The sequence below is a fragment of the Pseudomonas sp. WOUb67 genome (assembly GCF_050058005.1).
In the GTDB taxonomy this organism is placed as follows: Bacteria; Pseudomonadota; Gammaproteobacteria; order Pseudomonadales; family Pseudomonadaceae; genus Aquipseudomonas; species Aquipseudomonas putida_R.
In genome coordinates this window covers 1942175-2056745 of sequence record NZ_CP170112.1, presented here as the reverse complement: position 1 = coordinate 2056745, position 114571 = coordinate 1942175, and the positions used below count along the sequence as shown (strand labels likewise).

The 114571-nt window shown below is 63.1% G+C and carries 101 protein-coding genes (2 of these 101 cut by a window edge); 62 read left to right on the top strand and 39 right to left on the bottom strand.

The window, feature by feature from the left end:
• On the bottom strand, positions 1–140 hold the 5' end (the start) of the coding sequence (locus ABOC32_RS09245; RefSeq protein ID WP_426810818.1) for a DUF2288 domain-containing protein. It extends 172 nt beyond the left edge of the window; only the first 140 of its 312 coding nucleotides appear in the window; it begins with the start codon at positions 138–140; the stop codon falls past the left edge of the window.
• Positions 141–499: 359 nt separating this feature from the next.
• On the opposite strand from ABOC32_RS09245, the gene ABOC32_RS09240 reads away from it, so the two are divergent.
• From ABOC32_RS09240 to nhaA, 8 genes are all read left to right on the top strand, one after another.
• Positions 500–1615, top strand: a complete 1116-nt coding sequence (locus ABOC32_RS09240; protein WP_104833306.1) for a branched-chain amino acid ABC transporter substrate-binding protein — start codon at positions 500–502, stop codon at positions 1613–1615.
• Positions 1616–1801: 186 nt separating this feature from the next.
• Positions 1802–2725 (top strand): high-affinity branched-chain amino acid ABC transporter permease LivH, encoded by a 924-nt coding sequence (gene livH, locus ABOC32_RS09235; RefSeq protein ID WP_086977869.1) that lies wholly within the window; start codon positions 1802–1804, stop codon positions 2723–2725.
• Positions 2722–3978: a high-affinity branched-chain amino acid ABC transporter permease LivM gene (locus ABOC32_RS09230; protein WP_086977870.1), complete on the top strand. Its 1257-nt coding sequence runs from the start codon at positions 2722–2724 to the stop codon at positions 3976–3978. The genes livH and ABOC32_RS09230 overlap by 4 nt, the downstream gene beginning before the upstream one ends.
• Positions 3975–4742, top strand: a complete 768-nt coding sequence (gene livG, locus ABOC32_RS09225) for a high-affinity branched-chain amino acid ABC transporter ATP-binding protein LivG (RefSeq protein WP_003254878.1) — start codon at positions 3975–3977, stop codon at positions 4740–4742. The genes ABOC32_RS09230 and livG overlap by 4 nt, the downstream gene beginning before the upstream one ends.
• Positions 4743–5444 carry an ABC transporter ATP-binding protein gene (locus ABOC32_RS09220; RefSeq protein WP_016498257.1) on the top strand — a complete coding sequence of 234 codons (702 nt, stop codon included), beginning with the start codon at positions 4743–4745 and terminating at the stop codon, positions 5442–5444.
• A gap of 238 nt (positions 5445–5682) precedes the next feature.
• Positions 5683–6357 (top strand): COG3650 family protein, encoded by a 675-nt coding sequence (locus ABOC32_RS09215; protein ID WP_426810817.1) that lies wholly within the window; start codon positions 5683–5685, stop codon positions 6355–6357.
• Between the two features lie 103 nt (positions 6358–6460).
• A complete protein-coding gene (locus tag ABOC32_RS09210; RefSeq protein ID WP_059395484.1) occupies positions 6461–8068 on the top strand; it encodes an NAD(P)/FAD-dependent oxidoreductase in 1608 nt (535 codons plus the stop codon).
• Positions 8069–8363: 295 nt separating this feature from the next.
• Positions 8364–9539, top strand: coding sequence for a Na+/H+ antiporter NhaA (gene nhaA, locus ABOC32_RS09205; protein ID WP_426810816.1), 1176 nt, complete (start codon positions 8364–8366; stop codon positions 9537–9539).
• Between the two features lie 70 nt (positions 9540–9609).
• On the opposite strand, the gene ABOC32_RS09200 is transcribed toward nhaA, so the two are convergent.
• Entirely contained in the window at positions 9610–10074 is a 465-nt protein-coding gene (locus ABOC32_RS09200; RefSeq protein WP_009684613.1) for a glycine zipper 2TM domain-containing protein, read from the bottom strand.
• Between the two features lie 147 nt (positions 10075–10221).
• Here ABOC32_RS09200 and ABOC32_RS09195 point away from each other — a divergent pair, with 147 nt between their 5' ends.
• On the top strand, positions 10222–10455 hold the full coding sequence (locus ABOC32_RS09195) for a hypothetical protein (RefSeq protein ID WP_426810815.1): 234 nt from the start codon (positions 10222–10224) through the stop codon (positions 10453–10455).
• A gap of 91 nt (positions 10456–10546) precedes the next feature.
• Here ABOC32_RS09195 and pdxH read toward each other — a convergent pair whose 3' ends face one another.
• The 5 genes from pdxH to dinG form a co-directional block, all read right to left on the bottom strand.
• A complete protein-coding gene (gene pdxH, locus ABOC32_RS09190) occupies positions 10547–11194 on the bottom strand; it encodes a pyridoxamine 5'-phosphate oxidase (protein WP_234229642.1) in 648 nt (215 codons plus the stop codon).
• 18 nt (positions 11195–11212) lie between these two features.
• Positions 11213–12205 carry an OmpA family protein gene (locus ABOC32_RS09185; protein ID WP_426810814.1) on the bottom strand — a complete coding sequence of 331 codons (993 nt, stop codon included), beginning with the start codon at positions 12203–12205 and terminating at the stop codon, positions 11213–11215.
• 99 nt (positions 12206–12304) lie between these two features.
• Complete coding sequence (locus ABOC32_RS09180; RefSeq protein ID WP_426810813.1) at positions 12305–13450, bottom strand: serine hydrolase domain-containing protein; 1146 nt, start codon at positions 13448–13450, stop codon at positions 12305–12307.
• A gap of 242 nt (positions 13451–13692) precedes the next feature.
• A complete protein-coding gene (locus ABOC32_RS09175) occupies positions 13693–15927 on the bottom strand; it encodes a beta-galactosidase (protein WP_426810812.1) in 2235 nt (744 codons plus the stop codon).
• Positions 15928–16007: 80 nt separating this feature from the next.
• Complete coding sequence (gene dinG, locus ABOC32_RS09170; protein ID WP_426810811.1) at positions 16008–18152, bottom strand: ATP-dependent DNA helicase DinG; 2145 nt, start codon at positions 18150–18152, stop codon at positions 16008–16010.
• A gap of 97 nt (positions 18153–18249) precedes the next feature.
• Here dinG and ABOC32_RS09165 point away from each other — a divergent pair, with 97 nt between their 5' ends.
• Positions 18250–18714 carry a CopD family protein gene (locus tag ABOC32_RS09165; protein WP_426810810.1) on the top strand — a complete coding sequence of 155 codons (465 nt, stop codon included), beginning with the start codon at positions 18250–18252 and terminating at the stop codon, positions 18712–18714.
• A gap of 148 nt (positions 18715–18862) precedes the next feature.
• Here ABOC32_RS09165 and ABOC32_RS09160 read toward each other — a convergent pair whose 3' ends face one another.
• The 4 genes from ABOC32_RS09160 to ABOC32_RS09145 all read right to left on the bottom strand — a co-directional run bounded on the left by ABOC32_RS09160 (position 18863) and on the right by ABOC32_RS09145 (position 21488).
• The gene (locus ABOC32_RS09160) at positions 18863–19621 is read right to left on the bottom strand and encodes a collagen-like protein (RefSeq protein WP_426810809.1); all 759 of its coding nucleotides are present in this window, start codon (positions 19619–19621) and stop codon (positions 18863–18865) included.
• A complete protein-coding gene (locus tag ABOC32_RS09155; RefSeq protein ID WP_043197545.1) occupies positions 19614–19889 on the bottom strand; it encodes a DUF1145 domain-containing protein in 276 nt (91 codons plus the stop codon). The genes ABOC32_RS09160 and ABOC32_RS09155 overlap by 8 nt, the downstream gene beginning before the upstream one ends.
• A 98-nt stretch (positions 19890–19987) precedes the next feature.
• Positions 19988–20707, bottom strand: a complete 720-nt coding sequence (locus ABOC32_RS09150; protein ID WP_426810808.1) for an OmpA family protein — start codon at positions 20705–20707, stop codon at positions 19988–19990.
• An 88-nt stretch (positions 20708–20795) separates the two neighbouring features.
• A complete protein-coding gene (locus tag ABOC32_RS09145; protein WP_043197549.1) occupies positions 20796–21488 on the bottom strand; it encodes an OmpA family protein in 693 nt (230 codons plus the stop codon).
• Between the two features lie 159 nt (positions 21489–21647).
• Here ABOC32_RS09145 and ABOC32_RS09140 point away from each other — a divergent pair, with 159 nt between their 5' ends.
• The 4 genes from ABOC32_RS09140 to ABOC32_RS09125 are packed head-to-tail and all read left to right on the top strand — an operon-like array spanning position 21648 to position 23310.
• Entirely contained in the window at positions 21648–22142 is a 495-nt protein-coding gene (locus ABOC32_RS09140; RefSeq protein ID WP_012273855.1) for a DUF6231 family protein, read from the top strand.
• A 2-nt stretch (positions 22143–22144) separates the two neighbouring features.
• Entirely contained in the window at positions 22145–22621 is a 477-nt protein-coding gene (locus ABOC32_RS09135) for a YchJ family protein (RefSeq protein ID WP_132846864.1), read from the top strand.
• Between the two features lies 1 nt (position 22622).
• Positions 22623–23099 carry an LEA type 2 family protein gene (locus tag ABOC32_RS09130; RefSeq protein ID WP_426810807.1) on the top strand — a complete coding sequence of 159 codons (477 nt, stop codon included), beginning with the start codon at positions 22623–22625 and terminating at the stop codon, positions 23097–23099.
• 7 nt (positions 23100–23106) lie between these two features.
• The gene (locus ABOC32_RS09125) at positions 23107–23310 is read left to right on the top strand and encodes an SEC-C metal-binding domain-containing protein (protein WP_019471879.1); all 204 of its coding nucleotides are present in this window, start codon (positions 23107–23109) and stop codon (positions 23308–23310) included.
• Between the two features lie 30 nt (positions 23311–23340).
• Here the strand turns inward: ABOC32_RS09125 and ABOC32_RS09120 are convergent, their stop codons facing one another.
• From ABOC32_RS09120 to ABOC32_RS09105, 4 genes are read right to left on the bottom strand one after another with little or no spacing between them, the layout of a single operon-like run.
• Positions 23341–24243 (bottom strand): pyridoxal-phosphate dependent enzyme, encoded by a 903-nt coding sequence (locus ABOC32_RS09120; RefSeq protein ID WP_426810806.1) that lies wholly within the window; start codon positions 24241–24243, stop codon positions 23341–23343.
• Entirely contained in the window at positions 24240–25451 is a 1212-nt protein-coding gene (locus ABOC32_RS09115) for an MFS transporter (protein ID WP_426810805.1), read from the bottom strand. The genes ABOC32_RS09120 and ABOC32_RS09115 overlap by 4 nt, the downstream gene beginning before the upstream one ends.
• Entirely contained in the window at positions 25448–26236 is a 789-nt protein-coding gene (locus ABOC32_RS09110; protein WP_426810804.1) for an alanyl-tRNA editing protein, read from the bottom strand. The genes ABOC32_RS09115 and ABOC32_RS09110 overlap by 4 nt, the downstream gene beginning before the upstream one ends.
• On the bottom strand, positions 26233–26946 hold the full coding sequence (locus ABOC32_RS09105) for a serine O-acetyltransferase (RefSeq protein ID WP_426810803.1): 714 nt from the start codon (positions 26944–26946) through the stop codon (positions 26233–26235). Before ABOC32_RS09105 ends, ABOC32_RS09110 begins: the two co-directional genes overlap by 4 nt.
• A 172-nt stretch (positions 26947–27118) precedes the next feature.
• Between ABOC32_RS09105 and ABOC32_RS09100 the strand changes: the two genes are divergently transcribed.
• The 7 genes from ABOC32_RS09100 to pdeM all read left to right on the top strand — a co-directional run bounded on the left by ABOC32_RS09100 (position 27119) and on the right by pdeM (position 38396).
• Entirely contained in the window at positions 27119–28459 is a 1341-nt protein-coding gene (locus tag ABOC32_RS09100) for a PLP-dependent aminotransferase family protein (protein WP_426810802.1), read from the top strand.
• A gap of 103 nt (positions 28460–28562) precedes the next feature.
• Positions 28563–31004: a penicillin acylase family protein gene (locus tag ABOC32_RS09095; protein WP_426810801.1), complete on the top strand. Its 2442-nt coding sequence runs from the start codon at positions 28563–28565 to the stop codon at positions 31002–31004.
• A gap of 215 nt (positions 31005–31219) precedes the next feature.
• The gene (locus tag ABOC32_RS09090) at positions 31220–32236 is read left to right on the top strand and encodes a ligase-associated DNA damage response exonuclease (protein ID WP_426810800.1); all 1017 of its coding nucleotides are present in this window, start codon (positions 31220–31222) and stop codon (positions 32234–32236) included.
• On the top strand, positions 32233–33891 hold the full coding sequence (locus ABOC32_RS09085) for an ATP-dependent DNA ligase (RefSeq protein ID WP_426810799.1): 1659 nt from the start codon (positions 32233–32235) through the stop codon (positions 33889–33891). Before ABOC32_RS09090 ends, ABOC32_RS09085 begins: the two co-directional genes overlap by 4 nt.
• 222 nt (positions 33892–34113) lie before the next feature.
• Positions 34114–35229, top strand: coding sequence for a succinylglutamate desuccinylase/aspartoacylase family protein (locus ABOC32_RS09080; protein WP_426810798.1), 1116 nt, complete (start codon positions 34114–34116; stop codon positions 35227–35229).
• Positions 35230–35295: 66 nt separating this feature from the next.
• Entirely contained in the window at positions 35296–37749 is a 2454-nt protein-coding gene (locus tag ABOC32_RS09075; protein WP_426810797.1) for a ligase-associated DNA damage response DEXH box helicase, read from the top strand.
• Positions 37746–38396, top strand: coding sequence for a ligase-associated DNA damage response endonuclease PdeM (pdeM, locus tag ABOC32_RS09070; protein WP_426810796.1), 651 nt, complete (start codon positions 37746–37748; stop codon positions 38394–38396). The genes ABOC32_RS09075 and pdeM overlap by 4 nt, the downstream gene beginning before the upstream one ends.
• Positions 38397–38402: 6 nt before the next feature.
• Here the strand turns inward: pdeM and ABOC32_RS09065 are convergent, their stop codons facing one another.
• Positions 38403–38630 carry a hypothetical protein gene (locus ABOC32_RS09065; RefSeq protein WP_016498226.1) on the bottom strand — a complete coding sequence of 76 codons (228 nt, stop codon included), beginning with the start codon at positions 38628–38630 and terminating at the stop codon, positions 38403–38405.
• Positions 38631–38724: 94 nt separating this feature from the next.
• Positions 38725–39291 carry a dCTP deaminase gene (gene dcd, locus ABOC32_RS09060; RefSeq protein WP_003258001.1) on the bottom strand — a complete coding sequence of 189 codons (567 nt, stop codon included), beginning with the start codon at positions 39289–39291 and terminating at the stop codon, positions 38725–38727.
• A gap of 328 nt (positions 39292–39619) precedes the next feature.
• Here dcd and ABOC32_RS09055 point away from each other — a divergent pair, with 328 nt between their 5' ends.
• Positions 39620–39829 (top strand): cold-shock protein, encoded by a 210-nt coding sequence (locus tag ABOC32_RS09055; protein WP_012273869.1) that lies wholly within the window; start codon positions 39620–39622, stop codon positions 39827–39829.
• 187 nt (positions 39830–40016) lie between these two features.
• Here the strand turns inward: ABOC32_RS09055 and apbC are convergent, their stop codons facing one another.
• Entirely contained in the window at positions 40017–41111 is a 1095-nt protein-coding gene (gene apbC / locus ABOC32_RS09050; RefSeq protein WP_234229619.1) for an iron-sulfur cluster carrier protein ApbC, read from the bottom strand.
• 158 nt (positions 41112–41269) lie between these two features.
• Here apbC and metG point away from each other — a divergent pair, with 158 nt between their 5' ends.
• From metG to ABOC32_RS09015, 7 genes are all read left to right on the top strand, one after another.
• Entirely contained in the window at positions 41270–43309 is a 2040-nt protein-coding gene (gene metG, locus ABOC32_RS09045) for a methionine--tRNA ligase (protein WP_426810795.1), read from the top strand.
• Between the two features lie 88 nt (positions 43310–43397).
• Positions 43398–43946: an Rnf-Nqr domain containing protein gene (locus ABOC32_RS09040; RefSeq protein ID WP_426810794.1), complete on the top strand. Its 549-nt coding sequence runs from the start codon at positions 43398–43400 to the stop codon at positions 43944–43946.
• Entirely contained in the window at positions 43943–44917 is a 975-nt protein-coding gene (locus ABOC32_RS09035; RefSeq protein WP_426810793.1) for an RnfABCDGE type electron transport complex subunit D, read from the top strand. Before ABOC32_RS09040 ends, ABOC32_RS09035 begins: the two co-directional genes overlap by 4 nt.
• The gene (locus tag ABOC32_RS09030; RefSeq protein ID WP_426810792.1) at positions 44914–45516 is read left to right on the top strand and encodes an RnfABCDGE type electron transport complex subunit G; all 603 of its coding nucleotides are present in this window, start codon (positions 44914–44916) and stop codon (positions 45514–45516) included. Before ABOC32_RS09035 ends, ABOC32_RS09030 begins: the two co-directional genes overlap by 4 nt.
• Entirely contained in the window at positions 45509–46033 is a 525-nt protein-coding gene (locus ABOC32_RS09025) for an NADH:quinone oxidoreductase (RefSeq protein WP_426810791.1), read from the top strand. Before ABOC32_RS09030 ends, ABOC32_RS09025 begins: the two co-directional genes overlap by 8 nt.
• Before the next feature lie 4 nt (positions 46034–46037).
• Complete coding sequence (gene nth / locus ABOC32_RS09020) at positions 46038–46676, top strand: endonuclease III (RefSeq protein ID WP_426810790.1); 639 nt, start codon at positions 46038–46040, stop codon at positions 46674–46676.
• A gap of 104 nt (positions 46677–46780) precedes the next feature.
• Entirely contained in the window at positions 46781–46957 is a 177-nt protein-coding gene (locus ABOC32_RS09015) for a PA3496 family putative envelope integrity protein (protein ID WP_043197588.1), read from the top strand.
• A gap of 55 nt (positions 46958–47012) precedes the next feature.
• On the opposite strand, the gene ABOC32_RS09010 is transcribed toward ABOC32_RS09015, so the two are convergent.
• Positions 47013–47636 carry a response regulator transcription factor gene (locus ABOC32_RS09010; RefSeq protein WP_016488774.1) on the bottom strand — a complete coding sequence of 208 codons (624 nt, stop codon included), beginning with the start codon at positions 47634–47636 and terminating at the stop codon, positions 47013–47015.
• A 371-nt stretch (positions 47637–48007) separates the two neighbouring features.
• Here ABOC32_RS09010 and ABOC32_RS09005 point away from each other — a divergent pair, with 371 nt between their 5' ends.
• Positions 48008–48490 carry a hypothetical protein gene (locus tag ABOC32_RS09005; protein ID WP_426810789.1) on the top strand — a complete coding sequence of 161 codons (483 nt, stop codon included), beginning with the start codon at positions 48008–48010 and terminating at the stop codon, positions 48488–48490.
• A gap of 71 nt (positions 48491–48561) precedes the next feature.
• Here ABOC32_RS09005 and ABOC32_RS09000 read toward each other — a convergent pair whose 3' ends face one another.
• Positions 48562–49779, bottom strand: coding sequence for an argininosuccinate synthase (locus ABOC32_RS09000; RefSeq protein WP_426810788.1), 1218 nt, complete (start codon positions 49777–49779; stop codon positions 48562–48564).
• Between the two features lie 418 nt (positions 49780–50197).
• Entirely contained in the window at positions 50198–51163 is a 966-nt protein-coding gene (locus tag ABOC32_RS08995) for a flagellar protein MotY (RefSeq protein WP_426810787.1), read from the bottom strand.
• A 130-nt stretch (positions 51164–51293) separates the two neighbouring features.
• Between ABOC32_RS08995 and pyrC the strand changes: the two genes are divergently transcribed.
• Positions 51294–52340, top strand: a complete 1047-nt coding sequence (gene pyrC, locus ABOC32_RS08990) for a dihydroorotase (RefSeq protein ID WP_426810786.1) — start codon at positions 51294–51296, stop codon at positions 52338–52340.
• 23 nt (positions 52341–52363) lie between these two features.
• The gene (gene rnt, locus ABOC32_RS08985) at positions 52364–53011 is read left to right on the top strand and encodes a ribonuclease T (RefSeq protein WP_426811583.1); all 648 of its coding nucleotides are present in this window, start codon (positions 52364–52366) and stop codon (positions 53009–53011) included.
• Between the two features lie 177 nt (positions 53012–53188).
• Here rnt and ABOC32_RS08980 read toward each other — a convergent pair whose 3' ends face one another.
• A complete protein-coding gene (locus ABOC32_RS08980; RefSeq protein ID WP_043197598.1) occupies positions 53189–53791 on the bottom strand; it encodes a peroxiredoxin in 603 nt (200 codons plus the stop codon).
• A 224-nt stretch (positions 53792–54015) separates the two neighbouring features.
• Between ABOC32_RS08980 and ABOC32_RS08975 the strand changes: the two genes are divergently transcribed.
• Together ABOC32_RS08975 and bfr are read left to right on the top strand one after the other, a co-directional pair.
• Positions 54016–54234, top strand: coding sequence for a bacterioferritin-associated ferredoxin (locus tag ABOC32_RS08975; protein ID WP_016488781.1), 219 nt, complete (start codon positions 54016–54018; stop codon positions 54232–54234).
• Between the two features lie 201 nt (positions 54235–54435).
• The gene (gene bfr / locus ABOC32_RS08970; RefSeq protein WP_019096555.1) at positions 54436–54909 is read left to right on the top strand and encodes a bacterioferritin; all 474 of its coding nucleotides are present in this window, start codon (positions 54436–54438) and stop codon (positions 54907–54909) included.
• A 57-nt stretch (positions 54910–54966) separates the two neighbouring features.
• Here the strand turns inward: bfr and grxD are convergent, their stop codons facing one another.
• Positions 54967–55302 (bottom strand): Grx4 family monothiol glutaredoxin, encoded by a 336-nt coding sequence (gene grxD / locus ABOC32_RS08965; protein ID WP_016488783.1) that lies wholly within the window; start codon positions 55300–55302, stop codon positions 54967–54969.
• A 91-nt stretch (positions 55303–55393) separates the two neighbouring features.
• On the bottom strand, positions 55394–57502 hold the full coding sequence (locus ABOC32_RS08960; RefSeq protein ID WP_426810785.1) for a molybdopterin-dependent oxidoreductase: 2109 nt from the start codon (positions 57500–57502) through the stop codon (positions 55394–55396).
• 376 nt (positions 57503–57878) lie between these two features.
• Between ABOC32_RS08960 and argF the strand changes: the two genes are divergently transcribed.
• Together argF and ABOC32_RS08950 are read left to right on the top strand one after the other, a co-directional pair.
• Positions 57879–58799 (top strand): ornithine carbamoyltransferase, encoded by a 921-nt coding sequence (gene argF / locus ABOC32_RS08955; protein ID WP_016498209.1) that lies wholly within the window; start codon positions 57879–57881, stop codon positions 58797–58799.
• The gene (locus tag ABOC32_RS08950; protein ID WP_043197605.1) at positions 58796–59905 is read left to right on the top strand and encodes an ABC transporter ATP-binding protein; all 1110 of its coding nucleotides are present in this window, start codon (positions 58796–58798) and stop codon (positions 59903–59905) included. The genes argF and ABOC32_RS08950 overlap by 4 nt, the downstream gene beginning before the upstream one ends.
• A gap of 37 nt (positions 59906–59942) precedes the next feature.
• On the opposite strand, the gene ybaK is transcribed toward ABOC32_RS08950, so the two are convergent.
• Positions 59943–60413, bottom strand: coding sequence for a Cys-tRNA(Pro) deacylase (gene ybaK, locus ABOC32_RS08945; RefSeq protein WP_012273891.1), 471 nt, complete (start codon positions 60411–60413; stop codon positions 59943–59945).
• Positions 60414–60716: 303 nt separating this feature from the next.
• Here ybaK and ABOC32_RS08940 point away from each other — a divergent pair, with 303 nt between their 5' ends.
• The 4 genes from ABOC32_RS08940 to glpD all read left to right on the top strand — a co-directional run bounded on the left by ABOC32_RS08940 (position 60717) and on the right by glpD (position 66426).
• Positions 60717–61568: an MIP/aquaporin family protein gene (locus ABOC32_RS08940; RefSeq protein ID WP_156859545.1), complete on the top strand. Its 852-nt coding sequence runs from the start codon at positions 60717–60719 to the stop codon at positions 61566–61568.
• Between the two features lie 51 nt (positions 61569–61619).
• Entirely contained in the window at positions 61620–63119 is a 1500-nt protein-coding gene (glpK, locus tag ABOC32_RS08935; protein ID WP_426810784.1) for a glycerol kinase GlpK, read from the top strand.
• A gap of 850 nt (positions 63120–63969) precedes the next feature.
• On the top strand, positions 63970–64725 hold the full coding sequence (glpR, locus tag ABOC32_RS08930) for a DNA-binding transcriptional repressor GlpR (protein WP_086977915.1): 756 nt from the start codon (positions 63970–63972) through the stop codon (positions 64723–64725).
• Between the two features lie 174 nt (positions 64726–64899).
• Positions 64900–66426: a glycerol-3-phosphate dehydrogenase gene (gene glpD / locus ABOC32_RS08925; RefSeq protein ID WP_426810783.1), complete on the top strand. Its 1527-nt coding sequence runs from the start codon at positions 64900–64902 to the stop codon at positions 66424–66426.
• A 48-nt stretch (positions 66427–66474) separates the two neighbouring features.
• Here glpD and ABOC32_RS08920 read toward each other — a convergent pair whose 3' ends face one another.
• A complete protein-coding gene (locus ABOC32_RS08920) occupies positions 66475–70779 on the bottom strand; it encodes an NEL-type E3 ubiquitin ligase domain-containing protein (RefSeq protein WP_426810782.1) in 4305 nt (1434 codons plus the stop codon).
• 375 nt (positions 70780–71154) lie between these two features.
• Between ABOC32_RS08920 and ABOC32_RS08915 the strand changes: the two genes are divergently transcribed.
• The 7 genes from ABOC32_RS08915 (at position 71155) to ABOC32_RS08885 (ending at position 78026) form a co-directional block, all read left to right on the top strand.
• Positions 71155–72072, top strand: a complete 918-nt coding sequence (locus tag ABOC32_RS08915) for a glutamate/aspartate ABC transporter substrate-binding protein (protein WP_426810781.1) — start codon at positions 71155–71157, stop codon at positions 72070–72072.
• 145 nt (positions 72073–72217) lie between these two features.
• The gene (locus ABOC32_RS08910; protein ID WP_426810780.1) at positions 72218–72964 is read left to right on the top strand and encodes an amino acid ABC transporter permease; all 747 of its coding nucleotides are present in this window, start codon (positions 72218–72220) and stop codon (positions 72962–72964) included.
• Complete coding sequence (locus ABOC32_RS08905; protein WP_086977921.1) at positions 72965–73636, top strand: amino acid ABC transporter permease; 672 nt, start codon at positions 72965–72967, stop codon at positions 73634–73636.
• Positions 73633–74367, top strand: coding sequence for an amino acid ABC transporter ATP-binding protein (locus ABOC32_RS08900; protein ID WP_019472052.1), 735 nt, complete (start codon positions 73633–73635; stop codon positions 74365–74367). Before ABOC32_RS08905 ends, ABOC32_RS08900 begins: the two co-directional genes overlap by 4 nt.
• 68 nt (positions 74368–74435) lie before the next feature.
• The gene (locus ABOC32_RS08895; RefSeq protein ID WP_426810779.1) at positions 74436–76340 is read left to right on the top strand and encodes a sensor histidine kinase; all 1905 of its coding nucleotides are present in this window, start codon (positions 74436–74438) and stop codon (positions 76338–76340) included.
• The gene (locus tag ABOC32_RS08890) at positions 76337–77665 is read left to right on the top strand and encodes a sigma-54-dependent transcriptional regulator (protein WP_426810778.1); all 1329 of its coding nucleotides are present in this window, start codon (positions 76337–76339) and stop codon (positions 77663–77665) included. The genes ABOC32_RS08895 and ABOC32_RS08890 overlap by 4 nt, the downstream gene beginning before the upstream one ends.
• A gap of 25 nt (positions 77666–77690) precedes the next feature.
• Entirely contained in the window at positions 77691–78026 is a 336-nt protein-coding gene (locus ABOC32_RS08885) for a GlpM family protein (protein WP_043197629.1), read from the top strand.
• A 117-nt stretch (positions 78027–78143) separates the two neighbouring features.
• On the opposite strand, the gene ABOC32_RS08880 is transcribed toward ABOC32_RS08885, so the two are convergent.
• Positions 78144–79139 (bottom strand): alpha/beta fold hydrolase, encoded by a 996-nt coding sequence (locus ABOC32_RS08880; RefSeq protein WP_426810777.1) that lies wholly within the window; start codon positions 79137–79139, stop codon positions 78144–78146.
• Positions 79140–79335: 196 nt separating this feature from the next.
• Here ABOC32_RS08880 and metR point away from each other — a divergent pair, with 196 nt between their 5' ends.
• Positions 79336–80253, top strand: coding sequence for a transcriptional regulator MetR (metR, locus tag ABOC32_RS08875; protein WP_012273904.1), 918 nt, complete (start codon positions 79336–79338; stop codon positions 80251–80253).
• On the opposite strand, the gene ABOC32_RS08870 is transcribed toward metR, so the two are convergent.
• The gene (locus ABOC32_RS08870; RefSeq protein ID WP_426810776.1) at positions 80237–80650 is read right to left on the bottom strand and encodes an NUDIX hydrolase; all 414 of its coding nucleotides are present in this window, start codon (positions 80648–80650) and stop codon (positions 80237–80239) included. The genes metR and ABOC32_RS08870 overlap by 17 nt on opposite strands.
• A gap of 231 nt (positions 80651–80881) precedes the next feature.
• Between ABOC32_RS08870 and ABOC32_RS08865 the strand changes: the two genes are divergently transcribed.
• Together ABOC32_RS08865 and ABOC32_RS08860 are read left to right on the top strand one after the other, a co-directional pair.
• A complete protein-coding gene (locus tag ABOC32_RS08865) occupies positions 80882–85162 on the top strand; it encodes a DEAD/DEAH box helicase (protein WP_426810775.1) in 4281 nt (1426 codons plus the stop codon).
• A 272-nt stretch (positions 85163–85434) separates the two neighbouring features.
• Complete coding sequence (locus tag ABOC32_RS08860; protein ID WP_426810774.1) at positions 85435–87054, top strand: FMN-binding glutamate synthase family protein; 1620 nt, start codon at positions 85435–85437, stop codon at positions 87052–87054.
• Positions 87055–87179: 125 nt separating this feature from the next.
• Here the strand turns inward: ABOC32_RS08860 and ABOC32_RS08855 are convergent, their stop codons facing one another.
• Positions 87180–88598 carry an amino acid permease gene (locus tag ABOC32_RS08855; protein ID WP_426810773.1) on the bottom strand — a complete coding sequence of 473 codons (1419 nt, stop codon included), beginning with the start codon at positions 88596–88598 and terminating at the stop codon, positions 87180–87182.
• A gap of 419 nt (positions 88599–89017) precedes the next feature.
• Between ABOC32_RS08855 and ABOC32_RS08850 the strand changes: the two genes are divergently transcribed.
• The 3 genes from ABOC32_RS08850 to ABOC32_RS08840 all read left to right on the top strand — a co-directional run bounded on the left by ABOC32_RS08850 (position 89018) and on the right by ABOC32_RS08840 (position 93556).
• Positions 89018–92167 carry a transglycosylase domain-containing protein gene (locus ABOC32_RS08850; RefSeq protein WP_426810772.1) on the top strand — a complete coding sequence of 1050 codons (3150 nt, stop codon included), beginning with the start codon at positions 89018–89020 and terminating at the stop codon, positions 92165–92167.
• 89 nt (positions 92168–92256) lie between these two features.
• Positions 92257–92802, top strand: coding sequence for a PadR family transcriptional regulator (locus ABOC32_RS08845; protein ID WP_234227582.1), 546 nt, complete (start codon positions 92257–92259; stop codon positions 92800–92802).
• A complete protein-coding gene (locus ABOC32_RS08840; protein ID WP_426810771.1) occupies positions 92795–93556 on the top strand; it encodes a siderophore-interacting protein in 762 nt (253 codons plus the stop codon). The genes ABOC32_RS08845 and ABOC32_RS08840 overlap by 8 nt, the downstream gene beginning before the upstream one ends.
• Positions 93557–93674: 118 nt before the next feature.
• Here ABOC32_RS08840 and ABOC32_RS08835 read toward each other — a convergent pair whose 3' ends face one another.
• Positions 93675–94310 (bottom strand): Pr6Pr family membrane protein, encoded by a 636-nt coding sequence (locus ABOC32_RS08835; protein ID WP_426810770.1) that lies wholly within the window; start codon positions 94308–94310, stop codon positions 93675–93677.
• A 1-nt stretch (position 94311) separates the two neighbouring features.
• Positions 94312–94533, bottom strand: coding sequence for a VF530 family DNA-binding protein (locus tag ABOC32_RS08830; RefSeq protein WP_016498188.1), 222 nt, complete (start codon positions 94531–94533; stop codon positions 94312–94314).
• A gap of 164 nt (positions 94534–94697) precedes the next feature.
• Here ABOC32_RS08830 and ABOC32_RS08825 point away from each other — a divergent pair, with 164 nt between their 5' ends.
• From ABOC32_RS08825 to ABOC32_RS08805, 5 genes are all read left to right on the top strand, one after another.
• A complete protein-coding gene (locus ABOC32_RS08825) occupies positions 94698–96746 on the top strand; it encodes a TonB-dependent receptor (RefSeq protein WP_426810769.1) in 2049 nt (682 codons plus the stop codon).
• A 320-nt stretch (positions 96747–97066) separates the two neighbouring features.
• Positions 97067–98401, top strand: coding sequence for a carbohydrate porin (locus ABOC32_RS08820; protein WP_426810768.1), 1335 nt, complete (start codon positions 97067–97069; stop codon positions 98399–98401).
• Positions 98402–98431: 30 nt separating this feature from the next.
• Positions 98432–100843 (top strand): glucose/quinate/shikimate family membrane-bound PQQ-dependent dehydrogenase, encoded by a 2412-nt coding sequence (locus tag ABOC32_RS08815; protein WP_234227587.1) that lies wholly within the window; start codon positions 98432–98434, stop codon positions 100841–100843.
• 241 nt (positions 100844–101084) lie between these two features.
• The gene (lon, locus tag ABOC32_RS08810) at positions 101085–103502 is read left to right on the top strand and encodes an endopeptidase La (RefSeq protein ID WP_426810767.1); all 2418 of its coding nucleotides are present in this window, start codon (positions 101085–101087) and stop codon (positions 103500–103502) included.
• A gap of 167 nt (positions 103503–103669) precedes the next feature.
• Positions 103670–104062, top strand: a complete 393-nt coding sequence (locus tag ABOC32_RS08805; RefSeq protein ID WP_426810766.1) for a protease inhibitor I42 family protein — start codon at positions 103670–103672, stop codon at positions 104060–104062.
• A 6-nt stretch (positions 104063–104068) separates the two neighbouring features.
• Here ABOC32_RS08805 and ABOC32_RS08800 read toward each other — a convergent pair whose 3' ends face one another.
• Positions 104069–105004 carry an alpha-xenorhabdolysin family binary toxin subunit B gene (locus ABOC32_RS08800; protein ID WP_426810765.1) on the bottom strand — a complete coding sequence of 312 codons (936 nt, stop codon included), beginning with the start codon at positions 105002–105004 and terminating at the stop codon, positions 104069–104071.
• 1 nt (position 105005) lies between these two features.
• Entirely contained in the window at positions 105006–106184 is a 1179-nt protein-coding gene (locus tag ABOC32_RS08795) for an alpha-xenorhabdolysin family binary toxin subunit A (RefSeq protein ID WP_426810764.1), read from the bottom strand.
• Between the two features lie 214 nt (positions 106185–106398).
• Between ABOC32_RS08795 and cmoA the strand changes: the two genes are divergently transcribed.
• Together cmoA and cmoB are read left to right on the top strand one after the other, a co-directional pair.
• Positions 106399–107142 (top strand): carboxy-S-adenosyl-L-methionine synthase CmoA, encoded by a 744-nt coding sequence (gene cmoA / locus ABOC32_RS08790; RefSeq protein ID WP_016498182.1) that lies wholly within the window; start codon positions 106399–106401, stop codon positions 107140–107142.
• Entirely contained in the window at positions 107139–108095 is a 957-nt protein-coding gene (cmoB, locus tag ABOC32_RS08785; protein ID WP_426810763.1) for a tRNA 5-methoxyuridine(34)/uridine 5-oxyacetic acid(34) synthase CmoB, read from the top strand. The genes cmoA and cmoB overlap by 4 nt, the downstream gene beginning before the upstream one ends.
• 69 nt (positions 108096–108164) lie before the next feature.
• Here the strand turns inward: cmoB and ABOC32_RS08780 are convergent, their stop codons facing one another.
• A complete protein-coding gene (locus tag ABOC32_RS08780; RefSeq protein ID WP_426810762.1) occupies positions 108165–108368 on the bottom strand; it encodes a hypothetical protein in 204 nt (67 codons plus the stop codon).
• A gap of 348 nt (positions 108369–108716) precedes the next feature.
• Between ABOC32_RS08780 and ABOC32_RS08775 the strand changes: the two genes are divergently transcribed.
• Both ABOC32_RS08775 and ABOC32_RS08770 read left to right on the top strand, forming a co-directional pair.
• Positions 108717–109391 carry a heavy metal response regulator transcription factor gene (locus tag ABOC32_RS08775; RefSeq protein ID WP_426810761.1) on the top strand — a complete coding sequence of 225 codons (675 nt, stop codon included), beginning with the start codon at positions 108717–108719 and terminating at the stop codon, positions 109389–109391.
• Positions 109388–110770 carry a heavy metal sensor histidine kinase gene (locus tag ABOC32_RS08770; RefSeq protein WP_426810760.1) on the top strand — a complete coding sequence of 461 codons (1383 nt, stop codon included), beginning with the start codon at positions 109388–109390 and terminating at the stop codon, positions 110768–110770. The genes ABOC32_RS08775 and ABOC32_RS08770 overlap by 4 nt, the downstream gene beginning before the upstream one ends.
• Before the next feature lie 128 nt (positions 110771–110898).
• Here the strand turns inward: ABOC32_RS08770 and pdxJ are convergent, their stop codons facing one another.
• The 5 genes from pdxJ to lepB form a co-directional block, all read right to left on the bottom strand.
• Entirely contained in the window at positions 110899–111621 is a 723-nt protein-coding gene (gene pdxJ, locus ABOC32_RS08765; protein ID WP_426811582.1) for a pyridoxine 5'-phosphate synthase, read from the bottom strand.
• Positions 111622–111682: 61 nt separating this feature from the next.
• Positions 111683–112366 carry a DNA repair protein RecO gene (gene recO / locus ABOC32_RS08760; RefSeq protein ID WP_426810759.1) on the bottom strand — a complete coding sequence of 228 codons (684 nt, stop codon included), beginning with the start codon at positions 112364–112366 and terminating at the stop codon, positions 111683–111685.
• A 171-nt stretch (positions 112367–112537) separates the two neighbouring features.
• Entirely contained in the window at positions 112538–113440 is a 903-nt protein-coding gene (era, locus tag ABOC32_RS08755; RefSeq protein WP_016498176.1) for a GTPase Era, read from the bottom strand.
• On the bottom strand, positions 113433–114122 hold the full coding sequence (rnc, locus tag ABOC32_RS08750; protein WP_426810758.1) for a ribonuclease III: 690 nt from the start codon (positions 114120–114122) through the stop codon (positions 113433–113435). The genes era and rnc overlap by 8 nt, the downstream gene beginning before the upstream one ends.
• Before the next feature lie 161 nt (positions 114123–114283).
• On the bottom strand, positions 114284–114571 hold the end of the coding sequence (lepB, locus tag ABOC32_RS08745) for a signal peptidase I (RefSeq protein ID WP_049276347.1). 567 nt of this gene lie beyond the right edge of the window; only the last 288 of its 855 coding nucleotides appear in the window; the start codon falls outside the window, past its right edge — the gene reads right to left on this strand; the stop codon is at positions 114284–114286.

The following is a 114571-nucleotide window of genomic DNA, read 5'->3' as shown; positions in this document are numbered from 1 at the left end:
TCGGCAACGGTGATCAGGTCCAGGCTGGGGTCGACCCAAATCAGGTCACCCTTGGCCCAGAAACGCTCCAGCGCTTTCCACTCGATGATTGCTGTCTCGCCAAGCAATTTGGCATAGAGGGTGCTTGTTTGATCAGTCATGGGTGGTATCCGCAAAAATCGGCCAATAAAAAAGGTCGGCATTTTTGCAGAAAAACCCGGTTTCAAATATGTAATTTGGTCGATTGACCCAGAACTTGTGGGGCGGGGTCGCAGATACAGGCAGTTTGATGGCGCCTTTTTGTATCTTTCTGTCGAGCAAGCGACAACCCAGGAAACAGGCACTTTTTGACCGCTTTTCAAGCGCTCGAACAGCGCTCTACACTGTACCGGTACAGTTCCGGGACATGTTCCGGGGGAAGGTGGGCTTGCGCGTTGGCATGGCCACGCCGCAAATCCCGCCCGGTCTGTAGCCCTGGCCGCCAGGACTATAAGAATTACAACAGAATGAGTGGAGCACTATGATCAAGATTTCCAAGCTGTTCGCCGCAATGGTACTGGCCGGGGTAGCCAGCCATTCGTTTGCCGCCGATACCATCAAGATCGGCATCGCCGGTCCGAAGACGGGTCCAGTGACCCAGTACGGCGACATGCAGTTCATCGGCGCCAAGCAAGCCATCAAGGATATCAACGCCGCGGGCGGCGTCGATGGCAAGATGCTCGAAGCCAAGGAATACGACGACGCCTGCGACCCTAAACAGGCCGTGGCAGTCGCCAACAAAGTGGTCAACGACGGCGTCAAGTTTGTCATCGGCCACCTGTGCTCCAGCTCTACCCAGCCTGCGTCCGACATCTACGAAGACGAAGGCGTGATCATGATCACCCCCGCCGCCACCTCGCCGGAAATCACCGCCCGTGGCTACAAGCTGATCTTCCGCACCATCGGCCTGGACAGCGCCCAGGGCCCGGCGGCCGGCAACTACATCGCCGACCACGTCAAACCGAAAGTGGTTGCAGTACTGCACGACAAGCAGCAGTACGGTGAAGGCATCGCCACTGCGGTCAAGCAGACCCTGGAAAGCAAAGGCACCAAGGTTGCCGTCTTCGAAGGCCTGAACGCGGGTGACAAGGACTTCTCGTCGATCATCCAGAAGCTCAAGCAGAACAACGTCGACTTCGTCTACTACGGCGGCTACCACCCAGAGCTGGGCCTGATCCTGCGCCAGGCTCAGGAAAAAGGCCTGAAAGCCAAGTTCATGGGCCCGGAGGGCGTGGGTAACGACTCGATTTCGCAGATCGCCCAGAACGCTTCCGAAGGCCTGCTGGTCACCCTGCCGAAGTCGTTCGATGCCGACCCGGAGAACAAGAAGATCGTCGACGCCATCAAGGCTGACGGCAAGGACCCAAGCGGCCCGTTCGTGTTCCCTGCCTACTCGGCTGTCGAGCTGATCGCCCAGGGCATCAAGGCCGCCAAGTCCGAAGACACCGACAAGGTGGCAGCTGCCATCCACGCCGGTTCCTTCAAGACCCCTACCGGCACCCTGTCGTATGACGAGAAAGGCGACCTGAAAGACTTCAAGTTCGTGGTCTACGAATGGCACTTCGGCAAGCCGAAGACCGAAGTCTCCCCTCAGTAACTGCGTGACTAAATAGCTGACCGTAGAAGCCCACTGTGCGAGCAGTGGGCTTTGTTTTACGAGGTTCATGGGCCCGACCCCCGCGATCCGGGGGCAGGCCCACCTGAAAATCTTAAAACCGTCACCCGCGGTTTCCTGGCATACCCCCGCCAGCGAAATGCAAATCAGGTTTTTAGGAGCGCTGTAATGCCTGAGATCTACCATTTCTTCCAACAACTGGTTAATGGATTGACCATCGGCAGCACCTATGCCTTGATCGCCATCGGCTACACGATGGTGTACGGCATCATTGGCATGATCAACTTCGCCCACGGCGAGGTGTACATGATCGGTTCCTACGTGGCCTTCATCGCCCTGGCGGGCCTGGCCATGATGGGTATCCATTCGCTGCCGATCCTGATGACCGTGGCCTTCGTCGCGACGATCTTCGTCACCAGTGCCTATGGCTACAGCATCGAACGGGTTGCCTACCGCCCCCTGCGCAACAGCAACCGTCTGATCCCGCTGATTTCCGCCATCGGCATGTCGATTTTCCTGCAGAACACTGTGTTGCTTTCCCAGGACTCCAAGGACAAATCCATCCCCAACCTGATCCCTGGGAGCATCTCCTTCGGGCCGGGCGGTGCTGAAGAAGTCCTGATCAGCTACATGCAGATCCTGGTGTTCGTCGTCACTCTGGTGGCAATGACCCTGCTGACCCTGTTCATCTCCCGCTCTCGGCTGGGCCGCGCCTGCCGCGCCTGCGCCGAAGACATCAAGATGGCCAACCTGCTGGGCATCAACACCAACAACATCATCGCCCTCACCTTTGTCATCGGTGCCGCCCTGGCAGCCGTGGCGGCCGTGCTGCTGAGCATGCAGTACGGGGTGATCAACCCTAACGCCGGTTTCCTGGTGGGCCTGAAAGCCTTTACCGCGGCGGTGCTGGGTGGCATCGGCAGCATCCCGGGCGCCATGCTCGGCGGGCTGGTGCTGGGTGTGGCCGAAGCGTTCGGCGCCGACATCTTCGGCGACCAGTACAAGGACGTGGTGGCATTCGGCTTGTTGGTTCTTGTCCTGCTGTTCCGGCCGACCGGCATCCTGGGCCGCCCGGAGGTTGAAAAAGTATGAACAGAAATCTCAAACAGGCGTTCTTCAGCGCCTTGCTGGTATGGGCCGTGGCCTTCCCGGTACTGGGCCTGAAACTGAGCATCGACGGCATCAGCCTGGTGGTGCACAGCCAGGGTTCGTTCACCATCAGCATCATCGCCGTGTGCTCGGTACTGATGTTCCTGCGCGTGCTGTTCGACAAGCAGTGGAGTTCGGTGATGGGCCGCCGTTCGGATCGCAAGCTGATCCCGCCGGCCGTCAGCAACTACCTGACCCTGCCCAAGACCCAGCGCTATGTGATCATTGGTCTGATCGTCGCGGCACTGGTGTGGCCGTTCTTCGGCTCGCGCGGTGCGGTCGACATCGCCACGCTGATCCTGATCTACGTGTTGCTGGGCCTGGGCCTGAACATCGTGGTCGGCCTGGCGGGCCTGCTCGACCTGGGTTACGTCGGCTTCTACGCCGTCGGCGCCTACAGCTACGCCATGCTCTCGCACTACCTGGGCTGGAGCTTCTGGGTGTGCCTGCCCATTGCCGGCCTGATGGCCGCCACCTTCGGCTTCCTGCTTGGCTTCCCGGTGCTGCGCCTGCGCGGTGACTACCTGGCGATCGTGACCCTTGGCTTCGGCGAGATCATCCGCCTGTTCCTGCGCAACCTCACCGACTGGACCGGCGGCCCCAACGGCATCAGCAACATCCCCAAGCCGGAGTTCTTCGGCCTGACCTTCGAACGCCGTGCCGCCGAGGGCATGCAGACCTTCCATGAGTTCTTCGGGCTGGAATACAACTCGATCAACAAGGTCATTTTCCTCTACCTGGTGGCCCTGCTGCTTGCCCTGCTGGCGCTGTTCGTGATCAACCGCCTGCTGCGCATGCCGATCGGCCGCGCCTGGGAAGCCCTGCGTGAAGACGAGATCGCCTGCCGTGCGCTGGGCCTGAACCCGACCATCATCAAGCTCTCGGCCTTCACCCTCGGTGCCTGCTTCGCCGGTTTCGCCGGCAGCTTCTTCGCTGCGCGCCAGGGCCTGGTCACACCGGAGTCGTTCACCTTCATCGAGTCGGCGATCATCCTCGCCATCGTCGTGCTCGGCGGCATGGGCTCACAACTGGGCGTGATTCTCGCGGCCATCGTGATGATCCTGCTGCCCGAGCTGATGCGTGAGTTCAGCGAATACCGGATGCTGATGTTCGGTGCGCTGATGGTGTTGATGATGATCTGGCGTCCGCAAGGCTTGCTGCCTATGCAACGTCCACACATGGAGCTGCGTCGATGAGCCGCGAAATTCTGCAAGTCAGCGGCCTGAGCATGCGCTTCGGCGGCTTGTTGGCGGTCAACGGCGTGGCCCTGACCGTCAAGGAAAAACAGGTGGTGGCGCTGATCGGCCCGAACGGCGCCGGCAAGACCACGGTGTTCAACTGCCTCACCGGTTTCTACAAGCCCAGCGGCGGCACCATCCTGCTCGATGGCCAGCCGATCCAGGGCCTGGCCGGCCATCAGATCGCCCGCAAGGGCGTGGTGCGGACCTTCCAGAACGTGCGCCTGTTCAAGGAAATGACCGCGCTGGAAAACCTGCTGATCGCCCAGCACCGTCACCTGAACACCAACTTCTTCGCAGGCCTGTTCAAGACCCCGAGCTTCCGCCGCAGCGAGAAGGAGGCCATGGAGCGCGCGCAGTATTGGCTGGAGAAGGTCAACCTGACCGAATTCGCCAACCGTACCGCCGGCACCCTGGCCTACGGCCAGCAACGCCGCCTGGAAATCGCCCGCTGCATGATGACCCAGCCGCGCATCATCATGCTCGACGAACCGGCCGCGGGCCTGAACCCGAAGGAAACCGAAGACCTCAAGGCACTGATCGCCTACCTGCGTGAGTCGCACAACGTCACCGTGCTGCTGATCGAGCACGACATGAAGCTGGTGATGAGCATCTCCGACCATATCGTGGTGATCAACCAGGGCACCCCCCTGGCCCACGGCACGCCGGAAGAAATCCGCGACAACCCTGATGTGATCAAAGCCTACCTGGGGGAAGCGTAAATGCTGAAGTTCGAAAACGTTTCCACCTTCTACGGCAAGATCCAGGCGCTGCACAGCGTCAACGTGGAGATCAACCAGGGCGAGATCGTCACCCTGATCGGTGCCAACGGCGCCGGCAAGTCGACCTTGCTGATGACCCTGTGCGGCTCGCCGCAGGCGCACAGTGGCAGCATCAAGTATCTGGGTGAAGAACTGGTCGGCCAGCCGTCCTCGCACATCATGCGCAAGAGCATTGCCGTAGTGCCTGAAGGCCGCCGCGTGTTCGCCCGCCTGACCGTCGAGGAAAACCTGGCGATGGGTGGCTTCTTCACCAACAAGGGCGACTATCAGGAGCAGCTGGACAAGGTGTTGCAGCTGTTCCCGCGCCTGAAGGAGCGTTATATCCAGCGTGGCGGCACCATGTCGGGTGGCGAGCAGCAGATGCTCGCCATTGGCCGGGCGCTGATGAGCAAGCCCAAGCTGTTGCTGCTCGACGAGCCTTCGCTGGGCCTGGCACCGATCATCATCCAGCAGATCTTCGACATCATCGAACAGCTGCGCCGCGATGGCGTGACCGTGTTCCTGGTGGAGCAGAATGCCAACCAGGCGCTGAAGGTCGCTGACCGCGCCTATGTGCTGGAGAACGGCCGGGTGGTGATGCAGGGGACGGGGGAAGCGCTGTTGACCGACCCGAAGGTGCGCGACGCGTACCTCGGCGGTTAATGGACAAGGGCCTTCGGGCCCTTTTCTCTGCCTGCCAGATTTGTACTGCCTGTACTGGCCTCTTCGCGGGTAAACCCGCTCCCACAGGGACCGCACAAGTCTTCAGTGATGCGCCGAATCTGTGGGAGCGGGTTTACCCGCGAAGAGGCCAGTACAGGCAACCATTAACTTGAGATCCGCCGTCAGCCTGCGTAACGTGGCCAGCTTTCATGGCAAAGATCCCGGAGCCCGCCTCATCATGCGCCTCACCCCCACCCTGCTGCTCACCGCCCTGCTGCCCCTGTTCGCCGGCTGCCAGCTCATGGCTGACGCGCCAAGCGACCCGAACATCGGCACCACGCGCATGCAGGGCGAACTGCGTGCCGCCGGTGGCCAGCTGCTGTTCAAGCCGTGCAGCGAAAACCGCACGTTCGTGATCAACGACGTCGGCGCCACCGGCATCCTGCAGGAGGCCGCCAACCTCGCCAAGGACGCCAACGACAAACTGTTCGCCGACGTCCGTGGCCGCCTCACTGGCAGCAAACAGGCCAACAACGACGGCCAGCTGGAAGTGCGCCGCCTGTACCGCCTGGAACCCTCCACGCGCGCCTGCGAAGACCCCAACTTCAAGCAGCTGACCCTGCGCGCCAATGGCCATGAACCCGAGTGGGACATCAAGGCCAGCGGCAAGGGCATGGTGCTCAATCGCATCGGCCAGCAGCCTCTGCCCCTGCCGTTTCTGGAAGAAGAAGTACCCGGCGGTGGCCTGACCCTCACCAGCGAAGCCAACGGCCAGCACGTGGAACTGTGGGTCGCGCCGCAGCGCTGCGTAGACAGCGCCACTGGCGCCATCCACCACCTGCGTGCCGAGCTGCGCATCGACGGCAAGACCCTGCAGGGCTGCGGTTACTACGGCGGCGCGCGCGACAACTGATCGCCGGGTGCTTTTATCCTGCCAGTCGGGGCGGCTAACAGCTTATACTTGGCGGTTTGTGTAAAGCCGCCGGCCGCCCATGGCCGGGATACTGGACCCTGCCATGCTACGAATCACCGAACTCAAGCTGCCCCTGGACCATCCCGACGAAGCGCTGCGTGAAGCCATCGTCCAGCGCCTGGGCATCCGCGACGAGCAACTGCTCAGCTTCAACCTGTTCAAGCGCAGCTACGATGCGCGCAAGAAGAACAGCGAGTTGCTGTTCATCTACACCATCGACCTCGAAGCCAGCAACGAAGCCGAGCTGCTCAGCAAGTTCGCCGACGATCACAACATCGGCCCGGCACCGGATGTGACTTACAAGTATGTCGGCCACGCCCCGGCCGACGTGCAGGAACGCCCGATCGTGGTCGGCTTCGGCCCGTGCGGCATCTTCGCCGGCCTGCTGTTGGCGCAGATGGGCTTCAAGCCGATCATCCTCGAACGTGGCAAGGAAGTGCGCCAGCGCACCAAGGACACCTGGGGCCTGTGGCGCAAGAGCGTGCTCAACCCGGAGTCCAATGTGCAGTTCGGCGAAGGCGGCGCCGGTACCTTCTCTGACGGCAAGCTGTACAGCCAGATCAAGGACCCGCAGCACCACGGCCGCAAAGTGCTGGAAGAGTTCGTCAAGGCCGGTGCGCCGGACGAGATCCTGTACATCAATAAACCGCACATCGGCACTTTCCGCCTCACCGGCATGGTCGAGCAGATGCGCCAGGACATGATCGCCCTCGGCGCAGAAGTGCGCTTCCAGGAAAAGGTCACCGACCTGCTGGTCGAAGACGGCCAGCTGACCGGCGTGGTGCTGGAGAGTGGCGAACAGCTGCACTCGCGTCATGTGGTCCTGGCCCTTGGCCACAGCGCCCGTGACACCTTCCGCATGCTGCACGCCAAGGGCGTGTACATGGAAGCCAAGCCGTTCTCGGTCGGCTTCCGTATCGAGCACCCGCAAACGCTGATCGACAAGGCTCGCCTGGGCAAGTACGCCGGCCACCCGAAACTTGGCGCTGCCGACTACAAGCTGGTGTACCACGCCAAGAACGGCCGTTCGGTGTACAGCTTCTGCATGTGCCCGGGTGGCACCGTGGTCGCGGCCACCAGCGAGCCAGGCCGGGTCGTCACCAACGGCATGAGCCAGTACTCGCGAAACGAGCGTAACGCCAACTCCGGTATCGTCGTCGGCATCGACCCCGAACGCGACTACCCGGGCGGCCCGCTGGCCGGTATCGAACTGCAGGAGCGCCTGGAAGCCCACGCTTATGTAATGGGCGGCAGCAACTACCAGGCCCCGGCGCAGCTGGTGGGTGACTTCGTTGCAGGCCGGCCGTCGACCGCGCTGGGCAGTGTCGAGCCGTCCTACAAGCCTGGCGTGACCCTGGGCGACCTGGCGCCGAGCCTGCCGGACTTTGCCATCGAAGCAATCCGTGAGGCATTGCCGGCGTTCGACCGGCAGATCAAGGGTTACAACCTGCATGACGCGGTGCTGACCGGGATCGAGACGCGGACCTCATCGCCACTGCGCATTACCCGGGGTGAGGATTACCAGAGCCTGAACCTGAAAGGCCTGTTCCCGGCAGGTGAAGGGGCCGGCTACGCGGGCGGGATTCTGTCGGCGGGCGTGGACGGGATCCGTATTGCCGAGGCGGTAGCGCGGGATATGCTCGGCCTTTGATACTTTACCCCCTGCCAGGGCCCTTTCGCGGGTAAACCCGCTCCTACACGGACAATCGACTCCCTGTAGGAGCGGGTTCACCCGCGAAGAGGCCCTGACAGGAATCAGAAATATCCAACCCAGACATCAGACTTTCCCTCTCCCTTCCTCCCCCATCTGCATCTAGGCTTTACACAGCCTAGCCGGCAACACCATATAACAAAAACGAATATAGTTTTTGTTTTAAAGCATATCGTCACAGGCTAGGGTGTACGCCCGTTCCATTCGTAAACTGCTCATGGAGAGCCTATAGCCCGTGCGTAGCCTGTTTACCCGTTTCTTCCAGCTTGAAGCCGCCAGCGGCCTGCTGCTGATCGCCGCCGCCGTTCTGGCCCTGATCATCAACAACTCGCCACTGTCCTACCTGTACAGCGGGCTGCTCGATGTGCCCGTCGTCGTCCAGGTCGGCGCGCTGAATATCGCCAAGCCTTTGTTGCTGTGGATCAATGACGGCCTCATGGCCCTGTTCTTCCTGCTCATCGGCCTTGAGGTAAAGCGCGAGGTGGTCGACGGCCATCTGTCCAAACCTTCCCAGGTGATCCTGCCCGCCACTGCTGCCGTGGGCGGCATGGTGGTGCCAGCACTGATCTACTGGTTCATCAACCGTGACAACCCGGCGGCCGTGGCCGGCTGGGCGATCCCCACTGCCACCGACATCGCCTTCGCCCTCGGCGTGCTGGCCCTGCTGGGCAAACGCGTACCGGTATCGCTCAAGCTGTTCCTGATGACCCTGGCAATCATCGACGACCTGGGTGCGATCATCGTGATTGCCCTGTTCTACTCCGGGACCCTGTCGAGCGTGTCGCTGCTGCTGGCCGCTGCGTGCCTGGTGGCGCTGATAGCGATGAACCGGCTTGGCGTGGTCAAGCTTGGGCCGTACATGATCGTAGGCCTGATCCTGTGGGTCTGCGTACTCAAGAGCGGCGTGCATGCCACGCTGGCGGGTGTCGCCCTGGCATTGTGCATCCCGCTGCGTACCCGCAACGCCGAGACTTCGCCGCTGCTGTCCCTTGAGCATGCCCTGCATCCTTGGGTCGCTTATGCCATTTTGCCGATTTTCGCCTTCGCCAATGCCGGCGTCTCGCTGGCAGGCATGACCGTAGACAGCTTCACCCACCCGGTACCGATGGGCATCGCGGTTGGCCTGCTGCTGGGCAAGACCGTGGGCGTTTTCGGCCTGACCTGGCTGGCGGTCAAGCTGCGCATGGCTGCGCTGCCTGAGGGTGCCGGCTGGGGGCAAATACTGGGGGTGGCGATACTCTGCGGCATTGGCTTCACCATGAGCCTGTTCGTTGGCTCCCTCGCCTTCGCCCCGGGTAGCAGTGATTACGCCGGCATGGACCGCATGGGCATTCTTACCGGCTCGTTCTTCGCCGCCGTGATCGGCTACGCCGTCACCGCCATGGCCAGCCGCAAAACCCGTATTGGCTGACGTGGCTGAAGCATGAAAAAAACCCCGACTGGCAGCAGCCATGTCGGGGTTTTGTTTTACTGCGCTACGGTCAGTGCGAAACGCGGCTGGTACCGTCAACCGTCATGATGCGCACGCGGTCGCCGACGCGGAAGATTTCGTTCTCCTGCACGGCCTGCACGTAGGCACGCATGCTGCCATCGTCCTCACGCACGGTGATTTCGACGCCTTGGGTGCGGGTCAGGCCTTCTTCTGCAGCGGACCCGGCCAGGCCACCGGCCACGGCACCGATCACGGCTGCAACAATGCTGCCACGGCCACCGCCCACGGCGCTGCCGGCTACGCCACCAACGATGGCGCCAGCGCCACCGCCGATCGGGGTTTTGGTACCTTCGATCTTGACCGGGCGCAGGGATTCGATGGTGCCCATGCGCACGGTTTGCACGCGGCGGGCTTCATCACGGGAGTAGCTGTCACCGGTCAGGCTCGAGGCACAGCCCCCCAGCAGCAGCGACATGGTGGTAAAGGTCGCCACCAGCAAAGCGGATTTACGCATGGGTAAAGTCTCCATAAGTCAGGTGCTCATTAGACGCTGCACGTTGACGGCTGTCACGGTACAAACGTAATAAAATTGTTTTCATTCAGCCGGGGTACAGCCTGTGCGGTTGTGCCCTAGGCCCATCAATTGAGACCAAGGATAGCCATGGATTACTTCATCGTCGTGGTCACCACCGTTGCCGGGCTGTATTTCCACGGGTGGTTGTATGTACGCATGCGCCGCTGGATGGACCGTGACCTGGCGTTGTCGCTGGCGGGGGCTGACCCTGAGAAGCGCGCGTTCATGCTGGAAAGGTTGGCCCAGGCGCGGCAGGAGAAGGTAGGGCGTAAGCAACTGGCAGGCTGGCTGGAACGGGAGGCGGCGGGTTTTACGAGGTAGGGTCAGGGTCCATTAGACCACCGTGTGGGAGCGGCCTTGTGTCGCGAAAGGGCCGCGAAGCGGCCCCGGCAACATTTGGTTGGATCACAGATCAGGGCGCCAGCCGCTCCCGCTGCCATTGCCCATCCACAAACCGGTAATTCAACCGGTCATGCAGGCGGCTGGCCCGCCCCTGCCAGAACTCGATGCGCTCAGGCAACAGACGATAACCACCCCAGTGCTCCGGGCAGTGCGGCTGGGTGTCGGAGAAGCGCGCCTCGGTGGCCTTGACCAGGCCCTCCAGCTCTTCACGACCGGCAATCACCCGGCTCTGCGGCGAAGCCCAGGCGCCCAGGCGGCTGCCCAGCGGGCGCACCTGGTAGTAGTCGTCCGACTCCTTGGCCGTGACCTTTTCCACCCGCCCTTCGATGCGCACCTGGCGCTCCAGCGCCGGCCAGAAGAAGGTCATGGCCGCAAAAGGGTTGGCCTGCAGTTGCTGGCCCTTGGCGCTTTCGTAGTTGGTGAAGAAGGTAAAGCCCTGCTCATCGAGCCCCTTCAACAACAGTACGCGGCAATGCGGGCGGCCTTCGCCGTCCACAGTCGCCAGGGTCATGGCATTGGCTTCCACCGGTACCTGCTCGGTCTTCACCGCATCGGCAAACCACTGGTGGAACAAAGCGAACGGCTCCCCCGGGGCCTGGGCTTCGGCCAGGCCATCACGGGTGTAGTCGCGGCGCATATCGGCCAGGGATTGGGTCATTGCTGCGTTCCTTGACGATCAGTTGGTCTTCGCAGGGCTGTTGGCAGCTACTTTCTTGTCAGCGGTAGCTTTCTTGGCGGCAGGCTTGGCGGCTGCCTTGGCCGGCGCGGCTGGCTTCTTGGCCGCGGTCTTGGCAGGGGCCTTGGCCTTGGCAACGGGTTTCTTCGCCGCGGGCTTCTTCGCAGCTGGCTTGCTGTCGACGGCCTTGGCGGCAGGTGCCTTGGCATCCTGCACCGCAACCATCGAGGCCGGTGCAGGTGCCGGGGCGGCCTGCTGGTACTTGGCCAACAGTGCAACCATGGTGTTCTGCGGGGTCAGCAGCATTTCAACGCGGCGGTTCAGGGCACGGCCCTCGATGCTGTCGTTGGCGGCGCGTGGCATGACCGAGCCCATGCCCTTGAGGGTCAGGCGGTCACGCTGCAGGCCGCTGAGGCGGAAGATGGCCGATACCGAAGCGGCGCGCTCCAGGCTGAGCTTCTGGTTGGCAGCGGCAACGCCGCTGCTGTCGGCATGGCCCAGGACCAGCACGGCAGTCTTGGGGTCGCCTTCGACGGTCTTGGCCACACGAGTGATCGGGCCGAGGGTCATTGGCAGCAGCATGTTCGGGCGATCAGGGTTGTACGAGCTGTCCACCGGCAGGGTGACCGCCAGCACATTGTCGCGGCGCTCCAGCTCCAGCTTGCTGTCCTTGATGGCTTCGCGCAGCTTGGGCTCGTACTCGTCCAGCCAAGCCTGGGTGGCCTTCTGGTCGATCTTCGGCACGACCGGCCCTTTGGCTTGCTTGTCATCACCGCCGAACGGCCACCACCAGCGGCTGGCGCTTTCGGACTTGGCATCGGCCTTGGCCACTTTTTCAGTGACGGCTGCCTTCACTTCCTGCTCGGCGACCTTGTCGGAACCGAAGGGCCACCAGCTGAAGCCACCTTCCTTGGAGCCGTCCGGAGAATGACTGGCGCAGCCGGTAACGGCGGTCAGGCACAGGGCGAGTGCTAAGGTTTTATGTGAAGACATCAGCGATACACCATGAAATAGAAAGAGATTTTGCCAGCGCACTTGAGGCGCTGGCATTGAGGATAGTCAAAGGGGCGGGGCAATACCCGCATTACCCGATCAAAGGCAACTGGCAAGAACACGGACCAGGTTCTGGGCGCGTGGATCCATAAGCACGTAAGGCCCGAGTGTATTGACCACGAAACCGAACGCCACATCGTGCTCCGGGTCGGCAAAACCGACCGAGCCACCGGCACCTGGGTGGCCGAAGGCGCGGGCGCCGAGGCCAAAGGTGGCATTGGCCACATCGGGCTGGTCGAGCATGCAGCCCAGGCCAAAGCGGGTCTGGGTGAGCAGGGTGCGGTCCTGGCCGAGGCTGTGCTCGCGGGTCAGTTCATCCAGCAGTTCGGATTCGAGCAGGCTGCCGTCCAGCAACCCGGCATAAAAGCCCGCCAGGCTGCGGGCATTGCCATGGCCATTGGCCGCTGGCTGTTGCATACGTCGCCATTCAGGCTTGTTGGTGCTGGTCAGGATCGCCGGCGGGTTGGTGAAGGCACGGGTCGACAGCGCCTCGGGCTCGCGCATGGTCACCTGCAACAAGCGCTGCGCGGCGGCATCCCCTGGGTTGCCTTTGCCACGGGCGATATGCGCCACGCGGTGGAACTCTTCGTCTGCCAGGCCGACATGAAAGTCCAACCCCAACGGGCGGGCGGTGCGGGCCACGATCGAGTCGCCAGGGCCACGGCCATCGGCGCGGCGAATCAGCTCGCCAATCAGCCAGCCGTAGGTGATGGCGGCATAACCGTGTTCGCTTCCGGGTGTCCACCATGGCGTTTCAGCCGCCAGCGCATTGACCATGGCCTGCCAGTCATACAGGGCTTCAGCGGGCAGCAGCTCACGGATGGCCGGCAAGCCGGCGCGGTGGCTGAGCAGCTGGCGCAGGGTGATCGACTGTTTACCGGCCTGGGCGAACTCGGGCCAGTAATTGGCCACAGGGGCATCGAGGGCCAACTTGCCCTCGCCCACCAGTTGCAGGGCGGTGACGGCGGTGAAGGTCTTGGTACAGGAGAACAGGTTGGCGATGGTGTCGCTGTGCCAGGCCTGCTGGCCATCCTTGTCGGCACTGCCGGCCCACAGGTCGACGACGGTTTCGCCCCCGACCTGGATGCACAGCGCAGCGCCACGCTCCTGGGAATCGTCGAACAGCGCGGCAAAGGCTTCGCGCACGGCTTCGAACTTCAGCTCATAGTGACCCTGGATCTGCACCCGCTGTACTCCGTAGGACCATGTCCAAAAAAGGTGTGCATTGTTTCAGTAGTTGGGTGTTTTGCAAACTGGCTTGGGCCAAATGGTCGCGACGAACGGTAGCCAAGCTGAACTCACCCAAAATCCGACACTGTCGAATCCCTGTGGGAGCGGGCGTGCCCGCGAACACCGGCATAGCCGGTGCCATCCACCGCGTCGCCTGATTCGCGGGCACGCCCGCTCCCACAAGAGGCAGGCTTTTGTCAGGGAGCGGGTTTTTCCAGCTGGGTGCGCAACTGGCCCATGGCCTGCAGGTTGCTCTTGCGCACGGCGTCGACAAACCCCGGGTACGGCACATCGGTGATCGCCACCAGCCCGAGGTGGCCGTTCTCGCCGTCAAGCAGGCGGCCGCTGGCTGGCTGGTCGAGGTACTGGAACCAATGCGCGCCAACGATCATCGGCTCCGCCAGGGCCGCCTTGAGGAAGTTGCCGTAGGCCGGGCCGCGGTCCTCTTCACGCGCCAGCTCCAGCGGCCCCGGCCAGAACGGCCCGCGATCGCGCGAACCGAACTGGAACTCGGACACCAGCACCGGTTTGTCCAGCTCGGCCAGGCGGGCAAAGTCGTAGCCGTCCTGCGGCTTGAGGGTGTAGAAGTTGAAGCTGAGCACATCGCAGAACTCGGCACAGGCCTTGACCGCCTCCGGCGTGCTCACCGCAAAGCGGCCACCCAGCAGCAGGTGATTGGGTGCATGCCACCTCAATGAATCGGCAATGGTCTTGAAGTAGGTCTCGGCGAACACCTGCTGGAAGTGCTGGTAGTCGCGCTCGATTTCCGGGTGTTCCGGGTCAGGCAACGGCGCCTCGAAGCCTGGGTCTTCCATGAGTTCCCAGGCGGTCAGTTCGATGCCCCAGGCCTTGGACAGGCCTTCCTGGTTACGGTACTTGTCGCGTAGCTGCTTGAGGAAGGCACGCTTCGCAGGAACATCGGTGGTCAGGCGCAAGGTGCCGTAGGCCAGGCCATAACGCGCCTTGGGATCGCTGCCTGGTGCAGCCCAGGCCAGCTCGTTGTCGGCAAAATAGCCGATCAGCCAAGGGTCGTCACGGTGATCACGGGCGGCAATGGCCACGGCGCGCTCGGTGGCCATGGCAAAACGCGGGTCGAACGGGTCGGGCATGCTGCCCCACCAGTCCATGCCGGTGCTGATGCTGGCGTAATCGCCCACGATCGACAGCGGCAAGGTATAGGGCATACGCTTGGCCTGGTCCAGAGCGGGCTCGCTCCAGTTGCCGACCGTGTTGAAACCCCAGGCCTGCAAACGGTCGAGCGCATGTGCCTGCCAGCGCGCAGCGTCCAGCGCCGGTGGCGGGCAATTGGCTGGCTGCCCTTCCACAGCAGGCGGGCAGGGTTTGCCGTAGGTACGCTGCAGGTTGGCGGCATAGAAGTCGAACCAGCGCCCTTGCTTGAAGTTGCGCCCTTGTGACGAGGCATTGCCATCGTCGTTATTGCCTTCGCCATAGAATGCGGCCAGTGCATCGCCCTCGCCCGGCAACGCCTTGAACATGCCTTCACGGCCGACGACGTAAGTACGCCCGCCGTCTGCAGCAACGGCGTTGACCCCCAGGGAGTAGAACGGGTGCCCCTCCGGTGTGACCAGGTACCAGCGCCCATCACGCTTTTCGGTGCGAAAGAAGCCCTTGGCCTCGAACGCAGTCCCGCCCAGCAGCCCGCCGTAGCCGTCCAGTTGCTGCTTGCCACGCTCAGCCAGCCAGCCCTTGAGCTGCTGCTGTTCACGCGTATCGGCCGCCTTGAGCTGCTCGTCATTGGCCACCTTTTCGGGCCAATTGCCGCGAGTGGACTGGCCATAGGCATCGATCAGATCCTGGTACGCGGCCTTGTAGGCCAGGTCGTCATCCTGGATGCCCACCCGCTCGATCAGCAGGTTCTGCGCCACCTTGGGGTTGGGGATGCTCAGGCTGACCGAGGCCACCTGCTTGAGGTCTACCGCACCCGCGCTGCTGGTCAGCAGCAAGCGCTGGCCGCCGTGGTTCCACGGCATGGGTGGGCCGGCGCGCATGCCCTGGCTTAGCGGCGAGCTGGCCGTCAGCGGCACCATCACGGTTTGCGCGGGGCCGGCCGGCAAGTCGATACGGCTGGTCAATGTGCGCCCATCGCTGCCTTGCACCGTGACATCCACCGTCAGCGCCCAGTCCATGGCACTTTGCAAACGCAACGTGAGGAACTGCCCGGCTGACCAGTCCCACGCCCCGCCTTGCGGGCTCAGGCGCAGGGTCGGCCGCTCGACCGGGTTGAACACCACACGCCGCAACACCTCGCCCTCGGCCGTTTGCTCCGCGTTGTACTGCGGCATGCCGGCATCCTCGGTCGCCACATTGACCACCGAGGCCGGGCGCACGAAGCTGAACAGCGTCTGCTGCCCCGCCAGCAAGGGCGAGCTGAACAACAGGGCGAAAACGGCGGGCAGGGTGAGGCGGACCATAAGGCTGGGGCTCTCCTTCAGGCCCCTTACGGGCCCAAGACTGAGTAATGGACAACACGCCGGAGCAAGTGCTCCGGCGGTCAGGAAATCTCCCGCCGGAACGGCGGCAGCGCATTGAGAATAGCCTTGCCGTAGCGCTGGGTGACCAGGCGCCGGTCAAGCAAGGTGATGACACCGCGATCCTGCTCGGTACGCAGCAGGCGACCGCAGGCCTGGATCAGCTTCAGCGAGGCGTCCGGTACGGCAATTTCCATGAACGGGTTGCCGCCGCGGGCCTCGATCCACTCCGCCAGCGCGGCTTCGACCGGGTCATCCGGCACGGCAAATGGAATCTTGGCGATCACCACATGCTCGCAATAGGCGCCTGGCAGGTCGACACCCTCGGCGAAACTTGCCAGGCCGAACAGCACGCTGTGCTGGCCATCGTCGACCCGTGCCTTGTGCTTGTTCAGGGTTTCCTGCTTGGACAGGTTGCCCTGGATCAGGACCAGCTTGCGCCAGTCCCGGTCCAGGCCATCGAACACGTCCTGCATCTGCTTGCGCGAGGAGAACAGCACCAGCGCGCCACGGGCATCTTCGACGATGTTCGGCAGCTCGCGGATGATTGCCGCGGTGTGTGCCGCCGCGTCGCGTGGGTCGGCCTTGAGGTCGGGCACCCGCAACAGGCCGGCGTCACCGTGCACGAACGGGCTGGGCACCACACAGGTGACCGCATCACGCGGTAAACCCGAGCGCATGCGGAAGCGGTCGAACTTGCCCAGTGCGGTCAACGTCGCCGACGTCACCAGCGCACCGTGGGCAACGCTCCACAGGCTGCGGCGAAGCATTTCGGCGGCAAGGATGGGGCTGGCGTTGACTTCGATGTCGAACATCGCACCGCTCTCGGCCAGCGTCAGCCAGCGTGCCATGGGCGGGCTGTCTTCCGGGTCCTCGGCGGTAAAGGCCGTCCACAGTTCCCAGTTGCCCTGGGCGCGGGTGACCAGGCTGCCGAACAGCGGGTACCACTCCTCGGCCTGATGGCTGGCGATGCCAATGTTGACCTCGCCGTCCATGCCCTCCTTGAGCAGGTCGGCCAGGCGGGTGAACAGGTCGTTGAGGCGGGCAAAGCCCTTTTTCAGCTCGATGCCCACTTCGCGCAGCTGTTCCGGCACGACGCCGCCTTCGAAGCGATAGCGCGGGCGCTCACGGCCCTCGGTGTCTTCACTGGGGCGGAAGTCGGCAACCTGTTCGCAGAGGGTGAACATGAACTGCTGCTGGGTGCGCACTTCGCGCGCCAGCTCCGGGACCTGTTCGATGTACTTGCCCAGGTCGCCGGGCAGCGGGTGCTGGGCCAGCAGCTTGGTCAGGTTCTTGGCGGTCTGTTCCAGCCAGTCTGCGGTGGAACGCAGGCGCGAATAGTGAGCGAAGTGGCCGATGGCCTTGTCTGGCAGGTGGTGGCCTTCGTCGAACACGTACATGGTGTCGCGCGGGTCGGGCAACACCGCACCGCCGCCCAGGGCCAGGTCGGCCAGCACCATGTCGTGGTTGGTAACGATCACGTCGACCTTGCCCATGCCTTCACGAGCCTTGTAGAACACACACTGCTGGAAATTCGGGCAGTGGCGGCCGGTGCACTGGCTATGGTCGGTGGTCAGGCGTGCCCAGTCCTGGTCTTCCAGGGCTTCTGACCAGCTGTCACGGTCACCGTCCCAGCGGTTGCCGGCAAGCTTCTCGATCATGCTGTTGAACAGCTTCTGGCTGCGCTCGTCGACCTCGATGCGGAAGCCTTCTTCCTCGAACAACTGGGCCGTGGCCGACTGGGCGTGACCCTCCTGCAGCAGGATGTCGAGCTTGGACAGGCACAGGTAGCGGCCACGGCCTTTGGCCAGGGCGAAGCTGAAGTTGAGCCCGCTGTTGCGCATCAGGTCGGGCAGGTCCTTGAAGACGATCTGCTCCTGCAGGGCCACGGTGGCGGTGGCGATGACCAGGCGCTTGCCCGCGGCCTTGGCGGCCGGGATGGCGGCCAGGCTGTAGGCCACCGTCTTGCCGGTACCGGTGCCCGCCTCCACGGCCACAACGGCAGGATCGCCGGCGCGGCGGCCTTCATCGTCGCAGGCAATGTTGCCAAGTACCTTGGCCACTTCGGCGATCATCAGGCGCTGGCCATAGCGAGGCTTGAGGCTCTTGGCTTCGAGAAAACGCGAGTAGGCGCCCTGGATGGTGGCTTTGAGTTCGTTGCTGATCATGGTCTGCAGGCGCCCGTAGGGCTGGATATATTTTCAGTGTTTCGCATGGGCGGCTATCATACCCCGCTATTGCCCTTTATGCCGCATGGAGATCCGGATGCTCGCCTTTGCCCTGCCCTACACACTGCATGTTCTGGCTGCCCTGGTATGGGTTGGCGGCATGTTCTTCGCCTGGCTGGTGCTGCGCCCGGCAACGGTTGCGGCCCTGGAAGGGCCTGCGCGGCTGCGGCTGTGGGTGGAAGTTTTCCGACGCTTCTTCGGCTGGGTCTGGCTGGCGGTGGCGATCTTGGCGATAAGTGGTATCGGCATGTTGCACATGCGTTTCAACGGCTTGGACACTGCGCCGAAGTATGTGCAGGTAATGATCGGTGGGGGCATCGTCATGTTTGCCTTGTTCATGCGCATCCAGGCGTTGCTGCTGCCGGAGTTGAAGACGGCGGTGCAGGCCGAGGACTGGCCGGCGGGTGCGGCGGTGCTGGGGCGGATTCGGCGGATGGTGGGGGTCAACCTGCTGCTGGGCCTGGCCGTGGTAGCAGTGGCCAGTTCGCGGCTGATGTTCTGACCTCTATATGCCTGAAGGCTTGTGCGGTCCCTGTAGGAGCAGCCTTGTGCTGCGAAGAGGCCATAACTGCCAAAAAAGGCTTTTTTCTTACCGGCCTCTTCGCAGCACAAGGCTGCTCCTACACAGGTAATCTCAGCTCCCCCACTGCTCAGAGGTGCTGCAGGATCAGCTCACCTGCGGCGCCTGCCATGCCGGGCTGCCCCGGCTGCCCTGGCCGGCCATTCGCGCCAGCATCGGTGCTGTAGACCAGGCAACCCTTGCTAGCCCCACCTTTACCGGCCTTGCCAGCCGCCCCGGGCTTGCCTGGGGCGCCGCCATCCAGGCGCACGACAACACGCTCTTGCGGGAAGCCCTGCGGCACGCTCAGGCGAATGCGCCCACCCGGCGCCCCATCGTGCCCGTTGCCGCCGTCATCGCCATTGGCACCACGGCTGGCCTGCCCCCAGGTGCAGCCACCCGCCTGGCCGTTGCCACCATCGAGCCCCACATAACCCGGTGCGCCCGCGCCACCGCGGGCATCGATCGCCACCCGTTCGGCATCCACTTCAGCCAGTTTCAGGTCCAGGCTGCGGCCCGGGCGGGCTGCCCGCTGATAACTGCCCGCCGCCCCGGGGGCACTGAATTCACTGCCCTCACCCAACTTCGCGCTACGCGCCTCGATCACCAGGGGGCTATCGGAGGGTGCGATGGCGATGCGCGCATCACGCCCCAGTTCCAGCTGATCGACCGTCAATTGCGCAAGCGAGGCAGGCAGCAGCAGGGTTGCCGCATCCGCGACACGCAGGTGCGTGAAGTGCACACTGGCCGACTTGTCGGGCAGGCGCAGCATGGAATTGGCGGCGACCTCCAGGCTTTCAGCCTGGGCCAGAGGAGCGGCCAACATGGCCAGCAACATCAGATTACGCATTTCGCGGCGCCTCCTGCGCACGGGGAATGGACATGACATGGAAGATTCCAGTCAGCAGGATCTGCAAACGGTCGAACCAGCGGTGGCTGCGCCCACGCAGGCTGCCATTGAAGAACAGCACTTCGAGCAGGTGCAAGCCGAACAGGACGATGCCAGCGGCATTGATCAGCAGATTGAAAGGCACAGGTTGTGGCATCAGCTGATTGAACAGCACCACCCCCCAGAAAGCGACCGTCAGGACCTTGCCCAGGCCCAGGATGAACTTCATACCCCGCCCCTATAGAATGTTGTTATGTCGAGACGGCCCGTTCGAGCGGGCCGTGCGACCAACATTAACTGCAATGCCAAGGCAGGCGCCAGCACCGCTCAGTTCAGGTGCAGCTCCACCCGTCGGTTGCGCGCGCGGCCCTCCTCGCTTTCGTTATCGGTGATCGGCTGGCTTTTCCCGCGGCCTTGGCTGGTGACCTTGCCCGGCTCCAGGCCCTGACTGATCAGGTACTCGGCAACGCTGCTGGCACGGCGCTCGGAAAGCGCCTGGTTGTAGCTGTCGGAACCCACGTTGTCGGTGTGCCCGATCACGCTCACCTTCGCTATCGTCGGCGAGTCGAGTTTGGCCACCAGGCCTTGCAGCCGTTGCTGCGCCGCCGGGGTCAGGTCGGCAGAATCGAAGGCAAACATCACCGCACCGTTGTCATCGAGGATGATGACCTCTGGCGAGGGCTCAGGTGCAGTGGCAGGCGCCGCTGCCGGGTACTCTTTCAGCGGGCAACCCATGTGGTCGACTGCGGTGTTGGCAGGGGTATCGGGGCAATGATCGCGGCGGTCGAAAATACCGTCGCCATCTTCGTCACCATCCTGGGCGTAACAGATCAGCCCACCGGCGATGGCGCCCAGGGCACCGCCACCTGCGGCCCAGGTGGAACTCTCAATAGCGCCCAGGCCGCCACCGACCAGGCCGCCCAGCAGGCTGCAGATGGGCCAGGTCCTTTGGTTGAGCGGCGCGCTACCATCGCTGTGGGTTGCACAACCCGCGAGCAGGCTGGCAGCCACCAACAGCGGCAATGCCGCCTTCGACGTCACACTCATGCGCAATGCTCCTGTGTCATTGGCCACGAACGGCAGACCGGCATGAAGACGCGCCCGCGCCACTGCTCAAGGCACGGGCGCACACCGTTTACCGCTGGATCTTGATTTCGGTACGGCGGTTCATGGCACGCCCTTCGGCCGTGGCATTGTCCGCCACCGGCTGGGTTTCACCGGCACCCACCACCGAAACGAAGCTGCTGCGCGGTACGCCGCTCTCGACCAGGTAATCGGTCACCGAGTGGGCGCGGCGCTCGGACAGTTTCTGGTTGTAGCTGTCGGAGCCAACGCTGTCGGTATGGCCGCTGACGCTCAGGCGAGCGGATGGCGCTTCCTGCTTCAGACGCGTGGAAATGGTATTGAGGCGCTCTTTGTCAGCGGCGGTCAGGCGCGCAGAGTCGAACTCGAAGTGCACGTCGCGGATGACGATGACTTCTTCCTTCTGCACCACCACTTCCTCAACCACTGCTACCGGCTCAGGCGGGCATCCGTTGGCATCGACCTGTACACCACGCGGGGTGCCCGGGCACTTGTCACGGCTGTCCGGCACGCCGTCACCATCCTCGTCACCATCACCATGGGCCCAGCAATAGCCCGCCGCCAGGCCACCGCCCAGCAACGCACCCCAGCCAGCCCAGCTGGAACTTTCAATAGCGCCCAAGGCGGCGCCGCCTACACCCCCGACGGCGGCACACTTCGGCCAGTCGGTTTTTTGCAAACCTGCACAACCAGTCAACACACTGGTGAGCAGTACCAGGGGTAACGCTGTGCGTACTATGCTCATTTCATTGCTTCTCCTAGGGGGAATCGGCATAAGGCCGATCTCTGGGAGTAAAGACCGCGCATTCCAACCCTGCCAGCAATAAGCCACGACGTGGTCACATGCCTCTTTGCCCGCACGCCGCAGCCCGCTAGTCTTGGACGACTTGAACGAGGATTGGCAATGACCGACGGTTTTTCCCAACGCACCCCGCAGCAAGCCCTCGCGGCCCTGCTCGAACGCTTCACCCCGCAGCGCCTGCTGCTGGTCGGCACGCGCTTTCCAGCGCTGGACGCCTTCGCCCAGGCGCACCCCCAGGTGACGATCGCCACCGCTGCCCCGGGCCCGCTGCCCGCCGAACTGGCGGCTCAACGTTTTGACCTGGCGGTGCTGGTGGACTGCCTGGAACACCTGCCCAAGCGCACCGGCCTGGAACTGCTCGGCGGCATTCGCAACCTCAATGCCAGCCGGGTAGCGGTGCTGGCCGACCTGGCCGCCTGCGGCTGGCAAGACACCGACTTCTTTGCCCTGGCGCTGTCGGCCAGCGAGAAATTCTGCCGTGACCAGCAGGTTTTGAGCCTGTTCACCTATGATCTACATGACTACAAGCAGGTCCCGGACTGGCTCAACGCCAGGTTCTGGGCCAACCCTGAAAACTTCGGCAAGTATTGGTGGTGATGATGAGTGTCTCGGTCTGCCCTTGTGGCAGTGGCAACCTGCTCGACGCCTGCTGCGGGCATTACCATGCCGGTACCCCGGCACCGGATGCCCAGGCACTGATGCGCTCACGCTACAGCGCTTACGTGCTGGGCCTGGTCGATTACCTGGTGGCCACCACCCTGCCGGCCCAGCAAGCCGACCTGGACCAGGCCGCCATGGCGGCCTGGAGCGCCCAAAGCACCTGGCTGGGCCTGGAGGTGGAAGGCGCCGAAGTGCTGGGCGGCCAGCCAGAGCACGGGTTTGTCACCTTCACCGCACGCTGGCACGACCAGGATGGCGATCACCAGCACCGCGAACGTTCGGCGTTCGTCCAGCATGCCGGGCGCTGGTACTTCATCGACCCTACGGTCGGCTTGAAGGCCGGGCGCAACGACCCCTGCCCCTGCGCCAGCGGGCAGAAATTCAAGAAATGCTGCGCCAGTTACGTAGGGAGCTGATATGACCGCCCATGCCCGTCTGCTGCTGCTCGGTACGCTGATGGCATGGCTGACGGGCTGTGCCAGTTGGGGGGGTGACGACTGGCGCGAACCCGAAGTGCACCTGGTCGAGGTCGAAACGGTCAAGGCCAGGTTGCTGGAGCAGGAGTTCGTACTGCATGTGCGGGTCGACAACCCCAACGACAGCCGCCTGTTCATCCGCAACCTGTCGTATGCAATACGCCTCAACGACCTGCTGCTGGTGCAGGATGAAACCAGCGTTTGGCGCAGCGTGGGCGGGCACGCCCGGCGCACCTTCAAGATCACCGCGCGAACCAACCTGTGGCAGCACCTCAAGCCATTGGCCAAGCTGCTCAAAAGCAAGCAACCGTTGCATTACACCCTGCAGGGCGAACTGGCGACCGGGTTGCTCATCCATCGAGACCTGCACTTATCGCGCAGTGGTGAGATAATCCCCGGTGATCACATCCCGGAGTAACCCTGCAATGTCCCAACAACCCCACGTTCATGGCCCTGACTGCAACCACGATCATGATCATGACCACCACCACGATCATGGCCATGTACACGGCCCGCACTGCAACCACGGCCACCAGGAGCCGGTACGCAACGCCCTGAAGGACGTTGGCCGTAACGACCCATGCCCTTGCGGTAGCGAGAAGAAGTTCAAGAAGTGCCACGGCGCCTGAGCTGATCAGACACCTGCTGTGGGCGCTCGCCTAGGCGGCCTTTCGCCGGGTCGCCCCCAGCAAGTCCTGGTACCAGAGGCCGGCGTCATAGGCGATGGTGACCAGGGTGGTTGCGGCATAGCGCGGGTGCTGTGCCATGCGCTGGGCAACGGCGAGGCAGGCTGCGGCGGTATTCCCCACGAAAATGCCACTCTGCATGTAGAACCAGCGCTGTGCAGCCAGCATTTCGGCGTGGTGCACCTGGGCCCGTTCGTCCACCAGCGACCAGTCCATGAAGGGTGGGCAAACACCCACTGCCATGCCTTCGAAGCGATGATCCGTGAACACGCCCGCCCTTGAATCACAACCGCTGGGGTCGACCAACACCGTCGAAACGTCGAAACCGTGGTCCTTCAGCCCCAAGGTGATACCTGTAAAACTTGCGCCAGTGCCGGCGCAGCCGACAAACAGGATTTCCCGCCCGGCCCCGACGTTGGTCAATTGCACGGCAAGTTCGCTGGCCGTCTGGTAACGATGGGCCTCAATGCCCACCGGGTTGTTGAATTGATCGGTGTAGAAATAGGACTTGCCCAGTGCGGCCTGGTTCTCCAGGTGATGCATCACGACATCCTTGGGGGTGGCACCGGCCACCAGCATTTCCTTGCCGATCAGCTTGGCCCCAAAACACTCCAGCAAATCCCGTTTGGTCTGGCTGAAGCCAAGCCCTACTGCCAGTTCCACGGCAACCTGGTACTTGTGACAGGCCGCCAGCAAACCGAAACCGAAACTGCCGCCGGTTTTTTCAATGACCGTGGTCACCCCCGGGATGATGTCGCCGTTGCGCAGGGCATGCTCGACGATGTGCCGGGCTGCCCGGTATTTGTGGCTGCCGCCTGGGTTGTTCATTTCAAGTTTGGTGTAGATGCGTTCGCTGACGCTGATGAGCTCGCTCATTTGCGGCTACCTTCCATTGAAGTGTGCAGACAGGCCTTGTTCTGCAGCAGGCCGACAGTGGCGAAGAGCAAACCGATGCACAGGGCCATGCAGATGGCATTGGTGCCATCCCAGCCAACCGTACTCAGCAACAGCGAAGGGCTGAATGCGCCGACGGTTGCCAAAATGGCAATGGCCAAATCGTTCTTGCCCTGCATCTGCATCGCTGCAGGGCTGTTCTGCAGCGACTGGGCCAGCAATGCGCCGCCGCCGACATAGGTCAGGTTCCAGCCCAGCCCGAGGGCAATCAGTGCCAGGGTCATCATGGCGTAGCTGTGCGACCAGATATTCAGCGCCGAGCAACCGATCAACAGCGCCAGCCCGGCACAGATGGTGGTCTTGATGCCCAGCTTCTGGATGATTGCGCCGGTGAAAAATGAGGGTGCAAACATGGCTACCACATGCCACTGGATGGCCAGGCGCACGTCAGAGAAGTCCTCATGCATGTGTTTCATGTGCATCGATGCCTGAATCATGAGCAGGTTCATGATCCCGTAGCTCAGCGCCGCAACCGCCATGGCAACTTTCACCGATGGGCTGAGCGGTTCGGCACGAGGAGTGGCCGCTTTTTCCGCTTGCTGACTGGTCTTGGCGATGCCGGCATCGTCAGGCAGGCAAACGGCAATCAACAGCGACATCAGCGCCAGGCCAACGAACGAGGCATAACACAGCGAAAACAACGGGTACCCGCCCACATCCCTGAGCCACTCGGTCAGTGTCGGCCCCACCACCGCTGCAATCACGCCCCCCGCCACAACCAGTGAAAGGGCTTTGGGCTTGAGGCCCTGGGCCAGGTTGTCAGTAGCCGCGAAGCGGTTGAAGTTGGCGAAGGCGATATAAACGCCCAACGCCGAATGGCTCAGTACCAGCAGTTGGAAGTGCTGGTACTCCACTGCCAGATAACCGCTGACACCCGAAGCCGCCAAGGGGATCGCCCCCAGCATGAAGGCTTTCTTGCGACCGATACGGCTCATCAACCGCGACACCGGGTACGTTGCGAGCATCAGGCAGAGAAACTGGAACCCGTAGGGCACGGTGGACCACGCAGCAGCCGGCGCCAATGCGGCCCCGACGATGGCGGCCATGGTCACGGACATGACCGCGGTGGTCAGGTTGATCGACTGTGCGGTGAAGTACAGGTAGGTACGCCGCGGGAGTGTGGTGTTCATAGCGCAGGCTCGTGATAGGTGGACACATCGATTTCGGCATCGGGGAACACGCAGATCAGCCGCTCTTTGCCCTTGCCCAGGCGTTTGCGGCGCACGGACATGCGCCCGATACGCCGGGGCGACTCAAGGTGTGTGCCGCCACACGGGATTTCGATGCCGTTGTAGGTCCACAGGCGCGCGTCTTCCAGGCCCTGCACCGCGTAGTGTTCGATGGGCGCATCGCAGGCGATCAGCTCATTTGCACGCCGTTCTATCTCCACCACGTCTTCGGCAGTGAATGCGTCTTCGACCAGAAAGTCGAAACGCGCCGAGTCTTCCTTGATATGGCAGCCGATGGTCCACTGTTTCAGTTCTTCACGCAGGCTGATGGCGGCGGCATACAGGAAATGGCTGGCACTGTGAGACAGCGTCAACCGTTCGCGCCGTTCAGTATCAATCGTGACGCGGGCCGGCATGCCAACGGTGACTTCATCCAGCAAGTGCAAGTCATCAGGGTGCAGGCTATGAATAATGATGCCGCCCAGTTTTCCGCCTTTGAAACCTTCCAGGCGAATAGGGCTACCGTAGAGTTTTTTAACCCAGACAAAGCGCACAGTGCCGATCGGTAGTTCAATCGTGCCGAAATCAGCTTCCTGGCCGCCACCTTCGGGATAGGCCACCGTACTCTGCAATTCGATACCGTCACTGTGCACCCGCGTTACTTGAGTATTTGCGCCCGCCAGGTATTGGTCTTTGTAATAAAGTTTCTCGGTATTGCGCAACACTTCATAATTCAGAGAGTTCATGGTTCCAGTACCACCTGCAATGATGTTTTTACCTGTACCCGGGCAGCGGCAGGGACGTCTTTGGTAATAATGCAGCCCGGCCCGATGAAGGCGCCGTCGCCCACATGGATAGCGCCCAGCACGCTGGCGAAAGCGCCGACCTGTACCCGGTTGCCCAGGGTCGGGTGCCTGGGGCTCGAAGGGTTGTCACTGATACCGCGGGCGCCCAGGGTGACGCCGCCAAGCACGTAGCAGTCGTCACCAATGGTCGATGTTTCACCAATGACCGTGCCCATGCCGTGATCGATGATGAAGCGCGCACCGATTCGGCTGCGGAAATGAATCTCCGCCCCCGAGAGCATTTTCCCGCGCCTGGAGATCATGGCGGCCAGGCATTGGCCGCCTGCGCCATAGGTAGAAGCCGTATTGGTGTAGACCCAGTGGGCAAGCCGATAATGCAGAACCGCAGAATACGAGGTGTACGTTCTTGCAATAAATACCAGGTCGCGGCCAGCCGCTGGATCTTTCTGGGCAAAGGCCTGCAAGTCGGCATGGGCCTGCTCGGAAACACTTTCAATAATAAGTGTTTCTTTCAGCGCCTCGAACTCGTCAATTGAACAGCATTCCAATAACGCCGAGGTCACAAGATTCTTTACTACTTTGAATGACGCCAGTTCGTCAGGCAAAGGGAGCCTGGCAATGACGGCTGATTGCATGTCCATAGTATGCATGGGCTTGATATCCAGTTGTCTGGTCTGCACAGACGCTAAAAGTGCCGCCTTTGCTGGCAGCCGAAAGTTCCGACAAGGGGATAGTGGCAGGTACTGGCCATTTGCAAACGAACAGTCGACAAGCATTTCCGTTAACTGTTAGGCTTTTTTTTCTAACGGTTTCGGACCTGCCATGAACCCTGCCAGCCTTCATCACCTGTTGAAACAGCGCCTGGATGCAGGCGAGTGGTCGCCAGGGCAACGGATGCCCTCCATTCGCAAACTCACGGCCGCCGTCGATTTCAGCTACCACGACGTGGTCTCGGCCTATGCCCAGCTGGTCAGCGAAGGTGTGTTGACGGCCTCGCCCGGCCGCGGCTATTTCGTCGCAAACCGCAGCCGGCAGACGAGCGTGATCCACGAACCCGAGTGCATGGCCGGCGATCCGCTGTTCCGGCTGCTGCAGGGCGGCCAGCACTACACCAAACTGGGCAGCGGCTGGCTGCCACCGGCGTGGCGCGACACCGAGCTGCTGGCCAAGGCGATTCGGCGCACGGCGCGGCTGGAGCAAAGCTCGCTGGCAGAGTACGGCGACATCCAGGGTTACCTGCCCATGCGCAAACAGCTGTGCGTGCACATGAAACGCCTGACCCGTGTCGAAGCCCGCCCCAACCAGTTGCTGACCACGCTGGGCGCCACGCAGGGCCTGGACCTGGTTGCCCGGTTGCTGATCAAGCCCGGTGACCACGTGTTCGTCGACGAACCGGGCAACGGCAACCTGATCAAGCTGATCCAGCTGGCTGGCGGGCACGTCGTCGGTATCCGGCGGACCCAGGACGGGCCGGACGTGGAAGAAATGAGAAGCTACCTGGCCATCCACAAAGTCAGAGCGTTCTTCTGCAACAGCACCTTCCACAACCCGACCGGCAGCAACATCAGCCCGCACAACGCCTTCAGCGTGCTGCGCCTGGCGGTGGAGCACGAGTTCTACGTGGTCGAGGATGATGTGTATGGCGACTTCAGCCCTGCCGTGCGCCAGACCTTCGCCGAGCTGGACAACCTTGACCGGGTCATCTACATCGGCAGTTTTTCCAAATGCCTGTCCGCCTCCTTGCGCGTGGGCTTCATCGCCTGCTCGCAAGACCTGATAGAACCGCTGACACGCCTGAAACTGCTGACCTGCGTGGCCGTACCTGCGTTTTGCGAGCGCTTCGTCAACACCATATTGTCGGACGGTACCTATGCCCGGCACATGAAGGATGTGCAGCAGCGCCTGATCAGGCAGCAAGTCCAGACCCAACGCCTGTTGCTCGACCGCGGCTGGCAGTTCGACATCGCGCCGCAAGGGGGCATGTTCCTCTGGGTATACCACCCGGACCTGCCCGACCTGCAACCACTGGTGCGCAAACTGGAGCAGCACAAGATCCTGCTGATGCCCGGGTCTGCGTTCGCGGTCACCCGTGACTACCGACGCTATGCGCGTATCAATTGCACGCATTTTTCCGACACGCTGGCTGACCACTTCAACGTTTGAGCCCGCGCAGGCAAATAAACCGACACAGGACCTTGCACGGCGCCTGCGCGCTTACTACCTTAGCGCCTTTCGAAACCCGCCTCGCCTTGCAGGAGCCCTTGTCATGGCCGCCCCCGCCTTTCCTCCCTTCCGCCTGCGGTTTGCAACCGCCGCCACGCTGCTCGGCATGCTCGGGCTGGCCGGCTGCCAGACGGGCGGCCACCAGGACAGCGTGCCACCGACCAGCGGCGTGCAGCCGCTCAAAGGCCTGGCGCAGAACGTCTCGGTACGCCGCAACGCCATGGGCGCGCCGCTGATCGAAAGCAGCAGCTTCCATGATGCGCTGTTCAGCCTGGGCTACGTGCACGCGGGCGACCGTATCGAACAGATGGTCGCCATGCGCCTGCTCGCCCAGGGCCGCCTGGCCGAACTGGCCGGCAGCGACGCGCTGGACATCGACCGCCTGATGCGCGCTGCCAACCTCAAGCAGAGCGCCGCCCAGCAATACGCCGACGCATCGCCACGGCTCAAGCGCTTCTTCGAAGTGTATGCACGCGGGGTCAACGCCTACCTGTTCCGCTACCGCGACAAGCTGCCGGCTGACCTGGCCAACAGCGGCTATCGCCCTGAATACTGGAAGCCCGAAGACTCGGCGCTGATCTTCTGCCTGTACGCGTTCAGCCAGTCGGTTAACCTGCAGGAAGAACTGAGCGCCCTGACCCTGGCGCAGAAAGCCGGCAGCGACAAGCTGGCCTGGTTGCTGCCCGGTGCCCCGGACGAGCCGTTGGCCGAAACCGAAGTGGACAAGCTCAAGGGCCTGAACCTGGCCAGCCAGTTGCCGGGCCTGCCAGCGCTGGCGGCCGCCAGCCAGAAACTGGCCGACCTTGACCTGCTCGGCAGCCCGGGCTCGGCCAACCTGGCCCTGGGCCCTCAGCGCAGCCGCAGTGGCAAGAGCCTGCTGGCCAGCGACAGCCGCGCCGCCTGGGCCCTGAGCCCGGTACAAATCCACACGGGCAAGTACCAGGTTGCCGGCCTGTCGTTGCCCGGCCTGCCGATCGTGCTGGCTGGCTACAACGGCAAGCTGGCCTGGAGCAGCAGCGCAGTGATGGCCGACAACCAGGACCTGTACCTGGAGCAACTGCGTCGCCAGGGCAGCCAGCTGAGCTACCTGGCCGATGGCAAATGGCTGCCGGCCCGCGCCCGTAGCGAAACCTTCTTCGTCCGGGGCCAGCGCCCGCTGCGCGAGGTGATGTACGACACCCGCCACGGCACCTTGCTGGCCCAACCCGACAACGCCAGCCTGGGCCTGGCGCTGAACCTGCCGCAGTTCAAGGCCGACCGTAGTCTGGATGCACTGTTTGACCTGACCCGGGCCAAGAACGTGGAGCGCGCCTTCGACAGCACACGTGAAGTGACCGCTGCTGCCCTCAACTTCGTCTTCGCCGAGCCCGACCATATTGGCTGGCAGGTAAGCGGCCGTTACCCCAACCGCCGCGAAGGCCAGGGCCTGCTGCCCTCGCCGGGCTGGGACGGGCGCTATGACTGGGACGGCTATGCCGACCCGATGCTGCACCCCTACGACCAGGACCCGCCCGCCGGCTGGATCGGCCACGCCAACCAGCGCAGCCTGCCGCGTGGCTATGGCATGCAGTTGTCCAGCACCTGGTACTACCCGGAACGCGCTGAACGCCTGGCCCAGCTGGCCGGCAATGGCCGCCACGACAGCCGCAGCCTGATGGCCCTGCAGAACGACCAGGTGACCCTGCTGGCCGCCAAACTCAAGCAGATGTTCGATGCCCCTGGCATGGCCCAGCCACTGAACCAGGCGATCGATGCCCTGCCCGCTGCACAGCGCGACAAAGCCAAAGACGCGTTGGCCAGGCTCAAGGCTTTCGACGGCCGCCTGAGCCCGGTGTCGGCTGATGCAGCGCTGTACGAGCTGTTCCTCCAGGAAGTTGCACGGCAAACGTTCCTCGACGACCTTGGCCCGGAGTCCGGCCCGGCGTGGCAGGCGTTCGTCAGCAATGCGCGCTTGTCATTCTCGGCGCAGGCCGATCACCTGCTGGGCCGCGACGACAGCCCGTTCTGGGATGACCGCAGCACCCCGCAGAAAGAAGACAAACCCACCATCCTCGCCCGCAGCCTGGCGGGCGCAGTGGATGCCGGCACCACGCAACTGGGTGCCGACCGCCGCGCCTGGCAGTGGGGCAAGCTGCACCAGTACCGCTGGCCGGCACCGGCCTACCATGGCCTGGGCGATGCCAGCCGCCGTTCGCCGCTGGCCGCAGGCGGCGACTTCACGACCCTGGCCCTCACGCCGTACGCCTGGGGCAGCGACTTCGACACCCGCCTGCCGGCCTCGGCGCGGATGATCGTCGACTTCGGCCAGGCCGAACCGTTGCAGGTGCTGACCAGCAGCGGGCAGTCCGGCAACCCGGCCAGCGCACACCACAGTGACGGGCTGGATGCCTGGTTCAAAGGGCGCTTCATGAGCCTGCCGCTGCAACCGCAGAACTTTGGCAAAGCGTATGGCAGCCAGCGGCTTACGTTGGTGCCCGGCAAATAAACGGCACCGCCAGTCTTAGGGCTGCTTTGCAGCCCATCGCCGGCAAGCCAGCTCCCACTCTGCCCGCGTCGGCCTCATACCTCTACAAGCTTGCACGATCCCTGTGGGTGCTGGCTTGCCGGCGATGGGGTGCGAAGCGGCCCCAGCCATTTCCAGTCGAACTTCCTTTCTCCAGCATGGCTCCTAACTGGTAACTCCAAACCGGCGCCCATGCCATGGACCTCGTCATCGCCCGCCCCGAAGGCCTCTACTGCCCGCCCGGTGATTTCTATATCGACCCTTGGCGGCCGGTAGACCGCGCCGTGATCACCCATGGCCACGGTGACCACGCACGTACAGGCAATGGCCATTACCTGACCGCCAGCCCCGGCGCCGGCATCCTGCGCAGCCGCCTGGGCCAGGCCATCAATTTGCAGACCCTGCCCTACGGCGAGCGCCTGTTACACCATGGCGTGACCCTGAGCCTGCACCCGGCCGGGCATGTGCTGGGCTCGGCGCAGGTGCGCCTGGAGTATCAAGGTGAAGTCTGGGTCGCCTCCGGTGACTACAAGGTAGAGCCCGATGGCACCTGCACACCCTTCGAACCGGTGCCGTGCCACACCTTCATCACCGAATCGACCTTCGGCCTGCCAATCTACCGCTGGCCCAGCCAGGGCGAGATCTTCGCCGGCATCAATGCCTGGTGGCGGGCCAACAGCGAACAGGGCAAGGCCAGCGTGCTGTTCTGCTATGCCTTCGGCAAGGCCCAGCGGATTCTGCATGGGCTGGACCCCAGCATCGGCCCGATTCTCGTGCATGGCGCCGTCGAGCCCCTCAACCGAGTGTACCGGGACGCCGGCATACACCTGCCGGAAACCCGCTATGCCGGCGATATCCCGCGCAACGACCCGTTGCTGCGCCAGGCGCTGGTCCTGGCCCCCCCCTCGGCCGGTGGCAGTAGCTGGATGCGCCGCTTCGGCGAGTACAGCGACGCCTTCGCCAGTGGCTGGATGCTGTTGCGCGGCACCCGCCGGCGGCGCGGCGTGGACCGGGGCTTCGTGCTCTCGGACCATGCCGACTGGCCCGGCCTGCTGTGGGCAATCGGCCAGACCGGCGCCGAACGGGTGATGGTCACCCACGGCTCGGTCAACGTGCTGGTGCGCTACCTCAACGAACAAGGCCTTGATGCCCGCGGCTTCGTCACCGAATACGGCGACGAGGACGACGTTGCCCCTACCGAACCCACACCATGAAAACCTTCGCCACGTTGTACCTGCGCCTGGATGCGACCACGTCCAGCAACGCCAAGCTTGAGGCCCTGCGCGACTATTTCGCCAGCGCCCCCGCCGAGGATGCGGCCTGGGCCGTGTACTTTCTGGCCGGCGGGCGCCCGCGCCAGCTGGTGCCCACGCGCGTGTTGCGCGAACAGGCAACGGCACAGGCCGGGTTGCCGGACTGGCTCTTCGAAGAAAGCTACCAGGCAGTCGGTGACCTGGCCGAAACCATTTCGCTGTTGGTGCCCGTACACGCCGTTGGCAGCGATGAAGGCCTTGCCACCTGGGTAGAACAGCATTTGCTGCCGCTGCGCGGACTGCCGCCTGAGCAAATTCAGCAGCGCCTGCAGCCGCTCTGGGCACAGCTGGACCGCCCCAGCCTGATGCTGTGCCTGAAGCTGATCACCGGCAGTTTTCGCGTGGGCGTGTCCAAGCTGCTGGTCACCCGCGCCCTGGCGCAACTGGCCGGCCTGGACGCCAAACGCGTCGCCCAGCGGATGGTGGGCTACACCGATATCAGCCATCGCCCCACGGCGGCCAGCTACCAGATGCTGATCGCCGCCGAGTCGGCCGATGAACACCGCCAGCGCGGCGGCCAGCCCTACCCGTTCTTTCTGGCGCACCCGCTGCAAGCGCCAACCGAACAGTTCGACACACTGCTCGGGCCGCCAAGCGCTTGGCAGATCGAGTGGAAATGGGACGGTATTCGCGCCCAGGTGGTCAAGCGCGAAGGCCAACTGTGGGTCTGGTCGCGTGGCGAAGAGCTGGTTACCGACCGCTTCCCCGAGCTGCACAGCCTGGCACAGACGTTGCCCGATGGCGTCGTGCTGGATGGTGAAATACTGGTATGGAAGCCAGGCGATACCCCAGCGGAGCTGGCCGTACAGCCTTTTGCCTTGTTACAGCAGCGCATCGGGCGCAAGACGCTGGGCAAGAAGCTGCTGAGCGATGCACCGGTGGTACTGCAAGCCTACGACCTGCTGGAGTGGCAAGGCGAGGACTGGCGCAACCGGCCGCAACACGAGCGCCGCCGCCAGCTGGAACGGTTGGTGGAAGACCACCCACTGGCCCCGGTGCTGCTGTCGCCCCTGCTTGAAGGCCCGGACTGGGCCGACCTCGCCCGCCAGCGCGAGCAATCCCGCAGCCTGGGTGTCGAGGGCCTGATGCTCAAGCAGCGTGAAGCCCTGTACGGCGTGGGGCGCACCAAGGACATGGGCACCTGGTGGAAGTGGAAAATCGACCCGTTCAGCGTCGATGCCGTGCTGATCTACGCCCAGCGCGGCCACGGCCGGCGGGCCAGCCTGTACAGCGACTACACCTTCGCCGTGTGGGACGCACCGGCCGGCACCCCGGGGCGCGCACTGGTGCCTTTTGCCAAGGCCTACTCCGGCCTGAGTGACGAAGAAATGCGCAAGGTCGACGCCATTATCCGCAAGACCACGGTGGAAACCTTCGGCCCGGTGCGCAGCGTGACGCCGACGCTGGTGTTCGAGCTGGGCTTCGAGGGCATCGCATTATCGAAGCGCCACAAGAGCGGCATCGCCGTGCGCTTTCCGCGCATGCTGCGCTGGCGGCTGGACAAACCGGTGGAAGAGGCGGATGACCTGGCTACGTTGCAGGCGTTGCTGACCTGACAAAAGCTTGAGGCCGCGCTGTCTTCTTCGCGGGTAAACCCGCTCCCACAGGGACAGCGATAAAGCCAAGGGTAGCGCTGTACTTGTGGGAGCGGGTTTACCCGCGAAGAAGCCAGCGCGGTGCTCTTGCCTAATCGGTTGAGGCGCAAGGCCAAAAACTATGCTTCTATCTTTGAGCCGACCCGTGTCGCAGACCGTATTCGCCACGCATCCAGGACCACCATGCACCATTCAACACACGACCTGCTTTCACCCGTTCCGGGCATTATCCGCCAACTGCACAGTTTTCACTTCGGCCCCCGCGGTGGTGGCAAGGTCTATATACAGGCCTCGCTGCACGCCGACGAGCTACCGGGCATGCTGGTGGCCTGGCACCTCAAGCGCCGCCTGGCGGAGCTTGAACAACAAGGCCGCCTGCAGCGCGAAATCATCCTGGTACCGGTGGCCAACCCGGTCGGCCTGGAGCAAGTGCTGCTGGATGCGCCACTGGGGCGCTTCGAACTGCAAAGCGGCGAGAACTTCAACCGCAATTTCGTCGACCTGTCGGACAGCATCGGCGACCAGATCGAAAAGCACCTGACCCAGGACCCGGCCCACAACATCGCACTTATCCGCGAATACCTGCGCCGTGGGCTGGACGCACACCCGGCCCGCACGCCCCTGCAGGCCCAGCGCCTGATCCTGCAGCGCCTGGCCTGCGACGCCGACCTGGTGCTGGACCTGCACTGCGATTTCGAGGCGGTCGAGCACCTGTACACCACACCAGACGCCTGGCCACAGATCGAACCGCTGGCCCGCTACCTGGGCGCCCAGGCCAGCCTGCTGGCCACCGACTCGGGCGGGCAGTCGTTCGACGAATGCTTCAGCCTGGTCTGGTGGCAGTTGCAGCAACGCTTCGGCAAGCGCTTCCCGATCCCGCTGGGCTGCTGCTCGGTGACCGTCGAGCTGCGCGGCCAGGCGGATGTCTGCCATGACCTGGCCAGCAAGGATTGCCAGGCGATAATCGACTTCCTGACCCATGCAGGGGTTATCGAGGGCGCCAGCCCTTCCTTGCCGGCCTTGCTCAGCCCCGCCACGCCGCTGGCCGCTGTGGAACCGGTGTCGACGCCACTGGGCGGTTTGCTGGTGTATCACGCCAAACCCGGGCAGCACCTGGAAGCCGGCCAGTTGATCGCAGAAATCATCGACCCGCTCAGCGACCGGGTGACCGCGGTGCGTAACAGCCAGCCGGGCCTGTTGTACGCCCGCAGCGTGCGGCGCATGGCAACCGCTGGCATGGTCATCGCCCACGTGGCCGGCGAGCAGGTGTGCCGCAGCGGCTATCTGCTGGGCAACTGATTCGGTAAAACCATTGCCCCTGGTGGGTGGTCTGTAGAAGCACACCCTTCGACGGACCACTGCCTCATGCCCGCCGCCACCGACCTTGCCAATGCCTGGTTCGCCAAACGAGGGTGGAAGCCGTTCGCGTTCCAGCGACGCGTCTGGGCAGCCGTCGAGCGTGGTGAGTCTGGCCTGCTGCACGCCAGCACCGGCGCCGGCAAGACCTACGCCGTGTGGCTCGCCGCCCTTCGCGCGTTCAAAACCCAGCCTCAGGGCAACCAGCCTGTGCCATTGCAGGTGGTGTGGGTCACGCCCATGCGGGCCTTGGCCGCCGACACCGCACGTGCCTTGCAGGCGCCGCTCGATGAGCTTGAACTGCCCTGGCGCGTTGGGGTGCGCAGCGGCGACACCCCCAGCGCCGAGCGTGCCCGGCAAGCCCGGCGCCTGCCCAGCGTGCTGGTCACCACCCCCGAAAGCCTGACCTTGCTGCTGACCCGGGCACAGGCCCGCGAAGACTTCGCCACGCTGCGCCTGGTGGTGGTGGATGAATGGCACGAATTGCTGGGCAACAAGCGCGGGGTACAACTGCAACTGGCCCTGGCCCACCTGCGCCAGTGGCACCCCGGCCTGCCCACCTGGGGCCTCTCTGCCACGCTCGGCAACCTGCAACACGCGCGGGAGGTACTGCTGCCGCAAGGTGGCCTGCTGGTGCAGGGCCGCCAGGACAAGGCGCTGCAGGTCGATACCCTGCTGCCGGCGGCAATCGAGCGCTTCCCCTGGGCCGGGCACATGGGCCTGAAGATGCTCGACCAGGTCAGCCAGGAGATCGATGCCAGTGCCAGCTGCCTGGTGTTCACCAATACCCGTGCCCAGGCCGAACTCTGGTACCAGGCCCTGCTTGAAGCCCGCCCCGACTGGGCCGGGCTGATTGCCTTGCACCATGCCTCGCTGGCGCGCGAAACCCGAGACTGGGTCGAGCGCAGCCTCAAGCAAGGCAGCCTGAAGGCAGTGGTCTGTACGTCCAGCCTGGACCTGGGCGTGGACTTCCTGCCGGTGGAGCGGGTGCTGCAAATCGGCTCGGCCAAGGGCATTGCCCGCCTGATGCAGCGGGCCGGCCGCTCCGGCCATGCACCGGGGCGGCGTTCGCGGATAACCCTGGTGCCCACTCACAGCCTGGAACTGGTGGAAGCAGCAGCGGCGCGCCAGGCACTGGCGGCCGGGCACATCGAAGCACGCGTCTCGCCACGGCTGTGCATGGACGTGCTGGTGCAACACCTGGTCAGCATGGCCCTTGGCAGTGGCTTTGACGCCGAGCAGCTGCTGGCCGAAGTGCGCAGCACCTGGGCGTTCGCCGCATTGCGCGACAGCCAGTGGCAATGGGCCCTGGACTTCGTCTGCCACGGCGGCGGCTCACTGAGCGCCTACCCGGACTACCAGCGCGTCGAACGCCAGGCCGATGGCCTGTACCGGGTGGCCAGCGAACGCCTGGCGCGGCGCCATCGCATGAGCATCGGCACCATTGTCAGCGATGCCAACCTGCAACTTAAATATTGGTCCAAGGGCGGTGGCGGCAAGGCATTGGGCAGTGTCGAAGAAGCATTCATTTCCCGCCTGCGGCCTGGCGATACGCTGGTGTTTGCCGGGCGCGTGCTGGAACTGGTGCGCGTGGAAAACATGACCGCCTATGTGCGTCGCAGCACTGCGCGCAAGGCTGCGGTGGCGCGGTGGAATGGCGGGCGCATGCCGCTCTCGAGCGAACTGGCCGACGCGTTGGTCGAACAGCTCGATGCCGCAGCCCATGAACGCTTCGACGGCCCCGAGATGCGTGCGGTGCGCCCGCTGCTGGCGCTACAGGCCCAATGGTCGGCGTTGCCCACCACCGGCACGCTGCTGGCCGAGACGTTCAAATCCCGCCAGGGCTGGCACTTGTTCCTGTACCCGTTTGCCGGGCGCATGGCCAACCTGGGCCTGGCCAACCTGATCGCCTGGCGGGTCAGCCGCGTGCAGCCGCTGTCGGTGTCGATTGCCGTCAACGATTACGGGTTCGAGCTGCTCAGCCCCGGTAACGTGGACTGGGCGGCGCATTTGCCGCAGGCGCTTGCAACCGGGCAACTGCTGGAGGATGTGCTGGCCAGCCTTAATGCGGGCGAAATGGCGTTGCGGCGCTTTCGCGAGATCGCCCAGATTGCCGGGCTGGTGTTTGGCGGGTATCCGGCGGCGCAGAAGAGCACCCGGCAGATCCAGGCATCCAGTGGGCTGTTCTACGAGGTTTTCCGCAAGCATGACGCCGGGAATCTGCTGCTTGGCCAGGCCCGGGACGAGGTGCTGAGCGAGGAGCTGGAAATCGAACGGCTGCATCGGCAGTTGCTGAAGTTGGGCGGCCTGCAACTGGACCTGCGTATATTGAAGCGCCCTGGGCCGTTGGCGTTTGCCTTGCTGGTGGAGGGCATGCGCGAGACGCTTAGCACCGAAAAACTGGCGGACCGGATTGCGCGGATGGTCGCTGAGCTTGAACGCGCGGCAGGCGTGCCAGAATGACCCATCAGCCCATCGAACACTGCGGTCAGGCGCTTTGGCTGCTTGCCGACAAGGCCATCTACTGGCCTGCTCGCCGGGCCTTGCTGGTTGCCGACCTGCACATCGGCAAGGCCGCCAGCTATCGCGCCCTGCATCAACCGGTGCCACGCGGCACCACCGCAGCCACCCTCGCCCGGCTAGACGCCTTGCTGGCAGTACACGAGTGCGAACAACTCATCGTTCTGGGCGACTTTCTCCATGCGCGCACCGCCCGGGCGCCGGCAACGCTGGCCAGGCTGCAGGAGTGGCGGGGGCGGCATGAGCACCTCAACATCGTGCTGATACGCGGCAACCATGATCGCAACGCTGGCGATCCACCCGCCTCGCTGCGCATTGACGTGCAGGACGAACCCTGGATAGTGGCGCCGTTTGCACTACAGCACGAGCCCCGTCCGCACCCGACGCACCCGGTACTGGCAGGCCATGTACACCCGGCATTCGTCCTGCGCGGCAAGGCCCGTCAGCGCCTGCGCCTGCCATGTTTCCTGATCGACAAGGGCGTCAGCCTGCTACCGGCATTCGGAGAATTCACCGGCGGCTGGACAATCGAGCCAGGCGGAACCGGCCAGGTTTACCTGGCCGGCGCAGGGCGCGTCTGGGCGCTATAACAGCGCTCAGGCTACAGGTGCGGGAGGCGGCTCGTCCGGCAGCGTCGGCTCACCCGGCTCCATGGGTTGCGTTTCACCCGGTTCCGGTGGCTGTGGCGTATCGGGGTCAGGCTGGTGGGGCACGCCCCCCGCCTGCATCGGCAGCGGGTGCGCCAGCAGTGACCAGGGCAACAACCCGATGTGGTTGGGCTGCAGGCCTGCCAGCTTGGCACTGATTGCGGGATGGAGTTTCATTGGCGGCTCCTGACGAAGGCCGATGCACATCGTGCGCACCGGCATTACTGCGTTGGAGTGCCAAAGGCACGGGGAATTCCCCGCGCTTGTCGGCTCAGGTACGTGGCAGGGTAACGCCGCGCTGGCCCTGGTATTTGCCGCCACGGTCCTTGTAGGACACTTCGCATTCTTCGTCAGACTGCAGGAACAGCATCTGTGCCACGCCTTCGTTGGCGTAAATCTTCGCCGGCAGCGTGGTGGTGTTGGAGAACTCCAGCGTCACATGGCCTTCCCACTCGGGCTCGAGCGGGGTGACGTTGACGATGATGCCGCAACGGGCGTAGGTGCTCTTGCCCAGGCAGATGGTCAGCACGTCACGCGGAATGCGGAAGTACTCGACGGTGCGGGCCAGGGCGAAGGAGTTCGGCGGGATGATGCACACGTCGCTCTTGATATCGACGAAGCTGCCGGCGTCGAAGTTCTTGGGGTCGACGGTGGCCGAGTTGATGTTGGTGAAAACCTTGAATTCGTCGGCGCAGCGCACGTCGTAGCCGTAGCTGGAGACACCGAAGGAAATGACCCGGCTGTCCTGTTCGCCGCGCACCTGGCGCTCGACGAACGGTTCGATCATGCCGTGTTCCTGCGCCATGCGGCGAATCCACTTGTCCGATTTGATGCTCATGGCGGGGGTGTCCTGAAGAGTTGCGTGGTAAAAATCGTGATCCGCATCTTACCGGTCCCGGCGCCCAGGTTAAAGTTCTATGCCGCATCCCGCGCCAGGCGGAGGCTGCAGCCGCCGTCGATCCGAATTTGCCTAAAGCATCTTCAGACCATTGGCAGGTTGCGGAAAGTGGGGTAAGGTGGCGCCACTGTGCTGCACGTGACACCGAGAATCTCTAGTTTGATGCACGATCCTGATCGGCCCATCGCTGAATTTTCTGCTCTCTTTGCGCTCAGTCCCGGGCAGGGTTTTTCCTGACCGTTTTCAAATTGTCCAAGGAGACAGAAAAATGTCCAACCGTCAAAACGGTACCGTTAAGTGGTTCAACGATGAGAAAGGCTACGGCTTCATCACCCCTCAGTCGGGCGACGACCTGTTCGTGCACTTCAAAGCCATCCAAGCTGACGGCTTCAAAACCCTGAAAGAAGGCCAGGCTGTTACTTTCGTCGCTACCCGCGGCCAGAAAGGCATGCAGGCTGAAGAAGTTCAGATCGCCTAAGTCGATCTCGCTTCCTGGCTTTCAAAAAAAACCCGCCTTCTGGCGGGTTTTTTTTATGCCTGACTGAAAGACCGAGTCGCCTTCTTCGCGGGTAAACCCGCTCCCACAGGACCGCGCGGCATTTGAAGGCTGCGCTGTACCTGTGGGAGCGGGTTTACCCGCGAAGAAAGCGACTCGGTCTGCCAGGTCAGTCTTCGCTGATGGTAATGCTCGGCATCGCTGGTGCCGCTGCTTCCTGCAGCACGATCCGTGCACCCACCTGGCGGGCCAGTTCCTGATAGACCATGGCAATCTGGCTTTCCGGCTCGGCAATCGCCGTAGGCTTGCCGCTGTCGGCCTGCTCGCGGATCAGCATCGACAACGGCAGCGAGGCCAGCAGGTCGACGCCATACTGGCTCGCCAGCTTCTCACCACCGCCTTCGCCGAACAGGTGCTCGGCATGGCCACAGTTCGAACAGATATGCACGGCCATGTTCTCGACCACGCCGAGCACCGGGATGTTGACCTTGCGGAACATCTCCACGCCCTTCTTGGCATCCAGCAACGCCAGGTCCTGCGGGGTGGTGACGATCACAGAGCCGGCCACCGGCACTTTCTGCGCCAGCGTCAGCTGGATATCGCCGGTGCCCGGCGGCATGTCGATCACCAGGTAATCCAGGTCGTCCCAGGCGGTCTGGGTCACCAGCTGCAGCAGCGCACCGGAGACCATCGGACCACGCCAGACCATCGGCGTATTGTCGTCGGTGAGAAACGCCATGGACATGACCTCCACACCATGGGCCTTGATCGGCACAAACCACTTCTGCTCACGGATCTGTGGGCGGGTACCTTCAGCGATCCCGAACATCACGCCCTGGCTTGGGCCGTAGATATCGGCATCGAGAATACCCACCCGCGCGCCTTCGCGGGCCAGGGCCAAGGCCAGGTTGGCCGCAGTGGTCGACTTGCCCACCCCACCCTTGCCCGAAGCCACGGCGATGATGTTCTTGACGTTGGCCATGGCCGGCACCTGGGCCTGGGCCTTGTGCGCGGCCACCTGGCAATCGATCGACACCTGGGCGCTGCTGACGCCCTCGAGGTTGCCGATGGCGGTCTGCAGCACCTGGGCCCAGCCGTTCTTGAACAGCCCGGCGGCATAGCCCAACTGCAACTGCACGCTGACCTGCCCGCCCTGGATATCGATGGCGCGCACGCAACCGGCGCTGACCGGGTCCTGGTTCAGGTAGGGGTCGGTGTACTGGCGAAGCACGCCTTCGACGGCGGCACGGGTGACGGCACTCATGGAGACTCCCATTGGCAAACTTAATGTAAAACAGGCGCCTATCCTAACCCGTCAATCGTCAGCAGATGCGCATGCGGGGTGAAATATCTTCGCCAGCCCTTTATAGTGGCCGATCACCCTCATTTTTACCCCGTAGCCAGATAAGTAGCCGAGCCACCATGTCCGAGCCACGTCAGATTCTCGTCACCAGCGCCCTGCCCTATGCCAATGGATCAATCCATCTAGGCCATATGCTCGAGTACATCCAGACAGACATGTGGGTCCGCTTCCAGAAAATGCGCGGCAACCAGTGCATCTACGTCTGCGCCGACGACGCCCACGGCTCGGCCATCATGCTGCGTGCCGAAAAAGAAGGCATCACCCCGGAACAGCTGATCGCCAACGTCCAGGCCGAGCACAGCGGCGACTTCGCCGACTTCCTGGTGGAGTTCGACAACTTCCACTCCACCCACAGCGAAGAAAACCGCGAACTGTCGAGCATGATCTACACGCGCCTGCGTGAAGCCGGGCACATCGCCACCCGTTCGGTGACCCAGTACTTCGACCCGGAAAAGGGCATGTTCCTGGCCGACCGCTTCATCAAGGGCACCTGCCCCAAATGCGCGGCCGAAGACCAGTACGGCGACAACTGTGAAAAATGCGGCGCCACCTACGCGCCCACCGAGCTGAAGAACCCCAAGTCGGCGATTTCCGGTGCCACCCCGGTACTGCGTGATTCGCAGCACTTCTTCTTCAAGCTGCCCGACTTCCAGGCCATGCTGCAGCAGTGGACACGCAGCGGCACCCTGCAGGACGCAGTGGCCAACAAGCTGGCCGAATGGCTGGATTCCGGCCTGCAGGAATGGGATATCTCCCGCGACGCGCCATACTTCGGCTTCGAGATCCCGGGCGAACCGGGCAAGTACTTCTACGTGTGGCTGGACGCGCCAATCGGCTACATGGCCAGCTTCAAGAACCTCTGCGCACGCCGCCCGGAGCTGGACTTCGACGCCTTCTGGAAGGAAGACTCCAAGGCCGAGCTGTACCACTTCATCGGCAAGGACATCGTCAACTTCCACGCCCTGTTCTGGCCCGCCATGCTCGAAGGCGCAGGCTTGCGCAAGCCGACCGCGGTCAACGTGCACGGCTACCTGACCGTCAACGGCGCCAAGATGTCCAAGTCGCGCGGCACCTTCATCAAGGCCCGCACCTACCTTGACCACCTGCAGCCGGAATACCTGCGTTACTACTACGCGGCCAAGCTGGGCCGTGGCGTCGACGACCTGGACCTGAACCTGGAAGACTTCGTGCAGAAGGTCAACTCCGACCTGGTGGGCAAGGTGGTCAACATCGCCAGCCGCTGCGCCGGGTTCATCCACAAAGGCAATGAGGGCGTGATGGTGGCCGGCGATGCCGCACCGGAGCTGACCGAGGCCTTCCTGGCCGCTGCCCCGTCGATCGCCGAAGCCTACGAAGGCCGCGACTTCGGCCGTGCCATGCGCGAGATCATGGCGCTGGCCGACCGCGCCAACGCCTGGATCGCCGACAAGGCACCGTGGTCGCTGGCCAAGCAGGAAGGCAAGCAGGATGAAGTGCAGGCCATCTGCGCCCAGGGCATCAACCTGTTCCGTCAGCTGGTGATCTTCCTCAAGCCCGTGCTGCCTGTGCTGGCCGCCGACGCCGAGGCCTTCCTCAACGTTGCCCCACTGGCTTGGCACGACCACTCGTCGCGCCTGGAAAACCACCAGCTGAACCCGTTCAAGGCACTGATGAGCCGCATCGAACCGGCCAAGGTCGAAGCCATGGTCGCAGCAAGCAAGGAAGACCTGCTGGCCGCCGAAGCCAAGGCCCCGGCCGGCAACGGCGAGCTGACCAAGGACCCGCTGTCGGCAGAAATCGAATTCGACACCTTTGCGGCCGTTGACCTGCGCGTGGCACTGATCGTCAAGGCCGAAGCCGTAGCGGGCGCCGACAAGCTGCTGCAACTGACCCTGGATATCGGTGACGAGCGCCGCAACGTGTTCTCCGGCATCAAGTCGGCTTACCCTGACCCGTCCAAGCTGGAAGGCCGCCTGACCATGATGGTTGCCAACCTCAAGCCACGGAAGATGCGCTTTGGCGTGTCTGAGGGCATGGTCATGGCCGCCGGCCCTGGCGGTGAAGAAATCTACCTGCTGAGCCCGGACAGCGGCGCCAAGCCAGGCCAACGCATCAAGTAACGCCCCTGCCCCGGCCCTCGTGCCGGGGCAGTTCCTTCTGCGCCTTGCTTGCCGGACAATCACCCTGATTACCGGCTATCGTCATCTCATGAGCGACTACATCCTGGTCCTGATCAGCGCCGCGCTGGTCAACCACCTGTGCCTGCCACAACCGTCAGCCCCCAGGCTGCACCTGCATGTGCACGGCCTGGCCTGCGCGCTGTGCATTGCGCTGGGCATGATCGGTGCCCAGTTGCTGATGCGAGGGGTGCTTGCCCCGTTGCACATCCACGACCTTGCCCTGTTCGTGCTATTGCCCTGGCTGGCATTGCTCGCCAGGGGCGTGCCATGGCTGCTAACCAAATGGCGCCCCGCCTGGCCCGTAACGGGGTTGCCAGCCCTGCTCTTGAGCAATGCCGTAGCGCTGGGGCTGGCGCTGCAGCAGGCCAGCGACGACAGCACGTGGCCAGCCACGATGCTGCAAGCCTTGCTGGCCGGTGTAGGCTTCTGGCTGGCGCTGGTCTTGTTCGCCGACCTGCGCCAGCGCAGTGCCCATGCCGATATCCCCGGCGTGCTGCGCGGCCTGCCCATCGAATTGATCGGTGTCGGGGTAATGGCCATGGCGTTTTCCGGTTTCAATGGACTGTTTGCACAATGAACACCAGCCCCGACCCGCGACTACGCACCAGCATGGGCCTGGTCTTGCTGGCCTGCATACCTGGCCTGCTGACACTGCTGTGGCTGCACGGCTGGGGTTTGCTGGTGAACCTGTTGCTCTGCGCCTGTGCCGCCACGCTGTGCGAAACCCTGCTGCTGACGATGCGCGGGCAACCGCCGACGCCGGCGCTGAGCGATGGCAGCGCACTGGTCACCGCCGTCCTGCTGGCATGCGCCCTGCCCACCCTGGCCCCCTGGTGGTTGCCTGTGGTCGCCACCAGCGTTGCCATCGGCATCGGCAAGCAGGCCTTTGGCGGTGTCGGGCGCAACCTGTTCAACCCGGCCATGGTCGGTTATGCCTTCGTATTGCTGAGCTTCCCGTTACAGATGAACCATTGGCCAGGGCCTGCACCAGGCTTGCTGGACAGCCTGCAGCAGGTTTTCGCGGGTGGCGAGCACATCGATGCATGGGCCCGGCCTACGCTGCTCGACGGCCTGCGCCACAATCGCAGCCTCACCCTTGACGAGCTGTTCGCCAGCCACCCGGGGTTCGGCAGCATTGGCGGCAAGGGCAGCGAATGGGTCAACCTGGCGTTCCTGCTCGGCGGCCTGTTCCTGTTGCAGCGCAAGGTGATCAGCTGGCATGCCCCTGCGGGCTTGCTGGCAGGGCTATTCGTGTTCAGCCTGTTGGGCTGGAATGGTTCGGGGTCGGATTCCAACGGCTCACCCTTGCTGCACCTGTTCTCCGGGTCCACCATGCTGGCGGCGTTCTTCATTGCCACCGAGCCCGTCTCCGGCCCCAAGAATGAGTGGGCCAGGCTGTGCTTCGGCCTGGGAGCAGGGCTGCTGATCTACCTGATTCGCACCTGGGGCAGCTACCCGGATGGCACGGCCTTCGCCATCTTGCTGATGAACCTCATGGCACCGAGCCTTGAGCGCCTGGCCCTGCAGCGTCAGCAGGCCACCCGATGAATCGCCTGGCGCGTGACGCAGGCCTGCTGCTGCTGACCGCGGCACTGGCTGTGTCTGCCACGCTGACATGGCGACATTGGACCAGTACCGCCATCGCCAGCGCCGAGAAGCAACTGCAAAGCCGCCAGCGACTGGCGGTGCTGCCTGAAGGCAGTTACGACAACCAGCCACTGGACACCCCCCTGCCAAGGCCCGCCTCCCAGCGGCCAAACAGCCGTATCCTGGCAGCGTACCGGGCCACGCGGGCAGGCGAGCCCACCGCAGTCATCCTGATCAGCCAGGCCCAAGGCTACGCCGGGCCGATCGTGCTGAGCATCGCCATCGCCGCAGACGGCCGACTGATCGGCAGCCAAGTGGTCGAGCAACAGGAAAGCCCGGGGTTGGGCGCACGCCTGGGAGACCCACAATTGCACTGGCTGGGGCAGTTTGCCAACCGTCAGCTGGGCGACCACTGGGCGCTGAAACGGGACCAGGGCGACTTTGACCAACTGGCCGGCGCAACCGTGACCTCACGGGCCGTGATCACGGCATTGCAGGAGGCCCTGATCTATTTCGACGAGCAGCGCAGCATGCTGCTGGAGGGCACCGCGCATGAATAGCTACTACTGGCTGGCCGCAAGCCTGGTGCCCATGCTCGGGGCCACCGGAACACTGCGCGAGGGCGCCGCCATTGGCGTGTGCGCGATCGTCATGGGCAGCCTGCACCAATTGTTGCTGACACCTTTGCGCCAGCGGCTGACCAGTTGGGCGTACGTGCTGGCAAGCCTGCTGCTGTTGGCCGCCCTGGCAAGCTGCCTGCAGCTGGCGTTGCGTGCGTGGCTGCTGCCACTGGCCATTGCCCTGGGCCACTATCCCGCGCTGCTGTGCCTGCCATGCCTGGCCTACGACCAACTGTTGCCTGACCAGCGCCGCTGGCGCCTGCTCGCCAGGCACCTTGGCGCTGTGCTTGCCATCTGCCTGCTGCTCGGCGCCAGCCGCCAAGGGTTGGCCGAACTGACCGGCCTGCACCTGGCCAGCCTGGCCCCCGGCGCGCTGCTACTGCTAGGACTGGTGCTGGCCTTGTACAATCGCCTGCGTCCGGGCCCCGCCCACCCACGTCGTCAAGGAAAGCTCTGATTTCATGAATGCCGCCAAACGCCTGGAGATCTTCCGCAGGCTGCACGAAGACAACCCCGACCCGAAGACCGAACTGGCCTACAGCACCCCGTTCGAACTGCTGGTCGCCGTGACGTTGTCCGCGCAATCCACCGACGTCGGCGTCAACAAGGCCACCGCCCGCCTGTTCCCCGTCGCCAACACCCCAGAGGCCATCCATGCCCTGGGGGTTGAAGGCCTGAGCGAATACATCAAGACCATCGGGCTTTACAACAGCAAGGCCAAAAACGTCATCGAAGCCTGCCGGATGCTGATAGAGCAGCACGGCAGCCAGGTGCCGCAAACTCGCGAAGCGCTGGAGGCACTGCCCGGCGTGGGCCGCAAGACCGCCAACGTGGTGCTTAACACTGCATTCCGCCAACCGACCATGGCGGTGGATACCCATATCTTCCGGGTCAGCAACCGCACGGGCATTGCGCCAGGCAAGACGGTGCTGGAGGTGGAGAAGAAACTGGTCAAGTTCGTGCCCAAGGATTACCTGCTCGACGCCCATCACTGGTTGATCCTGCATGGGCGCTATGTGTGCCAGGCACGCAAGCCAAGGTGTGGCAGCTGCCGGATCGAAGACTTGTGCGAATACAAGCACAAGACCAGCGACGATTGAGCCGATAGCTCAAAACCACTCTCGGCGATTGAAAAAATCTTTTTTACCAGCGTCTGCTTTCTGGTTATAAGGACGGCCAATGGCCCCTTGGCTTGGAGCGACTCATGAGCACCGATAAAGACGACCTGTCGATCGAAGATGATTTTGTTGCCACAGAGGATGAAGCGGAACCCCAGGTCGAAACCGCAAAGACCAACCTGAGCAAACGCCGTACCATCGACAACATGCTGGAAGAACGCCGCCTGCAAAAGCAGTTGGCCGATTTCGACTACGACCTGTAGCGCAGCTCTGGAGCCCTGGCAAAGCCTCCTGACGGGAGGCTTTGCGGCCTGGCAGTCAGTTAAGACCTTGCCGCTGCGCCAGTTCGATCAGGTCAACCAGCGACCGCGCATTGAGCTTGAGCAATAGCCGGGACTTGTAGGTACTGACCGTCTTGTTGCTGAGGAACATGCTGTCGGCAATTTCCTTGTTCGAGCGCCCCCGCGCCAGCTGCTGCAACACGGTCATCTCGCGCGCCGAAAGACGGTTGACCATATCCGTCTCGCTCCCCCCTCCCCGGCCACGCGATGCATGCAGGGCCTGGTTGGGGAAGTAGCTGTACCCTGACAACACGGCCTTGATGGCACTCAGCAATTCCGTGAGCTCCTGCTGCTTGCACACGTAACCCGATGCCCCCGCCTGCATGCAGCGCATCGAGAAGTTGCCGGGCGCCTGCGACGTCAGTACCAGGACTTTGCTGCCCGGGCTGAACGTTGCCATGCGCGCGATCACTTCCAGGCCATCCAGCCTGGGGATGCCAATATCGAGTACCACGATATCCGGCAGGTGTTGCCGTGTGAGTTGCAGTGCAGCCACCCCGTTGTCGGTTTCCGCCACCACGTCATACCCATGCCGCTCCATCAGCATGCGCACGGCCAGGCGTATGACCGGATGATCATCCACGATAAGCACTTTATTCATGCGATATCCATTGATTCATTGTTTTTGCTTTGGCACGCCACGATAACCGACAGGGCGCCCGATGGCGCGGCGAATTCCCAGCGAAACTGATGAGCAGATGAAACTTACAGCACTTACAGAAATTTCCTACAAATAACTACTCCAGTTGTAACAACTAAATTCTTTATTACCAAACTTACGGTACCACCCGCCCGTAGTTTCGCACCAGTTGAAAAACTGACGCCCACTTGAAGAAAGATCCAATTCAAACAAGGTGAAAAATCACGGCGACCAGGGTGTCTGGCGATTACTCCTCACCCGGAAATCCGTCCAGCCTTTAGTTGATCCCAACAGTCAGGTATAGATGGGCAAAACCGCTGGAGACGGCCCAAATGACCCAAGCACAACCTGTCGGCCCGCTGACGATCATTGCCATCTTCGCGGGGATTATCGAAGCCTCCGCCCTCGCCACATTGCCGTTTCTCAGCGAGGCCAGCCAAAGACTCTACACCTGGTTTCTGGTAGGTTTCCCGTTCTTTCTCACAGCACTCTTCTTCCTGACGCTCAATTTCAACTACAAGTCGTTCTACAGCCCATCGCCCGGCATAACCGCGGATGACAACACGCCGAGCCCGAACAACCTGGCCACTCCTGCCATGGCCAACGATCCCCACGAAGCGGCCAAAGGCGAACCCGTCACGTTCATGTTTTCCGGCCCCGACGCCAACCGCATGATGGAGCAGCAACTGCTGTCTGCACTTGCCCACCCCCCCGTACCCGCGCGCACCTGGCGCTTTTGCAATCTGGATAGGCGTCAATGTGCGCAACTTTCGATCAGCGCACTTGAGGGCAACATGGTGAACGACGAGCGCTGAACCCACGGACTTTTCTGCACCCATAAAAAAACCCCGGCCTGAGCCGGGGTTTTCAGGACACCTGCCAGCAATCAGAGCAGCGAGCGGCCCTTGTTGGCAGCAATGCGCATGCGCAGTGCGTTCAGCTTGATGAAGCCGGCAGCGTCCGCCTGGTTGTAGGCGCCGCCATCTTCCTCGAAGGTCGCGATGTTGGCATCGAACAGCGAGTCGTCCGACTGGCGGCCGACAACGGTGACGTTGCCCTTGTACAGCTTCAGGCGTACCACGCCGTTCACGTTGACCTGCGAAGCGTCGATCATCTGTTGCAGCATCAGGCGCTCCGGGCTCCACCAGTAGCCGGTATAGATCAGGCTGGCGTACTTCGGCATCAGCTCATCTTTCAGGTGAGCGACTTCGCGGTCCAGGGTGATCGACTCGATGGCACGGTGGGCCTTGAGCATGATGGTGCCGCCCGGGGTCTCGTAGCAGCCACGCGACTTCATGCCTACGTAACGGTTCTCGACGATGTCCAGACGGCCGATGCCGTTGGCACCACCGATACGGTTCAGGTCAGCCAGGACGGTAGCCGGGGTCTTGTCGACGCCGTCGATGGCAACGATGTCGCCGTTGCGGTAGGTCAGCTCGATGTAGGTCGCCTGGTCCGGGGCGTTCTCAGGCGAGACGCTCCATTTCCACATGTCCTCTTCGTGCTCGGTCCAGGTATCTTCCAGGACACCGCCTTCGTAGGAAATGTGCAGCAGGTTGGCATCCATCGAGTACGGCGATTTCTTCTTGCCGTGACGCTCGATCGGGATACCGTGCTTTTCGGCGTAGTCCATCAGTTTTTCGCGGGACAGCAGGTCCCACTCACGCCACGGGGCGATGACCTTGACGCCTGGTTTGAGGGCGTAGGCACCCAGCTCGAAACGCACCTGGTCGTTGCCTTTGCCGGTGGCGCCATGGGAAATGGCGTCAGCGCCGGTTTCGTTGGCGATTTCGATCAGGCGCTTGGCGATCAGCGGGCGGGCGATGGAAGTACCCAGCAGGTACTCGCCTTCGTAGACGGTGTTGGCGCGGAACATCGGGAACACGAAATCACGCACGAATTCTTCGCGCAGGTCGTCGATGTAGATCTCTTTAACACCCATTGCCTGGGCCTTGGCACGGGCCGGTTCGACCTCTTCGCCCTGACCCAGGTCAGCGGTGAAGGTCACCACTTCGCAGTTGTAGGTATCCTGCAGCCACTTGAGAATCACCGAAGTATCAAGGCCGCCGGAATACGCCAGTACGACCTTTTTTACGTCCGCCATGCCATCACTCCACGGGGTTGTACGGAAAGGGATCGATTCTAACGGCCTTGCGGATAAATTTACAGTGGGGCGACAGCTTCTGACGACAAAGCGACAGGAACTGTCGGAAGGGCGACGGGTGCATGCCTCAACATCTCTAGCGCCTATGAGATCGAGCGCCGCCCGCGCGGCGCTTCGCAGCACAAGGCTGCTCCTACATCTGTTTCGGGCCAGTGACGCCTGCACCAGCGCGCGCGAACGCCTTGTATGTTGGACACGTTATTGAGGTGAGCACCTAGGGGCCGCGCGCCTAGGGCTCAGGAATAATTGGCCGGAAACAGATGTAGGAGCAGCCTTGTGCTGCGAAGCGCCGCGCGGGCGGCGCTCGATTTCACAGGCGCTGAAAATGTTGTGGCAAACACCTGGAACAACACCGATCTCAGGGCGCCTTCGCCCCCGGCGCGGCAGCAGCCGGGCTGGCGGGGGCTGGGGCTGGGGCCGGAGCAGCAGGCGCCGCTGGCTCAACCGGTTTCTCCACGGGTTTCACCACCACCGTAATCTGGTCCAGCTCGATATTCACCCGCCGATTACGCGCCCGGTTGGCAGCACTGTTGTTCTTCACCAACGGGTACTGCTCACCATGGAAGCGCACGATGATCTGGTCTTCCGCCACCCCATGGGCCTTGAAGTAGTCAGCCACCGCCAGCGCGCGACGACGCGACAGGTCACGATTGGTCAGGCGGTTGCCACTGTTGTCGGAGTGGCCGTCGAGTTCGATATGGTTCACCGTCGGGTCGGCTTTCATGTAATCCAGGATCACATCCAGCCGTGCACGCGCCGACGCGTCCAGATCGGTGCCGCCCCCCGGGAAGCCCACCTGCGTCTGGCGCACCTGATCGAAATTCATCGGCAGCAGCTTGCCGGCACAGGCCAGGTAGTCGCTGTAGGCCTTGGCGAAGCTGACCGGCAGCACGCGCACTTCCATCGCCCTGCCGGCCTCACCGCCGTAATTGCGCACCACGGTGCTGCGCCCGTCGAGCAGGCCGTTTATCAGGCGGCTGGCCTGGCCCTGGGAGGAGCTGAACAGCACACCGGTGCGGGCCATGCGCACGCTGCCCAGGTTGATATCACCCCGCCCAGGCTGCCACGGCGCCGCAGCCGCCAGCAGGCTGGCTGTCCCTGCACCCAGCACGTTGCTGTCCGAGCGCAGCTGGAACACCGGTTGTTCACCTGCCCGGCGCACGAACTCGCCGCTGCCAAAACCTTCTATCGGCTGGATCAGACGGCACTCGAACTGGTCACCCTCGACCTTCCAGGCAATGTTCTCCATGCGCGTCTGGAAAGTCAGTGCGCCGGCCGGCAGGCTGGCGAACAGGGTCAACAGGGTTAGGTAACGCTGGCGCACGGGCGGCTCCACAAATTCTGACGGCTTACCTGCAGGCTATCGGACGCCGGCCGGAAAACTTGATAGCCGTGCTCGCCCCAGGGTTTTCCGGTAGCATTGGGGCTTGAGTTCGACCCGCCTGGAATCCCCAATGTCCGATCGCCTGACCCTCCTGCGCCCCGACGACTGGCACATCCATCTGCGCGATGGTGCCGTCCTGCCCCACACCGTTGGCGACGTGGCGCGCACTTTTGCCCGTGCCATCATCATGCCCAACCTGGTTCCTCCGGTGCGTAATGCCGACGAGGCCGGCGCCTACCGTGAGCGCATCCTTGCCGCCCGCCCTGCCGGCAGCCGCTTCGAGCCGCTGATGGTGCTGTACCTCACCGACCGCACCAGCCCCGAAGACATTCGCGCGGCCAAGGCCAGCGGCATCGTGTACGCCGCAAAACTGTACCCGGCCGGCGCCACCACCAACTCCGATTCGGGCGTGACCAGCATCGACAAGATCTTCCCGGCCATCGAGGCGCTGGCGGACGTCGGCATGCCACTGCTGGTGCACGGCGAAGTGACCCGTAGCGAGATCGACGTGTTCGACCGCGAGAAGCGCTTCATCGACGAGCACATGCGTCGTCTGGTCGAGCGTTTCCCCACGCTGAAAGTGGTGTTCGAGCACATCACCACCAGCGATGCCGCGCAGTTCGTCACCGAGGCTTCGGCCAACGTCGGCGCGACCATCACCGCGCAGCACCTGCTGTACAACCGCAACCACATGCTGGTCGGCGGCATTCGCCCGCACTTCTACTGCCTGCCGATCCTCAAGCGCAACACCCACCAGGTGGCGCTGCTGGACGCGGCCACCAGCGGTAACCCGAAGTTCTTCCTGGGCACCGACTCGGCGCCGCACGCCCGTCACGCCAAGGAAAACGCCTGCGGGTGCGCCGGTTGCTACACCGCCTATGCGGCCATCGAGATGTACGCCGAAGCGTTCGAGCAGCGCAACGCGCTGGACAAGCTGGAAGGCTTTGCCAGCCTGCACGGCCCGGCCTTCTATGGCCTGCCGGCGAACACCGACACCATTACCCTGGTGCGTGAAGAATGGACCGCCCCGGACAGCCTGCCGTTTGGCGAGCAGACCGTAATCCCGCTGCGCGCCGGTGAAAAACTGCGCTGGCGCCTGCTGGAGGAAAACGCGTGAGCGAAGAACTCTACGAAGACGACATGGACACCCAGGGCAGCAGCGGTTCGCGCCACCCGATGGCCGAGCGCTTCCGCGGCTACCTGCCGGTAGTGGTGGATGTGGAGACAGGTGGTTTCAACAGCGCCACCGATGCCCTGCTGGAAATTGCCGCCGTCACTATCGGCATGGACGAGAAGGGCTTCCTGTTCCCCGAGCACACCTACTTCCACCGGGTAGAGCCGTTCGAGGGCGCCAATATCGAAGCCGCCGCGCTGGAGTTCACCGGCATCAAGCTGGACCACCCGCTGCGCATGGCCGTCAGCGAGGAAAGCGCACTGACCGACATCTTCCGCGGCATTCGCAAGGCGCTCAAGGCCAATGGCTGCAAGCGGGCGATCCTGGTCGGCCACAACAGCAGCTTCGACCTGGGCTTCCTCAATGCGGCGGTGGCGCGCAACGACCTGAAGCGCAACCCGTTCCACCCGTTCTCGAGCTTTGACACCGCGACCCTCGCAGGCCTGGCGTATGGCCAGACCGTACTGGCGCGTGCCTGCCAGAGTGCAGACATCGACTTCGACGGGCGTGAGGCGCACTCGGCGCGTTATGACACCGAGAAGACGGCCGAGCTGTTCTGCGGCATCGTCAACCGCTGGAAAGAGATGGGCGGCTGGCGCGACTTCAACGATTAATCTGCAAAAGTATTCGCGGGTAAACCCGCTCCCACAGGTATCGCACAAGGCTAAGGCTTGTGGGTTTCCTGTGGGAGCGGGTTCACCCGCGAAGAGGCCTGAGCAGGCGCTGCAAGCCTTGAAGTCCGGACACAAAAAAACCGGCCATGAAGGCCGGTTTTTTTATGCGAGCGGCAATTACAGCTTGCCGGCGTTCTCGCTCAGGTAGGCAGCAACGCCTTCTGGCGAAGCGTTCATGCCTTTGTCGCCTTTTTTCCAGTTGGCAGGGCAGACTTCGCCGTGCTCTTCGTGGAACTGCAGGGCGTCAACCAGGCGCAGCAGCTCGTCCATGTTGCGGCCCAGTGGCAGGTCGTTGACGATCTGCGAACGGACAACACCGTTGGTGTCGATCAGGAAGGCGCCACGGAAGGCCACGCCGCCTTCGGACTCGACGTCGTAGGCTTTGCAGATTTCGTGGGTGATGTCGGCAGCCAGGGTGTACTTGACCTGACCGATGCCACCGTTGTTCACCGGGGTGTTACGCCAGGCGTTGTGGGTGAAGTGCGAGTCGATCGACACGCCGATCACTTCGACGTTGCGCGACTGGAAGTCCGGGATGCGGTTGTCCAGGGCGATCAGCTCGGACGGGCAGACGAAGGTGAAGTCCAGCGGGTAGAAGAACACCAGGCCGTACTTGCCCTTGATGGCCGAAGCCAGGTTGAAGCTGTCGACGATCTCGCCATTGCCCAGTACGGCAGGAACGGTGAAATCGGGGGCTTTCTTACCAACGAGTACGCTCATTGTAATCTCCTGATGAGGGTGAAAAACCGTTTGCCGGGCCAGACGGGCTTGCCCGACATCCAACAAAGGCCGACCATCATACACGGCTTCTGATGACAGGCCGAATCCATCAGGCAGGCAACCACCGGTCGCTCAAGCACAGCCTTTTCAGAAAGCACTTTGACAAGCATTCTCATTAACATTAAGCTCCAATCCATCGACTCAACCCGCGATGGTCAGCCCTTATGTATGTGTGTCTTTGTGTCGGCGTCACCGACGGACAGATCCGCGATGCGATCTATGAAGGATGCTGCAGTTACAAGGAAGTGCGAGCCGCGACCAATGTCGCAAGCCAGTGTGGCAAATGCGCCTGCCTGGCCAAGGAAGTGGTCCGTGAGACCCTGACCGAGCTTCAGGTCAGCCAGGCCGCCCTACCCTATCCCGTGGAATTTACCGCGGCCTGAAAACCCAGAATTCAAAGAACCGGACCCTGTGTCCGGTTTTTTTATGCCTTAAATTCAATAAGTTAGCGTTCCAACGCGGTTCACAAACATTCTTATTCCTATTAATTTTCACTTATTATTCAACAACTTAGGTTTGACACTCCTAAGTATCGGGCTCAAACTTCACTGTATTGGCACACTTCTACAGGGCAGGAACCCGAAATGAAAGGCGACGTAAGCGTCATCCAGCATCTCAACAAGATCCTCGGAAACGAGCTGGTCGCGATCAACCAGTACTTCCTGCACGCACGCATGTACGAAGATTGGGGCCTGAACAAGCTCGGCAAGCACGAGTACAAGGAATCCATCGATGAGATGAAGCACGCTGACAAACTGATCAAGCGTATTCTGTTCCTCGAAGGCATCCCGAACGTTCAGGACCTGGGCAAGCTGATGATCGGCGAGCACACCAAGGAAATGCTCGAGTGCGACCTGAAGCTCGAAAAGAAAGGCCTGGTGGACCTGAAGGCAGCCATCGCCCATTGCGAAACCGCTGGCGACTTCGGCTCGCGTGACATGCTCGAAGACATCCTTGAATCCGAGGAAGAGCACATCGACTGGCTGGAAACCCAACTGGGGCTGATCGACAAGATCACTATCGAAAACTACCTGCAGTCGCAGATGGGCGAAGAATAAATCTTCACCCCATAAAAAAACCCGCGATCAGCGGGTTTTTTTATGCTCGCCGGAAGCTCAGGCTTCGGAAGCCTTGGCTTTGGCAGCAGCGTCCTTGATCAGGGTCTGCAGCTCGCCGTTCTGGAACATTTCCAGCATGATGTCGCTACCGCCAACCAGCTCACCGGCTACCCACAGCTGCGGGAAGGTCGGCCAGTTGGCATATTTTGGCAGGTTGGCACGGATTTCCGGGTTCTGCAGGATGTCGACGTAGGCGAACTTCTCGCCACAACCCATCACTGCTTGCGATGCCTTGGCCGAGAACCCGCATTGCGGGGCGTTCGGCGAGCCTTTCATGTAAAGCAGAATGGTGTTGTTGGCAATCTGCTCTTTGATCGTTTCGATGATATCCATGTAGCACCTCGGCTTAACTTTGCGACGCTGTTGTCGGCACGGTGGCGCATTGTAACGGAAAGCCGAGCAGCGTGCTCGGCCTTGCTGTTCCTTACGCGGCCTCCACCTGCACGGGTACGCCATTGAGCGCGGCGTTGCCAGAAACCTGGTCGCGCAAGCGCTCGTCGGTCAGGTCATTGGCGCTCACGCCGGGCTGCGTCTGGGCGATCTGCATGTGCACGCCCTGACGACCATGACCGAAGCCATGGGGCAGGCTGACCACACCGGGCATCATGTCCTCACAGGCCTGCACTTCGACTTCGAGATTACCCGTGCGCGAGCGGATACGCACTCGCTGGCCGTCCTGCAACTGCCGCTGCTGCAGGTCTTGCGGGTGCATCAGCAGCTGATGGCGTGGCTTGCCTTTCACCAGGCGGTGGAAATTGTGCATCCATGAGTTGTTGCTGCGCACATGGCGGCGGCCGATCAGCAGCAGTTCCCCCGGCACAGGCGGTGCCAGCTGCGCCAGGCGTTGAAGGTCGTCCAGCAACATCTGGGGTGCCGCTTCGACAGCCTTGCTGGTAGTCGCCAGACGCGCAGCGAGGTTGCTGCGTAAAGGCCCGAGATCAAGGCCGTGTGGATGGTCGTCCAGCGTTGCCAGTGAAAGCCGCCAAGGCGTTGCTTCGCCGTAGCGCCCCTTGCGCAAGGCCAGGTCGATCATCTGCGCAGGTGCCCAGGTCGGTTTCAATTCAAGCTCGGCACGCCTGGCAAACGCCTGGGCCAGGCCGACGAAGATTTCCCAGTCGTGCAGCGCCCCGTCCGGCTTGGCCAGGATCGCCCGGTTGAAACGGGTGACGTTGCGCACGGCCAGCAAGTTGAAAGTGCTGTCGTAGTGGTCGTTTTCCAGCGCTGTGGTGGAAGGCAGGATCAGGTCGGCATGCCGGGTGGTTTCATTGATGTAGAGGTCAATGCTGAGCATGAACTCCAGGCCTTCCAGGGCCGCATCCAGCTGGCGACCGTTTGGCGTGGACAGCACCGGGTTGCCGGCCACTGTCACCAAGGCGCGCACCTGCCCTTCACCCGGCGTCAGCACCTCTTCGGCCAGCGCCGACACGGGCAGCTCGCCACCGTACTCGGGCAAGCCCGACACCCGGCTCTGCCAGGCGTTGAAATGACCGCCCGAGGTGGTGGCGACCAGGTCGACGGCAGGCTCGGTGCACAACGCCCCGCCTTCTCGGTCAAGGTTGCCGGTCACCAGGTTGATCAGTTGCACCAGCCAGTGGCAGAGGGTGCCGAAGGCCTGGGTGGAAACGCCCATGCGGCCATAGCACACGGCCTTGCCTGCTGCGGCGAAGTCCCGTGCCAGTTGGCGGATATCCGTTGCGGCGATACCGCAGTGCGTGCTCATGGCTTCGGCGCTGAGCGGGGCAAGCGCTTCGCGCACCTGCGCCAGGCCGTTGATTGGCAAGTGCGAGCCCTTCGCCAGGCCCTCCTCGAACAGGGTGTTGAGCAAGCCGCACAACAAGGCCGCATCCCCACCCGGGCGGATGAACAAATGGGTATCGGACATGGCCGCCGTTTCGCTGCGCCGAGGGTCCACTACCACCAGGCGCCCGCCCCTGCCACGCAGAGCCTTCAGGCGCTTTTCCACATCCGGCACGGTCATGATGCTGCCGTTGGAGGCCAGCGGGTTGCCGCCAAGAATCAGCATGAAGTCGGTCTGGTCGATGTCAGGAATCGGCAGCAGCAGGCCATGGCCATACATCAGGTGGCTGACCAGATGCTGCGGCAACTGGTCCACCGAGGTGGCCGAGAAACGGTTGCGTGTCTTGAGCAGGCCGAGGAAGTAGTTGCTGTGGGTCATCAAACCGTAGTTGTGCACGCTCGGGTTGCCCTGGTACACCGCCACCGCATTGCGCCCATGAGCCTGCTGGACCGCCCACAGCTTTTCGGCGGCCAGCTCAAAGGCCTCGTCCCAGCCGATGGCCTGCCAACGCTCACCCACCCGCTTGTGGGGCTGGCGCAGGCGGTCAGGGTCGTTCTGGATGTCCTGCAGGGCCACGGCCTTGGGGCAGACGTGGCCACGGCTGAACGGGTCCTGGGCGTCGCCCTTGATCGAGCTGATCAGCGCCCGCCCGTCGTCTTCATGGCTGACTTCGATGTTCAGCCCGCAGATGGCTTCGCACAGGTGACAGGCACGGTGATGCAGGGTCTTGGTCATGGCCGCCTCTGCCTTGTTGTTGTCGAACAGTGACTATGCGCCCGGCCCCTGCCCCCCGGCCAGCGCCCTTCGCCGCGTGAATCCACCGACATCAGGCACACGATTTGCGACAGCCATTTGCCAAATTGCCAGCAAGCCCTGTACAACCTCGTGTAGCAAATAAAAAACAGCACAGGCCGATGGGTGAAGACACCCTTTGCAACACCCTTTGCAATCAGGCCGCTGATTCCCCCTTGGCTTCAGGCGACATTTACTTATAGTATTGCGCCTTTCCCTATTTTCGTCCGCCCCGTGCGGCTTACGCCGCAGGTCACTCCCGTTGTCAAAAAAAACCATACGGTCGACCTGCATACCGTTGCAGATAAGGTAGTCAATCATGAGCGCTAGGCACTTTCTCTCCCTGCTGGACTTCACCACCGACGAATTGCTCGGGGTGATCCGCCGCGGTATCGAGCTGAAGGACCTGCGCAAACGAGGCGTGCTGTTCGAGCCCCTGAAGAACCGCGTGCTGGGCATGATCTTCGAGAAATCCTCCACCCGTACCCGCGTGTCTTTCGAGGCCGGCATGATCCAGCTGGGTGGCCAGGCCATCTTCCTGTCGCCGCGCGACACCCAGCTGGGCCGTGGCGAGCCGATCGGTGACAGCGCCATCGTGCTGTCGAGCATGGTCGATGTGGTGATGATTCGGACCCACGCCCACAGCACCCTCACCGAGTTCGCCGCCAAATCGCGCGTGCCGGTGATCAACGGCCTGTCCGACGAGTCGCACCCCTGCCAACTGCTGGCCGACATGCAGACCTTCCTCGAGCACCGCGGCTCGATCCAGGGCAAGACAGTGACCTGGATCGGCGACGGCTTCAACATGTGCAACTCCTATATCGAGGCCGCCAGGCAGTTCGATTTCCAGTTGCGCATCGCCTGCCCCGAAGGCTACGAGCCGGATCAGCGCTTCATGGCGCTGGGCGGTGACCGCGTGCAGATCATCCGTGATGCCAAGGAAGCCGTGCGCGATGCACACCTTGTGGTCACCGATGTCTGGACTTCCATGGGTCAGGAGGAGGAAACTGCACGGCGCCTGGCGCATTTCGCGCCTTACCAGGTCACCCGCGAACTGCTCGACCTGGCGGCACCCGATGTCCTCTTCATGCACTGCCTGCCCGCCCACCGTGGCGAGGAAATCAGCCAGGACCTGCTCGACGACCCACGTTCGGTCGCCTGGGACGAGGCTGAAAACCGCCTGCATGCACAGAAGGCGCTTCTCGAATTCCTTGTAGAACCGGCTTACCACCACGCATGAGTCAACCCCTACTGCTCAACCTGCGCAACCTCGCCTGCGGCTATGGCGACCAGCGCATCGTCCAGAACCTCAACCTGCACCTGAACGCAGGCGACATCGGTTGCCTGCTGGGTTCATCCGGTTGCGGGAAAACCACCACGCTGCGCGCCATTGCCGGTTTCGAACCGGTGCACGAAGGCGAGATCCAGCTGGCCGGAGAGGTCATTTCCCGCGCAGGCTTCACCCTGGCCCCGGAAAAGCGCCGCATCGGCATGGTGTTCCAGGACTACGCGCTGTTCCCGCACCTGACCGTGGCGCAGAACATTGCCTTTGGCATCGCCAAGCACCCACGCCAGGCCGCCGTCATCGAAGAGATGCTCGAACTGGTCAAGCTGGGCGGCCTGGGCGGGCGTTACCCGCATGAGCTGTCTGGCGGCCAGCAGCAACGGGTCGCCCTGGCCCGTGCGCTGGCGCCTGAGCCGCAGTTGCTGCTGCTCGACGAGCCGTTCTCCAACCTTGACGTAGAGTTGCGCCGGCGCCTGAGCCATGAGGTTCGCGATATCCTCAAGAGCCGTGGCACCAGCGCCATCCTGGTTACCCATGACCAGGAAGAAGCCTTTGCCGTCAGCGATCAGGTGGGTGTGTTCAAGGAGGGGCGGCTGGAGCAGTGGGACACGCCCTACAACCTTTACCACGAACCGCAGACGCCGTTTGTGGCCAGCTTCATTGGCCAGGGGTACTTCATCCGTGGGCAGATGAGCAGCCACGAGGCCGTCAATACCGAGCTGGGTGAACTGCGCGGCAACCGTGCCTACATCATGGCACCGGGCAGTTCAGTGGACGTGCTGCTGCGGCCCGACGATATCGTGCATGCACCGGGCAGCGCATTGCAGGCAAACGTCGTCGGCAAGAGTTTCCTGGGGGCATCGACCCTGTACCGCCTGCAACTGCCGACTGGCAGCCAGCTGGAAGCGATCTTCCCGAGCCATAACGACCATCAGGTCGGCGAGAGCGTGGGGATCGCGGTAAAGGCCGATCACCTGGTGCTGTTCCCGGTACCGGGCAGTGTGGCGGCGCAGTTGCCGCGGCAGGAGAATGGCGTTCGTCGGTACAGTTCGGCGACCTGATTCAACATTTTGGGGCCGCTTTGCGGCCCCAAATATCTCAGCCCCGACCGATCCCGGCAAACTTGCCCTGGGTATGCTCGGCCAGCACCGCCGCCGCCAACTCCACTTCCAACCCACGCCGTCCAGCGCTGACATGGATGGTTGCAAAGTTCTGCGCTGATTCGTCAATGAACGTACGCAGGCGCTTTTTCTGCCCCAACGGGCTGATCCCACCTACCAGATAACCTGTGGCCCGCTGCGCCGCGGCAGGGTCTGCCATCTCGCATTTCTTTACCCCGGCAGCATGGGCCAGGGCCTTGAGGTCCAGAGTGCCCACCACGGGCACCACCGCCACCAGCAACTCCCCTTTCTCGCTGCTCGCCAGCAAGGTCTTGAACACCTGCTGCGGGTCGAGCCCCAGCTTTTCCGCCGCCTCCAGACCGTATGACGCCGACTTGGGGTCATGCTCATAACTGTGCACACGGTGCTCGGCGCGATGCTTCTTCAACAGGTCTAGGGCGGGGGTCATGCAAGGGCTCCGGTCTGGGACGGCTCGGCGGCTACTTTAGGACAATTCCCACAGCGCAGCCAGCGCACCGCAATCGCGCACCTCTAGTACGGGGATCCGCAGCCGATTTTAGCGACCATTTCGTGACTGGTCGTTCACTTTCGACCTTTGACATCAGCGTTTCTTGTCTATATTTTTTCGCTTCTGAACAAATGGCGCACTTTTAAGGTGCGTTTCCTGTATTTGCCCGGGGTCAATGGGGATCGACACCGGGCTTTGCTGTCGAGCGCCACGCGCCTCACAACAAAAAAAACGAGGTCATACATGACGACTGCTCTACGCCAACCCACGCTGTCCAGCCAATGCCTGGCCGAGTTTCTCGGCACTGCCCTGCTCATTTTCTTCGGTACCGGCTGCGTTGCCGCGCTCAAGGTCGCCGGCGCCAGCTTCGGTCTGTGGGAAATCAGTATCATCTGGGGCGTCGGCGTGAGCATGGCGATCTACCTCACCGCCGGCATTTCCGGCGCGCACCTGAACCCGGCAGTGAGCATCGCCCTCACCCTGTTCGCCGGTTTCGACAAGCGCAAGCTGCCCTTCTACATGCTGGCCCAGGTATGCGGCGCATTCTGTGGCGCGGCGCTGGTCTACACCCTGTACAGCAACCTGTTCTTCGATTTCGAACAGGCCCACGCCATGTTGCGCGGTAGCGAAGCCAGCCTGGAGCTGGCCTCGGTGTTCTCCACCTACCCACACCCCTTGCTGTCCACCGGCCAGGCGTTCCTGGTTGAAGTCGTCATCACGGCTATCCTGATGGCCGTGATCATGGCCCTGACCGACGACAACAACGGCCTGCCACGCGGCGCCATGGCCCCGCTGCTGATCGGCCTGCTGATCGCCGTGATCGGCAGCGCCATGGGCCCGCTGACCGGCTTTGCCATGAACCCTGCCCGCGATTTCGGGCCAAAACTCATGACATTCCTGGCCGGTTGGGGCGAAATCGCCTTCACTGGCGGACGGGACATACCGTATTTCCTGGTTCCGGTGTTTGCACCGATCCTTGGCGCTTGCCTGGGTGCCGCGACCTATCGCGGCCTGATTGCCCGCAACCTGCCAATGGCCGCTGCCGCGAACCCTGAGACAAATGACAATCGCCAGGGCGATACTCAAGCCAATTGATGCCGGCTATATGCCCAGCCCTGACCTCCTATTCTCGCAAGGCCTACGACCATGACAGACACCCAGGACAAGCACTACATCATCGCCCTGGACCAGGGCACCACCAGTTCGCGTGCCATCATTTTCGACCGCGACGCCAATGTGGTGGGCACCTCCCAGCGCGAGTTCGCCCAGCACTATCCGCAGGCGGGCTGGGTCGAGCACGACCCGATGGAAATCTTCGCCACGCAGAGCGCGACCATGGTCGAGGCCTTGGCCCAGGCAGGCATCAGCCATGCCCAGGTAGCCGCAATCGGTATCACCAACCAACGCGAAACCACCGTGGTGTGGGACAAGGAAACCGGCCGCCCGGTTTACAACGCCATCGTCTGGCAGTGCCGCCGCAGCACCGAGATCTGCGCCCAACTCAAGCGCGACGGCCATGAAGACTACATTCGCGACACCACCGGGCTGGTCACCGACCCGTACTTCTCCGGCACCAAGCTGAAGTGGATCCTCGACAACGTCGAGGGCGCCCGCGAAGGCGCCGAGCGTGGCGAACTGTTGTTCGGCACCATCGATACCTGGCTGATCTGGAAGTTCTCGGGCGGCAAGGTGCACGTCACCGACTACACCAACGCCTCGCGCACGCTGATGTTCAACATCCATAGCCTGGAGTGGGACGACAAGCTGCTGGAAATCCTCGGCATCCCGCGGCAGATGCTGCCCGAGGTTCGTTCTTCTTCAGAAGTGTACGGCCAGACCAAGAGCGGCATTGCGATTGCTGGCATCGCGGGTGACCAACAGTCGGCACTGTTCGGCCAGATGTGCGTGGAGCCCGGCCAGGCCAAGAACACCTACGGCACCGGCTGCTTCCTGCTGATGAACACCGGCGAGCACGCGGTAAAGTCGTCCCACGGCCTGCTCACCACCATCGCCTGTGGCCCGCGTGGCGAGGTGGCCTATGCGTTGGAAGGCGCGGTGTTCAACGGTGGCTCCACCGTGCAGTGGCTACGTGACGAGCTGAAGATCGTCAACGACGCCCTGGATACCGAGTACTTCGCCAGCAAGGTCAAGGACAGCAACGGCGTCTATCTGGTGCCGGCCTTCACCGGCCTGGGTGCCCCGTACTGGGACCCGTATGCCCGTGGCGCGCTGTTCGGCCTGACCCGTGGGGTAAAGGTGGACCACATCATCCGCGCCGCGCTGGAGTCGATCGCCTACCAGACCCGCGACGTGCTCGATGCCATGCAGCAGGACTGCGGCCAACGCCTGTCCGAGCTGCGTGTGGACGGTGGCGCAGTGGCCAACAACTTCCTCATGCAGTTCCAGGCCGACATCCTCGGCACGTGCGTGGAGCGCCCGCAAATGCGCGAAACCACGGCCCTGGGCGCCGCCTACCTGGCCGGCCTGGCCTGCGGTTTCTGGAGCGGCCTGGACGAGTTGCGCGACAAGGCGATCATCGAGCGCGAGTTCAGCCCGCAGCTGGATGAAACGCAAAAAGAGAAGCTGTATGCCGGCTGGAAGAAAGCCGTCGAACGTACCCGTGACTGGGAAGATCACGAGGCGTAAAGCCTTCTAAGTTTTGGGGCGCAGTTCAAATCACTGTGGGAGCGGGCATGCCCGCGAACACCGGCGAAGCTGGTGCCACCCACCGCGCTGGGCTCTTCGCGGGCACGCCCGCTCCCACCGGGACCGCGAAGGCTTCAGACTTATGCAGTACCTGTAGGAGCGGCTTCAGCCGCGAACACCGGCGAGCCGGCGCCATCCACCGCGCAGGATTCTTCGCGGGTGAACTCGCTCCCACAGGGACCACGCAGACTTCAGGCTTATGCAGTACCTGTGGGAGCAACTGTCTTGATCAAAATCTAAAAGATTGCGCGATCACTGTGGGAGCGGGCGTGCCCGCGAACACCGGCGAAGCCGGTGCCATCCACCGCGCTGGATTCTTCGCGGGTGAACCCGCTCCCACAGGGACCGCGCAGGCTTCAGGCTCATACAGTACCTGTGGGAGCGGCTTTAGCCGCGAACACCGGCGAAGCCGGTGCCATCCACCGCGCTGGGTTCTTCGCGGGCACGCCCGCTCCCACAGGGACCGCGAAGGCTTCAGGCTTATGCAGTACCTGTGAGAGCGGCTTCAGCCGCGAACACCGGCGAAGCCGGTGCCATCCACCGCGCTGGGTTCTTCGGCGGGCATGCCCGCTCCCACAAGGACTGCGCAGGCCTCAGGCTCATGCAGTACCTGTAGGAGCGGCTTCAGCCGCGAACACCGGCGAAGCCGGTGCCATCCTCCGAGCTGGATGTTTCGCGGGTGAACCCGCTCCCACAACGACCATGCGCCAATGCGCCATGGTCCACTGGCCGTCATCCCCTTCCTACGGCATCATTGCAGAATTTGTCCGGCTGCCCCAAAGGACCGCCCATGAATCTGCCCCCCCGCCAACAACAAATCCTCGAACTGGTGCGCGAGCGCGGTTACGTCAGTATCGAAGAAATGGCGCAGCTGTTCGTCGTGACACCGCAGACCATCCGTCGAGATATCAACCAGCTTGCCGAACTCAACCTGCTTCGCCGCTACCACGGCGGCGCGGCGTATGACTCGAGTATCGAGAACACGGCCTACGCCATGCGTGCCGACCAGATGCGCGATGAAAAGCAGCGTATCGCCGACGCCGTGGCCCGGCAGATTCCCGACCATGCCTCGGTGTTCATCAACATCGGCACTACCACCGAGTCCATCGCCCGTGCACTGCTCAACCACAACCACCTGAAGGTCATCACCAACAACTTGCACGTGGCGGCGATCCTGGCTGCCAAGGATGACTTCGAAGTGCTGGTGGCGGGTGGCACGGTGCGCCGCGACGGTGGTGTGGTCGGCCAGGCCAGCGTCGACTTCATCAACCAGTTCAAGGTCGACTTCGCCCTGGTGGGCATCAGCGGTATTGACGAGGACGGCAGCCTGCTCGACTTCGACTACCAGGAAGTGCGGGTATCCCAGGCGATCATCGCCAATGCCCGGCAAGTGATCCTCGCCGCCGACTCCAGCAAATTCGGGCGCAATGCCATGGTGCGCCTGGGCTCGATCAGCCTGGTCGACTGCCTGGTGACCGACCAGGCGCCAACCCCCGCCCTCACCCAGTTGCTCAACCAGTACAAGATCCGCCTCGACGTGGTTTGAGCAGAGAACGGGCCGCCCAGCGGCCCGCCGTTTTCGAAAATGTTCACTTTATTGTCATCTGATCAGTTTTTTCTATGAAGACTGACTGGCGACAGGCTTTCTGTTGCGCTACTATTTTCGGAAACGAACATCAATGTTCATATTCGATGTGAACAGCCCCAGGAGGCCTTGCCCGTGTCCCAGCCCGTTTCGTCCCAGCCACCACTCGCCGACTGCTATGACCTCGCCGTAATCGGCGGTGGCATCAATGGCGTGGGCATCGCTGCTGACGCCGCAGGTCGTGGCCTGAAGGTATTCCTTTGCGAAAAGGACGATCTGGCCCAGCACACCTCGTCTGCCAGCAGCAAGCTGATCCACGGTGGCCTGCGCTACCTGGAGCATTACGAGTTTCGCCTGGTACGCGAAGCACTGGCCGAGCGTGAAGTGCTGCTGGCCAAGGCCCCGCACATCGTCAAGCCCATGCGTTTCGTGCTGCCGCACCGCCCGCACCTGCGCCCGGCCTGGATGATCCGCGCCGGTCTGTTCCTGTATGACCACCTGGGCAAGCGCAAGCGCCTGGGCGCATCGCGCAGCCTGCGCTTTGGCCCGGGTTACCCGCTCAAGCCTGCGATCACCCGCGGCTTCGAATACGCCGACTGCGCCGTGGATGACGCCCGCCTGGTCGTGCTCAATGCAATGGCCGCCCGTGAACATGGCGCGGACATTCATACCCGCACCCGCTGCCTGCGCGCCGAACGGGTCGATGGCCTGTGGCAAGTTGAACTGCAACATGCCGACGGCAGCCTGCAGAGCATCCGCGCCCGCGCCCTGGTCAATGCCGCCGGCCCCTGGGTCGCCAGCTTCATCAAGGACGACCTCAAGCTCGACGCGCCTTACGGCATTCGCCTGATCCAGGGCAGCCACCTGATCGTGCCGCGGCTGTACGAAGGTGAGCATGCCTACATTCTGCAGAACGAAGACCAGCGCATCGTGTTCTGCATCCCGTACCTGGACCGTTTCACCCTGATCGGCACCACCGACCGCGAATACAGCGGCGACCCGGCCAAGGTGGCGATCACCGAGCAGGAGACCGACTACCTGCTCAAGGTGGTCAATGCCCACTTCAATCATCAGCTGAGCCGTGACGACATCCTGCACACGTATTCCGGTGTAAGGCCGCTGTGCAACGACGAGTCGGACAACCCCTCGGCTGTCACCCGCGACTACACGCTGGCGCTGTCCGCCAGCGAAAACCAGGCACCGTTGCTGTCGGTATTCGGTGGCAAGCTGACCACGTACCGCAAGCTGGCCGAATCGGCAATGGGCGAGCTGAAGCCCTACTTCACCCAAATGCGCGGTAGCTGGACCGCAAGCGCCCCACTGCCGGGCGGTGAAAGCATGACAACGGTGCAGGCATTGGTCGACGCCGTACTGGCCCAGTACGGCTGGCTGCCAGTGGACATTGCCAAACGCTGGGCGCTGACTTACGGCAGCCGCGTCTATCGCCTGCTCGACGGCGTCCAGGGCCCACAAGACCTTGGCCAGGCAATAGGTGGTGGCCTGTTCGGCCGCGAGGTGGACTACCTGTGCAGTGCAGAATGGGCAACCAGCGCAGACGACATCCTGTGGCGCAGAACCAAACTCGGCCTGTTCACCACGGCCGCAGAACAACAGGCACTGACCGATTACCTGGCGCTTGCGCAGCAGCAACGCGCAGCCTGACCCTCCCCCTGAGCCCACAGGGCGTGGCCAACACTGCCACGCCCGGGTTCAGGTGCCGGCCAGGCGCGCGTAAGCTTCACGCGTCAGGGTAAGGACAAGCGCCTGCTCGGCGCTTTGCAGCTCGCTCATCAACTGGGCGGCGCCCTCAAGATATGCTTGCTCATTACCCTCCCGGGCTTGCTCCTCCAACACCTCCAAGCGCTCATGAAAGGGGGCAGCCAAGTCTTCGAAGCGCGCTGCGTAGCGCTTGCGCAGGTATTCGTCCCAGAACTCCCTCTGCGCCAGCGAAGCACTGAGGGCCTCATTGCTCTCCCCGTGCAATATTGCGCCACGGGCCTGGTTTATCTGCGCAGAAGACACGCCGCTGAATGCCTCGTAATGCATATGGTAAGGCTGCGCAGGAAGGTCCAGCGGTTGCGCCAGGTTGACACGATAGGCAAGGTAAACCTCAACATCATCGATATGCTGAAACGGGTTCTGACGCATCTGCTGCAGATGCCGCGCCGCGAACGCGTCGACCTGATCCAGACGGTACAACGAGCGGCCCAGGCGCAGCAGCGACGCCTCCGCATGGGCAGGGGCCACTTGCATGGCCCGGAAGAGCAGCGCTCGCGTCTCCAACTGGCTCAGTACCAGGAGCATGCGGTCTTCACAAGTCCGTGGCCCCCCGGCTTGCTGGAACAGTAATTGGCGCGCCTCACTGTTTTCCACACACAAATCGATGAGCCTCCAGACCCTGGAACGGAAGTAGCCCGGGTGATCGTTGAAGTCATCGGTGCGGCCAAAATCCCCCAGAAACCGCAAGAAGTCCCGGGAGCCTTCCTCTTCTGCCAGCCGGTCCCACATCCTTTCGCGCTCGAAACGCTCCTCTTGGGTGACCCCGGCCAACCAGATTTCCCGCGTACGGGCCGCGGCGTTGTCATGCCGAACGGCAGTGCTGCGGCCCGTTGAGGTACCGGCGGCTTCACTCAACAATGCCTCGCTGCCCTCATCCAGCGGATTATCGTGCAGGGCAAGGCGCTGCATACGCTGGCGCAGGGCCTGTAAATCGTGGTTCAACTGGCGGATCTGGTTGTCGCGCATGTCGGTGATGGCCGGCCGAGGCAGCAAGCCCGCTGTGGGAGGCAGCGCTTCGAGCCCGGTATTGCGCAATGACAACTCCTGCAAATGCAGCAACGCGCCCAACACGGGTGCCCGCCCTAAGGGGTTGCCGCTCAGGTCAAGTTGGCGCAGCTGCGTCAGTGCCTGCAGGCGCTGGCTGCCCTGGTCATCCATGACAATCTGGTTATCGGCCAGGTTCAACCGACGCAGGTGGGTAAGGTCCTCGATACCCCGAGGAATGCCAACCAGTCGGTTATGCCGCAGGTCAAGCTCGGTGATATTGGCAAAACGGCGCAGAAAAGCCTGATCGATGATGGCCAGATCCATGTTGCGTAATGTAAGCCGTGTGACATGGCCGAAGTCGATCGACGCGGGCAGCTCAGGCAGGTGGCCAACCCGTTCACCCTCGATATGCAGGACGTAATCGTCACCTGCCAACCCCGCTGTCTTGCGCCGCCAGCAACGGCGAATACGGTTGGCGACACGCTGACGGCGATAGCCATCCAGCAAGTCGGTGCGCTGCCCCTGCCACGCATGCAACGCCTCACGCAGGCTTTGCAGACGCGTGTGCAATTGGCTCAGGTGGTTCCAAAGGCCTACCTGACGGTGCATGAGGTCTAGGATATAGGCTTCCAGCTGAGCATCGGTCAGGGTCGGGAAGACCTGGCGCAAGGCCCGCCGAAACGCCTGCCGGCTTCCTTCACCGTGCCCGCTGAGGGGGTAGCCAAGCCGGCCATCGCCCTGTCGAAGCGGCGGCCGAACACTATCACCACGGCTAGACAGGCCCATCAGCCTGGCAGCTCGCGAACGGTCAGAGGCCGCAGCATTCGCCAGGTACTCGGCAAGCCCGTCCACAGTCAGTTCCGCGCCACCCGACAGCTGCTTCTGGTTCCCGTCAAGGCAGTGCAGCACGGCCTGCATCAGGCTGTCGTGGCTACGCGCATTCACTGCCAGGCTGCCGGACGCTTCATGGGCAAGATAGCCACCTCTACCCATGACGATAACCCGAATGTCGCCGCCACTCGCCGCGCCACAGCGCGCAAGCACCTGGCCCCGCAGCCCGGACTGGCGTACCTCGAGCCCGCTGCCGGTTGGCCAGGTGAACAACCCGTCGAGCAGGCCTAGCGCCACCTTGAGTGTGTCTACGCCGGTTGCCTGGGGTAGGCTCAACCCGCAGCAAGCACGGTCCAGCCGGCTTTCACGCAGGCTCCAGCGGGCCTGCTCAGCCAACGCCAGCGGCACCCGTTGCCGGCTGCGCAGGTCGTTGATCTGTGCTCCGCTCGCCCGCTCGATAATTTCGCGCGCGCAGCGCGGCGTGAGGCCAGGAAAATCCTTTATCAGCAGGTTGTCTTCCGCCTGCCCGGCGATCTGGCGTAGAGCCACCAATTCGTCGAACGCGGGCCCCTGCACCCGTGGGAATTGCTGATGCAACTGAAGACGCTCCATGGCATCCACCCAACGCGCTGGAGCCGGGGCATTTTCAAGGTGGATGCGGCGCACATTGGCCTCGTCGATACCGCATACACGCATCAGATCACGTGCCTGGATGTCACTGATGTTGCGAAAACGCCCGCCCAGCCGTTGCAGCAGCACTTGCCGGCCCCCCCAATGGTGCGGTTGCTCCAATGCATGGCGCCAGCCTGAGGCACCATTGTGCTCCAGTACGGGACTGTGGGCGTCGGCGCGCTCGGGGTGAACGATACGCATCTGCCCATCCAGCGGGCTTTCTCGCACCTCGTACACCCCCTCCGGCAGGCGTACGCGCGTTCGGTCGGCAACCTGCACCTGCAGCCCTGGCCCGATATCCGGCCCCTCAACCTGGTAAGGACGCAGATCGCTTGAACACAGTTTCAAGCGCCCGCCCTGGACAGGTACCGGGACCAAGCCATCTACCCAGCCCACACGGTCCAGTACATGGCCGACCGCAGTACCGGCACCCACCATTGCCGCGTTGAGCGCAAGCGACTGGGCGACGCCTAACAAATGCCCAATGGCCGCCTGACGGTCGCCAATCTGCCAATCCTCATACCCTTCATAAACCTCATTTGCTATTTCGACAGCGGACACGCCCAACATCAGTGCCCCCACGACCGGCACGAACATCCCCACCAGGGCCAACACATCCAGGCCAGCGTTTTCATAGGCCTGCAGGCGCAAGCGCCGTGCTGCGCTATCTTCGTCACCGGTAGGCACTGCCAGCACCCTGGCGTCATCCAGCATGCGCTGCACCTGGCGGCCGGCCAGAATGCCGAACAGCGGCTCAGGCAGCGGGAAACGTCGCGCATCGAGTTCCACACCCGTCGCCGCCTTGTCGCGATCGGCCAGCAATCTGACCAACACGGTGAAAAAAGCCGGGCGATCCTGCTCGCCGATGAAGCGGGCAAAGAACGTTGGGTATCCCGCCTGGCAGAAGCGCGCGCCCAGCGCCTGCGCCAGGGCTTGCCATGAGGCATGGCGCTGCAAGGCGCCGTGGGGGTCACCGGGTATCCAGGCAATCACCCCCTGCGCCCCAGCGGGCTCCCCCACTTCAACAAGCACAACGCTGTGAATACGCTTGCCCAGCAGATACAGCTGCCGCAATGACAAAACCTGAGGATAGGCAGGCACGACTGCTGGCTCGGCGGTCAGCGGCAACATGAGCAAATGGGTGGCCTCATCGATCTCGCCCTTCAGCACGGCCGTGCGCAGTGCGACGTCAAGGTCCGACCGCAGCTTGTCCTCGAACAGTTTCTCAACGGCTCGCGCCGCAGAACCCCGGGCAGTCCCCGGTTTGTCATCCGGGCGCAGGCAAGCATTCAGCAGGGTCTGGTAGCGGCCGCCAAGATCAAGGCTGCGACACAACTGGGCAAATCCTGGATAGCTCAAGGCATGGACGCGTTTCTGGTCATCCAGCAACTTGCCGGTTTTCAAAAACTGCACCTCAGTGTCGCTCTGTGGGAAGTTGTGCAGCGCCGCTCCCAGCAGGCTGATCGTGGCCGTCTCCTCGATCCACGGCGACGGCAGGTTGGGCGCAGCCGTCGGTTGCTGCAATCGTTCCTTCAGTTGCAATCGCCATGTCTGCACATCCACTTGCCCAAGGCCGGCATCGCGCAGTGCCTGCTCCAGCAACGGTGTTGCAAACGCATCCAGGGGGAGAATGCCCTCCAATACCTGCGCCAATGCGTGGGCGTGGCCCTGTTGCCGCCTGAGGGCAAGGGCCAGTGCCTTGAGCTGATCACTGTGGGCGGTGCTCAACCACGCAGGCAAGCGCATGGCAATAAACGCGTCAATCGAATCCTGGGGTACTGCAGCAGGAGAAGGGGTCATTGGTAGCGGGCCTGAAGGGGAAAGCCCCAGCAGATCATGTACCTTCAATCAGGGTGTGGTAGATAGTTGAGGGTGGTCGTTCGGCCTACCGAACGAGCAATCGACATCATATTCGGAAAACCGTACAACACCCGGCACTGGCCACTCATACGAAAGGTATAAGTACCAGTAATTTCAATACTTAATGTTGAAAGTGGCCGCTTGGCACGACTCATGCTCTACACTTCAGACCCGAATGCACACCGCTTCATGTTGTATTCGTTGAACGAAAGAGTCCGCCAACGGCTCCATAAAAAAAACAAACACGTCGAGGAAAATTTGATGCGTATCGTTCGTCAATTGCTGGGCGCCGCCATCGCGGCCGCTGTGATCGCTTCGCCGGCCATGGCCGAAGAACTGACTGGCACCCTGAAGAAGATCAAGGATTCGGGCACCATTACCCTGGGCCACCGCGACTCCTCCATCCCGTTTTCCTACCTGGCCGGCAAACCCGAGCCCGTGGGCTACTCGCATGACATCCAGCTGGCTGTCGTCGACGCCCTGAAGAAGCAACTGGGTACGGACATCAAGGTCCGTTACAACCTGGTCACCTCCCAGACCCGCATCCCGCTGGTGCAGAACGGCACCGTCGACCTGGAATGCGGCTCCACCACCAACAACGTCGAGCGCCAGCAGCAAGTCGGCTTCTCGGTCGGCATCTTCGAAGTCGGTACCCGCCTGTTGACCAAGGTCAAGGACGGTGCGCCTGCATACAAAGACTTCCCGGACCTGGCCGGCAAGAACGTGGTGACCACCGCCGGCACCACTTCCGAGCGCATCCTCAAGGCGATGAACGCCGACAAGCAGATGAAGATGAACGTGATTTCCGCCAAGGACCACGGTGAAGCCTTCAACATGCTCGAAAGCGGCCGCGCCGTGGCCTTCATGATGGACGACGCCCTGCTTGCCGGTGAAATGGCCAAGGCTCGCAAACCATCGGACTGGGTCATCACCGGTACCCCACAGTCGTACGAAATCTACGGCTGCATGGTGCGTAAAGAAGACGCCGCCTTCAAGAAAGCGGTCGATGACGCTATCGTCGGTTACTTCAAGTCGGGCGAAGTCAACAAGAGCTACGACAAGTGGTTCATGCAGCCAATTCCGCCAAAAGGCCTGAACCTGCAGTTCCAGATGAGCGACGAGCTGAAAAAACTGATCGCCGAGCCGACCGACAAGGCCGCGGACGAGAAGAAGTCCTGATCCTCAGCAAATAGTGGCCTGGTGCTCACGAGCACGAATCAATTCTGCAGGCCACTCATTAGTGTCTAACCTTTCATCCGAGGGCGCGCGCCGCCCTCGGATGCTCGAAGGTGCCCGTGAAACAACCGTCTGAGGGGAAATCCCGATGAATTACAACTGGGACTGGGGCGTGTTCTTCAAGTCCACCGGCGTGGGCAGCGAAACCTATCTGGACTGGTACATCACCGGCCTGGGCTGGACCATCGCCATCGCCATCACCGCCTGGATCATCGCGCTGCTGCTGGGGTCAGTCCTCGGTGTGATGCGTACCGTGCCGAACCGCCTGGTATCGGGCATTGCTACCGCCTATGTGGAACTGTTCCGTAACGTGCCACTGCTGGTGCAACTGTTCATCTGGTACTTCCTGGTGCCGGACCTGCTACCTGAAGGCTTGCAGGAATGGTTCAAGCAAGACCTCAACCCGACCACCTCGGCGCTGATCAGCGTAGTCGTCTGCCTGGGCCTGTTCACCGCCGCCCGCGTCTGCGAACAGGTGCGTACCGGTATCCAGGCGTTGCCTAAAGGCCAGGAAGCCGCCGCCCGCGCCATGGGCTTCAGCCTGTCGCAGATCTACACCAACGTGCTGCTGCCGCAAGCGTACCGAATCATCATTCCGCCGCTTACTTCAGAATTCCTCAACGTGTTCAAGAACTCCTCGGTCGCGTCGCTGATCGGCCTGATGGAGCTGCTGGCGCAGACCAAGCAGACCGCTGAGTTCTCCGCCAACCTGTTCGAAGCGTTCACCCTGGCCACGCTGATCTACTTCACCCTGAACATGGGGCTGATGCTGCTGATGCGCATGGTCGAGAAGAAAGTCGCCGTGCCTGGCCTGATTTCCGTGGGAGGCAAGTAAATGGACATGGATTTCAGCGAAATCATCCCGGCCCTGCCTGCCCTCTGGGACGGCATGGTCATGACCCTGCAGCTGATGGTCATGGGCGTTGTAGGCGGTATCGCGCTGGGCACCGTCCTGGCACTGATGCGCCTGTCGTCGAGCAAGCTGCTGTCGCGTGTGGCAGGTGCCTACGTCAACTACTTCCGCTCGATCCCGCTGCTGCTGGTGATCACCTGGTTCTACCTGGCGGTGCCGTTCGTGCTGCGCTGGATTACCGGCGAAGACACGCCAGTGGGTGCGTTCACCTCCTGCGTAGTGGCCTTCATGATGTTCGAGGCCGCGTACTTCTGCGAGATCGTACGAGCCGGCGTGCAGTCGATTTCCAAAGGCCAGATGGGCGCTGCGCAAGCACTGGGCATGAACTACGCGCAAACCATGCGCCTGATCATCCTGCCCCAGGCCTTCCGCAAGATGACCCCGCTGCTGTTGCAGCAGAGCATCATCCTGTTCCAGGACACCTCGCTGGTGTACACCGTGGGCCTGGTGGACTTCCTCAACTCGGCACGTTCCAACGGCGACATCATCGGGCGCTCCCATGAGTTCCTGATCTTCGCCGGCGTCGTCTACTTCATCATCAGCTTCTCCGCTTCGTGGCTGGTCAAGCGCCTGCAAAAAAGGATCACCGTATGATTTCCATCAAGAACGTCAACAAGTGGTACGGCGACTTCCAGGTACTGACCGATTGCAGCACCGAGGTCAAGAAAGGTGAGGTGGTGGTGGTCTGCGGCCCGTCGGGCTCGGGCAAGTCCACCCTGATCAAGTGCGTCAACGCGCTGGAGCCGTTCCAGAAGGGCGATATCGTGGTCGACGGCACGTCGATCTCCGACCCGAAGACCAACCTGCCAAAGCTGCGTTCGCGGGTGGGCATGGTGTTCCAGCACTTCGAGCTGTTCCCGCACCTGACCATCACCGAGAACCTGACCATCGCGCAGATCAAGGTACTGGGCCGGAGCAAGGAAGAAGCCACCAAGAAGGGCCTCGCCCTGCTTGAGCGGGTTGGCTTGTCAGCGCATGCGCACAAGCACCCTGGCCAGCTTTCCGGCGGCCAGCAGCAGCGAGTGGCCATCGCCCGCGCGCTGTCGATGGACCCGATCGTCATGCTGTTCGACGAACCCACCTCGGCACTGGACCCGGAAATGGTCAGCGAGGTACTGGACGTCATGGTGCAACTGGCCCACGAAGGCATGACCATGATGTGCGTGACCCACGAAATGGGCTTTGCCCGCAAGGTCGCCAACCGGGTCATCTTCATGGACAAGGGCAGCATCATCGAAGACTGCACCAAGGAAGAGTTCTTCGGCGACCAGAGCGCCCGCGACCAGCGTACCCAGCACTTCCTCAGCAAAATCCTGCAGCACTAAACCGGCCACTGCATCCGCTGCCCCGGACCCACCGGGCAGCGGATGCTGGTCGTGACAAGGCCACTGTGATGAAATGCGACCCCTCGCTACTTCTGCCTGCCAGGCCTGCCGTGAAATCCCGTCTGATCCGCCAATTGCTGTTACCGCCACTGATCATCCTGCTGATGGTCGGCCTAGGGCTGGCTGGCTACCTGATCAGCGAGAGCAACGGCATCCGCACCCTCAGCGAAAATGGTGAACGCCAGCTGGAGCTGCACGCGCGCACGGTCGAAAGCGAAATCAGCAAGTACACCTACCTGCCGAGCCTGCTGGAGCTGGAAGACAGCGTCTCGCACCTGCTCACCGACCCGGACGGCGGCTCGCGCCAGGCGGTCAACGAATACCTTGAAGGCCTGAACCGGCGCAGCCGCAGCCGCGCCATCTTCGTCCTCGATACCAACGGCCGGGTACAGGCCACCAGCAACTGGCGCGACGCCGACTCTTTCCTCGGTGAAGACCTGTCGTTCCGCGCTTACTTCCAGACGGCCGTGCGCGGCGAGCCCGGGCGTTTCTACGGCATCGGCAGCACCACTGGCGAGGCCGGCTATTACCTGGCCCATGGGCTTGAAGAGCACGGCAAGATCATTGGCGTGGCGGTGATCAAGGTGCGCCTGGACACCCTCGAGGAGCGCTGGCAGCGTGCCCGCCTGGAGGCGTTCGTCAGCGACGAGAACGGCATCATCATCCTTTCCAGTGACCCGGCCCGGCGCCTGAAGTCGGTGCGCCCGCTGACCCCGCAAATCAAGGAGCGCCTGGCGCGCAGCCTGCAATACTACTGGTGGCCGCTCAACGAACTGCAGCCACTGGCCCGGGAAACCCTGGCCGATGGCGTGGAAAAACTGACCTTCCCGGCCAACAGCGAAACGGCCCAGGGCAAGCAGCACGAAGTCGCCTACCTGGCCCAGACCCGGCGCCTGGCCGATACTCCTTGGCACTTCACCCTGCTGACCCCGCTGCAGGACCTGCGCCGCGAATCCATGGTGCAGGGCATCCTGGTGGGCGTGGCATTCGCCCTGCTGGCAATCCTCGGCATCGCCTGGAACGAGCGGCGCAAAGTCATCGCTACCCGCCTGGCAGCACGCGAAGCCCTCGAGGAAGCCAACAGCCAGCTGGAGCGGCGCATCGCCGAACGCACCGCAGACCTGCGCGCCAGCAACGAACGCCTGAAAGGCCAGATTCGCGAGCGCCGCCATGCCGAGCAGACCTTGCGCCACGCCCAGGATGAACTGGTGCAGGCCGGCAAGCTGGCTGCCATCGGGCAGATGTCCACCAGCATTGCCCATGAGCTGAACCAGCCATTGGCTGCGCTGCGCACTTTATCTGGCAACACCGTGCGCTTCCTCGAACGCGGGGCACTGGAAACCGCCAGCACCAACCTGCGCACCATGAACGACCTGATCGACCGCATGGGGCGCATCACCGCCAGCCTGCGCTCGTTCGCCCGGCGCGGCGACGACAGCGGCCAGGCTTCACTGGCCAAGGCGGTGGAGGCTACCCTGCAGGTGCTGGCCAACCGCATCAGCGCCTGCCATTTGCAGTTGCACCACCAGTTCGAGGACCAGCAACTGGCCATCGACCAGACCCGCCTGGAGCAGATTCTGGTCAACCTGATCGGCAACGCCCTGGATGCCATGGCCGCGCAACCATTGCCCGAGCTGTGGCTGGAAGGCGAGCTGCAGGGCGACAAGTATCGCTTGCAGGTGCGCGACAACGGCCACGGCATCGACGCCGAGGCGCGCAAGCACCTGTTCGAACCTTTCTTCACCACCAAACCGGGCGAACATGGCCTGGGCCTGGGCCTGACCCTGTCGGCGAGCCTTGCCGCCGCCGCCAAGGGCAGCCTCAACGTCGAGCACCCCGCCACTGGCGGCACGGCCTTCGTCCTGGCCCTGCCCCTGGTCTCCCCCCCTAGCGAATCGGCAGAGCACCCATGAACCAAGCGCCTCTTACCGTCCTGATCGTCGAAGACGACCCGCATGTGCTGCTCGGCTGCCAGCAGGCCCTGGCCCTGGAAGACATCGCCTGCGAAGGCGTGGGCAGCGCCGAACAAGCGCTGGACCGCATCGGCGACGATTTCGCCGGCATCGTCGTCAGCGATATCCGCCTGCCGGGCATCGATGGCCTGGAGCTGCTCAACCGCCTCAAGGCCCGTGACCGCAGCCTGCCGGTGGTGTTGATCACCGGCCACGGTGATATCGACATGGCGGTCGACGCCATGCGCAATGGCGCCTACGACTTCATGGAAAAACCGTTCTCCCCCGAGCGCCTGGTTGATGTGGTGCGCCGCGCCCTCGAACATCGCGGGCTGTCGCGCGAGGTGGTGGCCCTGCGCCGCCAACTGGCCGAGCAGAGCAGCCTGGAGGGGCGCATCATCGGGCGTTCGCCGGCCATGGAACACTTGCGCGAACTGATTGCCAACGTCGCCGATACCTCGGCCAACGTGCTGATCGAAGGCGAGACCGGCACCGGCAAGGAGCTGGTCGCCCGCTGCCTGCACGACTTCAGCCGCCGCCAGGGCCAACCCTTCGTGGCGCTGAACTGTGGCGGCCTGCCCGAAAACCTGTTTGAAAGCGAAATTTTCGGCCACGAGGCCAACGCGTTCACCGGCGCCGGCAAACGCCGCATCGGCAAGATCGAACACGCCAACGGTGGCACGCTGTTCCTCGATGAAGTGGAAAGCATGCCGATCAACCTGCAGATCAAGCTGCTGCGCGTACTGCAGGAGCGCACGCTGGAGCGGTTGGGCTCGAACCAGAGCATCCCGGTGGACTGCCGGGTGATCGCCGCGACCAAGGCCGACCTCGACAGCATGGGCCAGAGCGGCCAGTTCCGCAGCGACCTGTACTACCGGCTGAACGTGGTGACCCTGGAGCTGCCCCCCCTGCGCGAGCGCCGTGAAGACATCACGCAGCTGTTCGAGCACTTCCTTCAGCAGTCCGCCCTGCGCTTCGACCGTGAAGCACCGGCGCTGGACAGCCAGATCCTGTCACGCCTGATGGCCCACGACTGGCCTGGCAACGTGCGCGAGTTGCGCAACGTGGCCGAACGCCATGCACTTGGCCTGCCAGCGTTCAAGAAAGGCCCCAGCGGCGGCGCCAGCCAAGGCCTGGGCTTTGCCGAAGCGGTGGAGGCGTTCGAGCGCAACCTGCTCAGCGATGCCCTGCAACGCACGGGTGGCAACCTGAGCCAGGCCAGCCAGGAGCTGGGCATGGCCAAGACCACGCTGTTCGACAAAGTGAAAAAGTACGGCCTCGGCTGACCTCAACCCAAACTGGAAAGACAACGTGGATCTGGTATTCAAAGCTGCCTTGGGCGCTGGCGTGGTGCTGCTGCTGGCGGTGCTGTCTAAGACGCGCAACTACTACATCGCCGGGCTGGTGCCGCTGTTTCCCACCTTTGCCCTGATTGCCCACTACATCGTTGGCAAGGGGCGCAGCATTGCCGATTTGAAGACCACCATCCTGTTCGGCATGTGGTCGATCATCCCGTACTTCGTGTACCTGGCGACCCTGTATGTGCTGGTCGACCGCCTACGCCTGGAGGCATCAATGGCGCTGGCCACGGTGGCCTGGCTGATGGCCGCGACCGTGCTGGTGACCTTGTGGGTGCGGATGCACTGATCGAAATCGATGTTGCCTTCTTCGCGGGCTTGCCCGCTCCCACAGGTTCTCCACATTGCCTGAAACCTGTGCAGCACCTGTGGGAGCGGGCAAGCCCGCGAAGAAGCCAGCACGGATTCAAAGCCCTGCGATGTGCGTGACATCCTGCCGATGCGCCTGCAGGTAGGGCAGCACCGCCCCTAGCAGCGGCGCCTTGAACGGCTCCTGGAAGCGGTGCGCCAGCCCCGGTATCAGCCGCAGCTGGCTGCCTTGAATATGCGCCGCCAGGTGCACACCGTGCATGACCGGCAACAACGGGTCGGCCGTGCCGTGTACCACCAGGGTCGGCACACGAAGCTGGTTCAAAAGCTCCACCCGGCTCGGCTCGGCCAGTATCGCCATGATCTGGCGCTTGGCCCCGTCAGGGTTGAACGCCCGGTCATAGGCCACCGCCGCCTGGTGCAGCAACACCGCGCGGTCGTCCCGCACCTCGGGGCTGCCCAGGGCCGCCAGCAGGTCGGCCTGCTGCTCGATGGCCACTTCGCGGTTCGGCGCGCTACGCCTAGCCAGCAACTGCACCAGTGCCGGGTCCGGTGCCGGCAGCCCCGCCGCCCCTGAACTGGACATGACCAATGTCAGGCTGCGCACGCGCTCGGGTGCCATGGCCGCCAGGTGCTGGGCGATCATGCCGCCCATGCTCACGCCCAGTACATGAAACTGGCGCACGCCCAAGGCGTCCATCAGGCGCAAGCCATCATCGGCCATGTCCGTCAGCGTATAGGGCGCTGCCACCCGCAGGCCCAGCTTGTAGCGCAACAGCTCGACCGTCAGGTTGGCCGACGGTGGCATCTGGTTCCAGCGCGACAGGCCGACATCGCGGTTGTCATAGCGGATCACCCGAAAGCCCTGGCGGCACAAGGCCTCGACCACATCGTCCGGCCAATGGATCAGTTGCCCGCCCAGGCCCATGACCAGCAGCAAGGCCGGGTCACGAGGCGCCCCCACGCTCTGGTACACCAGGCTGACCGCACCCAGTTCGGCACGCTGCACCGGCACCTGGGCGTCACAACGCTGTTCGGCGAAACTCGCAGGTACGCTGAATATGAAGAAAAGAAAAAGCCAAAAAGCCCGCATGAAAGAAACACCAGAATGCAGATCCCCAGTAGAGCGCGAGTCTGATGAATTCTGTTCGAGCGCGCTGCCACAGTTCGGTGACAGTTTCATGACTTCCGCCGGGCGGTGCGGCCGAACGCCCAGTCGACAGCCGCGCCAACATGAGGGAAACTCAACTCATTCCCTGTTTCTTCAAACCTACACCCCGGAGTCAGCAGTGCTGGAGATCCGTCACCTGAAAACCCTTCATGCCCTGCGCGAAGCCGACAGCCTGGTGGAGGCCGCCGAGCGCCTGCACCTGACCCAGTCGGCGCTGTCGCACCAGTTCAAAGAGCTGGAGGAGCGCCTGGGCTTGCCCATTTTCGTGCGCAAGACCAAGCCGATCCGCTTCACCAGCGCCGGGCTGCGCCTGCTGCAACTGGCCGATGCCACCCTGCCGCTGCTGCGCGGTGCCGAGCGTGACATCGCGCGCCTGGCCGGTGGCACTGCCGGGCGCCTGCACATGGCCATCGAATGCCACAGCTGCTTCCAGTGGCTGATGCCGACCATCGACCAGTTTCGCGATGCCTGGCCGGAAGTGGAGCTGGACTTGGCCTCCGGCTTTGCCTTTGCCCCGCTGCCGGCCCTGGCCCGCGGCGACCTGGACCTGGTGGTGACCTCCGACCCGGTGGACCTGGCAGGCATCACCTATGTGCCGCTGTTCACCTACGAGGCGATGCTGGCGGTGGCCAACCAGCACCCGCTGGCCAGCAAACCTTACATGGTGCCGCAAGACCTGCTCGACCAGACGCTGATCACCTACCCGGTGGAGCGTGACCGCCTGGATATCTTCACCCGCTTCCTGGAGCCGGCCGACATCGAGCCTGCTGCCGTACGCACCTCGGAGCTGACGGTAATGATGATGCAGCTGGTGGCCAGCGGCCGTGGGGTGTGCGGCATGCCGCACTGGGCACTGCACGAGTACAGCTCGCGCGGCTATGTGAAGGGTAAGCGCCTGGGTGAGAAAGGCCTGTTCGCCACTCTTTATGCCGCCGTGCGCACCGACATGCTCGATGCGCCCTACATGCGCGACTTTTTGCTCACCGCCAAAGACACCTCGTTCGCCACCCTCGATGGGGTCAGTGCGGTGCGTTGAGCACCTGGCGGTACAGCGGCAGGATCAGGTCGCGGGTCAGCGGCGCCAGTTGCATGACGGGCGCCTGGTCAGCGGCCAGCCAGACCACCTCCTCGATCTCCGCAGCCGGCACCACGGCTGCGGCGCTGTCGACACGGAACAGTTCGGCCTGCACTTCGAAGCCTGGCTCGTTGGCGGCCGGGGCACTGAACTGGCCCAGGTGCACGGCCTGGGCCGGGTCGATGTGCAAGCCCAGCTCCTCGTGCAACTCGCGCACCAGTGCCTGCATCGGCGTTTCACCGGCATCGATCTTGCCGCCGGGCTGCATGAACGCCTCGGTGCCGCGCTTGCGCACCAGTAGGGTGCGGCCCTGGGGGTCGATCAGCAGGGCGGCGGCGATGCGGATGATATTGGGCATGGGCTGGGCTCGCAGGAAAAATGGTCGGGGAGAATCCCATGGGGGTCAGTGGCCTGACAAGGCCAGTCAGTTCTGTACCGGCCTCTTCGCAGCGCAAGGCTGCTCCTACAAGGGTTATGCATGCTCCTGTAGGAGCAGCCTTGTGCTGCGAAGAGGCCGGCACAGGTTACAGCTGGCCCGCCAGACGAACGGCCCCTTGCCAACCCGCCCCACACCCGCCATAACCAACACATGAACCTGCCCGCCAAACACCACCCAGTGCTCGAGCTGTTCCACCCTGCCGTGCGCACCTGGTTCCGTGGCCATTTCGCCACGGTCACCGAAGCCCAGGCACAGGCCTGGCCGCTGATCCATGCCGGCCAGTCGATGCTACTGGCCGCCCCGACCGGTTCGGGCAAGACGCTGAGCGCTTTTCTGGCCGTGCTCGACGACCTGTTCCGCCAAGGGCTGGAGCACCAGGGCGAACTGCCCGCACAAACCCAGGTGATCTACGTTTCACCGCTGAAGGCCCTGTCCAACGACATACGCCTTAATTTGCAGGCCCCGCTCGAAGGCATCAGCCAGGCCCTCGCAGACCAGGGCCTGAGTGCCCCACGCATCACCACGGCCGTGCGCACCGGCGATACGCCGCAGAAAGAACGCGCCGCCATGCGCAAGCTGGCCCCGCATATTCTGGTGACAACGCCCGAATCGCTGTACGTGTTGATGGGCTCTGCTTCAGGCCGTGAAGGCCTGGGCAACGTGCATACGGTCATCGTCGACGAAATCCACGCCCTGGCCGGCAACAAGCGTGGCGCCCACCTGGCACTGACCCTGGAGCGCCTGCAAGCCTTGTGCAAACGGCCACTGCGGCGTATCGGCCTGTCCGCCACGCAACGCCCTGTCGAGCGTGTGGCGCAGTTTCTGGCCGGTAGCGGGCGCCCGTGCGCCATTGTCGATGTCGGCCATGCGCGCCAACGCGATCTGGCCATTGAAGTGCCGCCGGTACCCCTTGGCGCGGTGATGGCCAACGACGTCTGGGGCCTGGTCTACGATCGCCTGGCCACCCTTGCCCGCGAACACCGCACCACGCTGGTATTCGTCAACACCCGGCGCCTTGCCGAACGCATCACCCGCCACCTCAGCGACCGGCTGGGCAAGGAGGCAGTCGCCGCACACCATGGCAGCCTGTCCAAGGAGCTGCGGCTGGACGCAGAGCAGCGGCTCAAGAGCGGCCATTTACAGGTATTGGTAGCCACTGCTTCGCTGGAGCTAGGCATCGATATCGGCGATATCGACCTGGTGTGCCAGATCGCCTCGCCGGGTTCGATTGCCGCCTTCCTGCAACGGGTTGGCCGCGCCGGCCACCAGGTCGACGGCGTGCCCAAGGGGCGCCTGTTCCCCACCTCACGCGATGACCTGATCGAATGTGTGGCCCTGCTGGACTGCGTGCGCCAAGGCGAACTGGACGAACTGCACATCCCCCGCGCACCGCTGGACGTGCTGGCCCAGCAAATCGTTGCCGAAGCCAGCAACCAGGCCTGGCACGAACAGGCCCTGTTCGACTGCCTACGCCAGGCCACGCCCTACGCCGAGCTCGACCAGCGCCACTACCAGGCGCTGCTCAGCATGCTCGCCGAGGGCTATAACGGCCGCCAGGGCATTCGCAGCGCCTATTTGCACCGCGATGCAGTCAGCGGCACCCTGCGCGGCCGGCGTGGCAGCCAGCTGACGGCGCTGACCAGCGGCGGCACCATCCCTGACAACGCCGACTATGCCGTGCTGCTGGAACCACAGGCGCTGAACATCGGCAGCGTCAACGAAGATTTTGCCGTGGAGAGCATTGCCGGCGATATCTTCCAGCTGGGCAACGCCTCCTATCGCATTCTGCGCGTCGAGCCAGGCCGGGTACGGGTGGAAGATGCCCATGGCCTGCCGCCGACCATTCCGTTCTGGCTGGGTGAAGCGCCGGGGCGCAGTGACGAGCTGTCTGCGGCCGTGGCCCGGTTGCAGGCGCGCATCGACCAGCAACTGGCACAGGCTGGCGGCGACATGGCCGAGGTGCTGGCCTGGTTGCAGGCTACCTTCGAACTGGGCGAAGACAGCGCCAGCCAGCTGCTCGACTACCTGGCACGTACCCGCGAGGTGCTTGGCGCCCTGCCCTCGCAGGACACGCTGGTGATGGAGCGCTTTTTCGATGAGTCGGGCGGGACCCAGCTGATCATCCATTCGCCCTACGGCAGCCGCATCAACCGCGCGTGGGGCCTGGCCCTGCGCAAGCGCTTCTGCCGCACCTTCAACTTCGAGCTGCAGGCTGCCGCCAGCGAAGATGCCATCGTCCTTTCACTGTCGACCAGCCACAGCTTCGAGCTGGACGAGGTGTGGCGCTACCTGAACAGCCGCAGCGCCGAGCCGATCCTCGTCCAGGCACTGCTGGATGCACCGCTGTTTGGCGTGCGCTGGCGCTGGAACGCTGGCGTGGCCATGGCGCTGCCGCGCTTCGTCGGCGGGCGCAAGGTAGCGCCGCAGATCCAGCGCATGAAGAGCGAAGACCTGGTTGCCGCGGTGTTCCCCGACCAGATCGCCTGCCTGGAGAACATTGCCGGCGAACGGCAGATTCCCGATCACCCGTTGGTCGAGCAAACCCTCGACGACTGCCTGCACGAGGCGATGGACAGCGAAGGCTGGCTGGCCCTGTTGCGGCGCATGGAAAGCGGGGCGGTACGCCTGCTGAGCCGCGACCTGCCCGCCCCTTCGCCACTGGCATCGGCCATTCTCAACGCCAGGCCGTACGCCTTCCTCGACGATGCCCCGCTGGAAGAACGGCGCACCCAGGCCGTGCTCAACCGACGCTGGAGCGACGTGCACAGTGGCGACGACCTGGCCGCGCTGGACGCTGATGCCATCGCCGCCGTCGCGGCCGAGGCCTGGCCGCAGCCGGGCAATGCCGACGAAATGCACGAAGCGCTGATGGGCCTGGGCGCCATCAGCCAGGCTGAAGTGCAAGACAATGCCAGTTGGGACCTGCTGCTCAGGCAGCTGGCCAGAAACGGGCGGGCCTTGCGCCTGGCGGACGAAAAACTGTGGTTGGCACGTGAACGACTGGGCCTGCTGCAGGTGCTGTATCCGGATGCTGTACTGGAGCCTGCCTTGCAGGTGCTACCAGGGTTTGATCAGGCCATCGACCCGGACCTTGCCCTGAGTGAACTGTTGCGTGCCCGCCTGAGTGGCCATGGCCCGAGGACCGCGGCACAGATTGCGGCACCGCTTGGCCAGCCGTTGCACGCCATCGAGCAGGCGCTGGCCCGTCTGGAAGCCGAAGGCTATGTGCTGCGCGGGCATTTCAGCCCCGGTGCAACCGAGGTGCAATGGTGCGAACGCCATTTGCTGGCGCGCATCCACCGCTACACGGTCAAACGCCTGCGCCGCGAGATCGAACCGGTCAGCCTGCAGGACTTCATGCGCTTTCTGTTCGACTGGCAGCGTCTGGCGGCTGACGAGCGCCTGCGTGGCCCGCAGGCGGTGGCCGAAGTATTGGGCCAGTTGCAGGGGTTCCCCAGCGCCGCAGGGGCGTGGGAGGCGGAACTGCTGCCGGCGCGCATCAAGGACTACAGCCCGCACTGGCTCGACGATGCCTGCCGCAGCGGGCAGTTTGCCTGGAGCCGGCTGGCGGCAACGGTGGCGAGCAGCACCCTGTCCAGCACGCCACTGGTGCTGCTGCCGCGGGACCAGTTGAACACCTGGCGCAGCCTGGCGCCCGCACCTGCTGTCGAGGCCCTTGGCCTGCGTGCGCAGCGTGTGCACGAGGCGCTGAAAACCCAGGGTGCGCTGTTCTTCGATGAACTGGCGCAGGAGGCCCACCTGCTGCCCAGCGAACTGGAAACCGCGTTGCAGGAACTGGTGGGTTCGGGCCTGGTCGGCGCTGACAGTTTCACCGGCTTGCGTAGCCTGATCACGCCTGCGACCAAGCGCAGTTCACGTAACAGCCGCCGAGGTCACCCGCCGCTTTCCAGCAGCATGGCGCATGCCGGGCGCTGGGCACTGCTGCGCCGCAGCGATACGCCGCCGGATAACGACCAGCGCCTGGAGGCCATTGCCCGTACCCTGCTGCGCCGCTATGGGGTGATCTGCTGGCGGCTGCTGGAGCGCGAGAGTGATGTGCTGCCGCCCTGGCGTGAACTGCTGCGCTGCTATCACCGGCTGGAGGCGCGTGGCGAGATCCGTGGCGGGCGCTTCATTGCCGGGCTGGCGGGTGAACAGTTCGCCTTGCCGGAGGCAGTGGGGTTGCTGCGGCAGGTGCGCCGTCGCGAGCCGGATGGGACGTTGCTGGTAGTGAGTGCCAGTGACCCGCTGAACCTGATCGGCTCGCTGCTGCGCGGGGCGAAAGTGCCGGCGGTGAGTGGCAACCGCCTGTTGTATCGCGACGGGGTACCGGTGGCAGTACGGGTGGCCGGGCGTTACTCGTATCTGGTCGAGGCGCCGGCACAGGAGCAGGAAGGCTGGCGCCAGAAGCTGCTGCGCAACGCGCTCTGACAGGCAGCACCATCACTCAGGCTACCGCATAAACCTGTAGGAGCAGCCTTGTGCTGCGAAGAGGCCGGTAAGGCGAAAGATTATCTTTGGCTGCAATGGCCTCTTCGCAGCACAAGGCTGCTCCTACAGGATAAGTGCCACGGCGCACGCCTTGCTCGATTCGAGAATGATTTTCGCTACCCCGATTTTAATTTGCAGGGCCCTGCAACTTGGCTATGGTCGGGGTTTGCCCCCAGGCCCTGAGCCTGACCGCGCCATCGCAAGGACCCTGTATGAGCCTGTCACTTCTCAGTCGCTACGCCTTCTTCGCAGCCTGTGTGCTGTTCACCCTGGCGAGCCTGCCCTTCATCCACCACGAATGGTTGTGGCCGTTCACCCTGACCACCGGCATCCTCAGCCTGATCGGCCTGTTCGACCTGCTGCAGCAACGCCATGCCGTACGTCGCAACTACCCGATCCTGGGCAACATCCGCTATCTGGTCGAGGCCATCCGCCCGGAAATCCGCCAGTACCTGCTGGAATCCGACAGCGACGCCCTGCCGTTCTCTCGCGCCCAGCGTTCGCTGGTGTATGCCCGGGCGAAGAACGAAGCCTCGGACAAACCGTTCGGCACCCTGATCGACGTGTACGAGTCCGGCTTCGAGTTCATCGGCCATTCCATGCGCCCGGCGCCGCTGGCCGACCCGTCGAGCTTCCGCGTTATCGTCGGCGGGCCGCAGTGCAGCCAGCCGTACTCGGCCTCGATCTTCAACATTTCGGCGATGAGCTTCGGCTCGCTCAGCGCCAATGCCATCCGCGCCCTCAACCAGGGCGCCAAGCTGGGCAACTTCCACCATGACACCGGCGAGGGCAGCATCAGCCCCTACCACCGCGAGCACGGTGGCGACCTGGTGTGGGAACTGGGCAGCGGCTACTTCGGTTGCCGCACGCCGGACGGGCGCTTCGACCCCGAACGTTTCGCCACCCAGGCGCGCAGCCCGCAGGTGCGGATGATCGAAATCAAGATGAGCCAGGGCGCCAAGCCCGGCCATGGCGGGATCCTGCCCAAACACAAGGTGACCCAGGAAATCGCCGAAACCCGTGGCGTGCTGATGGGCGAGGACTGCATCTCGCCGTCGCGCCACAGCGCGTTCTCCACGCCGATCGAGATGATGCAGTTCATCGCCCAGCTGCGTGAACTGTCCGGTGGCAAGCCGGTGGGCTTCAAGTTTTGCCTGGGCCACCCGTGGGAGTTCATGGGCATCGCCAAGGCCATGCTGGAAACCGGCATCCTGCCCGACTTCATCGTCGTCGATGGCAAGGAAGGCGGTACCGGTGCAGCACCGGTGGAGTTCACCGACCATATCGGTGTGCCGCTGCGCGAAGGCTTGCTGTTCGTGCACAACACGCTGGTTGGCCTGAACCTGCGCGACAAGATCAAGCTCGGGGCCAGCGGCAAGATCGTCAGCGCCTTCGACATTGCCAGCGTGCTGGCCATCGGCGCTGACTGGGCGAACTCGGCGCGCGGCTTCATGTTCGCCATTGGCTGCATCCAGTCGCAAAGCTGCCACACCAACAAGTGCCCGACCGGCGTGGCCACGCAAGACCCGCTGCGCCAGCGTGCGCTGGTGGTGCCAGACAAGGCCCAACGGGTGCTGAACTTCCACCACAACACCTTGCGTGCCCTGGCCGAAATGCTCGCGGCGGCAGGTTTGGAACACCCGGCGCAGCTGGAGGCCAAGCACCTGGTGCGGCGCATCTCGGCCACCGAGATCAAACTGTTCTCGCAGATGCATGTGTTCTTGAAGCCCGGCGAGTTGCTGACGGGCGAGGTGAACGGCCAGTTCTATTCGCGGATGTGGCAACTGGCCAGGGCCGACAGCTTCGAGCCGCACAGCGAAGTGGCGGCCTGATAGGGCCATGGGGCTGCTGCGCAGCCCGATCGCGACACAAGGCCGCTCCTACAGGGGTATGCAATTTCCTGTGGGAGCGGCCTTGCGTCGCGAAAGGGCCGCACCGCGGCCCCGGCTATTTCAGATCAGGAAGCGGTACTCGCCACACCCTGCACCTCTTTCGGCGCCAGGCGGAATGCGTAGTACAGCACGGTCAGCAGCACCAGGAACGCGGGGCCGATGTACAGGGCCACACGGGTATCCTCGAAGTACGCCATCAAGCCAACCACCAGCACCAGGAAGCCCAACGCCAGGTAGGAGCTCAGTGGCCACAGCCACATGCGGTACTTCAGCGCCTTGCGCTCGGCGGTAGTCAGGCCTGCGCGGAACTTGAGCTGCGCCAGCAGGATCATCACCCAGGTCCAGATCGCACCGAAGGTGGCAATCGACGTGACCCAGACAAACACCTTTTCCGGCACCAGGTAGTTGGCCAGCACACCCAGCAGCAGCGCGCCGATCGACAGCAGCAGCGCATTGCGCGGTACGCCGTTTTTCGAGGTACGGGCGAAGGCCGCCGGGGCCTGGCCGTTCTGCGCCAGGCTGTAGAGCATGCGCCCGGTGCTGAAGATACCGCCGTTGCACGACGACAGCGCCGCAGTGATGACCACGAAGTTGATGATGCCGGCGGCGGTCTTGATGCCGAGGCGCTCGAAGGTCATGACGAACGGGCTGCCCTGGCTACCGATTTCGTTCCACGGGTAGATCGACAGGATCACGAACAACGCACCGACGTAGAACAGCAGGATGCGCCAGAACACCGAGCCGATGGCCTGCGGAATGGTCTTTTGCGGGTTGCGTGCTTCGCCGGCGGTGAGGCCGATCATTTCCACACCCAGGTAGGCGAACATCACCATCTGCAGCGACATCAGCACGCCAGTCACGCCATTGGGCATGAAGCCGCCGTTGCTCCACAGGTTGGAGATACCCAACGCCACACCGTCATTGCCGAAGCCGAAGGCAATGACGCCGATGCCGCCAAGGACCATGGCGATGATGGTGACGATCTTGATCAGGGCGAACCAGAACTCGAATTCGCCAAAGGCCTTCACTGCCACCAGGTTGACCGCGCCCATGCTGCCCAAGGCCGCCAGGGCCCAGATCCAGCGCGGGACGTCGGGGAACCAGATGCCCATGTAGATGGCCACCGCGGTAATTTCGGCAACACAGGTCACCAGCCACAAGAACCAGTAGTTCCAGCCGGTGAGGAAGCCCGCCAGCGGGCCGAGGTAGTCCTGGGCATAGCGGCTGAACGAACCGGCCACCGGGTTATGCACGGCCATTTCGCCAAGGGCGCGCATGATCACCAAAATGGCCAGGCCACCGATGATGTAGGACAGCATGATAGCAGGGCCGGCCATTTCGATGGCTTTGGCCGAACCCAGGAAAAGACCGACGCCGATACAGGCGCCCAGCGCCATCAGGCGGATGTGCCGTTCGCCCAGTTCACGCTTGAGCGGGCCGCCTTCAGTGGCCTGGCCATGGGCAGAGTGGTTGCCGACTGGCATAGCAATACAACCTCATTTTGTTATTGGATTTTACCTTCGTGCAGCACCGGTCATGCCGATAGGCGTGACGTTGGCTTGCCAGGCTGGCCTCGTGGGCCGGCCCGTGTGCCGGAGTAGAGCGCCCGGCGGGGCGAAGGGGTCGAGCAGTATAGGAAGACCGTTGCAGGGATTTTCGCTGTATATACAGGAATAATCAGCAAGTTTTCCCGGGACTGTGAGCGCCGGCTTGCCTGCAATGGTGGCGCAGCGGCCCTGAAAATCACCCTGGCACCATAGCAACATCGCCCTATGAAGAAACCCACACCAAAGCCGCATGGCCCTGCGCCGCTTTTTCCACCTCCTACAAATTTTTCACCTCATCCGCTCAACGTCTAAGCTTCAGACAAGCAAGACGAAAACACCTGGCCGGATTGAAGACTATGGGCGCACTGTGGCAATCGGAACCAAGCAGAACGGAAGCACCCGAGATACCTCCGGCCGAGACGCCACAACCCAAGTCCCCACGTCAGCGTCGGCTATGGTGGCGGCTGATCATCCTCATCCTGCTGGTGGCGCTGGTGGCTATCGGCTTCGCTGCGTATGACGAGTTCCGCACCTCCGAACTGCAATCGCGCGAGTTCAGCAAACTGGCCGGTACCCTGACCTACTCGCTGGAGCCCGGCCCTAGCGATGCAATCATCTACCCCGGTGAAGGGCCTTTCGACAGGCGCCTGGGCTACAGCGCCCTGGGCGAATTCCTGCCACGCCTGCTCAAGCGCGACTACCTGATCACCGAGCAGGTGAAGTTCTCACCCGCGCTGATGAACTACGTCGATCATGGGCTGTTCGCACCCTATATCGAGAAGATCCAGGCCGGCCTGTCGATCACTGACTGCCGCGGCGACACGCTGTACCAGTACAACTACCCTCAGCACCTGTACCCGGACTTTGCCGCGATCCCGCCGGTGATGGTCAACAGCCTGCTGTTCATCGAAAACCGCGACCTGCTCGATACCCAGGACCCGCGCAACAACCCGGCCGTGGACTGGCCACGCTTCGCCAAGGCCGCCTACAGCCAGGTGGCCAAGTACCTGGCCTTGCCCGGCCAGTCCGCCGGCGGCAGCACCTTGGCCACGCAGCTGGAGAAGTACCGCCACTCACCGGACGGCCTGACCGTGTCGGGTGCCGAGAAAATCCGCCAGATGATCTCTGCCAGCGTGCGCGCCTACCAGGGCGGCCCGGATACTACCGAGGCACGTCAGCGCATCGTGCGCGACTACCTCAACAGCGTGCCGCTGTCGGCCGTGCCCGGGCACGGCGAAGTGCATGGCATGGCCGAAGGCCTGCGGGTGTGGTACGGCGCCGACTTCGACCAGGTCAACCAGGCGCTGAATTCCACTGCCACTGACGCCGACAGCATGGCCGCACGCGGCCTGGCCCTGCGCCAGGTGCTGTCGCTGATGATTGCCCAGCGCCGCCCGTCGCATTACCTGTCCAAAGGCCGGGTCGAGTTGGCCGAACTCACCGATTCGCACATCCGCGTGCTCGCCGCCAACAACGTGATCGCGCCGCCGCTGGCCGATGCCGCGCTGGCCAGCAAGGCGGTCTACCGCGACTGGGTAGCGCAGCCGACCATCGTGCCGATCGTCACCAACAAGGGCATCAGCCTGGCGCGCAACCGCCTGGCCGCCATGCTCAACCGCCCGCTGTACGACCTCGACCGCCTCGATGTGTCGGCCACCAGTACCTTGCAGGCCGACCTGCAGTTGCAGGTCAGCCAGTACCTGAAAAACCTTGCCGACCCGGCGTTTGCCGCGCAGATGGGGCTGATCGGCGAGCGCCTGCTCACCACCAAGACCACCGATCAGGTGAGCTACAGCTTCACCCTGTTCGAGCGCACCGGCGATGGCTCGCGGGTGCGGGTGCAGACCGACAGCACCAACCAGCCCTTTGACATCAACGAAGGCAGCAAGCTGGAACTGGGCTCTACTGCCAAACTGCGCGTGCTCACCACGTACCTGGAGATCATCGCCGAACTGCACGACAAGTACGCCGGCAAGCCCGCTGCCGAGTTGAAGAAGGTCGACGTCGCCGAACTCGACCGCATCACGCAGTGGTCGCTGGAATGGCTGACGCAGAACAGCAAGAACCAGAGCCTGGACGCCATGCTCGACGCCGCGCTGGAGCGCAAGTACTCGGCCAATACCGGTGAAGCCTTCTTTACCGGCGGCGGCATGCACGTGTTCAACAACTTCCGCAAGGAAGACAACAACCGCAACCCGACGCTCAAGGATGCGCTACGCGAATCGATCAACCTGCCGTTCATCCGCCTGATGCGCGACCTGGTGCGCTACGTGACCTACCAGCAGCCGTTCAACCGCGTGCCGCTGCTCAAGGACGACGCCGACCCTCGCCGCCAGGAATACCTGGCCCGCTTCGCCGACAAGGAAGGTACCAACTACCTGATGCGCTTCTGGAAGAAATACCAGCGCAAGACCTCGCAGCAGCGGCTGGACACCTTTCTGGACAGCATGCGCGTAACCCCGCAGCGGTTGGCGGCGGTGCATCGCTATCTGTTCCCCGAAGCAGGGCAGGAAACCTTCAATGCCTTCGTACGGGCCCACCTCAAGGGCGACAAGATTACCTTGGGCAAGCTGACCGACGGCCGCCTGTCAGAAATGTACGAAGCCTATGGCCCGGGCAAGTACGACCTGCCCGACCAGGGCTACATCGCCAAGGTCCACCCGCTGGACCTGTGGCTGCTCGGCTACCTGCTGAAGAACCCGAGCTCGACCTTGACCGAAATGGTCAACGCCAGCCATTTCGAGCGCCAGGAGGTGTACAGCTGGCTGTTCAAGAGCCGCCACCAGGGCGCCCGCGACAGCCGCATCCGCACCATGGTCGAGATCGAAGCCTTCCTCGACATCCACCAGCGCTGGAAGCGCGTGGGCTATCCGTTCGACCACCTGGTGCCCTCGCTGGCCACGGCCATCGGCAGCTCGGGCGACCGCCCTGCCGCGCTCTCCGAACTGGTCGGCATCATCCAGAACGACGGCATCCGCCTGCCCACCCTGCGCATCGACACCCTGCACTTTGCAGCCAACACACCTTATGAAACCAAGTTGATCACCGACCCGGACCGCGGCGTGCGGATTCTGCCGGTGGAAGTGGCACGCGCGCTCAAAGGCGCCATGTCGCAAGTGGTGGATGCAGGTACTGCGCGGCGTATTTCCGGTAGCTTCAAGCTGCAGGACGGCACGCCACTGGTGATGGGTGGCAAGACCGGTACCGGTGACAACCGCATCGAAAGCTTCGGCGCCGGCGGTCGGCTGATTGGCTCGCGCTCGCTGAACCGCACCGCCACCTTCGTGTTCTTCCTGGGCGACAACCACTTCGGCACCCTCACCGCCTTCGTCCCGGGGCGCTCGGCAGAGGCGTTCAAATTCACCTCGGCGCTGCCGGTGCAGGTGCTCAAGGGCATGGCCCCGATCCTGATGCCATACCTGCAGCCGGGCAACCCGAATGAATGCAAGGCACCGCAGCTTGCCGTGCACACACCACCGCCGGCAGGGAACGTATCGAACGAATAGATGATAATCATCTGCATTAAAGGGCTTGTCTTTAGATATATCTTGAGTAATATCTTACGATATATCGCAAACGACGGAGCCCTGTCCCCATGCGCGAACACACCCCCCATGACCCCTTCGAGCGGCGCCCCGGCCGCGGCGAGCGCGGCCCACGCGTCTTCGCCCCCGGTGACCTCAAGCTGCTGATGCTGGACCTGCTGGCCGAGCAACCCGGCCACGGTTATGACCTGATCCGCCAGATTGAAAACCTGTTCGACGGCAGCTACAGCCCGAGCCCTGGGGTGATCTACCCCACGCTGAATTTTCTTGAAGAGGCCGAGCTGATCAGCGGCCAGGTGCAGGGCAGCAAACGCCTCTATGCCATCACCGACGCCGGCCGCAGCGCCCTGGCCGAGCAGGCTGTCGCCCTGGACGGCGTGCGCATGCGCATCGAAGTCAGCAAACGCGCCCTGCGCGGCCACGACCGCCCGCCAGAAATCCATGAAGCCGTCGGCAACCTGCGCCACGCACTGCACATGCACAGCGGCCGCTGGACACCGGAAGAAATCCAGCGGGTCCGCGACTTGCTCAACCATACCGCCAAGGCCATCGCCTCCGGGCCGGCCGAACCTGTCAGGGAGACTTCCCATGAGTGACACCATCCACCGCGTCAACCACGAGATTCGCCAACGCCGCCTGCAGGTACTGCGGGTCACCGAGCTGACCCCACGCATGCGCCGCATCACCCTCGGCGGTGCCGAACTGCAAGGTTTCACCAGCGTCGGCAGTGACGACCATATCAAGCTGCTGTTTGCCGAAACGCCGGAGCAACAACAGGCCCTCGAGGCCCGTAACATGGGCCGGGACGGTGGCGCACGGCCCACCATGCGCGAGTACACGCCACGGCGCATCGACCTGGAGGCCAATGAGCTGGACATCGACTTCGTGCTGCACGGTGACGGCCCCGCCTCCACCTGGGCCGCCCAGGCCACGCCGGGGCAAACCCTGGACATCGCCGGGCCACGGGCCTCGCTGGTGGTGCCGGATATTTTCGACAGCTACCTGCTGATCGGTGACGAAACCGCCATTCCGGCGATTGGTCGGCGCCTGGACGAACTGCCGGCTGGCCGCCAGGTGCTGGCGGTGATCCAGATCGAAGACGAGCAGGAGCGCCAGCCGCTGCCGAGCAAGGCACAAGTCGAAGTCATCTGGGTGCGGCGTCAGCAAGAAGATTTGCTGGCACTGGTGAAGAACCTGACCTTGCCGCAAGGCCGGCTGTATGGCTGGGTGGCACTGGAAAAAGCCCTGACCCGCCAGGCCAAGGCACTGCTGCTGGAGAAAGGCGTGCCTGAAGATGCGCTGAAGGCTGCGGCCTACTGGCGTGCCGACGGGACTGCGGACGACGAGTGATTGTGTATTGCTGCACTGGCCCTATCGCCGGCAAGCCAGCTCCCACAGATATTGCACAGCCCTTGAAGGTTGCGGGTACCTGTGGGAGCTGGCTTGCCGGCGATAGGGCCAGTGCAGGTCAAGCTAGTCTGTGCAGCCCCCGCCACCGATCCAGCCCCAACAATACCAGCCCAATCCCCCAGAACCCCGCCAGCACCCCCAGGGCATTGAGCATCACCTGCCCATACCCCAGGCTCGCCACATCGATGAACGGGTAGGCATACACGCCAATCTCGCTCCCCCGCCACAGCGCATAGGCGAAGTACACCGCCGGGTATATCGCCCACACCGCAAGGTGCCATAGCCGCAGGCTGCCCTTGGGCACCTCGCACCACCAGTACAAGGCATACAGCACCGGCATCACATCGTGCAGCAACTCGTCTGCCAGCCACTGCCAGCCCTGCGGTTGCCACAAATGGCGCAGCAACACGCTGTAGGCCAGCGCCACCAGCACGATGCTGGCTGCCACTGCAGCACTCACCGACGGCGACAGGAAGAAGCGCCTGGCGCGGCCTTCACGACCGAACGCCGCATAACTGAGCACCGTCGCCACCAAGGTATTGGTCAACACGGTGAAGTAGCCAAACACATTGATCAGGCCGCCAATCAGGCTGGCCTGTTCCTGCCAGCGCGCCAGCAGCACCAGGTACACCTGCACGGTCAGGCCGAACCAGCCCAGCACGGCCATGCCGGTCAGCCAGGGGCGACGCGGCATGTCAGGCCTTGCGCTGCAGCTTCACGTACAGCTGCTCGACCTTTTCCCGCGCCCACGGCGTCTTGCGCAAAAAGGCCAGGCTCGACTTGATGCTGGGGTTGCTCTTGAAGCAACGCACATCGATGCGCTCGGCCAGGCCCTGCCATTGGTAGTGCGCCACCAGCTCGGTGAGGATCTGTTCAAGGGTCTTGCCGTGCAGCGCGTTGTGTTGGGCCGTGCTCATGCTGTGCTCCGTAGGAAAGATGCGCACCTTACACGAGTGTAGTGGCGGGTGGGATGCGTCAAGCCCACAGAAAAAATGCTGGCCAGAGGCAAAACCTCTGTGCTGAAATAGTTATGTTATCTTGTAACACTATAAAAGCATCTGCCAAGGAACGCCCCATCCCCATGCTGTACTCACCGCTTCGCCTCTCCCCCCTTGCCGTCGCGCTCTGGCTGGCTGCGTCGCCCAGCCAGGCCGTGGAACTCGAACCCCAGGTCATCACCGCCAACCCGTTGGGCAACCGCCAGCTGGCCGCCCCCAGCACCGTGCTCGAAGGCGACAACCTGCTGCAACAACAGCACGGCAGCCTCGGTGAAACCCTGAACAAGCAGCCCGGTGTCGCCTCTACCTGGTTTGGCCCTGGCGCCAGTCGCCCGGTAATCCGCGGCCTGGACGGCGACCGCATTCGCATCCTGCGCAATGGCGTCGGCGCGCTGGATGCCTCGTCACTGTCCTATGACCATGCCGTACCGCTGGACCCGGTCACCGTCGACCGCGTCGAGATCGTCCGTGGCCCGGCCGCCCTGCTCTACGGCGGCAACGCCATCGGTGGCGTGGTCAACACCTTCGACAACCGCATCCCGGATGCACCGATCGAAGGCATCCACGGTGCCGGCGAGCTGCGCTACGGTGGCGCCGACACCACCCGCAGCAGCGCCGGTAAGCTGGAGGCGGGTAACGGTGCCTTCGCCCTGCACCTGGATGCCAACAGCCGACAGTTCAACGACCTGCGCATCCCCGGCTACGCCCGCAGTTCCAAGGTGCGTGACGCCGACGAGCCCGGCAGCAAACACCGCCTGGAAAACAGCGACGGCCGCCAGGACGGCGGTGCAGTCGGTGGTGCCTATCACTGGGATCACGGATACGCCGGCCTGTCGTACAGCGGCTACGACAGCAATTACGGCTCGGTGGCCGAGTCCGGTGTGCGCCTGGACATGAAGCAGGACCACTACGCCTTTGCCTCCGAGCTGCGCGACCTGGACGGCCCGTTCAGCTCCGTCAAGGTCGATGCTGGCTATACCGACTACGAACACAGCGAGATCGAAGAAGGCGAGGTGCACACCACCTTCAAGAACAAGGGCTACGAGGCACGTATCGAAGCCCGTCACCAGCCGCTCGGGCCGGTGGAGGGGGTAATCGGTGCCCAAGTCAGCCGCAACGAATTCTCTGCCCTGGGCGAGGAAGCCTTTGTCCCACACACCAATACCGACAGCCTGGCGCTGTTCATGCTGGAGCAATGGCAGGCCACGGAACGGCTGAACCTGAGCCTGGGCGCACGCCTGGAGCACACCCGGGTAGACCCGGACGCCAAAGGCAACGAAAACTTCCTCGATGCCGACAGCGCCAGCAGCTTCAACGCCTTCAGCCTGTCCTCCGGTGCGGTGTACCAGCTCGACCCGATCTGGTCGCTGGCCGCCAACCTCGGCTACACCGAGCGCGCCCCGACCTTCTACGAGCTGTACGCCAATGGCGCGCACGTGGCCACCGGCGCCTTTGAAGTGGGTGACGCCAGCCTGAACAAGGAAAAGGCCATCTCCGCCGACTTGGCGCTGCGCTTCGACAATGGCACCCACAAAGGCAGTGTCGGGGTGTTCTACAGCCACTTCCGCAACTACATCGGGCTGATCGGCACCGGCAACTTGCGCGAGGGCGGGCATGACCACGACCATGGCGAGGATGACCACGACCACGATCATGACCACGAAGGTTTCCCGGAATACCAGTACCAGGGCGTACGGGCGCGCTTCTACGGCATCGAGGCCCAGGACCGCTGGCAGCTGGTCGAGAACCGTTACGGCAGCTTCGCGCTGGAACTGTCCGGTGACTACACCCGGGCCAAGAACCTCGACAGCGGCGAACCGCTGCCACGCATCGCCCCGCTGCGCCTGAACAGCGGCCTGGTCTGGGAACTGGACCGCTGGCAGGCGCGGGTCGATGTGCAGCATGCTGCGTCGCAGCACCGCAAACCGGCCAACGAAACCAGCACTGATGGCTACACCACACTGGGTGCAAGCGTTGGCTACCGCTTCGAAGTTGGCCAGAGCCAGTGGTTGGCGTTTGTGCGCGGCGAAAACCTGACCGACCAGACCGTGCGCTATGCCAGCTCGATCCTGCGCGATATCGCCCCGGCGCCGGGGCGTAGTGTGGAAGTGGGCCTGCGTACCACCTTCTGAAATCGCGGGCGCGCTTCGCGCCCCTTTCGCCGGCAAGCCAGCTCCCACAGGTATTGCTTCTACCCCAGCTGCAACGCGATCCTGTGGGAGCTGGCTTGCCGGCGAAAGGGCTGCAGAGCAGCCCCCTCTGCTGCCAATTGTTACCTGTCGAACAACAATCAACTGCGACAATTTGTCTTTTTTTCTTACAACTTCCGCTATATCCTCCCCGCCTGAAGCTGAATCGCTTCACTGAAACCATCTTGTCGCCATATCCATTGAAGGCCCGCCCTTCGATGCGCTTGCCGTTTTTTTCAATAATCAAAAGATAGCGCTATCTCATGCTCCAACTGCCCAAAACCTGTTACATCGGCCTTGCCCTCAGCGCCTTGGCGACACCCGCCAGCGCCAGCGAAATGTTCGCCAGCGACTCCCCATGGATGCTCGGCGACTGGGGCGGCACCCGCAGCGAATTGCTGGAAAAAGGCTACGACTTCACCCTCGGCTACACCGGAGAGATGGGCAGCAACCTGCACGGCGGCTACGACCACGACCGTACCGCGCGCTACAGCGACCAGTTCACCTTTGGCAGCCACCTGGACCTGGACAAGATCCTCGGCTGGCACGACACCGAATTTCAGCTGACCATCACCGAGCGCCACGGCGACAACATCAGCAATGACCGCATCAACGACCCACGCGTGGGTGGCTTCACCTCGGCCCAGGAAGTCTGGGGCCGTGGCGAAACCTGGCGGCTGACGCAGATGTGGATCAAGCAGAAGTACTTCGATGGCGCGCTGGACGTGAAATTCGGCCGCTTCGGCGAAGGCGAGGACTTCAACAGCTTCCCTTGCGACTTCCAGAACCTGGCCTTCTGCGGCTCGCAGGTGGGCAACTGGGTAGGTGGCATCTGGTACAACTGGCCGGTCAGCCAGTGGGCCCTGCGCGTGCGCTACAACCTCGATGATGAACTCTATGCCCAGGTCGGTGTGTTCGAGCAGAACCCCTCCAACCTGGAATCGGGCAACGGCTTCAAGCTCAGCGGCAGCGGCACCCAGGGCGCGGTAATGCCGATCGAACTGGTATGGACCCCACGTATCCAAGGCCTGAAAGGGGAATATCGCGCCGGCTACTACTACAGTAATGCCAAGGCACAGGATGTTCTCAAGGACAGCAACGGCCAGCCGGCCGCCCTCAGCGGCGCCGCCTACCGCAGCAGTTCGAGCAAGCACGGCATGTGGCTCGGCGCCCAGCAGCAGGTAACTTCGCTGGCCTCCGACCAGTCGCGTGGCCTGAGCCTGTTCGCCAACGCCACGGTGCATGACAAGAAGACCAATGCCATCGACAACTATGTACAGGCAGGGCTGGTATACAAAGGGCCTTTCGACGCCCGCGCCAAGGACGACATCGGTTTCGCCCTCGCCCGCGTGCACGTCAACCCTGCGTACCGCAAGAACGCCCGCCTGGCCAACCAGGCCGCCGGCCTCTACGACTACGACAACCCCGGTTTCATGCCCGTGCAGGACACCGAGTACAGCGCCGAGCTGTACTACGGCATCCATTTGGCCGACTGGCTCACGGTGCGCCCCAACCTGCAGTACATCCGCCACCCGGGCGGGGTGTCGCAGTTGGATGGCGCCCTGGTCGGCGGCCTGAAGATCCAGAGCAGTTTCTAACCCCCTTTTTGACCTGACGGAGAACCTACGATGAGCACTGAAGGTGCCAACCAAGGAAGCCGCTGGCTACCTCGCCTGATCGGCGCGCTGCTGTTGCTGATGGGCCTGGCCCTGCTGGCCGGCGGTATCAAGCTGAGCCAACTCGGCGGATCGCTGTACTACCTGATCGCCGGTATCGGCTTTGCCCTGTCGGGCATCCTGCTGCTGGCCCAGCGCCGCATTGCCCTTGGCCTGTACGGCCTGGTACTGCTGGGCAGCACCGTATGGGCCTTGCTTGAAGTAGGCCTGGACTGGTGGCAACTGGTGCCACGCCTGGCCATCTGGTTTGCCATCGGCGTGGTGTTGCTGCTGCCGTGGGCACGTCGCCCGCTGATCGGCCCGGCCAGCAAAGCCAACACGGCACTGCTCGGCGTTGCCGTGGTGGCTTCGGGCGCCTGTGCCCTGGGCAGCCAGTTCACCCACCCGGGCGAAGTGTTCGGCGAACTGGGCCGCGAAAGCAGCGAAATGGCCAGCGCCGCCCCGGCCATGCCTGACGGCGAATGGCAGGCCTATGGCCGCACCGAGCATGGCGACCGCTATTCCCCGCTGCGCCAGATCACCCCGCAGAATGCCTACCGCCTGGAAGAAGCCTGGCGTATCCGCACCGGTGACCTGCCGACCGAAAACGACCCGGTGGAGCTGACCAACCAGAACACCCCGCTGAAGGTCAACGGCATGCTCTACGCCTGCACCGCGCACAGCCGCGTGCTGGCCCTGGACCCGGACACCGGCGCGGAAATCTGGCGCTACGACCCGCAGGTCAAGAGCCCGGTCGGCACCTTCAAAGGCTTTGCCCACATGACCTGCCGCGGCGTTTCGTACTATGACGAAAACCGCTATGTCAGCCGCGACGGCAGCCCGGCGCCGAAAATCACCGACGCCGGCCAGGCCGTGGCCCAGGCCTGCCCGCGCCGCCTGTACCTGCCTACCGCAGATGCCCGCCTGATTGCCATCAACGCCGACAACGGCAAGGTGTGCGAAGGCTTCGCCAACCAGGGCGTGATCGACCTCACCACCGGCATCGGCCCATTCACCGCCGGCGGCTACTACTCCACCTCGCCTGCCGCCGTCACCCGTGACCTGGTGATCATCGGTGGCCACGTCACCGACAACGAGTCGACCAACGAGCCGTCGGGCGTGATCCGCGCCTACGACGTGCATGACGGCCACCTGGTGTGGAACTGGGACAGCAACAACCCGGAAGACACCAAGCCGTTGGCCCCAGGCAAGATGTACAGCCGCAACTCGGCCAACATGTGGTCGATCGCCAGCGTCGACGAAGACCTGGGCATGGTCTACCTGCCGCTGGGCAACCAGACCCCGGACCAGTGGGGCGCCGACCGCACCCCAGGCGCCGAGAAGTACAGCGCCGGCGTGGTCGCCCTGGACCTGGCTACCGGCAAGGCCCGCTGGAACTACCAGTTCACCCACCACGACCTGTGGGACATGGACGTCGGCAGCCAGCCGACCCTGGTGCACCTGAAGACTGACGATGGCGTGAAACCTGCGATCATCGTGCCGACCAAGCAAGGCAGCCTGTACGTGCTCGACCGCCGCGACGGTACGCCGATCGTGCCGATCCGCGAAATCCCCACCCCGCAAGGCGCTGTGAAGGGCGACCACACTTCGCCGACCCAGGCCCGCTCCGACCTCAACCTGCTCGGCCCTGAGCTGACCGAACAGGCCATGTGGGGCGCCACGCCGTTCGACCAGATGCTGTGCCGCATCCAGTTCCGCGAGCTGCGCTACGAAGGCCAGTACACACCGCCATCCGAGCAGGGCTCGCTGATCTACCCGGGCAACGTGGGTGTATTCAACTGGGGCAGCGTGTCGGTAGACCCGGTGCGCCAACTGCTGTTCACCTCGCCCAACTACATGGCCTTCGTGTCGAAGATGGTGCCGCGCGAGCAGGTGGCCGAAGGCAGCAAGCGCGAAAGCGAGACCAGCGGCGTGCAGCCCAATACCGGCGCGCCATACGCGGTGACCATGCACCCGTTCATGTCGCCGCTGGGCGTGCCGTGCCAGGCCCCGGCCTGGGGCTATGTCGCCGCCATCGACCTGTTCACCAACAAGGTGGTGTGGAAGCACAAGAACGGCACCACCCGCGACAGCACCCCGGTACCGATCGGCCTGCCGGTTGGCGTGCCGAGCATGGGCGGTTCGATCGTTACCGCAGGCGGCGTCGGCTTCCTCAGCGGCACCCTCGACCAGTACCTGCGCGCCTATGACGTGAACAACGGCAAGGAACTGTGGAGTGCCCGCCTGCCAGCGGGGGGCCAGGCCACGCCGATGAGCTACACCGGCAAGGATGGCAAGCAGTATGTACTGGTGACCGCTGGCGGCCATGGCTCGCTGGGCACCAAGATGGGCGATTACATCATCGCTTACAAACTCGCGGAATAAAGCGACCGAGCCCCTCCTCAGGGGCTCATCCACCTGTACCGGCCTCATCGCCGGCAAGCCAGCTCCCACAGGTACACCACAGGCCTTGAAAGCTGTGGTGTACCTGTGGGAGCTGGCTTGCCGGCGATGAGGCCGGTACAGGCAAGCAAAGATGAAAGCCCTGCCTGCTGCTTTCATCTACCATTGAAACCCATTCCCCTGCGCCCCATCTAAGCACCATAGCCATTCACGCAGGTGCCCCATGAGCGACCAGCAGGATTTCCCGGAACACCCCGACGAACACAGCGAAGTCGAACACACCACCCAGGCCGAAACCGGCCACGCCCTCGCCCTGCCCGGCCAGCAGCTGCCGGACAAGGTCTACGTGATCCCGATCCACAACCGCCCGTTCTTCCCGGCCCAGGTACTGCCGGTCATCGTCAATGAAGAACCTTGGGCCGAAACCCTCGACCTGGTGGCCAAGTCCCCCGACCACTGCCTGGCACTGTTCTTCATGGACACCCCGCCAGAAGACCACCGCCATTTCGACACCTCGGCCCTGCCGCAGTACGGCACGCTGGTCAAGGTGCACCATGCCAGCCGTGAGAACGGCAAACTGCAGTTCGTCGCCCAGGGCCTGACCCGGGTACGCATTCGCAACTGGCTCAAGCACCACCGCCCGCCCTACCTGGTCGAAGTCGAATACCCGCGCCAGTCCGCCGAGCCGACCGACGAGGTCAAGGCCTACGGCATGGCACTGATCAACGCGATCAAGGAACTGCTGCCGCTCAACCCGCTGTACAGCGAAGAGCTGAAGAACTACCTCAACCGCTTCAGCCCCAACGACCCGTCACCGCTCTCCGATTTCGCTGCCGCGCTGACCTCGGCCACCGGCAACCAGTTGCAGGAAGTGCTCGACTGCGTGCCCATGCTCAAACGCATGGAAAAGGTCCTGCCGATGCTGCGCAAAGAGGTAGAGGTCGCGCGCCTGCAGAACGAGATCTCGGCCGAGGTGAACCGGCAGATCGGCGAACACCAGCGCGAGTTCTTCCTCAAGGAGCAACTCAAGGTCATCCAGCAGGAGCTAGGCCTGACCAAGGACGACCGCAGCGCCGACCTTGAACAGTTCGAACAGCGCCTGGAAGGCAAGACTTTGCCGCCCCAGGCACGCAAGCGCCTCGATGAAGAGATGGGCAAACTGGCCATTCTCGAAACCGGCTCGCCCGAGTACGCCGTCACCCGCAACTACCTCGACTGGGCCACCGCCTTGCCGTGGGGCGTATACGGCAAGGACAAGCTCGACCTCAAGCATGCGCGCAAAGTCCTCGACCAGTACCATTCCGGGCTCGACGACATCAAGGAACGCATCCTCGAATTCCTTGCCGTGGGCGCCTGGAAAGGCGAAATCAGCGGCTCGATCGTACTGCTGGTGGGCCCGCCCGGGGTGGGCAAGACCAGCATCGGCAAGTCCATCGCCGAGTCGCTTGGCCGGCCGTTCTATCGTTTCAGCGTCGGCGGCATGCGTGACGAGGCCGAAATCAAGGGCCACCGCCGCACCTACATCGGCGCCCAGCCCGGCAAGCTGGTACAGGCCCTGAAAGATGTCGAAGTGATGAACCCGGTCATCATGCTCGACGAGATCGACAAGATGGGCCAGAGCTACCAGGGCGACCCGGCTTCCGCCTTGCTGGAAACCCTCGACCCGGAGCAGAACGTCGACTTCCTCGACCACTACCTCGACCTGCGCCTGGACCTGTCCAAGGTGCTGTTCGTGTGCACCGCCAACACCCTCGACTCGATCCCCGGGCCGTTGCTCGACCGTATGGAAGTGATCCGCCTGTCCGGCTATATCACCGAGGAAAAGCTGGCCATCGCCAAGCGCCACTTGTGGCCCAAACAACTGGAAAAAGCTGGCGTTTCAAAGACGAGCCTGAGCATCAGCGACAGCGCCCTGCGCCTGGTGATCGAAGGCTATGCCCGCGAGGCAGGCGTGCGCCAGCTGGAGAAGCAACTGGGCAAGCTGGTGCGCAAGGCCGTGGTCAAGCTGCTGGAAAACCCCGAAGCCAAGCTGAAAATCGGCACCAAGGACCTGGAAGCCGCACTTGGCATGCCGGTGTTCCGCAGTGAGCAGGTACTGGCGGGCAAAGGCGTGATCACCGGCCTGGCCTGGACCAGCATGGGCGGCGCCACGTTGCCGATCGAGGCAACCCGCATCCACACCCTCAACCGCGGCTTCAAGCTGACCGGCAAGCTGGGTGACGTGATGAAGGAGTCGGCCGAAATTGCCTACAGCTACGTCAGCTCCAACCTCAAGCAGTTTGGCGGTGACCCTGGCTTCTTCAACGAAGCGTTCATCCACCTGCACGTTCCCGAAGGCGCCACGCCCAAGGACGGCCCGAGCGCCGGCGTCACCATGGCCAGTGCCCTGCTGTCGCTCGCCCGCGACCAGGCACCGAAGAAAGGCGTGGCCATGACTGGCGAGCTGACCCTCACCGGCCAGGTGCTGCCGATTGGCGGTGTGCGCGAGAAGGTGATCGCGGCGCGCCGGCAGAAGATCTTTGAGTTGATCCTGCCGGAGCCCAACCGCGGCGACTTCGAAGAACTGCCGGACTACCTGCGCGAAGGCCTGACAGTGCATTTCGCCAAGCGCTTTGCCGACGTCGCCAAGGTGCTGTTCTAGCCTGCACCGGCCTCTTCGCGGCTAAAGCCGCTCCCACAGGGACTGCGCCAGCTTCGGCCAACGCTGTACCTGTGGGAGCGGCTTTAGCCGCGAAGAGGCCGGTACTGACAACACAAAATCTCACCAGCATCGGTTATCCTCAGGCATCGCCAGCCTCCGGAGCCAACATGACCGCCCCTCGTCTGCTCGTTCCCCTGAGCTTTGCCCTGCTTTCTGCCTGCGCGCAACAACCCACACAGCCCGTCGAACTGGACGCCGAAAGTGAATGCCCAACGCGGCTTCAGGTAGGCCAGGCACTGACCCTGAGCCTGCCCAGCAACCCGTCCACTGGCTATCGCTGGCGTGTCGAAAATTCTGCGTCGAGCGTGCTGCGTAGCCTCGGCCCGGAGGTCTATAGCGCCCCCGAAGAAGAGGACGTAGTTGGCAGCGCCGGTGTCTCCACCTGGCGCTTCCAAGCCAGCAACACCGGGGATGCCAAACTGGTACTGGTCTACCAGCAGCCATGGGCCGCAGACATCGCCCCGGTGCAAACCTTCGATTGCAAGGTTATCGTCCGTTGAGGGCGATCAACTGCGGTCATACATCAGCTGCACCACCTCCAGGTATTCGCAAAGGCCCTTCAGTGCGACCGTGGCGGCGTCCAGGTCCATCGCTGCATTGAGTGGCTTGGCCTGGGCCAGCCACTCCAGCTCCACCTTGCGAAGTTCGTGTAGCCACTCATTCTTGAGTGGCACAAGGCCCGACAAGGCCTTCACTGCCTCCAGTTCATCCTGCGCCGCTCGCAAGGTTCGCTGCACCTGCCGCTGGTCGCCCAGTGCGTCCTCGATTTTTGTATCAAGGCGGGCGCGGGCTTTGCCCAGGTCGCTGAATGTCTTGGCCCCATCCAGCGCATCAGCGTGGCTGGCGAGCTTTTGCGTCACCGCCTTGAGCAAGCCGGCGTCGAGTTTCGGGTCGGTGATCAACCCCATGATCTGATCAATTTCGTCATCGCTCGGGATGAGGCCCTTCAGCGCACTGGCAACCGAAGGCCTCTCGAACACCTCGATCGCCTGGACGATATCTGCCCGTTGTTGTTGCAGCTGCTCCAGCCGTTGATCGAAGCCGACCGCCTGTACCTGAAGATCAGCCGTTCGGGTAGCCAACGCTGCCATTGAGTCGACGAGGGCCGATAGCGAAAACAGCTCCAGCCGCAGGTTTTTCCTGGCCAGGTGCGCATGATGCTGGCTCAAGCGGTCCAATACACTGGCAAGCCGGTGGTGCGTATCGGTTTCTTCCTTGCCCGGAATGAAGTCCCGCTCGTCCAGCAATGTAATACCGCCTATCAGGCTCTCCTTGAACGCACGCTCGACAGCCAGCAACAGCGTGCGCAGTTCCTCCAGCTGTTCGCGTGCAGCTGGCAGCACTTTCATCTCCCAGCGTTCCATGAGCTGGAATATGTGCTCCTGCACTTTTTGCATCTGTACGAAATCGGGGGTGACGGTTTGAATATTGGCAACATCCATATCAGGCTTCCTCATACTCTTCAATCAGCTCATTGAACAACTCGGACAGCACGTGGCAGATACTGCCAATCTTTGTCCACGGTTTGATAACCTCTGAAAAATCATGCACAAAGGATTCAAGCTGGGAGATCGTGCTGAGCTCTTTGGCTTCATTCACAGAGTTATTGGCATACGAGGCGAGGAATAACCACACATCAGCCAACCGTTTGGTCGCCGCCGAGAGGTCCTTGCACCTGAACTGCAGGTCTCTGACCAGGGTCGAGACGCGCTCGAAATCGTTCAGGGCTGGCGCCAGCTTGCCCAACGCACACGCCAGCTCGTCGCGCCTTTCAATCAGCACATTCTTCGCGGCCCTGATGTTTTCTGCCTTGTGGCCGAACACGCCGCCGGTTATCACCAGGCCAATCGGCCCCAGCAAGATACCGGTGAACGCGTAACCCACATTGGCGTCATATTCGGACTTCAACTGGTCGATCTGCTCGTCCCACGCATCGAGCTGCCTGCGTTTTTCCAGCGTGTCCTCGTGGGAGACCTTCTCTTCGAAGTGCTTCAACAGGCGTCCCATGCGCGGTTTGAGCTCACGCTTGATTTCATTGTTGAACCAGTTCGCGCGGGCGTCGACGTCATCGATACGGCGCCGGGTGCCTTCAATCTCCCTGACCAGTTCGGAAATGCCGATTGCCAGCACACTGGCGATCTGCGCTTGCTCTTCTTCGCTCAACTGCGCGGTGTAGACATCGTCGCCCTGCTCGGCCTTGCGTTTCTTTATCGCCATGAAAACGTCACTGCTTTCAAGGTTCTCCAACAGGCTACCGCCACGCTGCACCAGGCTTTCGGCGAACAACTCAATTTCCGGCCCCAACTGCTTTATGCTGCGTTCCAGTATGTCCCATTCATAGGCATGCCGGTGCAGCGCCACATAAAGGTCGTTGACCATCGATGCCTCGATACCCAGCGCGGCATAATCAACTTCCCGCTCGATTTCCACCTGCGTTCGGGGTAACTGATTGACGGTACTGACGTACCGTTTGATGGCTTTCAAGTTATCAGCCGTCAGCAAACTGCCAATTTGCTGGCCGCCGTCCAGCCGGCTTTCAATGAATGAAAAATACCGCTCTGGCAGCATTTTCACTTTGGACACCAGGTCCAGTTCTTCTACCGTTCGTTCTTCCTGCTCCATTGCAATCTTCATCTTTCAACCATGAACCCAATAAATTAAAAGGCCGTTGAAGTGTCCATGTGCGCCACACCGAATACATTCGCCTGGATAACTAAACACTGTGGGAAAGTTCAACGCTGCCCGCCTGAACGCTCCGACCCTGAAGCATTGCCATGGCAAGATGCGCGGCCATTGGATAAAATGCGCCCCCGTTTCACCCTGTATCGAGCCTGCCGTGAGCAAACAACCCGACCGCCTTTTCTCCCAACCCCTGGAGCAGGTCCCCGACTTCGTTTTCAACGAAGACGTGGTGCGCGTGTTCCCGGACATGATCAAGCGCTCGGTGCCCGGTTACCCAACCATCGTCGAAAACCTCGGCGTGCTGGCAGCCCGTTTCGCCCAGCCGCACACCGCGCTGTACGACCTGGGGGCCTCGCTGGGTGCAGTCACCCAATCACTTCGTCGCCATGTGCGCAGCGACGGCTGCCGGGTGATCGCGGTGGACAATTCCGCCGCCATGGTCGAGCGCTGCCGCCAGTACCTCACCGCCCAGGACTCGATGTTCCAGGAGCTGCTGCCGGTGGACGTGCTGGAAGCCGATATCCTCGCCCTGCCCTTCGAGCCCGCCTCGGTAGTGGCAATGAACTTCACCCTGCAGTTCATCGCCCCCGACCAGCGCCTGGAACTGCTCGGGCGCATCCGCCAGGCATTGCTGCCCGGTGGCGCGTTGATCCTTTCGGAGAAGCTGCGCTTCGCCGATGAGCAAGCGCAGGACCTGCTCAATGAACTGCACCTGGACTTCAAACGCGCCAATGGCTACAGCGAACTGGAAATCGCCCAGAAGCGCAGCGCCATCGAAAACGTGATGCGCCCCGATACGCTCGAAGCCCATCAGGAACGCCTGCGCGCCGCCGGCTTCTCCAAAGTGGTGCCCTGGTTCCAATGCCTTAACTTCGCCTCGTTGATAGCCCTGCCATGATCGATCTGTCCCCCCTCGTCCGCCGCCTGGCGGGCACGCCCCTGGCTTCCTGGTCGCAAGGCCTGCAAGCGCAACTGGAAGCCAAGCTGGAGAAAGGCCACGGCGACCTCGACCGCTGGCGCGGTGCGCTCGACGCCCTGCCTGCCCTGCAACCCAGTGAAATCGACCTGGTCAACGGGTTGCGCCTGGACTGCGACTGCGACGACGCTACCCGCGCGCAGATGCGCCAGGCACTGATGGGCCTGTCGCCCTGGCGAAAAGGGCCGTTCGATCTGTTTGGCGTGCACGTGGACACCGAATGGCATTCGGACTGGAAATGGTCGCGGGTAGGCCCGCACCTGGACCTCAAGGGCAAACGCGTGCTCGACGTCGGCTGTGGTAACGGCTACTACCAGTGGCGCATGCTCGGCGCCGGCGCCGACATGGTGATCGGTGTCGACCCCAACTGGCTGTTCTTCTGCCAGTTCCAGGCCGTGCAGCAATACCTGCCGGAGCTGCCGGCCTGGCACCTGCCCTTCGCCCTGGAAGAGCTGCCTGCCAACCTGGAAGGCTTCGATACCGTTTTTTCCATGGGCGTGTTCTATCACCGTCGCTCCCCCATCGAGCACCTGCTGGCGCTCAAGGACTGCCTGGTAAAAGGAGGCGAACTGGTATTGGAAACCCTGGTGATCGAGGGCGACGAAAACCAGGTGCTGGTACCTGAGGACCGCTACGCACAGATGCGCAACGTCTGGTACCTGCCGTCGGTACCGGCCCTGGCGCGCTGGTTGCGCCGTGCCGGCTTCAGCGATGTGCGTTGCGTCGATGTGAGCGTGACCAGCGTCGAGGAGCAGCGCAGCACCGAGTGGATGCGCTACCAGTCGCTGGGCGACTTCCTCGACCCGAACGACCACAGCAAGACCATCGAAGGCTTGCCTGCCCCACGCCGCGCCACCCTGCTGGCGCGCAAATAAAAAAGGCGCCCGATTGGGCGCCTGAATACACCTGCGGCGAGGAGCTGTCGCGTCGCAGGTGCTGTTACATCAGTCCTTGGCCACCTCGCGGGCCCTCTCTTGCGCTTTGCGCTCACGCTCTGCAACGGCCTGTTGCTTGTCGCCGTGCAGGCGCTGCTGGTCTTCGCGGAACGCTTGCCAGAACTGCTTCGAGCGCTCCGCACCGCCCTCGGCATAAACACCGGCACTGCCCAGGGCAAGGGTGGCCAACAGCAGGTATTTGGTCAGGTTCATCGTGGTTGCCTCGTGATAACCGATCAGACAGGGCCATCCTAGCGAAGGCTAGCTAACGGCAAGGTGAGGCGGGGATTACAGTCCTGCAATGTGGCCTTGTGTTGCCTGTTCGGGCCCCTTCGCAGCACAAGGCTGCTCCTACAGGATGCGCACAAATCTCAACGCTGCGTTGTAGCTGTGGGAGCGGGTTTACCCGCGAAAGGGCCCTGACAGACAGCCAGATAACACCAGGATTACAAATCCGTTATCTGCGCCGCAGCCCCCTATGCATGCCGTAACATTCGGCTGCTTGACCCTGATGTCACTACAGGGTCGAGAATCGCCCCTTTTCATCACACCGAGCTCCCCATGCGCCTACTGATCATCGAGGACGAACTGCGTACCGCCGATTACCTGCAACAGGGCCTGCGCGAAAACGGCTACGTGGTCGACTGTGCCCACACCGGCACCGACGGCCTGCACCTGGCCCGCCAGCAGCCTTACGACCTGGTCATCCTCGACGTCAACCTGCCAGAACTCGATGGCTGGACCGTGCTGCAGCGGCTGCGCGCCGAGTCGGCCACGCGCATCATGATGCTGACCGCCCACGGCCGCCTGGCCGACCGGGTCAAAGGCCTGGACCTGGGCGCCGACGACTACCTGCTCAAGCCCTTCGAGTTCCCTGAGCTGCTGGCCCGCATCCGCAGCCTGCTACGCCGCAACGACCAGCAACTGCAACCCAGTACCCTGCGCGTCGCCGACCTGGAACTGGACCCTGGCCGCCACCGCGCCTACCGCGCCGGGCAGCGTATCGACCTGACCGCCAAGGAGTTCGCCCTGCTGCACCTGCTGATGCGCCAGAGCGGTGAAGTGCTTTCGCGCACTCAGATCATCTCGTTGGTATGGGACATGAATTTCGACTGCGACACCAACGTGGTCGAGGTGTCGATCCGTCGCCTGCGGGCGAAGATCGACGACCCGTTCGAGAACAAGCTGATCCATACCCTGCGCGGCGTAGGCTATGTACTGGAGGCCCGCGTTTGAAAAACGCCAGCCTGTCGCTGCGCCTGGGCCTGAGCGTGACACTGATGGGCGCCGCACTGGTGCTGCTGCTGGCCTGCCTGGCCGTGTTCGCCCTGGATCATGAACTGGACAGCCGCGCCCGCAAGGACCTGGCGCGCAAGATGCTGCAGGTCGAGCACAACCTGCGTGTCGATCTGCGCAGCGAGGACCTGGGCAGCCGCGCCCATCCACTGCTCGACCTGGTGATGGGGCATGACAACCTCAGCCTCAGCGTACTGGCTCTGGACGGCCGCCACCCGCACCTGCTCAGCCTCGGCCCGGCCCTGGAGTCGCGGGTGAGCGAGTTGCACACCGATGCCCGCCTGGCCTTTCATGCATGGCGCGACAGCAGCGGCAACCAGCTCCTCACGGTGACCCGGCTGATGCGCCTGCGCGACAACACGCCGGTGAAGGTGATGATGTCGCTCAACCGCGCCGACGACAACGCCCTGCTGCAGGCCTACCTGCATTCCACCTTGCTCGCCTTGCCGCTGCTGCTGGTATTGATTGGCGCAGGCGCCTGGTGGCTGATGCAGCGCGGCCTGAAACCACTGCGGCGCTTCCGGCGCATTGCCGGGCAAGTGTCGGCCCAGGACCTGCAACACCGCCTGCCGGCTACCGGCCTGCCGCAGGAACTGGCGGAACTGGCCAGCAGCATCAACGTGATGCTTGACCGCCTCGATCAGGGTGTGAGCCAGTTGTCGCAGTTCTCCGACGATCTGGCCCATGAACTGCGCACCCCCTTGAGCAACCTGATGGGCAAGGCGCAGGTGACCCTGGCCCGTGAGCGGGACAACGCCAACTACCGGGAAGTGCTGGAGGACAGTATCGAGGAGCTGACCCGGCTCAACCGCATCATCAATGACATGCTGTTTCTCGCCCAGGTCAGCCAGCCGCAAACGCAGGTTGCATTGAAACCCTTGGCGCTGGCAGACGAAGCAGCGCGGGTTGTCGAGCTGTTTGCCTTCAGTGCCGAGCTGAAAGCGGTTGAGCTGCGTGTGCAGGGCTGGGGGACGGCACTGGGTGACCGGCTGATGTTTCAGCGGGCAGTGTCGAACCTGTTGAGCAATGCCATACGGCACAGCCCTGAGGGTGAGCGCGTTGATCTGAGGATTGAACGTGCAGGCAGCGAAGTACGGCTGTCGGTGGAGAACCAGGGGCCTGGCATTGCAACAGAACACCAGTCGCGCCTGTTCGAGCGGTTTTACCGGGTGGGCTCGGGGCGCTCGCGGCTTGAGGGCGGGACCGGGTTGGGGTTGTCGATCGTGAAGTCGATCATGCAACTGCATGGTGGGCGGGTCGAAGTGAACAGCAGCCCCCTGGGGCCTACCCGCTTCACCCTGGTGTTTCATGCCGAGTAGTTGGCAGCCTGACCCGGCCTCTTCGCGGGTAAACCCGCTCCCACAGGGACTTCACAGGCCTTGAGGCTTGCACAATCCCTGTGGGAGCGGGTTTACCCGCGAAAGGGCCAGAACAGGCAACCAACCAATCAGCGCGAAGCCGCCACGATCAGTGCCTTCATCTCGGCCACAGCAGCCTTGAAGCCTACAAACAAGGCATGCGCCACCAGCGCATGGCCAATGTTCAGCTCATTGATGCCTTTGATCGCCGCCACCGCTTCGACGTTGTGATAATGCAGCCCGTGCCCGGCATTGACGATCAGCCCCTGCCCCACGCCAAACGCCACGCCATCAACAATACGCTGCAACTCCTCGGCCACTTCGGTCGGGGTTTCGGCATCGGCATAACGCCCGGTGTGCAGCTCGATGGCTGGCGCACCCACCCGGCGCGAGGCTTCGATCTGGCGGTCGTCAGCATCGATGAACAGCGACACTTCGGCGCCGGTGCGAGCCAGTCGCTCCACTGCCGCCTTGATCCGTGCCTCCTGCCCCGCTACGTCCAGGCCACCCTCGGTAGTCAGTTCCTGACGGGTTTCAGGTACGAGGCAGATGTGCGCCGGGCGGATTTTCTCGGCAAAGGCCATCATCTCTTCGGTGACGCCCATTTCGAAGTTCATGCGCGTCTGCAGCACATCCTTGAGCAGCACCACGTCGCGTTCCTGGATGTGCCGACGGTCTTCGCGCAGGTGCACGGTGATGCCATCGGCGCCCGCTTCCTCGGCGTCCAGGGCCGCCTTGACCGGGTCAGGGTAACGCGTGCCCCGGGCCTGGCGCAGGGTCGCCACGTGGTCGATGTTTACGCCGAGAAGCATGCGGTTGCTGTGAGTCACGAAAGGCTCTCCTGAAGGTTGAGCCCCACAGCATACGTCGTGATCAGCGCTTGCGAAACAGTTCCCGGCTGACCAACGGTTTTGCGCCCAGGTGAACCGCCAGTGCCTGGCGCATCAGGCGCTTGGCCGCGAGCAAAGCACCTGGGGTGTCCCAGTCAGCGTCGGCCAGGGCCAATAGCTCGATGCCGCGGAACAGGCCGGGCTGTACCAGTTCGACCCGCTCCAGGCCGGCATCCACACGCAAGCGGTACAGGCCGTCTGCGGCGATGGGTTGGTCGTTGACGTCATGGTTCAAGGAAAACGCATAACCGAGTTCGTCCAGCAGCCGCCATTCGAACGAACGCAGCAGTGGCTCCAGCGGGCGCCCGGCGGCCAAGGCTTGCAAGGTCAGGGCGTAGTGCTCGAACAGGGCCGGGAACGGCGCTTCGGCGGGCAACAGGCGCATGAGCAGTTCATTGAGGTACAACCCGCTGAACAGGGCATCGCCGTGCAGCCAGGCGGCGATGCCGGCACTGTCCATCCGCCCGACATTCTTCAGCTCGCCACGCCCGCGCAGCTCCAGCTCAAGCGGCACAAACGGCCGCACCAGGCTGCCGCCCTTGCCACGCGCACGCCGCAGTACGGCGCGCATGCGGCCCTGCGGCGTGAAGAAGTCCACCAGCGCGCTGGTTTCCTTGTAGGCACGGCTGTGCAGCACGTAGGCGGGTTGGCCGACAGGTTGTTCCATGGAAGATCAATAACTCCCTGCTGCCCGGTAAAACTGCACATTGGGGCTGCGATGCAGCCCATCGCCGGCAAGCCAGCTCCCACAGGTACTGCGCATGGCTTGGGGTCGATGCGGTCGGGGTGGGAGCTGGCTTGCCGGCGATGGGCCGCACAGCGGCCCTGACAGTATTGCTTACAGGTCGCCGTAGCCCAGCGAGCGCAGGGCGCGCTCGTCGTCGGACCAGCCGCCTTTCACCTTGACCCACAGGTTGAGCATGACCTTGGAGTCGAACAGCACTTCCATGTCCTTGCGCGCCTCGGAGCCAATGCGCTTGATACGCTCGCCCTTGTCGCCAATGATGATTTTCTTCTGGCCGTCGCGCTCGACCAGGATCAGCGCGTGAATATGCAGCACATGGCCCTGCTGCTTGAATTCTTCAATCTCTACGGTGATCTGGTACGGAAGCTCGGCACCCAGCTGGCGCATGATCTTCTCGCGCACCAGCTCGGCGGCCAGGAAGCGGCTGCTGCGGTCGGTGATCTGGTCTTCCGGGAAGAAGTGATCGTTCTCGGGCAGGTGCTTGGCGATCTGTGCTTCCAGCGCTTCGAGGTTGTGCCCCTGCTGTGCAGAAATCGGCATGACTTCGGCGTTTGGCAGTTGCTCCTGCAGCCACTGCAGGTGCGGGATCAGCTCGGCCTTTTCTTCCATGCGGTCGGTCTTGTTGACCGCGATGATCAGCGGGCCGGTCACGTACTGCACGCGCTCCAGTACCAGTTGGTCCTCGTCGGTCCACTTGGTGCGGTCGACCACGAAGATCACTACGTCGACGTCCTTCAGGGCCGCCGAAGCGTTGCGGTTCATGTAGCGGTTCAAGGCTTTGTCGTTGGCCTTGTGCATACCGGGGGTGTCGACGTAGATCGCCTGCACATCACCTTCGGTCTTGATGCCGAGCATGTTGTGGCGGGTGGTCTGCGGCTTGCGCGAAGTGATCGCCAGCTTCTGGCCCAGGATGTGGTTGAGCAAGGTCGACTTGCCCACGTTGGGGCGGCCGACAATGGCCACGTAGCCGCAGCGAGTCGGGTTGTTATCAGTCATTGCCATTCTCCACGCCCAGGGCGATCAGTGCAGACGCGGCGGCGACTTGCTCGGCAATACGCCGGCTAACGCCCTGACCACGGCTCTTGTTGTTCAGCAGCACGACTTCGCATTCGACGAAGAACGTACGGCAGTGCGGTTCACCCTGGATATCCACTACTTCGTAACGCGGCAGCTCACAGCTGCGCGATTGCAGGAATTCTTGCAGGCGGGTTTTCGGGTCCTTGTTGGTGTCGACCAGGGTCAGGCCTTCGAATTCGTCGGCCAGCCAGGCCAGGACGCGCTCGCGGGCCGTGTCCATGTCGGCGTCCAGGTAGATGGCACCGATCAGTGCCTCCAGGGCGTCGGCCAGGATCGACTCGCGACGGAAACCGCCACTTTTGAGCTCACCCGAACCCAGCCGCAGGTAGTCGCCCAGGTCGAAACCACGGGCCAGGCGGGCCAGGGTCTCACCCTTGACCAGGCGCGCGCGCAGGCGCGACAGCTGGCCTTCGCGGGCCTGCGGGAAACGCTCGAACAGCGCTTCGCCGGCGACGAAGTTGAGAATGGCGTCACCGAGAAACTCCAGGCGCTCGTTATTGCGCCCGGCGTAGCTGCGATGGGTCAGCGCCAGGAGCATCTGGTCCTGATTCTTGAAGGTATAACCGAGCTTTCGCTCCAGATGGGCAAGGGAAGCACTCATGCAACCACCCGTTTGTTGTTCAACGCGTTGTTCAAATCAACATCCTGAAAGACTGTTTGGCTGTGGCCCGCCGCCGTATGCGACGAATCTCCCGATCCCTGAGAACACAGCCTATGTCAGAAATGCATTCGGCGCTGTCTGCTGGACAGCGCCGATGGGTATCAATGGATCAGGCCGACCCGCGACAGGTTGGGCAGGTGGCTGAGCTTGGGCTCTGGCCAGCTCATCCACACCGCAAAGGCCTTGCCGACAATGTTCCGGTCCGGAACCATGCCGTGCAGTTCCTTGGGGATGTTAGGGTCATCCCAGTAACGGCTGTCGTTGGAGTTGTCGCGGTTGTCGCCCATCATGAAGTAATGGCCTGCCGGCACGGTCCACTGCTGGTCCGGCGGCATGCGATAACGGCTCATTTCCTTGCGGATCAGGTGTTCGGCCTCGCCAAGCTTTTC

Excerpts from the sequence above, each read along its gene's own strand:
- ABOC32_RS08800 (WP_426810765.1), bottom strand. The coding sequence starts at position 105,004 with ATGGATGTTGCCAATATTCAAACCGTCACCCCCGATTTCGTACAGATG.
- ABOC32_RS09025 (WP_426810791.1), top strand. The coding sequence starts at position 45,509 with ATGAATAGCTACTACTGGCTGGCCGCAAGCCTGGTGCCCATGCTCGGG.
- livH (WP_086977869.1), top strand. The coding sequence starts at position 1,802 with ATGCCTGAGATCTACCATTTCTTCCAACAACTGGTTAATGGATTGACC.
- ABOC32_RS09215 (WP_426810817.1), top strand. The coding sequence starts at position 5,683 with ATGCGCCTCACCCCCACCCTGCTGCTCACCGCCCTGCTGCCCCTGTTC.
- ABOC32_RS08900 (WP_019472052.1), top strand. The coding sequence starts at position 73,633 with ATGATTTCCATCAAGAACGTCAACAAGTGGTACGGCGACTTCCAGGTA.
- apbC (WP_234229619.1), bottom strand. The coding sequence starts at position 41,111 with ATGAGTGCCGTCACCCGTGCCGCCGTCGAAGGCGTGCTTCGCCAGTAC.
- ABOC32_RS08855 (WP_426810773.1), bottom strand. The coding sequence starts at position 88,598 with ATGCCAGTCGGCAACCACTCTGCCCATGGCCAGGCCACTGAAGGCGGC.
- ABOC32_RS09120 (WP_426810806.1), bottom strand. The coding sequence starts at position 24,243 with ATGAGCGAGCTCATCAGCGTCAGCGAACGCATCTACACCAAACTTGAA.
- ABOC32_RS08905 (WP_086977921.1), top strand. The coding sequence starts at position 72,965 with ATGGACATGGATTTCAGCGAAATCATCCCGGCCCTGCCTGCCCTCTGG.
- ABOC32_RS08880 (WP_426810777.1), bottom strand. The coding sequence starts at position 79,139 with ATGCGGGCTTTTTGGCTTTTTCTTTTCTTCATATTCAGCGTACCTGCG.
- ABOC32_RS09185 (WP_426810814.1), bottom strand. The coding sequence starts at position 12,205 with ATGTCTTCACATAAAACCTTAGCACTCGCCCTGTGCCTGACCGCCGTT.
- ABOC32_RS09200 (WP_009684613.1), bottom strand. The coding sequence starts at position 10,074 with ATGCGTAAATCCGCTTTGCTGGTGGCGACCTTTACCACCATGTCGCTG.
- bfr (WP_019096555.1), top strand. The coding sequence starts at position 54,436 with ATGAAAGGCGACGTAAGCGTCATCCAGCATCTCAACAAGATCCTCGGA.
- ABOC32_RS09000 (WP_426810788.1), bottom strand. The coding sequence starts at position 49,779 with ATGGCGGACGTAAAAAAGGTCGTACTGGCGTATTCCGGCGGCCTTGAT.
- ABOC32_RS09110 (WP_426810804.1), bottom strand. The coding sequence starts at position 26,236 with ATGAACTCTCTGAATTATGAAGTGTTGCGCAATACCGAGAAACTTTAT.
- ABOC32_RS08975 (WP_016488781.1), top strand. The coding sequence starts at position 54,016 with ATGTATGTGTGTCTTTGTGTCGGCGTCACCGACGGACAGATCCGCGAT.
- ABOC32_RS08980 (WP_043197598.1), bottom strand. The coding sequence starts at position 53,791 with ATGAGCGTACTCGTTGGTAAGAAAGCCCCCGATTTCACCGTTCCTGCC.
- ABOC32_RS09035 (WP_426810793.1), top strand. The coding sequence starts at position 43,943 with ATGAACACCAGCCCCGACCCGCGACTACGCACCAGCATGGGCCTGGTC.
- ABOC32_RS08890 (WP_426810778.1), top strand. The coding sequence starts at position 76,337 with ATGAACCAAGCGCCTCTTACCGTCCTGATCGTCGAAGACGACCCGCAT.
- recO (WP_426810759.1), bottom strand. The coding sequence starts at position 112,366 with ATGGAACAACCTGTCGGCCAACCCGCCTACGTGCTGCACAGCCGTGCC.
- ABOC32_RS08815 (WP_234227587.1), top strand. The coding sequence starts at position 98,432 with ATGAGCACTGAAGGTGCCAACCAAGGAAGCCGCTGGCTACCTCGCCTG.
- dcd (WP_003258001.1), bottom strand. The coding sequence starts at position 39,291 with ATGAGCATCAAATCGGACAAGTGGATTCGCCGCATGGCGCAGGAACAC.
- nth (WP_426810790.1), top strand. The coding sequence starts at position 46,038 with ATGAATGCCGCCAAACGCCTGGAGATCTTCCGCAGGCTGCACGAAGAC.
- ABOC32_RS08845 (WP_234227582.1), top strand. The coding sequence starts at position 92,257 with ATGCGCGAACACACCCCCCATGACCCCTTCGAGCGGCGCCCCGGCCGC.
- era (WP_016498176.1), bottom strand. The coding sequence starts at position 113,440 with ATGACTGATAACAACCCGACTCGCTGCGGCTACGTGGCCATTGTCGGC.
- ABOC32_RS08950 (WP_043197605.1), top strand. The coding sequence starts at position 58,796 with ATGAGTCAACCCCTACTGCTCAACCTGCGCAACCTCGCCTGCGGCTAT.
- ABOC32_RS09240 (WP_104833306.1), top strand. The coding sequence starts at position 500 with ATGATCAAGATTTCCAAGCTGTTCGCCGCAATGGTACTGGCCGGGGTA.
- ABOC32_RS08780 (WP_426810762.1), bottom strand. The coding sequence starts at position 108,368 with ATGAACCTGACCAAATACCTGCTGTTGGCCACCCTTGCCCTGGGCAGT.
- argF (WP_016498209.1), top strand. The coding sequence starts at position 57,879 with ATGAGCGCTAGGCACTTTCTCTCCCTGCTGGACTTCACCACCGACGAA.
- ABOC32_RS09015 (WP_043197588.1), top strand. The coding sequence starts at position 46,781 with ATGAGCACCGATAAAGACGACCTGTCGATCGAAGATGATTTTGTTGCC.
- ABOC32_RS08795 (WP_426810764.1), bottom strand. The coding sequence starts at position 106,184 with ATGGAGCAGGAAGAACGAACGGTAGAAGAACTGGACCTGGTGTCCAAA.
- ABOC32_RS09155 (WP_043197545.1), bottom strand. The coding sequence starts at position 19,889 with ATGAAGTTCATCCTGGGCCTGGGCAAGGTCCTGACGGTCGCTTTCTGG.
- ABOC32_RS09150 (WP_426810808.1), bottom strand. The coding sequence starts at position 20,707 with ATGAGTGTGACGTCGAAGGCGGCATTGCCGCTGTTGGTGGCTGCCAGC.
- pyrC (WP_426810786.1), top strand. The coding sequence starts at position 51,294 with ATGTCCGATCGCCTGACCCTCCTGCGCCCCGACGACTGGCACATCCAT.
- ABOC32_RS09105 (WP_426810803.1), bottom strand. The coding sequence starts at position 26,946 with ATGCATACTATGGACATGCAATCAGCCGTCATTGCCAGGCTCCCTTTG.
- dinG (WP_426810811.1), bottom strand. The coding sequence starts at position 18,152 with ATGATCAGCAACGAACTCAAAGCCACCATCCAGGGCGCCTACTCGCGT.
- lon (WP_426810767.1), top strand. The coding sequence starts at position 101,085 with ATGAGCGACCAGCAGGATTTCCCGGAACACCCCGACGAACACAGCGAA.
- ABOC32_RS08865 (WP_426810775.1), top strand. The coding sequence starts at position 80,882 with ATGAACCTGCCCGCCAAACACCACCCAGTGCTCGAGCTGTTCCACCCT.
- ABOC32_RS08870 (WP_426810776.1), bottom strand. The coding sequence starts at position 80,650 with ATGCCCAATATCATCCGCATCGCCGCCGCCCTGCTGATCGACCCCCAG.
- ABOC32_RS09055 (WP_012273869.1), top strand. The coding sequence starts at position 39,620 with ATGTCCAACCGTCAAAACGGTACCGTTAAGTGGTTCAACGATGAGAAA.
- ABOC32_RS08840 (WP_426810771.1), top strand. The coding sequence starts at position 92,795 with ATGAGTGACACCATCCACCGCGTCAACCACGAGATTCGCCAACGCCGC.
- ABOC32_RS08775 (WP_426810761.1), top strand. The coding sequence starts at position 108,717 with ATGCGCCTACTGATCATCGAGGACGAACTGCGTACCGCCGATTACCTG.
- ABOC32_RS09220 (WP_016498257.1), top strand. The coding sequence starts at position 4,743 with ATGCTGAAGTTCGAAAACGTTTCCACCTTCTACGGCAAGATCCAGGCG.
- grxD (WP_016488783.1), bottom strand. The coding sequence starts at position 55,302 with ATGGATATCATCGAAACGATCAAAGAGCAGATTGCCAACAACACCATT.
- ABOC32_RS08960 (WP_426810785.1), bottom strand. The coding sequence starts at position 57,502 with ATGACCAAGACCCTGCATCACCGTGCCTGTCACCTGTGCGAAGCCATC.
- ABOC32_RS08835 (WP_426810770.1), bottom strand. The coding sequence starts at position 94,310 with ATGCCGCGTCGCCCCTGGCTGACCGGCATGGCCGTGCTGGGCTGGTTC.
- ABOC32_RS09230 (WP_086977870.1), top strand. The coding sequence starts at position 2,722 with ATGAACAGAAATCTCAAACAGGCGTTCTTCAGCGCCTTGCTGGTATGG.
- ABOC32_RS09065 (WP_016498226.1), bottom strand. The coding sequence starts at position 38,630 with ATGAAACTCCATCCCGCAATCAGTGCCAAGCTGGCAGGCCTGCAGCCC.
- ABOC32_RS09030 (WP_426810792.1), top strand. The coding sequence starts at position 44,914 with ATGAATCGCCTGGCGCGTGACGCAGGCCTGCTGCTGCTGACCGCGGCA.
- ABOC32_RS09125 (WP_019471879.1), top strand. The coding sequence starts at position 23,107 with ATGTCCCAACAACCCCACGTTCATGGCCCTGACTGCAACCACGATCAT.
- ABOC32_RS09040 (WP_426810794.1), top strand. The coding sequence starts at position 43,398 with ATGAGCGACTACATCCTGGTCCTGATCAGCGCCGCGCTGGTCAACCAC.
- glpR (WP_086977915.1), top strand. The coding sequence starts at position 63,970 with ATGAATCTGCCCCCCCGCCAACAACAAATCCTCGAACTGGTGCGCGAG.
- ABOC32_RS09115 (WP_426810805.1), bottom strand. The coding sequence starts at position 25,451 with ATGAACACCACACTCCCGCGGCGTACCTACCTGTACTTCACCGCACAG.
- ABOC32_RS08920 (WP_426810782.1), bottom strand. The coding sequence starts at position 70,779 with ATGCGCTTGCCTGCGTGGTTGAGCACCGCCCACAGTGATCAGCTCAAG.
- ybaK (WP_012273891.1), bottom strand. The coding sequence starts at position 60,413 with ATGACCCCCGCCCTAGACCTGTTGAAGAAGCATCGCGCCGAGCACCGT.
- ABOC32_RS09090 (WP_426810800.1), top strand. The coding sequence starts at position 31,220 with ATGGACCTCGTCATCGCCCGCCCCGAAGGCCTCTACTGCCCGCCCGGT.
- ABOC32_RS09100 (WP_426810802.1), top strand. The coding sequence starts at position 27,119 with ATGAACCCTGCCAGCCTTCATCACCTGTTGAAACAGCGCCTGGATGCA.
- rnt (WP_426811583.1), top strand. The coding sequence starts at position 52,364 with ATGGACACCCAGGGCAGCAGCGGTTCGCGCCACCCGATGGCCGAGCGC.
- ABOC32_RS08940 (WP_156859545.1), top strand. The coding sequence starts at position 60,717 with ATGACGACTGCTCTACGCCAACCCACGCTGTCCAGCCAATGCCTGGCC.
- ABOC32_RS08860 (WP_426810774.1), top strand. The coding sequence starts at position 85,435 with ATGAGCCTGTCACTTCTCAGTCGCTACGCCTTCTTCGCAGCCTGTGTG.
- ABOC32_RS08915 (WP_426810781.1), top strand. The coding sequence starts at position 71,155 with ATGCGTATCGTTCGTCAATTGCTGGGCGCCGCCATCGCGGCCGCTGTG.
- ABOC32_RS09145 (WP_043197549.1), bottom strand. The coding sequence starts at position 21,488 with ATGAGCATAGTACGCACAGCGTTACCCCTGGTACTGCTCACCAGTGTG.
- cmoB (WP_426810763.1), top strand. The coding sequence starts at position 107,139 with ATGATCGATCTGTCCCCCCTCGTCCGCCGCCTGGCGGGCACGCCCCTG.
- ABOC32_RS09005 (WP_426810789.1), top strand. The coding sequence starts at position 48,008 with ATGACCCAAGCACAACCTGTCGGCCCGCTGACGATCATTGCCATCTTC.
- ABOC32_RS09135 (WP_132846864.1), top strand. The coding sequence starts at position 22,145 with ATGAGTGTCTCGGTCTGCCCTTGTGGCAGTGGCAACCTGCTCGACGCC.
- ABOC32_RS08830 (WP_016498188.1), bottom strand. The coding sequence starts at position 94,533 with ATGAGCACGGCCCAACACAACGCGCTGCACGGCAAGACCCTTGAACAG.
- pdxJ (WP_426811582.1), bottom strand. The coding sequence starts at position 111,621 with ATGCTTCTCGGCGTAAACATCGACCACGTGGCGACCCTGCGCCAGGCC.
- livG (WP_003254878.1), top strand. The coding sequence starts at position 3,975 with ATGAGCCGCGAAATTCTGCAAGTCAGCGGCCTGAGCATGCGCTTCGGC.
- ABOC32_RS09085 (WP_426810799.1), top strand. The coding sequence starts at position 32,233 with ATGAAAACCTTCGCCACGTTGTACCTGCGCCTGGATGCGACCACGTCC.
- ABOC32_RS09095 (WP_426810801.1), top strand. The coding sequence starts at position 28,563 with ATGGCCGCCCCCGCCTTTCCTCCCTTCCGCCTGCGGTTTGCAACCGCC.
- pdeM (WP_426810796.1), top strand. The coding sequence starts at position 37,746 with ATGACCCATCAGCCCATCGAACACTGCGGTCAGGCGCTTTGGCTGCTT.
- ABOC32_RS09195 (WP_426810815.1), top strand. The coding sequence starts at position 10,222 with ATGGATTACTTCATCGTCGTGGTCACCACCGTTGCCGGGCTGTATTTC.
- ABOC32_RS09210 (WP_059395484.1), top strand. The coding sequence starts at position 6,461 with ATGCTACGAATCACCGAACTCAAGCTGCCCCTGGACCATCCCGACGAA.
- ABOC32_RS09165 (WP_426810810.1), top strand. The coding sequence starts at position 18,250 with ATGCTCGCCTTTGCCCTGCCCTACACACTGCATGTTCTGGCTGCCCTG.
- glpK (WP_426810784.1), top strand. The coding sequence starts at position 61,620 with ATGACAGACACCCAGGACAAGCACTACATCATCGCCCTGGACCAGGGC.
- ABOC32_RS09140 (WP_012273855.1), top strand. The coding sequence starts at position 21,648 with ATGACCGACGGTTTTTCCCAACGCACCCCGCAGCAAGCCCTCGCGGCC.
- ABOC32_RS09160 (WP_426810809.1), bottom strand. The coding sequence starts at position 19,621 with ATGCGTAATCTGATGTTGCTGGCCATGTTGGCCGCTCCTCTGGCCCAG.
- ABOC32_RS09130 (WP_426810807.1), top strand. The coding sequence starts at position 22,623 with ATGACCGCCCATGCCCGTCTGCTGCTGCTCGGTACGCTGATGGCATGG.
- ABOC32_RS08805 (WP_426810766.1), top strand. The coding sequence starts at position 103,670 with ATGACCGCCCCTCGTCTGCTCGTTCCCCTGAGCTTTGCCCTGCTTTCT.
- ABOC32_RS08910 (WP_426810780.1), top strand. The coding sequence starts at position 72,218 with ATGAATTACAACTGGGACTGGGGCGTGTTCTTCAAGTCCACCGGCGTG.
- ABOC32_RS09080 (WP_426810798.1), top strand. The coding sequence starts at position 34,114 with ATGCACCATTCAACACACGACCTGCTTTCACCCGTTCCGGGCATTATC.
- pdxH (WP_234229642.1), bottom strand. The coding sequence starts at position 11,194 with ATGACCCAATCCCTGGCCGATATGCGCCGCGACTACACCCGTGATGGC.
- ABOC32_RS09075 (WP_426810797.1), top strand. The coding sequence starts at position 35,296 with ATGCCCGCCGCCACCGACCTTGCCAATGCCTGGTTCGCCAAACGAGGG.
- ABOC32_RS08825 (WP_426810769.1), top strand. The coding sequence starts at position 94,698 with ATGCTGTACTCACCGCTTCGCCTCTCCCCCCTTGCCGTCGCGCTCTGG.
- rnc (WP_426810758.1), bottom strand. The coding sequence starts at position 114,122 with ATGAGTGCTTCCCTTGCCCATCTGGAGCGAAAGCTCGGTTATACCTTC.
- ABOC32_RS08820 (WP_426810768.1), top strand. The coding sequence starts at position 97,067 with ATGCTCCAACTGCCCAAAACCTGTTACATCGGCCTTGCCCTCAGCGCC.
- ABOC32_RS08895 (WP_426810779.1), top strand. The coding sequence starts at position 74,436 with ATGAAATGCGACCCCTCGCTACTTCTGCCTGCCAGGCCTGCCGTGAAA.
- ABOC32_RS09175 (WP_426810812.1), bottom strand. The coding sequence starts at position 15,927 with ATGGTCCGCCTCACCCTGCCCGCCGTTTTCGCCCTGTTGTTCAGCTCG.
- metG (WP_426810795.1), top strand. The coding sequence starts at position 41,270 with ATGTCCGAGCCACGTCAGATTCTCGTCACCAGCGCCCTGCCCTATGCC.
- ABOC32_RS08850 (WP_426810772.1), top strand. The coding sequence starts at position 89,018 with ATGGGCGCACTGTGGCAATCGGAACCAAGCAGAACGGAAGCACCCGAG.
- ABOC32_RS09010 (WP_016488774.1), bottom strand. The coding sequence starts at position 47,636 with ATGAATAAAGTGCTTATCGTGGATGATCATCCGGTCATACGCCTGGCC.